Here is a 115,343-nt window from a genome sequence, read left to right on the forward strand (position 1 = left end):
GCCTTCCTTCATATGCCCGACCAGGGTCAAATCATCGTGTTCCAGCGTGACCTTCTCCGCGGCTTGAGCGGCCGGGGCCACCAACAATGCTGCGGCCGCAAGGGCGGCCGTGGCGATCCAACGGGACATGGGGAACCTCCTGGGTGGTTAGCGTGATCCAATAGACTCAGTAGCGGTGGGAAAATTCCGCCCGAACGCGTGGGCGTAGTCCTGACAGCGCGGCCTGCGCAGCGCATGATAGGCAAATCTGGAACGGCCCCGCCGCCGCCACCTTGACGGTAGACGCATGAGCAATCGTGACCCATCCCTCGACTGGCACGCCCTGAAGACCGACGAGGTCCTCAAGCGCCTGGAGGTGGACGAGCACGGGCTCAAGTCTCCGGATGCCGAACATAGGCTGCAGGACGTCGGCCCCAATCGCCTGCCGGAAACCGCACGCACCGGACCCATCCGGCGTTTCCTGCTGCAGTTTCACAACGTGCTGATCTACGTACTGATCGCCGCGGCCATCGGCACCGCTTTCCTCGGGCACTGGCTGGATACCGGCGTGATCCTGGGGGTGGTACTGATCAACGCGATCATCGGCCACATCCAGGAGGGCAAGGCGGAGAAGGCGCTGGACGCGATCCGCCAGATGCTCTCGCCGAAGGCGCAGGTGCTGCGCGACGGCCAGCGCCGGAGTATCCCTGCGGAAGAGCTGGTCCCCGGCGACATCGTCTACCTGCAGGCGGGAGACCGCGTCCCGGCGGACCTGCGCCTGACCGGGGCGCACAACATGCGCATCGACGAGGCCGCGCTGACCGGCGAATCGGTCGCCAGCGAGAAGCAGACCGCCCCGGTGGAGCCAGAGGCCGATCTCGGCGACCGCGTCTCTATGGCGTATTCAGGCACACTCGTCGCCTTCGGCCAGGGGCGCGGCGTGGTGATCGGCACCGGGGCCGATACCGAGATCGGCCGCATCTCCACCATGATCGGCGAGGTGGAGACCCTGACGACGCCGCTGCTGCGCCAGATCGCGCAGTTCGGCCGCTGGCTGTCGGTGGCGATCGGCATACTGGCCGCGGCCACCTTCGCCTTTGGCTTCTGGGTGCGCGACTACGACCTGGTGGAGACCTTCCTCGCGGCGGTCAGCCTCGCAGTCGCGGCGATCCCCGAGGGCCTGCCGGCGATCATGACCATCACCCTGGCGATCGGGGTACAGCGCATGGCCGCGCGCCACGCGATCATCCGCCGCCTGCCCGCGGTGGAGACCCTCGGCTCGGTCACCACCATCTGCTCGGACAAGACCGGCACCCTGACCCGCAACGAGATGACGGTGAAGAGCATCGTCACCACCGCGGCGGAGTACGAGCTGACCGGGGTGGGCTACGAGCCGCACGGCGGGATTACCCGCGACGGCCAGGAGGCCGATCCGGAATCCGACCCGCTGCTCGCGGAGATCCTGCGCGGCATCCTCCTGTGCAACGATGCCGAGGTCTACCCGAAGGACGACGCCTGGACCATGGAGGGTGACCCCACCGAGGGGGCCCTGATCACCGCGGCGATGAAGGGCGGGCTGGACCCGAAGCTCGTGAACAAGGAATTTGTGCGCGACGACGTGATCCCGTTCGAATCGTCCTACAAGTTCATGGCCACCCTGCACCACGATCATGAGGGTCACGCCTTCCTCTTCCTCAAGGGCGCGCCAGAACGCGTGCTGTCCCTGTGCAGCCACCAGCGCACTAAAGATGAGGATGAACCGCTGGACTCCGAACACTGGCAACAGTGGATGGATGATGTCGCCGCCCGTGGTCAGCGCCTGCTCGCTCTCGCTACCCGGCGCATGGAAGGGCACCGTCGAGAGCTCGAGTTTGGCGACATCGAGAACGGGGGGCTCACCCTGGTCGCTGTCTGCGGAATCATCGACCCGCCGCGTGAAGAGGCGATCGAAGCGGTGGCTCACTGTCAGGGAGCCGGGATCCGCGTGAAGATGATCACCGGCGATCACGGCGTCACCGCACGGGCGATCGCCGACGAACTGGGCATCAACACCAAAGGCGGTGTGGTGGTCGGCCACGAACTGGACAACACCTCGGACGATGACCTCAAGGCGATAGTCCAGCGCGTCGACGTATTCGCCCGTACCACACCGGAGCACAAACTACGCCTCGTGCGCGCGATTCAGAGCCACGGCGACGTGGTGGCCATGACCGGTGACGGCGTAAACGACTCCCCTGCACTCAAACGCGCCGATGTTGGTGTGGCCATGGGGCTGAAGGGCACCGAGGCCGCACGCGAGGCCTCCGCAATGGTACTGGCCGACGACAACTTCGTCTCCATCGCCAATGCGGTCGAAGAAGGCCGAACTGTCTACGACAACCTGAAAAAGGCGATCATGTTCCTGCTGCCCAGCAACGGGGGGCTGGCCTTCACGATCGTCGCTGCCATTTTGCTGGGTCTGACCCTGCCGCTAACTCCGGTGCAGGTGCTATGGGTCAACATGGTCAGCGCAGTTACCCTCGGCTTGGCGCTGGCCTTCGAACCTACCGAGCCGGGCGTCATGCAACGCCCTCCTCGCCCGCCCAATTCGCCTATCTTGTCCGGCTTCCTGCTCTGGCGCGTCAGTTTCGTGTCCACCCTGCTGGTCGCCGGCGCCTTTGGCCACTTCCTGTGGCTGGAGCAGCAGGGGGCGGAACACGAGTTCGCCCGCACGGTGGCCATCAACACCCTGGTGATGGGGCAGCTGTTCTTCATGCTTACCAGCCGTTCTCTTCTGGCGCCTGCTCTCAGCCATGCAAGCCTCGTCGCCAGCCGACCGGCCCTGGTCGCAATCGGGATCCTGATCGTACTGCAGAGCCTCTTTACCTACGCCCCGCCACTGCAGCTGCTGTTCGGCACCACCGCCATCGGCCTGGAGGAATGGGGCCGCATCCTCGTGTTCGGGATCGTCCTGTTCACCTTCGTCGAGCTGGAAAAGGCCTTCCTGCGCCGCCGCGGCTTCAACCCGCACCAGTAAACCCAGGCGCTGCGCAGGAACGCCATAACCACGAGAAATCCGATCTGGAGGGATTGCGGCTTCAACCCGCGCTGACTTCGATCCGGTTGCGCCCGCCCTCCTTGGCGGCATACAGACCCAGATCAGCGCGCTTGACGATGTCGCGGCGCTGATCTCCCTCCCGGTATACCGACACGCCGAAACTGGCGGTCACACTGCCGTAGTCACGGACCTCCAGGCCCGCGATCGCCGCGCGCAGCCGTTCTGCCAGGCGGGTTGCACCCTCGAGACCGGTGTTGGCAGCCAGTACGATGAACTCTTCACCCCCCCAGCGACCCGCAAGATCAGCGTCGCGCATGAAGGTCGAGACGGTCCGTGCCACCGTCACCAGCACTTCGTCACCGGCATCGTGACCCCAGGTATCGTTGAAGCGCTTGAAGTGGTCGATATCGAACATGACCAGTGCGCAAGGCCGGCCGTAGCGTTCCGCCACGGCAACCTCCTGGTCAATCGCTTCCTCCATGCGGTAGCGGTTCCACAGGCCGGTGAGATGGTCACGGGTAGCCAGACGCTCGAGACGCTGATTGAGCTGACTGATCTCGCCGGCTGCGATCAGCACGGCCAGATCGCTGGCCAGGTCGGTCGCCGCACGCAGTTCGACCGAGAGCCAGCGGGCACTTTGTCCGCGCACGGTTTCCTTCCAGGAAGCGAAACTCTCGCGCGGTGACAATCGGCCGCTTTGCCGGTCGATGGTCTTTTCCGGGTTGCCGGCCCAGATACGGGTTTCGGCCTTCTCCGACCGGAAGAACAGCAGCCAGGCGTGACGTGCATTCCGGATCGGCAACGGTACCGCCAGCAAGCCCGCGGCCCGGGCGGGCTGGCAGAACGCCCCCAGCCCGGTCCGGCCGAGCTCGCTTGACGACCAGGCCAGTTCGCCGGTGCGATGCTTGTTCAACCAGGCGACAATGCCATTGATCGACTCGGCATCCGGCACAGTGCCCACGCCGGCGCTCTGATCGCCGGCGGCCAGCACTGCACCACTCGCCCGGAACACCTGGAGCCAGTCCTTGCCGTGTCGCTCCAGCAGTTCTTCCGGCTCGGGAAACTCGCCCCGCTCGTCGACCAGGACGTCGCGGCTTTCATTGGCGCGCTGAATCAGCACGGCGTCGTCGCGGGCCTGTATCAGTTCCAGCTGGAAACAGGCCGTCTGCACCATGGCGCGCAGGGCATCACGTAGCGCCGGCGACAGGATGTTGGGCGAAGCCGCGTGGCAGGCCAGCAGTCCCCACAGCCGACCATCCAGATGCAGTGCAATCGACATCGAGGCGACCACGCCCATGTTGGCCAGATAGGTGACGTGGATCGGCGCGACCGCGCGCAGGATGCCGCGCGACAGGTCCAGGGCGGAATCATCGGCCGGGTCGCTTTCGGGGACGAGCGGCACGGCTGCGGCCGATGCATCCGGGATGTCACGCACGTGCTTGATGCTGTAGAGCTGACGCACCTGGGCCGGTATGTCGCTGGCGGGAAAGTGGTGGCCGAGGTAGCTATCGGCCCCGGCGGACAGACTTTCGGCGACAACGCTGCCGTTCCAGTCCTCGTCGAACCGATAGATCATCACCCGATCGTAGCCGGCCAGTTCGCGCACCAGGGCGGTGAGCGCCCGCAGCAGCCCGTCACGGGTCGTATGACCGGACAGCTCCGTCTGCCAGTCGGCCATGGCGCCAAACAGCCAGCGCTCGGGATTGCCGGAAATCGGTTCGAGTTCGGCCACCACTCGCGCACCGCTGCGATACGAGAGCAGACGAAACCGCTGTGACCGGCCGCGGATCCGCAGCGACACGATCATCGCACCGTAACGGTTCGGGGACTCAAGCTGGGTGCGGATCTGATCGAGCCAGCGGCGCGTGAACAGCCGCTCGGGTGTCATGGCCAACGCATCCGCCACCCGCACACCGAGGATGGATTCGAGGTTGGCGCTAACCTGGCGAACCTCCTGGAGCTGCTCGTCCATGGCAATCAGCGCACCATGCGGCTGAATCGCTCCCGGGATATGCACCGGCTCGCGCTCGCAAGCCTCGAGCGCGGCGTCCAGTTCCGGCTCGTCCATATCCTTCATCTCCTTCGCGGAGTGACAGCGGGCAGTGAATTTATCGCATTTCGACAGCGCGTTCCCTGCTGTCGAAAGCATCCAACTCGGCCTGGTAGTCGGCGAACGCCTCTCGGGCGCCCGCTACAGCCTGCTCGAGAGCATCATCGACTTCCAGCTCGCGCTCGAGCGTCGCCAGCAAGCGACCAAAGTCGTCGGGCACGATGGTCTCGCCGAAAAAACGGCAAGGCACCGTATCGCCCAGGCTGGAATGGATGCACCGGGCAATCACCGCACTGCCCTGACGCGATCCCTCCAGCACGTAAACCCGGCCCCACCAGGCTGCACGTCCACCCGAAAGGTCCGGCGGCGTCTGCGAGACCGGAGGGACGGGCTGGCCCAACTCGACCAGGTCCGCTTCCAGTCGCGCGAGACGTGGTGACAGCTCGAATCCCGACTCCGCATGATGGCGGCTTGCATGAACCCGCCGCTCCAGTCGGGCATGCGGTCGGCACATCGCCGCAAGCGATTCCGCGTACTGCTCGCGGGTAAGCGCGCGACCGGTCAGCTGCTGCATCAACCGGTGCTGATCCAGCGCCTTGTGCGCGGGCGCCGTGCCTCTGCGCAAGGCCTGGTGTGCGCGCCCCCGGTGATACCTTCTCATTGCATGAATGGTAGCAGCTTGCGCCGAGCCTGTGCCGTCCAGCATTCCGAGTACTGGGGCTTTCGCGCCGATATTCCTCGAGCCCCGGCTTGATACCTCCGGGTCCAGTCCCGGATGGCAGAAAGGAGACCCAGTCGCATGGGGCACCGTCGCAGGGCCGCTGCGCTCCCCGATTCATGGGACGACCCGAGCTTTCCAGGGCGGCCCAGCCCCCCCACCCGCTCGTTGAACGGCTTGATCGCTTCATTCGACACACACCTACCCGGATCGCGGAGTTGCGGGGACCGCCCGCGGTGGACCCTGGCAGTCCGCGAGACACGCCCCTGACCCCCTTGGGATGGTAAAGTGCCGACCCAGCGCGGGCCACGAGTGGCCGGCCCCCTCATCCAAACCGAATTCGTCGCAGGAGCACCATGGCGCAGTACATCTTCACCATGAACGGCGTGGGCAAGATCGTCCCGCCGAAGAAGTACATCCTCAAGGACATCAACCTGAATTTCTTCCCGGGCGCCAAGATTGGCGTGCTGGGCTACAACGGCGCGGGCAAATCCACCCTGCTGCGCATCATGGCAGGCGTGGATACCGACATTGTCGGCGAGGCGCGCCCGCAGCCGGGCATCAACATCGGCTACCTGCCGCAGGAGCCGCAGCTCGACGAGAGCAAGGACGTGCGCGGCAACGTGGAAGAGGCCGTGGCGCCGGTCAAGGAGGCCCTGGCCGAGCTGGATCAGGTATACGCCGCCTATGCCGAGCCGGATGCGGACTTTGATGCCCTGGCCGCCAAGCAGGGCGAGCTGGAGGCGAAGATCGAGGCCGCTGACGGCCACAACCTCGAGCGCAAGCTGGAGGTCGCCGCCGACGCCCTGCGCCTGCCGCCGTGGGATGCCGACGTAAAGACCCTGTCCGGCGGTGAGCGCCGGCGCGTGGCGCTTTGCCGGCTGCTGCTGTCCAGCCCGGACATGCTGATCCTCGACGAGCCGACCAACCACCTGGACGCCGAGTCCGTCGCCTGGCTCGAGCGCTTCCTGCAGGAGTTCCAGGGCACCGTGGTCGCGGTCACCCATGACCGCTACTTCCTCGACAACGTCGCCGGCTGGATCCTCGAGCTCGACCGTGGCCAGGGCATCCCGTTCCAGGGCAACTACTCGCAGTGGCTGGAGCAGAAGGAAAAACGCCTGAAGCAGGAAGAAAAGGCCGAGGCCGCGCGCGTGAAGGCCATGGAATCCGAACTCGAGTGGGTGCGCTCCAACCCGAAGGGCCGCGGCGCCAAGAGTAAGGCCCGCCTGAAGCGCTTCGAAGAGATCGCCTCCACCGACTACCAGAAACGCTCCGAGACCAAGGAAATCTACATCCCGCCGGGCCCGCGACTGGGCGACAAGGTGCTGGAGGTCGAGAACCTGTCCAAGCACTTCGGCGACCGCGTGCTCTACCAGGGCCTGTCGTTTTCCGTGCCGCGCGGCGCGCTGATCGGCGTGATCGGGCCGAATGGCGTGGGCAAGACCACGCTGTTCCGGATGATCGCCGGGCAGGACCAGCCGGACGAAGGGACCATCGAGCTGGGCGAGACCGTGCAGCTGGCCTATGTCGACCAGAGCCGCGATGCCCTGCAGGACGAGAAGACCGTCTGGGAGGAGATCTCCAACGGCCAGGACATCATCCAGGTCGGCAACTTCCAGATGCCGTCGCGCGCCTACGTCGGCCGCTTCAATTTCAAGGGCACCGACCAGCAAAAGCGCATGAAGGATCTCTCCGGCGGGGAACGCAACCGCGTGCACCTGGCCAAGCTGCTGCAAAGCGGCGGCAACTTCCTGCTGCTCGACGAACCGACCAACGACCTCGACGTGGAGACCCTGCGCGCGCTGGAAGAGGCATTGCTGGACTTCCCCGGCTCCGTGATCGTGATCTCGCATGATCGCTGGTTCCTGGACCGCATCGCCACGCACATCCTCGCGTTCGAGGAAGACGGCAACGTGGTGTTCTTCGACGGCAACTACCAGGAGTACGAGGAAGACCGCCACAAGCGCCTGGGCGCCGCGGCCGACCAGCCGCACCGGGTCAAATACAAGCGACTCGCCTCCTGACCTACCCCCCGAAGGCCCGGCACCCGCCGGGCCTTCGCCTTTCCGCGTCCCGGAAGACCTCTATCCGTGCACAGGCAGGACCCATTTCATTGGCGCGCGGCTGGACTCGAGACTACGGGCCCTGCGGGCGGGTCTGCTCCACGAATTCCGTGGTAAACGCTTCCAGCTCCGCATCTTCGATCAGCCCTTCGCGCCGCATGCACGTGAACTGATACAGGGCCTTCGAGCGGGCATGGCCATCGAATATGAACGCAAGCCGCTCGTTCGCTTCGTTCAACTGCTGATAGAGGTCCAGAAAGCGTTCGTGATTCGACTGGTCTTCCTGTTCCATTGTCGCCCGGCAATTGGCGAGGGCTCGCTCGCAGTAACGATCCAGCGCGGTCTCCTTCAGCCGGCTGAACCGTTTCCAGTCCGATTCCTTGATCATTTCGGCCGCCTCCTGAAATTCGACACCCAAGGTGGTCAAGCGGGTGCGTGCTCAACAGGCCCAAAATGATGCAGCGAAAGCGATTGTCCAGCCAAACTTGCCGACGCTCGCAGGTCGCCGTCAGTCGTCCGGTGACCGGGTCGCGGCCCCGGCCGCGTGCGCATTCCCGGAAACCCGCGCAATGGAAAACCACGAGACCAGACAAGCGGGCAGGGCCCGCGCTCGACGCACACGGGAGCTCCGTCGAATGGGTGGGCATGCCGGAAGCTTACCCATTACCCCGCGAGGCTCCTGCCTCCTGGTCATGCAGTCCGTCCCGACGGCGGTGCCCCGGTTCTGGTCACGCGCCGGCGATGCGCATTCCCTTCGTTCGGGATGTGGTCCATATTCGGGTTAGGGGCCGGATTGTCCGGCCGGGCTGCCTTCGGGGCGGAGGGCGATGCAGGGATCCATCGGCAGTACAGGAAGCGCGGGTTCCGCGGACGGCCGCGACGGGCAACCGGCCCAACCCGAGCGAATCGCGACGTGTCGCCTGCAGCTGCACGCGGGGTTCACGCTGGACGACGCGGCCGCGATTGTTCCCTATCTCGCGCGGCTGGGCGTTTCGCATGTCTATCTTTCGCCAATCCTGCAGGCGGTGCGCGGCAGCAGCCACGGCTACGACGTGGTCGACCCCTCGCGCGTCAACGAAGAGCTTGGCGGCGAACCGGCACGGCAGCGCCTGTGCGCGGCACTGGATGCCGCCGGGATGGGCCTGGTACTGGACATCGTGCCCAATCACATGGCGGTGGCCGGGGACCAGAACCCGTGGTGGTGGGATGTTCTGGAAAACGGCCCCGCCAGCCCGTTTGCGACGTATTTCGACGTGGACTGGGAGTCCTCGGAGGAGCGCTGGCCGAACAAGGTCCTGCTCCCGGTGCTGGGCGATCATTACGGCCGCGTCCTCGAGGCGGGCGAGATCCGCCTGCAATATGGCACCGGGCTGTTCGACCTCGCCTATTATGAACACCGCTTCCCGCTGGACCCCTCTTCGCTCAACGAGCTGCTCGACCATGCCTGTCGCGCCACCGGTATCGAGCTGCTGGGCTTTCTCGCGGAATCCTGTGCCCGCCTGCCACAGCCGCATCTGATCGCACACCATTCGGTGCAACGGCGCCACCGCGACCAGGACGTGATCCGCCAGCTTCTGGACGACACGACCCGCCAGGACCCGGCGGCCGCCGAGGCAATCGCGGCCGAGGTCGAGCGGATCAACGCCGACCCCGACGCCCTGGACGCGCTGATCGACAAGCAGAACTACCGGCTGGCCTGGTGGCGCACCGCCGGCCGCGACCTTGGCTACCGGCGGTTTTTCGACATCAACGACCTGGCCGGGCTGCGTCAGGAGAAGGAGGAGGTCTTCCAGGCCGTGCATGCGTTGCCGGTCCGCTGGGTGGCGGAAGGCTCGGTGCACGGCCTGCGGGTCGACCATCCGGACGGTCTGCGCGACCCCGGGCAGTACTTCAACCAGTTGCATCGCGCCTGTCCGGACATCTGGATCGTCGCCGAGAAGATCCTCGAGCCCGGCGAACAGCTGCCGGGCGACTGGCCGATCGCCGGCACCACCGGCTACGACTTCCTCAACCGCGTGCAGGGGCTGTTCGCGGACCCGGCCGGCGAGGCCCCGCTGACGCGGCTGTTCGAGGAGCTCACCGGCGAGGGATCCGACTACCCGGGACTGGTCTACGAATCCAAGCGACAGGTACTCAAGGACCTGCTCGGCAGCGAACTCAACCGCCTGAGCTCGCTGTTCGTGGATATCTGCGAACGCCACCGCCGCCACCGCGACTACACCCGCCATGAGCTGTACCTCGCCCTGCTGGAGGCGGCGGCCTGCTTCCCGGTCTACCGCACCTACGTCACCCCACGCGAAGGCGGCGTGACGGACGCCGACGTCGGCTGTGTGGAGACCGCGACCCAGCAGGCCGCCGAGCGCCGCCCGGAGCTGGACAGCGAGCTGCTGCAGTTCCTGCGCAACCTGCTCCTGCTGCGCATCCCCGGCGAGCGCGAGACCGAGTTCGCCCTGCGCTTCCAGCAGCTGACAGGCCCGGCGATGGCCAAGGGCGTGGAGGATACCGCGCTGTACCGCTTCCACCGCCTGACGGCACTCAACGAGGTGGGTGGCGACCCGGGAAGCTTCGGGTTGTCGGTGGACGAATTCCACGAGGCCAGCGCCCGGGCCCGGGCCCGCCACCCGGAGGCGATGCTGGCCACGTCGACCCATGACACCAAGCGCAGCGAGGACGTACGCGCCCGCCTGCTGCTGCTCTCCGAGATGCCGGAGGCCTGGGCCAGGAGCGTGCGTCGCTGGATGCGTCACAACGCCCGCCACCGCAGTGGCGGGTGGCCGGACCCGGCCACCGAGTACCTGTACTACCAGACGCTGGTCGGTGCCTGGCCGATCGACGCCGAGCGCATGACGGCCTACATGGAAAAGGCCACCCGCGAGGCCAAGCAGCACACCAGCTGGACCCATCCGCAGGAGGACTACGAGCAGGCCCTGCGCGATTTCGTGGCCGGCACCCTGGATGACCCGGGGTTTCGCGAATCGCTGGAGTCGTTCCTGCAGCCGCTGGTCGGCCCCGGCCGCACCAACAGCCTGGCACAGACCCTGATCAAGCTCACCGCCCCGGGCATCCCGGACATCTACCAGGGCAGCGAGCTGTGGGACCTGAGCCTGGTCGACCCGGACAACCGCCGCCCGGTGGACTTCGACACGCGGACCCGCCTGCTGGAGGAACTCGCGCACCACTCGCCAGCGCAGATCAACGCCCGCGCCGACGAGGGACTGCCCAAGCAGTGGGTAGTGCACCAGGCCCTGGCCCTGCGCCGCCGCCACCCGGAGTGGTTCCGTCCGGATGCGGCCTGTACCCCGCTGCGCGCCAGCGGCGAACGTGCCGGGCACGCGGTCGCCTACCTGCGCGGCGAAGGGGCGCTGGTGCTGGTGCCGCGCCTGACACTCGGGCTGGCGGGCGACTGGGGCGGCACCCGGCTTGCGGTACCACACGGCACCTGGCACAACCGCCTGTCCGGCGCGACGCTGCGAGGCGGTGACTACCCGGTCGCGGAGATCCTCGATGCGTTTCCGGTGGCCCTGCTCGAACGCGAGGAGGCCACGTCATGACCACCGTTAGCGTGTGGGCCCCCGAGGCGCATCAGGTCGAACTGGAGTGCGGTGGCAGCCGCATGCCAATGGACCGCCGCGCGGACGGCTGGTGGTCGCTGCAGACCTCGCGGGTGGTGCACGGCAGCGACTATGCCTTCCGCGTCGACGGCAACGGCCCGTTCCCCGACCCGCGCTCCGCCTGGCAGCCGCAGGGCGTGCACGGCCCGTCGCGCTGGCTGGAGCATTCCCGCTTCGTCTGGAACGACGCCGGCTGGCAGGCGCCGCCGCTGGCCGCGGCGGTGATCCAGGAGATCCACGTCGGCACTTTTACCCCGGAAGGCAGCTTCGACGGCGTGATCGACCGCCTCGATCACCTGGTCGACCTCGGCATCACCCACCTGGAGCTGATGCCGGTGGCGGCATTCCCCGGCGAGCGCGGCTGGGGCTACGACGGGGTCGACCTGTACGCACCGCACCACGCCTACGGGGGCCCCGATGGCCTGAAACGGCTGGTGGATGCCTGCCACCGCCGCGGCATCGCGGTGCTGCTGGACGTGGTCTACAACCACCTCGGACCGGATGGCAACTACCTGGCGCAGTTCGGCCCCTATTTCACCGACCACTACCAAACCCCCTGGGGCGACGCGGTGAACCTCGACGGCCCCGACAGTGACCCCGTGCGCCGTTTCTTCATCGACAACGCCCTGATGTGGTTGCGCGACTACCACCTCGACGGCCTGCGCATCGACGCGGTACACGCGATTGTCGATACCTCGGCCACCCATTTCCTGGAGCAACTCGCCGCCGAGGTGCAGCGCCTGGGGCGGGCGCTCGGGCGGCATCTGGTGGTGATCGCGGAGAACGACCGTAACGACCCGCGCGTGGCGCGGCCGGTAGAGGCCGGCGGCTACGGGCTGGACGCGCAGTGGAACGAGGACTTCCATCACGCACTGCATGCCCTGCTGACCAGGGAATCCGACGGGTACTACGCGGACTTCGGACGCCTCGCGGATGTCGCCCGGGCGCTGACGCGAGGCCTCGTCTATGACGGGCGCTACTCCCACTATCGCCGGCGTACCCACGGGCGACCGGCCTCCGACCTGCCCGGCCGGCGTTTCATCGGTTGCCTGCAAAACCACGACCAGGTTGGCAATCGGGCCCTGGGAGACCGAATCAGTGAAGGCGTCTCGCCGGGACTACTGAAGATTGGAGCGGCCCTGGTGATGACCAGTCCCTTCGTGCCCATGCTGTTCCAGGGGGAGGAATGGGCGGCCGCGACGCCGTTTTTGTATTTCACCGATCACCCGGACGCCGACCTGGGGCGCGCGGTGACCGAAGGCCGCCAGCGCGAGTTCGCGGCCTTCGGCCGGGGCACCGATCCCGGCAACGTCCCGGACCCGCAATCCATCGAGACCTTCGAACAATCCCGCCTGGACTGGGACGAGCTCGAACGCGAGCCGCATGCCGACATCTTGCAGTGGTACCGGGCCCTGATCGCCCTGAGGCATGCCCACTCGGCGTTCGGCGACGACCGTCTGGAGGCGATCGAGGCGCATTTCGACGAGGCGGCACGCTGGTTGATCGTGCACCGGTCGGGACTGCGGGTGGTGTGCAACCTGCACCCTGCCCCGCAACGGCTGGCGTGCCCGGGCGCCGCGGCCGGTCACCTCCTGCTCCAGTCCGATACAGGTATCGTGGTGGGTCCGGACACCCTGGAGCTGCCCGGCGAGTCCGTCGTGATCCTGGACGCGCCTGCCCCCTCCTGCCTGCCCGGCCAACCGTCCATGTCAAAGGAGTGATCCAGTGACCGTATCCGACCGCCCCGTACACCGCATTGACGGCTACCTGCCGATCGAGGAGCACGGCCTGATCGGGAACTGCACGACTGCCGCCCTGGTCGGTCGCGACGGGACCATCCCCTGGATGTGCGTCCCCCGCTTTGACTCCGAACCCTTGTTCTGCGCGCTGCTGGATCACCAGCGCGGCGGCGCCTTCACCGTGGCCCCGGAACCCCTGGTCACCTCGCACCAGCGCTATATTCCGGATACCGCCGTCCTGATCACCGAGATGACCGGACCAGAGGGGCGCGTCCGGGTGACCGACTGTCTGCCCCTGCGCGCAGGGGCCGACCTCTCGGAGGACGCACCCGCCGGACGGAATGAGCTGCTTCGCCGGATCGAGGTGCTGGAGGGCCGGGTACACCTGCGGGTCCGCGTTACTCCCCGGGGCGGGGCGGATTTGTATCCGCACGGGGCCGGGCTGGGCCTGGCGTTGCACCGCCAGCCCGACCTGGAACTGGCCCTGAGCTCGTCCCTGCCGCTGGAGGACGCGGACAGCCTGCATGAACTGGAGGCCGGGGAGCAGCATCACGTGCTCCTCGGGTGGGGGCCGCATACGCATCGGTTCCAGCCCCGCACCCCGCAGGACCTGCTCGAGGCCACCCTGCTGGTCTGGCGACGCTGGATGACGCACTTCAGCTATGAAGGGCCTCGCGAGGACCTCGTCCGCCGCTCGGCTGTCACCCTCAAGCAGATGGACTACACCGCGACCGGGGCCATGATCGCGGCACCGACATCCTCCCTGCCGGAGGCGATCGGCGGCCCGCGCAACTGGGATTACCGCTACGCGTGGATCCGCGATGCGGCGTTCTCGGTGTATGCGATGAGCGACATCGGCATGACCCACGAGGCCGCCGGGTTTATCGGCTGGGCCCTGGACGCCGTCGATCGCGCGGGCTGGCCCCGGGTGCTGTACGACGTGGACGGCCACCTCCCGCAACCGGAGCGCAGCGATCCCGAACTGGAGGGCTACCGTGGTTCGGGACCCGTTCGCTGGGGGAACGGCGCGGTCGAACAGCGCCAGCATGACGTGTTCGGGGAGATCCTCGATTGCGCCTGGCGCTGGGTACGCTGGGGCGGCACGCTGGACGATCACCTGTGGCAGCGCCTGCGGCGCCTGGTCGAGTCCGCCAAGACCGAATGGAAAAACCCCGACCACGGGATCTGGGAAGTGCGCACAGCCGGACGACCGTTTACCTACTCCGCCGCCCTGTGCGCGGTGGCCCTGGAGCGCGGAGCCGCGCTGGCCGAGCACAATGGAATGGGCGGGGACAGCGCCCTCTGGCGCTCCGAGGCGCGGCAGATCCACGAGGCGATCCTGGAACAGGCCTGGGACCCCGAACTCCAGAGCCTGACCGAACATCTGGGCGGCGGCGGCATCGACGCGAGTCTGCTGGCACTACCCGGACGCGGCGTCATCCCCGCGGATCACCCGAAGATGGTGGCCACTACCGTGGCCGTCGTCCGGCGCCTGGGTGCCGGCAACGGCCTGCTCTACCGCTATCTGCCGGAGGAATCCCCGGACGGACTGCCCGGGCACGAGGGTGCGTTTGTGCTGTGCAGCTTCTGGCTGGTCGACAATCTGGTCGGGCAGGGTCGACTGGAGGAGGCCCAGGCGCTATACGACTCCCTGTGCGACCGCACCAATGCGCTGGGTCTGCTCCCGGAACAGATCGACCCCGCTAGCGGCAATTTCCTCGGCAACTTCCCGCAGGCGTTCAGCCACGTCGGCCTGATTTCGAGCGGCATCAAGCTCGCGCGGGCGCTGGAGCGAAGCCGGGAGCGTTGAGAACAGTCAACTCACGTTAAGTGGTGCCCGAGGCCCGAAAGGCCTCCGGACTGGGGAGACACCCTCTTCAGGCGGTCGGCATCATCGAGGAGTGGTGATGGACGATCTTCCATCCCCCGTCACGGTTCTCGTAGACGAAGGTGTAGCGCGCGGGGACTTCCTTGGTCTCACCGCCATCCGTCACGCGAAAGGTGTAGGTGCCGGCATCCGTGAGCTTGTTGCAGCCAAGCTTCACGTTACGGGTGTTGATCGTCCCAAAGGGCTTCTTCTCCAGGAAGTGCTCGAAGTAGTCCTGGATCTCGGCGTGCGTGGTGCGCGGGACGTTGGAGACGGTCGGGAGCAGAACAGCGTCCTCGGCATAGCGCTCGGCGACCTTGCGCGCATCACCCGTCTGCAGGGCCGCGTTCCAGCCCTCGAACAGTTCCTCGGCCAGTCGGCGGGTCGCCGGCGCACAGACCACGCAGCTCTCGTTGGCTGGGGTATCGATCGCGCCGAACCGGGGGTCACCGCCGGTCCCGGTCACCGGATGGTGTTGATCGCGGTGCGAGGCACTCAGGCTCAGGCGCGCGCGCGGCGCCTGGTCGGCGTTGATGAACTGGGTGCCGCTGATACGCGGTCGGCTGCTCGTGGTCACTGACTGATCTCCGAGTTCGGCCGTTAGCGGCCGGGTAATCCGTGAATTGTAAGGTACGCTCCCGGGCCTGTCATTCCGGGCTCGCCCCGAATGAGTCCGCTGTCAGCGCCCCCCTGCAGATTGGGCCGCTGCGCTTGCAATGACCTCTTGTGGTCAGCTCGCCTGGGCCTTGAAGGCCGCAAGGAGATCCTCGACCTGGCCGCGCACGCGCGCCTCGTCCTGGATCGCGAAGTCGAGAAAGGTCTGCGCGACCACCGACAGGACCTTCTGCCTGGGGTGAACGATGTGCCACTGGCGGTGAATCGGGAAGTGCTCCACATCCAGCAGTGCTACCGGCCCGCCCGCCCCCTCCGCGCTGAGGGTGTGCAACGACAGCACCGCAATCCCCAGGCCGCCGATTACCGCCTGCTTGATCGCCTCGTTGGAGCCGAGCTCCATGCGCACCGTCGGGCTGATCCCGTGCTCCTGGAACAGCTTGAGCGTTGCCTCGCGGATCCCGGAGCCCGGCTCGCGCATCAGGAACGTCTCCTGTTCCAGGCGTTCGATCGGGATGTTGCGCTGTCCGACGAGCGGGTGATCGCGGCTGGCCATCACCACCAGCGGGTTCGGCGCGAACGGATACACCGCGATGTCGGTCAGCCGCTCGGGCACGTGTCCAATGATGTACAGATCGTCATCGTTGTTGGCCAGGCGCTGCAGCACACGGTCGAAGTTGCTGACCTCCAGCGACAGTTCAATGTCCGGATAGCGCTTGGCGAACTGCCCGAGGATCGTCGGCGCGAAGTACTGCGCGGTGGTGATCACCGCCAGGCGCAGCCGCCCCCGCTTGAGCCCGTGCATTTCCGCGAGCTTCATCTCCAGGTTGGTCAGCGCGCCGAGCATCTCGCGGCAGGTGTCGTACAGCAACAGCCCGACCTCGGTGGGGAAGGCCTTGCGCCCAACGTACTCGAACAGCGGCAGGCCGAGGGCGCCGGAGAGCTTCTTGATCTGGATGGAGACGGTGGGCTGGGTCAGGTAAAGCTCTTCCGCCGCACGGGTAAAGCTACCCAGGCGCACGATCGCTTCGAACACCTGCAGCTGGCGCAGGGTGGCGTGCCGGATCAGGTGCGCCGGCAGTTCGGATTTCAGCATCACCTGCGGAAGGCCGGACTCCTTCTGCGGTGTCGTGCCGGTCCCTTTCCTGGCCATGTTAGTGCCCGTGCCCCCTACCGGGTGAGACCGGCGTACAGCATCGGCAGCTTTTCCGGGAGCCGTTCGATACGATCCAGCACCATGAAGTGCTGTGCCCCGAAGATCCGTTCGACGTACTCGTCGGCGTTCGGGTCCAGGCTGATACAGAAGCTGTAGACGCCGTTCTTGCCCACCTCTTCCACCGCACGCTTCGCGTCCTGACGCAGGTACTGCGGGTCGCGCACATCGGTATCCGCCGGCTCGCCGTCGGTCACGATCAGCAACAGCTTCTTCTGCGTCCCCTGTTGCTGCAGCAGATGCCCGGCATGCCGAACGGCCGCGCCCATGCGAGTGGAGAGCTGTCCCTTCATCCCGGCCAGTCGTGCCCGGGCGTGATCGTCGTAGGGGGCGCCGAAGTCCTTGAAGCGGTAGTACTCGACATCGTGGCGACCATCCGAGGCAAAGCCGTGGATGGCGAAGGGGTCGCCAATCTTGGAGATTGCCCCGCCCAGCAGAGCGGTAGCCTCGCGCGCCAGCTGTACCACACTGGTGTCCGTACCCTGGACCATCTCGTTGGTGGACTCGGACAGATCCAGCAGCACCAGCACCGACAGATCGCGCACCTGGCGGATATTGCGCACGTAGATGCGCTCGTCCGGCTGCCGCCGCATGCGCAGATCGATCTGTGCATCGACCAGCGCGTTCAAGTCCAGCTCGTCGCCCTCGGCCTGCTTGCGCAGACGCTGGACGCCCTGCGGTTGCATCGCCTCGATCAGGAACTTCAGGCGCGAGATCAGCGGCTTGTGCTTTTCGTTAATCGCGTCGATCTCGGCCACGTCGCCCTTCTGCGGACGCCGCTCCAGCAGGGTGACCCAGTGCGGCCGTTCCAGCTGCATCTGGTAGTCCCACTCGTGGTAGTGGTAGGGCAGCGAGATCGGCTCCTTGCCCTCCTGCTGGTTGATGCTTTCCTCTTCGCCGTCCCGGAACCATTCGGTCGCCAGCACCATGATCATCTGGGCATCGTCCCCAGCGCCAGGGACATCGAGGGTGTTGATCATCTCCATGGGGGTCACGTAGACGCGTTCCTGGTTCGAACCGCTGGCCATCAGCGTCTCGAAGTCGTCTTCCTCGCGCCCGAACGCCCACATGTAGCGATTGTCGTCACGGTAGAGCACATCCGGCGCGACCTGCCGCGGGTTCATGTAGCCCTGCTCCGGAAATTCCGGCGCCAGGGCCTCGGCCAGGGCGCGCGCCAGGCCGGGGGCCTCGAGATCCTCCGTCCGTTCGGCCAGCGCCGCACGGGCCCTGGTCACGAACGGATGGTCGTCGCGGTAGTCCGGGTCCAGCAGGGCCCGTGCGGTGCGGGCCAGCAGGGCTTGCGGCGCTTCACCGTCGTCCGGGGTCGCGGTATGCAGGGGTGTCCAGAGGTTGCGCAAACCCGGGAAACCCTGGCTTGCCAGGGCCTCCACGCGGGCATCCTCGAACAACTCGGTCAACACGCCGGTCACGCCGCGCGGCGCCTCCTCTGGCTGCATTTCCCGCGTGTAGACCACATGGGCCGCGGCATGGGCCGCCGCCGCACGGTAGAGATCGAGCCCGGTCAGGCCTTCCCAGTCGTCGAAGGCATCCGGCAGGAAGATCGTGAAGCCCTCGATGTAGGGCTTGTAACCCTCACGGGATTCAAAGTCGCCACTCGTCGGCCGCATGAAGAAATCGCGCGCCCAGAGCGAACGCAGGTAGAGGTTGATGCGCCGCTGCACATCCACGAACAGCGTGCCGCGTCGCTCTTTCTGGAATACCGAACGGGACTCGGGCGATTCCAGACCAAAATAGGCGATCTGTTCCTCGAGGTCGGTACGGTGGGCCTGCGCGCCCCAGGTCGCCCAACGGCGCAACCCACCCAGCGTCAGTTGCGATAGCAACTCGTCGAGGTGTTCAAGCATCGGCCGAACGCCGCGTGGCGCCTGCCCCAACAGGTTGTCGACCAGGCGCAGATATCCCCCGAACAGGCGCAGGTCACCCAGGCGTCGCGCCGCAATCGGGCTGGTGGAGATCAACAGCGTGATCACCGCGCCGCTGGTCTTGGAGTACATCTTGATCGCCGAGCTCACCAGGTCGCCGACCGCATCCTCGCCCAGCTCCTGCGCCAGATCCGGCGCCTCTTGGACGAACGCCACGACCATCTCCGAACCTCGCCCCAGAGAGTGCAGGCTGCGTGCGCCTTCCAGGTAGTAGCGCTTCAGACCACCTGTACTGAAGGCCCGCGTCGCTTCCTGCCACGAGGCCTCGAGGACCTCGGCGGCCTGCCCCCCGAGGTCCTCGAGGAGGTCCTGGTATTCCTCCAGATGGATGCTCATCGTGTTCGGCGCATGCGCCTAGAAGAACGTCGTGACGGCAGAGTCGAGCGCGTCGCGCATATCGGGGTCGTCCGTGATCGGACGCACCAGGGCCATACGGCACGCGGCGAGCGGCGCGACGCCCTTGGCAATCAGCGACGCGGCGTACACCAGCATTCGGGTCGAGATCCCCTCGTCCAGCCCGTGGCCCTTCAGATTGCGCGCGCGCTCCGCGACGCTGACCAGCTTGCTGGCCATATCCTCGTTGACCCCGCCTTCGTGGACCACAATCCGGGTTTCGGTTGCGTGATCCGGGTAGTTGAAGTCCAGCGCGCCGAAGCGCTGCTTGGTCGACTCTTTCAGGTCCTTCATCAGGCTCTGGTAGCCCGGGTTGTACGAGATCACCACCTGAAAATCCGGATGCGCCTCGACCATCTCGCCCTTCTTCTCCAGCGGCAGCATGCGACGATTGTCGGTCAGCGGGTGGATCACGACGGTCGTATCCTGGCGCGCCTCGACGATCTCGTCGAGGTAGCAGATCGCCCCGTGGCGTGCCGCCTGGGTCAGCGGGCCGTCCTGCCAGCGCGTGCCGTTGGCATCCAACAGATAGCGCCCCACCAGATCCGAGGCGGTCATGTCCTCGTTACACGAGACGGTAATCAGCGGCTTGCGCAGCTTCCAGGCCATGTGCTCGACAAAGCGCGTCTTGCCGCAACCCGTGGGGCCCTTGAGCATCATCGGCATGCGCACCGAATAGGCAGCCTCGTACAGCTCCACCTCATCCGCCGTGGACTGATAGTAAGGCTCCTCGGTGATCAGGTGATCGCGTAGTTCGTCCTGCATGTTTCGACTCCTCAATCAGAAAGGCCGGGGCGCAAGCCCCGGCCACCGGCACGCATCGGCCTCAGTCAGGCCAGACCCGATCCGGATGCAACGCGCTGCCGCCCTTGTTCGCCTTCGGCTCCTTCTTTGCAGCCGGCTTTTTCCGGGCCGGAGTTGCCTTGGCCTGGGTCGACTGGGCGGTCGTCCCCGTCTTCCTCGTCGTTGCCGGCTTCTTGCGCGCCGTGGCCGCCTTGCGGGCCGGAGCCTTGCGGGTCGTGGTCGCCGCCTTCTTGGTGGCGGCCGCCTTGGTACTCGCGGCAGCCCGCGGGCTGCTGCTCGCCGGCTCCTGGCTGGTGTCCTTCTGTGCCGCGGCCGGCGCGTCGGCCTTGACCGTGCTGTCCGGGGTCTTGTCCTTGTCCTGGTCCTCGCGCGCGCTGCGCACGCCGGCTGCCAGCTTGTCTTGCAGATTGCTCATTGCGACACCTCCTCGATGATGGCTTCGATCTCCGCCGCCGCCGCCTCGCCCGGCTTGCCCAGATCAAAGACGGAACAGCCTTCCAGCGCAGAACGCCGATATATGGCCCGCCGGCGGAGTGACTGCTCCAGGGCGGGGATGTCGATCTCCATCAGTGCATGCTTCATCGCACGCGACAGCGCACTGCGGACTTCGAGCTGGTTAATCACGATGTAGGGGCGCAGGGCGGGATTCCTGAGCTTGGCCTCTTCAAGCCCGCGCCCCATACGGACGCTACCCCACAGATCCACCGGCGACGGAAGCACTGGGATCAGGACCTCGTCCGCGGCCGCCAGGGCACCAGTGACGGCCCCGCCCTCAAGCGTCGGCGGGCAATCCACCACGATGTGGTCATAGTCCTTGCGCAGGGCCTTCAACTCGCGATCGAGGGGGCCGGCAACCGCGAACACCGACGCCGCGAACGGGCGATCCTCGGAGGCCATGCGGGCCCATTGACCGGCCGAACCCTGCGGGTCGGCATCGACCACTAGCGTGCGGCCCCGCCGGGCCAGCCCTGCGGCCAGGTTCATGGTCAGGGTGGTCTTGCCAGTGCCGCCCTTCTGATTGACTACCGCGATTACCCTCGAACCCACGCAACAGCCTCCTGCGGAAGGGGACCGGGCTCAACCCGGCCCATCAAGAATCCCCCGGCTCAGCCGGTGGTGGCATCGGCCAGGCGGTCGACTTCAAGGGCAAAGGCCTTGTCGCCTTCCCCAAGCTGTTCGCCATCACGGGCGTCGATCGTGATGTTCACGTAGGTCGTGCCGAAGCTGATGTTCGGATGATAACCATCCTGCTCCGACAGCTCGGCCACGTGGTCTAGAAACTTCCGCGTGATGCCGTAGCGGTCGAACGTGAACTGTTTGCTCATGGACGCCGAGGTCCCCTTGCCGGGTTCCCACCCGGCCGGAACCACGAGATCGGTATCCGCCATTGCCTACTCCGCTTGTGTTGCCGCGTCCGCGCTCGTCACGCGGTGCTGCCCTGGGCATCGATCTCGCGCACGTGTTCCAGTTCATCCTCGAGGATGCTCTCGAACAGCGCCGCATCATCCACCGCACCGACGCGCCGGCAATAGACGGCTGCTTCGTCGTACAGACGAATCGCCTCCATCTCCAGCTCGCGCGAGCGCGCCAAAAGTTCGGCCATGGAGCGGCCAAGCCGCACCGGCGCCAGCTGGCTGCCGTTCGGCGCCACCCCATAGTGAAACATGCGAGTCATGAAGCGATCCGCATGATCCAGCTCTTCCTGGGCGTCCCGACGCAGGCAGTCGCTTACGTCGGTCATTCCCCACATCGCGGTCAAGCGCGCCTGGGCCAGGTACTGCTGGACCGCCGACAGCTCATGTGCCACCGCCCGGTTCAGGTACCCCACGATCCGTGGATCGGACATGGATGTTGCCTCAGCTGGCCGAACCGCTGGCGGTCGGGGCCGTCGGCAGGATGCCTTCCACTTCCGAATGCACGCGCGCAATGATGTGCGCGGCCACCAGGCCGTCACCCACACGCTCGCAAGAATCCGCGCCCGCACGCACCGCCGCGTTCACGGCACCGGTTTCGCCACGGACCAGCACGGTCACGTAGCCGCCACCGACGAACTGGCGACCGATCAGACGCACCTCGGAGGCCTTGGTCATCGCATCCGCGGCTTCGATCGCCGGGACCAGACCGCGGGTCTCGATCATGCCAAGGGCCACACCAGAAATTTCGTTAGCCATCATCTACCTCTTCTTGAAAAAGCCGTCGGGCCCGTTACGGACCCGACGGCGTTCGACTACCGTGAGTTACGGCTTTTCCGGGAGGATGTTCTCCACCTCGGAATGGACGCGAGCAATGATGTGGGCAGCCACGAGGCCGTCACCGACACGCTCGCAGGAATCCGCACCGGCACGCACAGCGGCGTTCACGGCACCGGTTTCGCCACGGACCAGCACGGTCACGTAGCCACCACCCACGAACTGACGCCCGATCAGACGCACCTCGGAAGCCTTGGTCATTGCGTCCGCGGCTTCGATCGCCGGGACCAGACCGCGGGTCTCGATCATGCCGAGGGCCACACCAAAGTTTTCGCTAGCCATTACTCAACTCCTATCAAGCGTTACTGATGATTTACTTTTCAACCTGCTCGGGCAGGATGCTTTCCACTTCGGAATGCACACGGGCGATGATGTGCGCGGCCACCAGGCCGTCACCCACACGCTCGCAGGAATCCGCACCGGCACGCACAGCGGCGTTCACGGCACCGGTTTCGCCACGGACCAGCACGGTCACGTAGCCGCCACCCACGAACTGGCGACCGATCAGACGCACTTCGGAGGCCTTGGTCATTGCATCGGCCGCTTCAATCGCCGGTACCAGACCACGGGTCTCGATCATGCCCAGCGCCACACCAAAACGTTCAGTTGCCATTGTCTTCTCTCCTGGATTTACGGTTTTTTAAAACAAAAATGACGCTCACGCCGCCTTGCGGGAACCAGCAGAGCGCTGTGCATCGGTCTGGTCTTGTCCTGCCTCGTCCTTCGACCCTTCCGTCTTCTTACCACCATCGTCCCAGTGGTCGATGATGCCGCCGATCGTGAGATCGGTCTGGATAGTGTTGTCGTCCAGCGCAAGCCGCGCGGCTGACCCGCTGATGGTGAACACCCAGTTGCCCGGATGCGCCCCGACCGGATCCACGGCCACACTCAGCGCGCCCTTCTGGTCGACCAGCACGCGCAGCGAAATGGTGCTCAGCCCGTCGACGCGACGGGTCACCACCAGTTCATCCTGCACCTGCATGATTTCCATGGAGCTACTGCTCCTCCCAGTAATCGATGATCCCGACGATCGTCGCGTCACTGGGGTAGGACTTGTCACCGGCCGCTTCACGCGCCGCCGAGCTGCCCACCACGATGACCCAGTCCCCGGGCACGCAGCCGACCGCATCGACCGCCACGGTGCGCGGCCCGCCCGCCTTTTCCTGAACCACCAGCAACGGCCGGTGCCCCAGATCGCGGATGCGGTTGGTCGAAACCAGCGTCTTCTCAACCTTGCAGATCTTCATTCCCGTTCCCGTGTGCGTCAGGCGGCCAGTGGTTCCAGACGGCTACCGCTGCGTTTGTCGCGGATCACCATGTGGCAGCCGATCAGGCCCTTTTCAGCCAGGTCGCGATAGCGATCCATGATCGTGTTGCGAATCCGGCGACAACGCGCCTCGACCCGCTCCCGCGATCCCGGCACCTTGCGGTCGTAGCGATAATGCACCACGACCGGAACCGGCAGGCCGCGCTCGACATTCAGCTTCCGAAAAATCTTGTTCACGCCGACATCCATCCCCTCGGCGCCCTCTTCCATCGTCTCCAGGTGGGCGAAGTACGCGAAATTGCGAACCTGCATCTCCTCGATCTCCTGGCCCACGATGATCACGCGCTCGCGGTGGCCGACATCGGCGTAGTGGCCGCCGTGATAGCGCGCCACATAATCCAGCTGCGAAATGTTGCTCAACAGCAGCCGCGAGATCAGTCGCAGCATCCCTTCATGCGGCGCGCCGTTACCGCGTCCCCAGCCCTGCTGGTGAATCGCATCCTGGATCGCCTGATACACCCGCAGCGATGCGGTCTGTTCGTCCAGCCCCTGGGTCGCCCGGTACAGCTCCGCGCTTTCCACGAAGCGGTACAGGCTCATGCGCGTATCCGCATCCGGGATGTGAATCTTGATCGCATCCGTATCGGTATCCACCCCGATCAGCAGCGTGTCGACCGAGGCCCCACAGCAGTAGGTGTTCTCGATGGCCTGACGAAACGCGCGCAGCTGGTGCAAGGCACCGTCCGCCGCATCGCGCTCGCTGTTGCCGTGCGCCGCGCAGCCCTGGTGCAACGGATCCGCGCCACTGTAGTGGTAAGCCGCAATCTTCAGATAGCGACTGGGGACATCGGCCGTGGTCGGCCGGCCCTCACGAAAGCGCAGCAGTTCGCGCTTGGTCCAGTGACGCACATCTTCCTCGATGTCGAACTGCGCCCCGGCGTAGCTCTTCACCCGTACCGCGAGATCCGGCAGGCGCAGGATGAAGCGCCGCAGGCCCAGCAGGCGCCCGTCCGAGCAGGGCGAGATGTCCACTTCGTGGAAGTCGCAGTCGAGGAAATACGCAATCGCGCTATCCGCTTCGGCCACCAGGTCATCCCGTCCCGCCCAGTATTCGTTGACCACCTGATCGAACAGCTCGAACGTTCCGTGCAGATACAGTTCGCGCGTATCCAGATCGTTGATCCAGGCATCCTCCAGCGCCTTTTGCGGCAGCTGGTACCCCAGGCGCTCCTCGACGATCGCCTGCGCCCGCGCCTCGAAGTCGCGCTCGTGCTGCAGCGCATGCACTTCCTTGAGCACCGGAACCAGCTGCGCAAAGCGCTCGCGGAACCCCTGCTCGAAGGCGTGCAGCCGTTCGTTCATCGGGACATCCGCCAACGCATGCCCCGCGGTCAGTTCACGCGTCATGTCCGGAGACGACGAGCTGCAGGCCGGCACCGCGGACACCGGGACCGCAGTGCTCGGCGCCGCTGCGCGCGCAGCCGCAATCCGGGACTTCGCGAAGCGCGAGCCCATGGAGCTGTTTTTGCGGCGACCACGCACCATGACGTTCTTCAGAGTCCTCGCCTGTCCTTAACCGCGCGCCCCGCCGGACAGCGTCACCAGAGAACCGGCGTCGCTGTTCCCGGAGGAACCCGTGATCCTGCTCGGGGGCACTTCCTTGCGCTCGAGTTCCCGATTGATATACGCGCTGCGGCCTTCACCACGCGGGTTGCCCTTCTGCGTCTGGTTGCGGCGCGTCGAGAGGCCCTCGGTCCCGGTCACGTGGTCACCGCGCCCCCAGTCGTCGCCGGTAATGGAGACGCCATTGCTGCTGCCGTTCACGGTCACCCGGTTGGCACCGACCTTCTCGCCTTCTTCCACCGGCTCGACGACCGCTGCTTGCTTGCTGGCGCCATACCGGAACTCTTCGGTACCGGACACCAGACCCATCGCCTTGTTGATGGACCCGGTCACGCTCCCGCTACTGCCGTAGGCGGTCCCCGTCACGCGCTCCCGACGCTCTGCGGCGACCCGCGCCGGGGTGTCCACGCTGAAGCCGGCGTTGGGCATCGGGCGAGAAGCAGCTTGCGCCACTGGCTGGGCCGGCGCGGCCTGCATGCCCATCCCTTCCGGGCGCAGACGCGGATGGAGACTGCTCGCAGCACTGGCGCAGCTCTTGGCAAATTCGTTACCGCCCACATACGGGGAACCGGACACGTCCTGACAGGCGCCCCGTTCGGTACCGGTGACGCGCTTGTCGTAACCCGGCTGGCTGCCGGACACCGAATGCCCCGGCGTGGAATGACGTTCGGCCACCCGCGTACCGGCCGCGCTCGAATCCTGCGTGTCGCAGAACTGGTCGTACTGATCCGGACCGATATAGGCCGTGCCGCTCACCGGCTTGCAGGCACCATATTCGTCACCGGTGACGCGCGAGGAACGCCCGATCGCCGAGCCGGACACAATTTGCTGATTCCAGGTACGGCCCACAGTCACTTTCTCCGGGCTGGCTTCCGGGCGATGACCGCCACAAAAGGCGTCATAGTGCTCGGAGCCGGCATATTCCGTGCCGGTGATCGGCTTGCAACCACCATATTCGTCACCCGTCACGTGGATCGAATGATCCACCTGGGTACCGGAAACCTCGCGGCCCCGCAGCGTGTGCATTACGCCCACCTTGGGGACGCCCCCGGCATCCGGCCGCTCGCACAGATCGCCGAAGTCGGACTTGTTGTAATACGGCGTACCGGTCAGGGAGGCACAGGACCCGCGCTCGTCACCGGTTACATGCCGGCTACGCCCCACGGCCACACCGGTCACGCTCTGGTCTTCCATGGTGTGCGACTCCTGAACCTTGGCCGCAGCGGGTTCCGGGCGGGTGCCGCAAAAGCCCTGGAACTGCTCGGTGCCGAGATATTCGGTTCCGGTCACCGGTTTGCAGCTGCCATATTCGTTGCCGGTTACGTTCACGGAGCGTCCGACTTCGGACCCGGTCAGTTCACGACCGCGAAGCGTATGCATTACGCCAACCTTGGCCGGCGCCCCGTTCGACTTTCCCGTGTTGCAGGGAACCTCGCTGTTCGCGGTGTTCAGGTATTCGGTACCGGTCACATCGCGGCAGGCGCCGGCTTCGTCGCCGGTCACGCTCGGGCTGCGCCCGACCGAAGTGCCCGACACGCCTTCACCGTGACGGGTGACCATCACGCTCGTGCGGGCCGGACCGGCCTGCGGACGCGTGCCGCAGAAGCCTTCGTATTGTTCGGTACTGAGATATTCGGTGCCGGTGATCGTCTCGCAGGACCCACGCTCGTCGCCGGTCACACGGTTCGACCGCCCAACTTCGGTGCCACTGACCGACTGACCGTGCGCGGTGTGCGACGTGCCAACCTTCGGCGGATTGCCGGCCGGCCGCGCACCACAGTACCGCTCGTAGTGCTCCACCCCGAGGTATTCGGTGCCGGTGATCGAAGAGCAGCTGCCCGCCTCCGTGCCGGTGACGCCCGAGGTACGCTCGACCTGCGTGCCACTTACATGGCTGCCGGCCAGCGTGGTGCCCTCTTCAACCTTCGGCGGCGCATCGCCCTCGACAGGGCGCGGCCGGCCACAGGGACGCCCCGGCTCGGCCGAGCCACGGCCCAGCTTGCACAGTTCTTCACGGCGCTGCCGAGCGACTTCGCGGGCGGACATCCCTTGGCGCTTGGCGGCCTTCCAGGCGCCTTCCTGCGGCATGGTGCCGCGAGCCTGACCGCCGTTAAAACGCCGACGCTGGGCCTTCTTGCCGGTCTGCGCCATGGCATCCCGGCGCGCCATGCAGATCGCGCGAACCTCCGAGATCATCGGATGCGGGCCAGCGGCCTCACCCCCGGATTCGACCTTGTCGCACAGCTGGTCCAGGCCGCTCTCGACCACCGCGGCGTCACGGCTCGGGGCGGTGTTGACCGACGCATCGCGCTCGGCCTTCTCGCCCTTGCAGCCGCAACCACAGTCCTTCTTGGATTCCTGGGCGGGCGCAGCCACCGGCTCCGATCCCTTGATGCGATCCCCACGGCGCGGTTCCGGCGCAACGGCCTTCTTGCCTTCCGTGGAGAGCGCCTGACGCCGCAGGCGGCAGATCTCGCGACCGCTCATGTTCGAGCAATCGACCTCGACGTTCTGCGACTGGGCCAGGGCTTCCAGCTGGCGCGAACGCTCGGCGCCGGCGGGGGCCATGCCACCCGCGGCCTGGGCACGCGTATTGGTTCGGCCCACAGCCTTCTTGCCCTGGCGCGCCATCTTCTGGCGCCGCTCAAGGGCGGCCTGGCGCCCATTCGAGACGCCCGTGTGCGCGCCCGGTTCCGGGCGGCGCTCGGGCGTGGTGTCGCGGGTCTCGACGGAGACCTGCGACGAGGATTCACTGGAGTGCATCTCCGGCTCCCGCGCCTGGGGTGCCGGGGCAGGGTCCGCCTTCGCCTGGCGCGCATCTCGCGCAGCCCCAGCGGAGCGGCTGCTCCCTTTGGTTTGGTCGGTCGACTTCACGGCAGCCTTGCCATTGCGAGACATGGCTTTGCGCCGTTCCAGGGCACGTTCACGCCCCGAGAGACCTTCAGACGCAGATGTCGGATTACTCATGGCACTTCCTTACAGTTGGCGGCAGCAACGGTAAATAACGCTTTACTGAACTGCCGGGCCCGAAGGCGGACCCGGCAGGTACGGGCCCTAATTAGCGACCGCGATCGACCACGAAGGCCGTGCCCTGGCTCTGGGCATAGTTATCGTAGGCGAGGAAGCGAACCATCATGCCTGGGTTGGCACGGCGGCACTGCTCGATCTCGCTCAGCACGGCCTCGACAGACTGCTCGCCGAACATCGGGAGCTTCCACATGTACCAGTAGTTGGACATGGCGTGTTCTTTTTCGCTGTACTCGACCGCCGGGTTCCAGCCCTGGGCAATCGTGTACTCGATCTGACGGCGAACCTGATCGGCGTTCATCTCGGGCAGGTAAGAGAAGGTCTCGTACTTCTGCACCGGCTTGAAGTTCTGAATATCGGACATGTCGTTAATCCTATGCGCTTGTTCTCTGAAGGTGCGGGCAGCCACTCAGGCCGCCCGCACACGGACGATCACTTGTGTTGGACGTCCAGCTTGTCGGTGGTGTCGAACTCGAACTTGATTTCCTTCCACGTTTCCATGGCGATCTTCAGTTCGGGACTGTGCTGGGCGGCCTGGGTCAGGATCTCCTTGCCTTCCTTCTCGATCTCGCGACCCTCGTTGCGCGCCTGGACGCAGGCCTCGACGGCCACGCGGTTGGCGGTCGCGCCCGGAGCATTGCCCCACGGGTGGCCCAGGGTGCCGCCACCGAACTGCAGCACGGAGTCGTCACCGAAGATCGCGACCAGGGCCGGCATGTGCCAGACGTGGATACCACCGGAGGCCACGGCGAACACACCCGGCATGGAACCCCAGTCCTGATCGAAGAAGATGCCGCGCGAGCGGTCTTCCGGGATGAAGGATTCACGCAGCAGGTCAATCCAGCCGAGCGTCGCCGCGCGGTCGCCTTCCAGCTTGCCGACCACGGTGCCGGTGTGGAGGTGGTCGCCACCGGACAGGCGCAGGATCTTGGCGAGCACACGGAAGTGGATACCGTGCTTCGGATGACGGTCGATGACCGCATGCATGGCACGGTGGATGTGCAGCAGCATGCCGTTGTCGCGGCACCAGTTGGCCAGGCCCGTGTTGGCACAGAAACCGCCGGTGATGTAGTCGTGCATGATGATCGGCGCGCCAATTTCCTTGGCGTACTCGGCACGCTTGTACATCTCTTCCGGGGTCGGCGCGGTGACGTTCAGGTAGTGACCCTTGCGCTCGCCGGTTTCTGCTTCGGCCTTTTCGGTCGCTTCCTGGACGAAATCGAAGCGGTCACGCCAGCGCATGAACGGCTGGGAGTTGATGTTCTCGTCGTCCTTGGTGAAGTCGAGACCGCCACGCAGGCACTCGTACACGGCACGGCCGTAGTTCTTCGCGGACAGACCCAGCTTCGGCTTGATGGTGCAACCCAGCATCGGGCGGCCGTACTTGTTCAGGCGATCACGCTCGACCTGGATACCCATGGGCGGACCACCACAGGTCTTCACGTAGGCGATCGGGAAGCGCACGTCTTCCAGGCGCAGCATGCGTATGGCCTTGAAGCCGAACACGTTACCGACCAGGGAGGTGAACACGTTCACCATGGAGCCTTCTTCGAACAGGTCGATCGGGTAGGCGATGAACGCGTAGAAGGACTCGTCGTCACCCGGGACGTCCTCGATCATGTACGCCCGACCCTTGTAGTAATCCATGTCGGTCAGGAGGTCGGTCCACACCGTGGTCCAGGTACCGGTGGAGGACTCGGCTGCCACAGCGGCGGCAGCTTCTTCGCGGTCGATACCGGGCTGCGGGGTAATCTTGAAACACGCCAGCAGGTCAGTATCCAGCGGCGTGTATTCGGGCATCCAGTATGTTTCGCGGTAATCCTTGACGCCCGCGGAGTACTTCTTGGCGGCAGACATGTGGCCTTCTCCTACGCGTTGGTTAATCGTGATGGTCGCCTAGATTAGGGAGGGCAATCACTAATAACAAATAAATAATCTAGATGCGACCGATAGACAATCGTTTATATAAAAGCCGGACAGCGGGAGGGCCACTGACCGGCAGGGGTTCGGGTTCGCAATGGTGCAGCCAGGCATCGAAACACCGACCGCGACGGATTGCGGAAGTCGATTGTAGTCGAAGACCGTAGCCTGTGCATGCCTTTGGCGCGACCCGCCGCACAGGGCCTGTGACGGGCCGCTGGGAACGCCCCGTCACACAGCCCACGACCCCGGGTATCAGGACGTGGCGGCAGTGGCGGGCGCTCCGTCACCGGCGGCATGGTGATCCCGCGCTAGGTAGAGGTAGATGGCGGGCACCACGAACAGGGTGAACAGGGTCCCGATCGCCATGCCGCTCGCGATCACCAGGCCCATCGCGAAACGCGAGCCGGCGCCGGCCCCGGCGGCCATCAGCAAGGGCACCATCGCCACCACGGTCGCGGTGGTGGTCATCAGGATCGGCCGCAGGCGCAGGGCCGACGCCTCCTCGATCGCCTCGCGCAGCGTCCGCCCCTGGCGCTGCAGCTGGTTGGCGAACTCCACGATCAGGATGCCGTGCTTGGCGATCAGGCCGATCAGGGTCAGCAGCCCCACCTGGGTATAGATATTCAGCGAAGTCATCCCAAGGCTGATGAAGATCAGTGCCCCGGCGATCGACATCGGCACCGTGGTCAGAATGATCAACGGGTCGCGGAAGGACTCGAACTGAGCAGCCAGGACCAGGAAGATCACCAACAGGGCAAAGAAGAAGGTGACCACCAGCTCACTGCCCTCGGCCTTCAGCTGACGCGACTGTCCGGCATAGTCGACACTGACATCCGGGGGGAGCACGTCGGCGGCAATCTCGTCGATGATGTCCAGCGCCTCGCCCAGGGTCACCCCCGGCCGCGGCACGCCCGACAGGGTCACGGCATTGAGCTGCTGGAAGCGCTTGAGCGAGCGCGGGGTCACCGTTTCTTCCAGTGTCACGATGCTGGATAACGGGATCGGCTCGCCGTCACGGGTACGCGTGAACAACTCTTCCAGCTGCTCCGGATTCAGGCGCTCGCTGCGCTGCACCTGAGGAATCACGCGATAGCTGCGGTTCTCCATCGCGAAGCGCCCGGCAAACCCGCCAGACAGCATGGTCGCCAGATCGGCATTGAGCGTGGCCATGTCGATCCCGAGCTGGGCGGCGCGTTCGCGGTCGATCTTGAGATCCACCTGCGGCTGATCGAAGTCGAGATCGGAGTCCATGAAGATGAAGCGCCCGGTCGCCATCGCCCGCTGCATGATCTCGCTGGCGAACTGCTCCAGCTCCTCGAACGAACCGGTGGAGCCAAGGACCACACTCACCGGTGCACCGTCGCCCGGGGTGGGCAGCTGGGGCGGCTGGATCGCGAACACCTCCAGCGCCGGGATGCGGTCCAGGCGTGGCTGCAGCTCCTCCTGCAGGATGGTCTCGGTATCCCGATCACGCTGATCCCAGGGTGCGAGGACGAAACCGCCCAGGGCCTGGTTGCCGGCACCGGCGATGCCCGGGCCGCCGCCAAAACCGTTCACGATAAAGATGTTATCGAGCTCCGGGATTTCGTCGAAGAAGCGGTCGGTCAACTCGGTGTTGCGTTCCAGCCAGTCCAGGCCCATGTAGGCATCGCCCTCCATGATGGAGAACGCGAAGCCCTGGTCCTCCGGCGGCTCCAGCTCGCTCTGCGAGGTGACGAACAGGAAGTAGCAGGACACCAGCACGATGGCACCGAACACCGCGATGGTGAAGCGGTCATTCAGCGCCCCATGCAGGCGCCGACGATAGCGTTGCTGGAGGGAGTCGAAGCGTGCATCCAGCCAGCCTTCGATGCGTCCGCGCTTCTCGGTGGCGCCATCGCGCAGGATCTTCGAGCACATCATCGGCGACAACGTGATCGCGACAATCCCCGAGATCACGACGGTCGCCGCCAGGGTGAACGCGAACTCGATGAAGAGCGTCCCGGTCAGCCCGCCGATGAACCCCAGCGGCAGGAACACCGCCACCAGGGTGGTCGACATCGCCACAATCGGCCAGGCGAGTTCGCGCGCCCCCTGGATCGCCGCGTCCATACGCGACATCCCCTCCTCGATATGACGGGAGATGTTCTCCAGCATGATGATGGCGTCATCCACCACGATGCCGATGGCCAGCACCATCGCCAGCAGGGTCAACAGGTTCAGCGAGAACCCCATCAGCAGCATCAGCATGAAGGTGCCGACCAGCGATAGCGGCACCGCTACGGCCGGGATAATCACGCTGCGCAACGAGCCGAGGAACAGGTAGATCACCACCAGCACGATCCCCAGCGCCAGGCCGATGGTCACCAGCACCTCGTCGATCGCACTCTGGATGTAGTCCGTGGAGTCGTAGACGATCTCGCCTTCCAGCCCCGAGGGCAGGCGCGGCAGGATGCGCTCGTCGAATACGTCGCGGACCTCGGCAATCACGTCCAGGGCGTTGGCATCCGGCGCCATCTCGATCCCGACGAAGGTGGCCGCCTCGCCATTGAAGCGCACCGAGGTGTCGTAGTTCTCCGAGCCCAGCTCCACCTCGGCCACGTCGCCCAGGCGCACCAGGTCGCCGCCGGTCTCGAACAGGATCAGCTGCTCGAACTCCTCCGGACGACTCAGATCGGTATCCGCCGTCAGGTCCAGCCCAACCATGGAACCCCGCGTCTGGCCCACGGCGGACAGCACATTGTTGCGCTCCAGGGCCTCGCGCACGTCGCGCCCGGTCACACCGAAGGCGGCCATGCGATCGGCATCCAGCCAGGCGCGCATCGCAAAGCTCTGGGCGCCCAGGATCTCGGCTCGCTGCACGCCGTTGATGGTCGCCAGTTCCGGCTGCACCTCGCGGATCAGGTAATCGGTGGTCTGGTTGTTGGACAACCGTTCGGAGTAGAACGACATGTACATTGCAGCCACGTCCTGCCCCACGGACAGATCCACCACCGAGTCCTCGGCCTCCGCCGGCAGGTCGCTGCGAATCTTGTCCACCTGGGCCGCGATCTGCGTCAGGGCCACGTTGGGATCGTAGTCCAGCTCCAGATGGGCCTCGACGATGCTGATTCCCGCGCGGCTGGTGGAGACGAGGTAATCGATCCCCTCGGCCTCGGCCACCTCGCGCTCCATCGGCGTGGTGATGAAGCCCTGCACCAGATCGGCATCCGCGCCGATATACGCGGTGCTGACGGTCACCACCGCGTTCTGCACCTCGGGGAACTGGCGCACGTTCAGGTCAAATACCGCGCGCACCCCGAACAACAGGATGAACAGACTCACCACCGTGGCGAGCACCGGCTTCTGGATGAAGATATCGGTAAAGCGCATGCCAGCGACCCCGCTCTAGCGGTTCGCCGGGCGCGGGTCGCGCTCGGCATCGGGCTGGGCATCCTCGGTGATCTCGACCGGGGAGTCGTTTTGCAGCTTGAGCAGGCCACTGGCCGCGATACGCTCACCCGGCTCCAGCCCGTCAAGGACCTGCACCAGATCACCGCGGCGCGCGCCGGTCTCGATCAGGCGTTGTTCCACCCGCAGCTGGCCTTCGTCGTCCTCCGCGATCACGAATACCGATTGCCCCCAGGGCGCAAAGCGGATCGCGGTCTGCGGCGCGACCACCGCCTCCTCGGACTCCCCGCGATCCAGCGTCACCCGGGCGAACTGCCCCGCACGCAGGCGACCCTGTTCGTTTTCCAGCAGGGCCTGCACGCGGAACATGCGCGAGGCCGCGCGGACCCGCGGCTCGATGGCCGTGACCTCGCCGGTGAACTCTTCGCCAAAGGCATCCACCTCCACACGGACGTCCTGACCCAGGGCGATCTCGCCCAGGCGGCGTTCCGGCAGGGTGAAATTCACATACAGCGGCTGCAACGCCTCCAGCACCACGATCGGATCCCCGGGCCCGACGAACTGCCCGACGCTCACCTCGCGGATACCCAGCTCGCCCGCAAACGGCGCGCGCAGGCTCTTCTGCCGGATGCGCGCCTCCTGCGCCTTCACCGAGGCCTGGGCCTGCTCGGCCTCGGCGACCCGGCGCTGAAATTCCGAATCCGAGATGTCGTTGCGCTCGATCAGGCCCCTGGCACGCTCCAGCTCGCGGCGCGCCAGGCGCTCGCCGGCCCGCAGGTTGTCGAGCTCGGCCTCGTCCAGGGTGGTATCCAGGTCCACCAGCGGATCGCCGGCCTCGACCCGCGCACCGTTCTCGAAGTGGATGGTCTTGACGATTCCCTGCGCCTCGAAGCTCAGGGTCGCGCCCTGCACGGCCTCCAGGCTACCGATCGCACGCACCTGCGGAGTCCAGGAGTCCGTCGACACCTCGGCGGCGTTGATGGTCACCACCGGCTCCGGCATATCTTCGAAGTACTCCGCAATCTCCTGATCGACGAAGGCCTTGAAGCCGAAAATACCGCCGAGCACGATGGCCACCGCCACCAGCATAAGGATGAAACGCTTCATTCAGGATCTGCCGGATCCGGCGGATTCAATGCCGCCTGCATCTTGAGTTGTAGTCGAAGTGCTAGCCGGCGGGTGGTGCGTCGCCCGCACCGATGCCCGCATCGTGCAGCGCCGCACGCACGCGCTCGGTCTCCGCGCGCACCACCGTGGGCTCGTCCGGGTCCAGACGCGGTTCCCAGCGCCAGCCGGTCATCAGGGCGTGGAAATGCCGAATCAGATGATCATAGGGGCGGTGGATGTCGTAGGCATCCAGCAGGCCCCGCGCACTGGCAAGGCTTTGCATCCCCACGTTCAGCGCCCACGGCCCCAGTCCCATCTCGTCTTCGGAGATCTCGCGCGCCGGGGGCAGATCGCTGCGTTCGCGCGCCTCGGCCACCACCGCATGCACCGCCTCGCTGATCGGCTTCCCGGCCTCCAGCAATGCCATGCGGCGCGGAACCGACACATTCGCCCAGACCACCTCGGTCACCAGGTACTGGGTCAGGCGGTAGTAGTCGGGGTTCTGCGCGGCGAAATCGATGTCGGTCAGCACGATCGCCAGCATGCGCGAGCGCGTACCCAGGGAGAGCTCGGGGATGGCCCGGAAAAGCGCCGCCCGTTGCAGCGTCGTGCGTGCCGCCACCGCCGCCAGCAGGTCCTCTTTCGACTCGAAGTGCTGGTACAGCGTACCGGTCGCGTACTCGCAGTCCGCCGCCAGCTTCGACATTTGCAGAGCCAGCAGGCCGTCCTCGCGGATGCGCTCGTGCGCCCGCTCGATGAACAGCGCCTCGCGCGTCTCGCGCTCGCGGCGTTTGCGATCCCCGGTAGTCATGGCGCTCAGCATATCGAACCCACGACGGTTTTTGAACCCGGTTCAAAACAGATTCCGAAAAAGGCCGGGGACAGCATGCCCCGGCCCCCGGTTCGCGTATTCAGCCCGTCTCGCGCAACAGCCGCACGATCGCGTCGGCGACACTCTTGCTGGACTGCGGGTTTTGCCCGGTCACCAGCTTGCCGTCCACCACCACGTGATCGGCCCAGTCGTCGGCGGTATCCACCTCGCCGCCGAGCTCCTGCAGCTTGTCCTGCAGCAGGAACGGCATCGCGGTGTCCAGCTGGACCGCCTTCTCCTCGCTGTTGGTGAAGGCCGCCACCTTGCGCCCCTTCACCGCGGAACTGCCATCCGCCAGCATCGCACCGACCAGACAGGCCGGCCCGTGACAGACGGCGCCAACCACCTTGTCGTTGTCCATGAATTCCGCGACCAGGCGCTGGACATGCGGATTGTCCGGCAGGTCGAACATGGTGCCGTGGCCGCCGGGGAAAAAGATCGCGGCATAGGCGCCGTGGTTCGTGTGCTCATTCAGCGCGATGGTGTCATCTAGGGCCTCCTGCGCGGCCACCGCCGCGGAGCCCGCATGACTGGCCTCCAGGCTTTTCGGATCCAGCGGCACGGGGCCGCCCTTCGGACTGGCCACCTTGACCTCGAATCCCGCCTTGCGGAAGCGATCATAGGGCTCGGCGAACTCGTCGAACCATACGCCCGTCGCCTGGCCTGGAGCGATCTCGCCGTGACTGGTTACTACCATCAGAATCGTCTGGCTCATCCCTTGTCTCCTTGCATCCATGTCTCCGGTGGACTCGCCGGCCGGCTACAGGTTCCTGGTGTGCAAGGCCTGGGTGAACGAGCAGCGAGTCAGACGGCGAACAACAGACGCGGAAGGATCAAGCAAACGAGAAAGCCGAAGGACCGCGCGGCCGGATCGCCGCGGGCTGGGCATCAGACGCGGTAGTAGTCGCGATACCACTCGACGAAGCGCGCAATGCCGTCGTCCACCGCGGTGGCCGGGGCATAGCCCACGTCCTCGCGCAGGGCCTCGACATCGGCATAGGTGTCCGGGACATCCCCCGGCTGCAACGGCAGGAGGTTCTTCTCGGCCTTCTTGCCCAGGCAGTCCTCGAGGACCTCGATGTAGCGCATCAGCTCCACCGGCTCGTGGTTGCCGATGTTGTACAGGCGGTAGGGGGCTGCGCTGGTGGCCGAGTCGGGCTCGGCCCCGTTCCAGTCGGGGTTGCGCGGGGCCACGTGATCCAGAGTGCGGATCACGCCCTCAACGATGTCGTCGATATAGGTGAAGTCGCGCCGGTGGTGGCCGTAGTTGAAGACGTCGATCGGCTCGCCCGCCAGGATCTTCTTGGTGAACATGAACAGCGCCATGTCCGGGCGGCCCCAGGGGCCGTAGACAGTGAAGAAGCGCAGCCCGGTCACCGGCAGGTCGTAGAGATGGCTGTAGGTATGCGCCATCAGCTCGTTGGCCTTCTTGCTGGCGGCGTACAGGCTCAGCGGGTGATCGACGTTGTCGTGCACCGAGAACGGCATGGTGGTGTTGGCGCCGTAGACCGAGCTCGAGCTGGCATAGACCAGGTGCTCAACGCCGTTATGGCGGCAGCCCTCCAGGATGTTGCCAAAACCGACCAGGTTGGTGTCGACATAGGCCGCCGGGTTCTCCAGCGAATAGCGCACGCCGGCCTGGGCCGCCAGGTTCACCACCCGCTGCGGCCGGTGTTCGCGGAACACCCGCTCCATCGCGGCGCGATCGGCGATGTCCTCGCGCACCTCGGTGAAGTTCGGGTGGTCCTGGGTGCGCGCCAGGCGCGCCTCCTTCAGCGAGACGTCGTAGTAGTCGTTCAGATTGTCGACGCCGACCACCTGGTCGCCACGCTCCAGCAGGCGCAGGCTCAGAGCGCTGCCGATGAAACCGGCCGAGCCGGTCACAAGAACTTTCATCGCGTTAGTCCTGGTCGTCCGGCAGGGTAATGTTCAGCTCGAGGACCTCGCAGTCCCCTTCGCGGTCCACGTTCATCTGCACGGCCTCGTCGTCCACCTGAACGTATTTGCGGATCACCTGCAGCAGCTCCTGCTGCATGGCCGGGAGGTAGTCGGGCCCGGAGCGCGCCGCACGCTCGCGCGCCACGATGATCTGCAGACGCTCCTTGGCAACGCTGGCGCTCTTCTGCCGCGGCTGACGGAAGTAATCGAAAATCCCCATGATCAACCCTTGAACAGGCGCCCGAAGAAGCCCTTCTTCGGCACATCGACAAAGCGCAGCGGGCGTTCCTCGCCCAGGAACCGGTCCACCGCGTCCTGGTAGGCCTGCCCGGCGTCGGATTCCTCGTCCAGCACCACCGGCTGTCCGGCGTTCGAGGCATTCAGCACCGCCTGGGATTCCGGGATCACGCCCAGGAGTTCGATCGCCAGGATCTCGCCGACGTCCTCGATGCTCAGCATCTCGCCGCGTTCGGCGCGCTCGGCAGAGTAACGCGTCAGCAGCAGCTTGCCCTCGATCGGCTCGCCCCCCTGCTCCACCTTGCGCGTCTTGCTCGCGAGGATTCCGAGGATGCGGTCGGAGTCGCGCACCGAGGAAACCTCGGGGTTGGTCACCACGATCGCCTCGTCGGCAAAGTAGGCGGCCATTAGTGCGCCGCGCTCGATCCCGGCCGGGCTGTCGCAGACGATAAAGTCAAAGTCATCGGACAACTCGTTCAGCACGCGCTCCACGCCATCCTGGCTCAGGGCGTCCTTGTCGCGGGTCTGCGAGGCGGGAAGGATGTAGAGGTTGTCCACACGCTTGTCGCGGATCAGGGCCTGTTTCAGGTTCGCATCGCCGTTGATCACGTTGACGAAGTCGTACACCACGCGCCGCTCGCAGCCCATGATCAGGTCGAGGTTGCGCAGACCGACGTCGAAATCGATCACGACGGTCTTGTGACCGCGCTGGGCCAGGCCAGTGGCAATCGCGGCCGAGGTGGTGGTCTTGCCCACCCCGCCCTTGCCGGAGGTAATCACTACGATACGTGCCATGTTGGCGGTAGCTCCTTGTCGTCTTGCACGCGCCCGGCCTTCCCGGGGCGTGCGGACGGGTTCCTGTCATTCGTGACCGGCAGGTGGCCGGTCAGATCTCCGCGATCTTGAGGCTTTCGTCGTCCAGTGTCACCAGCCGATTCTCGCCACGTTCAGCTTCCGTGATGTCTTCGGCGATCCGGTAGTGTCCGGCGATGGACAATAGCTCGGCGTCCAGGCGCCGACAAAAGATACGCGCGGTCACCAGACCGCGCACCCCGGCCAGCGCACGCCCACGTAACGGACCCAGCACATGGATATGCCCGTCCGCCAGAAGTTCGGCGCCCGGCGAGACTGCGCCGGTCACGATCAGGTCCCCTCCGCGGGCGTAGATCTGCTGCCCGGAACGCACCGGTTGATCGACGATGCGAGTCGCGCTGTGGACCGCCGCGACGGCGGCCGGCGGGCGTTCCTGCTCGGGCTCGACGGCCTTGTCCTGCACCGGGGGCTCATCTTCCAGTGGCACCTCGCCGGAGGGTGCGCCGCCACGCCCGCCCAGTTGCAGCACCGGCAGGACGTCGAACAGTTCGGCATAGCTCTGCAGGCGCTCGGCGGCGGTACCTGCCTGCAGGCCGATCAGCTTGAAGCCCTCGGCGCGCACGCGCTCGATGGTTGCCTGCAGGTCCGACTCCGGGCTCTCGGCCACTGCCTCCAGATCGAGCACGATGGGCATGTCGCGCATCAGATCCGGGGCCTGGTCGCGCCGCGCGGCCAGCACCTCGCCCAGAACCTGCGGATCGGTCTGGTACACGCGCAGCACCGAGACCAGCATCATGCGGCCTTTCAATTCAATGGCCTGGACAGAACTCGGGGACGCGCTCATCGGATCGGCTGGCTCGCTGGCGGTGACGTGCACAAAACAGGGGCGGCGTCCGGCATCTGGAGCGCCGGACAGGACGTGCGCTTTATAGCGCGGACAGGGAAAGCGCAGCAAGGGTGCGGGATCACTCCCGCCGCCGCATCAGCTGCGCGGCGGGCCCGGGATCAGCGTGTTGGTGCGGCGCACGTAGTCGGCATAACCGGGGCGGGATTCATGCAGACGACTTTCCAGCAACGTGACGCCGGACACACGCAGGATCAGCAGGATCATCAGCACCGCCGAGGGCACGGCCCACCAGCCGCCCGCAGCCAGGGCCAGCAGGCCGAACCCGACCCAGACCACAATCTCACCGAAATAGTTGGGATGACGGCTGTAGCGCCACAGGCCGCGATCCATCACCTGCCCGCGATTGCCCGGATCGGCGCGAAAACGTGCCATCTGCGCATCCGCCAGCGTCTCGAAAAAAAGCCCCACCGCCCAGAACAGCAACCCGGCGACGGCCAGCGGCCACCACACCGCCTCGGCCCGCACCACGGCCAGCATGGGCAGGCCGATCACCGCCACCAGTGCGCCCTGCAGCCAGAAGATCGTGACCAGACTGCGCGCGGCGAAGGCACCATCGCTTCGGCCCGCGCGCATGTCCGTGTAGCGCCCGTCCTCGCCGTGGCCCCAGTTGCGCCAGGTGATGAAAAGCGACAGGCGCAGCCCCCACAACAGCACCGGGATCACGATCCACAGCCCCAGCACGGGCCACCCGGCCAGCCCCCACCACACCAGCGTGACCAGGACGAAACCCAGACCCCAGTAGCGGTCCACCAGGCTCGCGTCGCGTCGCAACACGCTCGCCGCCCAGACCCCCGTCATCAGGGCCAGCGCTGCGCCGAACCCGACCAGGAACATCACCCAACCGGCCATCCGCTAGGCCTCGGGCCGGCGAAACAGGATATGCGACACGAACCACTCGTTCCCGCCGCGATAATCGAACAACTCGGCGCAGGCCATGTAGAACATGCGCCAGCGCTGGAACCACAGCGCGGCATCCTGCGCGCCGTAGGTCTGTTCGAACAATGGCATCAGCTCGTCCCGCGCGGCGTCCTGGCGCGCCAGCCAGGCGTTCAGGGTGCGCGCGTAGTGGTGGCCGTTCACTCGCCACTGGCGCACCACGCGCAGATCCTCCTGAAAATGCCGCGCCAGATCATCCGATGGCATCAACCCGTCGCGGAAGAAGTACTGCCCCATCCAGTCGTGTTCGCCCTCGCTCTCGAAGAAGTAGGCGAACTCGCGATGGGCGAAGACATGCATGAACAACTGCCCGCCCGGACGCAGCCAGGTCGCCACGCGCCGCAGCAGCTCGGGCCAGTTGCGCATGTGTTCGAACATCTCCACCGAGACCACCCGGTCGAACCCGGTCTGGTCCGGGGCAAAGGTGTTCATATCCGCGGTGACGATCGTGAGGTTCTCCAGGCCGCGCGCGTCCCGGCGGGCCTCGATCGAGGCTCTCTGAGTCGCCGAGTTGGACACCGACACGATGCGCGACTTCGGGTATTGCTCCGCCATCCAGAGCGACAGCGAACCCCAGCCGCAGCCCAGCTCCAGGACCTGCTGCCCGTTCTCGAGGCCTGCCCGTTCGCAGGTCAGCTGCAGCATGGCCGCCTCCGCCCCGCGCAGGTCATCCACGCCCTCCGGCCACCAGGCACAGGAGTATTTCAGCCACGGCCCGAGACAACGCTCGAAATACTCGGTCGGAACCTCGTAGTGCTGCTCGTTCGCCACCTCGGTGGACAACGCCACGGGCGCGGCGCGCATCGCCTCGATCAACGCATAGCGCCGCTCCATCGCCTCCTCGGCCGGGGCCCCGCTCTCGCGCAACCGCTCCGCCAGCAGCCGCCGAATGCCGGCCCGCACGAGCGTATCCGGCAACCGTCCCTGTTCCGCCCATTCAATCATCCGCTGCATCTGTCGGCCTCTGTTGCACAATATTCAGGGAGACACTGGCCCGTTCGCACTTTGGCGTTCGAACCGGCCTTGCGTGCTAGCCCCGGGACCCGCCGCGCCGGGGCTTGTAGAAAGATAGAAGGATCAACGCCAACGTGCGAATGAATCAACATCAACCTCGTTGACCCAGGGCCCGACATCCGGTTCCCCATCAAGCCAGGGAAACGTCGCGGGTGACTGACACCTTTGCTTGCCGGGGTGCTAGATTGGCAACCTTGATCTCAGCTACTGAACCGACATGGCGCAACCCCAACGGATCCCGGCCCGCACCCTCCACCGTATCTGGACACCTTTTTTCAAGGCGGTCCAGGAGCGGCACGACGCCTTTCTGAATGACCTCGACGACCGCCTGATGGAGGCGTCCGAACGGGCCATCGATTCGCAGCGGGCGGCGCAGAACTTCGCCCTGTCGCGACAGGTTCGACTGGGGAGTGCAACGATCCGGCAGCACTTCCGCGAGCGCCTGTATGCAGCCTTGATCTCCGGGGACGAAACCGAGGGAGCTGGCGACCTTGCCGGTGCCGGCCTGGAACTGTCCCTGATGGATGACGCCGACACCGAGCGCGAAGTCGCCTTGCGCAAGCTCGTCAACAGCGCGCGCTCCAGCCTGTCCGAGGAGATCGACGCGCTGGAGACCGTCACCCGTGACTATGAACTGGCCACGCCGCCCGAAGCCGCGCCCTGGCACCCCCACGCACTGGGCGAGGCGTTCCTCGAGGCGGTCGAGGCCGTCCCGCTGCCCGCCGACGAATGCCTGTTGCTCCTGCACTGGTTCGATCGTGACATGCTCCGGGAAATGCAGCCCGAAATGCAGGCGCTGCTCCAGGGCTTCCGCGAGGCTGGCTTCACGGTTCCAGAAGTGCGCCAGCCAGCACACAACAGGCCCGCAACCCGCAGCGACGCCACCCCGGGACAAACAGCCCCCACCAACGCCCCGCCGGGGGCTGATTCGCCCGGGACCGGCGCCCCTTCGGGCCACTGGGGCCAGTTCGGGTATCAGGTTCCGGCCGCCGGCCAGGTAACGACTGCAACCGGACAGGTGCCCGCCGGCAGCCCGGTCGAGGCCATCACGACCGTGTTGAACACATCCCCGGCCAGCACGCTGGAACCGTTCATCATGGATCTGCTGCAGGGCCTGTTCGACCTGATCCTGAAGCGGGACGACCTCAACCCGGCCCTGCGCGAACCGCTGTCCGACCTGCAGCTACCACTGGTGCGTATCGCGATGCGTGAGACCCACTTCTTTCGCGATCGCACACACCCGGCGCGCCAGATGACCGGCCTGCTACTGAACATCGCGTTGCGCATCGACCCCGACCTGCCCCTGGACGAGGCCCGACAACTGCCGCTCACCCGCCTGGTCTTCGAGAACGTGGAGCGCGTGCGCAACGGTGGCCTCAGCGACAGCGCAGCCTTTGACGAGGCCCTGGATCGACTGCGCAACGAACTCGCGACGGCCGAGGACCAGATCGCCCACCAGGCCGCGAGCGAGCAGGCCGAGGCACAGCAGGAAGAGCGCACGCTGGAGATCAGTTACAGCGTCGAATCCACGGTGGAGCGCACCGTGATCTCCATGGGCCAGGACATCCCCGACGAGGCGCGCGAACAACTGATGGATGCCTGGGTACCCCTGATGACGGCCCAGAAGACCGCTGACGCCGAGGCTTCGGCAGCCGGCGATACGCCCCCGGACCCGGCGAACCCGGACAACGATGGCATGGCTCTACTGCACGAACTGCTGGCGCTGATGCAGAAGGAGCCGGACTTCCAGTCCTCCGCCCCGCTCCTGGCCCGCATCCGCGCCTTCCTCGATCGCGCCCCGCTGTCGAAGGAGGAGCGCGCCCGCATCAAGCAGGACCTGGTCAGCGCTCACCTGGTGGCCGCCGGGAAACGCCGCACTGCCACCGCCGATCGCCCGTCACCAGCCGAACAGGCGCCGACTGGGCCAACCGGCGAGTCTGGCACCAGCGAAGAACGGTCCGAGCCGGCGCGCAAGCGAGCCAGCGCCCGCCCGGGTTCCATCTTCGGCAGTTCACCGCGCCATGTGGATGACGATCCGTCCCTGATGCGCGACCATGACGACGAGCATGTCGAGCATGCCGACAACCTGATCTCCGGCACCTGGATCCAGTTCACCTCCCCCGCCGGCACCCGGGTCACGCGCATGAAGCTGGTCTGGCGCGGCAGTCACGCCGGACGCCTGCTGTTCACCGATGCCGCCGGGCGCGCCAAGCGCCAGCACAGCATTCAGGGTCTCGCCCACGAATTCCGCAGCGGTCGCGCGCAGATCATTCCGGAAGAATCGCTGTTCGATCACCTGATGGACCAGCGCCTCGGCCAGACCGCCTGAGTCCAACCCTGGCCCGGTTCGGCACGCGACCTGCCACCCCAGCCGGACCTTTTCCGCCGCGACGCGGTCCATCTCTCGAACCCCTTTGGGATGCATCGATGACACGCACACTGGCGGCCCTGTTCGCGGGCCTGGTACTGGGGATCCTGATGACCGGATGCAGCAGCCCGCAGAAGATGCCGACCGTGGACCACGTCGACCTCGATCGCTACATGGGCGACTGGTACGTGATCGCGAATATCCCCACCTTCCTCGAGCGCGATGCCTACAACGCGCTGGAGCAGTACGCGCTGAACGACGACGGCACCATCGCCACCACCTTCTCGTTCAACAAGGGCGGCTTTGACGGGCCGCGCCGCGAGTACAACCCCACGGGCTTCGTGCAGAGCGAGGACAACGCCGAATGGGGCATGCGCTTCCTGTGGCCGTTCAAGGCCGAGTTCCTGATCATCTATCTCGACGAGGCGTACAGCCAGACGGTCATCGGCCGCAGCAAACGCGACTACGTCTGGATCATGGCGCGCGAGCCGGAGATGCCCGAGGACGACTACCAGGCCATCCTCGCCTACCTGGACGAGCTCGGCTACGACACCGACGAGATCCAGCGCGTACCCCAGCGCTGGGACGACTGACGCCCCCGTGCTACGGCGGGTCTATTCCCTGACGCGCCCGTAGCCGCCGCCGCCCGGGGTCCGGATCTCTACTGCATCCCCCGGCGCCACCGACTGGCGATCACAGCCTGCCATCGACTCGCGCGTACCATCCGCGCGCAGAATGGCATCCTCGCCAGGCGCCCCCGGCTCGCCACCCTCCAGCCCGAACGGGGGCACGCGACGCCGATTGGCCAGCAGCACCACCTCCATCGCCGCATCAAAACCCAACCGCCGGATCACGCCGTCACCCCCCCGGCGCTGCCCCCGGCCGCCGGAGCCCCGGCGATAGCCGAACTGCTCCACCCGAACCGGGAAACGACTCTCCAGCACCTCCGGGTCGGTCAGGCGCGAATTGGTCATGTGCGTCTGTACGGCGCTGGCCCCGTCATAGCCGGGTCCGGCCCCGGCGCCGCCGGCGATGGTCTCGTAGTACTGCCGCTCGGCATCGCCGAAGGTCAGATTGTTCATCGTGCCCTGGGCCGCGGCCTGCACCCCGAGGGCGCCGAACAGCGCGTCGGTCACCACCTGCGAGGTCTCGACGTTGCCCGCCACCACTGCAGCGGGTGGGGCCGGGTTCAGCAGGCACCCCCCCGGGATCGCCAGGTCCACCGGCGCCAGGCAGCCATCGTTCAGGGGAATCTCGTCCTCCAGCAGCGTGCGCAGCACGTACAGCACCGCCGCACGGACGATGGAGCCCGGGGCGTTGAAGTTATCCTCGCGGGCCGGCGAGGTCCCCGCGAAATCGATCCGCAGGCGGCGCGCTCCCGGATCGGGGGCCACGGCCACCCGGATCTCGGCCCCGTTGTCCAGCGCATAGGTGAACGTGCCACCTTCCAGGCCCGCGATCAGCCGTTGTACCGCCTCGGTGGCGTTGTCCTGCACATGCCGCATGTAGGCCGCCACCTTGGCCACGCCATATTCGTCCAGCAGCCGGCCCAGCTCTTCGAGCCCCTTGCGGTTGGCCGCCACCTGGGCCTCCAGATCGGCCAGATTCTGCTCCGGGTTGCGTGCCGGCCACTCGCCCGAACCCAGTAGCGCCCGCATCGCCGGAGACGAGAAACGCCCATCGCGCACAAGAAGGGTCGGCGGGATCAGCACGCCCTCTTCTTCCAGCCGACGGGAGAAGGCCGGCATCGAGCCCGGCGTGATGCCGCCAACATCAGCATGGTGGCCGCGCGAGGCCACGAAAAACGCCGGTTGCGCGATCCCGGCCTGCGGATCCTCCGTCACTGCATCCCCGGGGCCCACGAAGACCGGTGTGACCACGGTGATGTCCGGCAGATGGGTGCCGCCGTTGTAGGGATCGTTCAGCACCCAGGCGTCTCCGGGACGCAGATCTCCATCCGCCGCCGCGACCACCGCGCGCACGCTGGCGCCCATCGAGCCCAGATGCACCGGCATGTGGGGAGCATTGGCGACCAGGTTCCCGCTGGCATCGAACAGCGCACAGGAGAAATCCAGGCGCTCCTTGATGTTCACCGAATGGGCGGTATTGCGCAGTGTGAACCCCATCTGGTCGGCGATTGCCATGAAGCGATTGTTGAAGACTTCTAGCAGGATGGGGTCGCGCGGGATCGCGTCCACATCGGTGGTTTCGGCTGCCCCCCGCCGACCGCCGCCCACCTCGCGCTCCAGGCACAGCGTGCCCTCGTGCTCGATCCGACCCCGCCAGCCCGGCTCCAGCACCAGCGTCGCGGTGGCCTCGATTACCAGTGCCGGCCCTGCCAGTGTCATCCCGGGGCCCAGGGCCTCGCGCCGGTACAGGGGTACGTCGCGCATCTCGCCCGCCACGACCATCGCGACCGTATCCGCCTCCGGTGCAGGACGCTCGACCATCGTTTCCGGTACCCGATCCGGCGGCAACTCGGTACCGGTCGCGATGGCCTCGGCCGCCGCGACCGCCACCACCAGCTCGCGATCCGGCGGGGCGAAGCCGTAGCGCCCGCGATAGACTGCAGCGAAGGCCTCCATCAGAGCATCGAAGGATCCGGCCGGAACCTCCAGCGCGGTATCGGAACCGGCCAGCCGCAGATGCAGCCGGCGCTCGATGCGCATGGCCCCGCGCTCTACCCCTTGTTCCGCCAGGGCCTCAGCGGCGGCCTCGGCCTGATCCTCCAGAGCAGCGTCGATCGCCACGGCATGTTCGTCGTCCAGTGGCCATTCCAGGCTCCGCTCGCGCAGGGCCCGCAGCTCGCCCAGCCCCATCCCGTAGGCGGACAGTACGCCTCCCAGCGGATGGAACAGGATGTGGCGCATGCCCAGCTGTTCCGCGACCCGGCAGGCATGCTGCCCACCCGCCCCACCAAAGCAGACCAGGGCATAGCGCGAGACGTCATGGCCCCGCTGCACCGAGATGGTCTTGATTGCCTGGGCCATGTGCTCAACTGCGATCTGCAGCAGCCCCTCGGCCAACGCCTCCGGTGTCACCTCCTCGGCCGTCATCGACATGACCTGAACCGCCAGCTCATCGAACTGCTGCCGGACCGGCTCCGGGTCCAGCGGACGGTCGCGCTCGGGGCCGAACACGGCCGGGAAATACTCCGGTCGCAAGCGCCCCAGCAGCACATTGCAATCGGTCACCGTCAACGGCCCACCCTGGCCGTAACAGGCCGGGCCGGGCTGCGCGCCGGCGGACTCCGGCCCGACCCGCAAGCGGATCCCGTCGAAGCGGCAGACCGACCCACCGCCAGCGGCCACGGTATGGATATCCAGCATCGGCACGCGCAGACGCGCACCCGCCACCTCGCTCTCCTGGCGGCGTTCCAGCTCCCCGGCCAGGTGTGCGACATCGGTGGAGGTCCCGCCCATGTCGAACGTGATCAGGCGCTCGAAGCCGAGTGGCGCGGCGGTCTTCAGCGCGCCGACGATGCCGCCGGCCGGCCCGGACAGGATCGCGTCGCGGCCGCGAAAGTGTGCCGCGTCCACCAGCCCGCCATGCGACTGCATGAAGCGCAGCGGCACATCCCCCAGTTCGCCGGCCACCTGATCGACATAGCGGCGCAGCACGGGCGACAGGTAGGCATCCACCACCGTGGTCTCGCCACGCGGCACCAGCTTGATCAGCGGGCTGGTCGCGTGGCTGGTCGCCACCTCGGCAAAGCCCATCTCCCGCGCAAGCGCCGCGATGGCCTGCTCATGCGCCGGATAGCGATAGCCGTGGATGCAGACGATCGCCACCGAACGAATGCCGTCATCCAGCGCCGCCTGCAGGCGCGGGCGCAGCTCGTCAAGATCCACCGGCTGGAGGACCACCCCGGCCGCATTCACCCGCTCGCGCACCGCAGCCACTTGCGTATAGATCGGCTGTGGCAGGCGGATGATGCGCGCAAACAGGTCGGGCCGCGCCTGGTGCCCGATCGCCAGTGCGTCCTCCAACCCTGCGGTGACGACCAGGAGGGTCGGCTCGCCCTTGCGCTCCAGTAGCGCGTTGGTCGCCACCGTGGTGCCCATGCGCACCTCGTGGATCAACCCAGGCGGAATCGCGGCGTCGGCGGCCAGATCGAGGAGATCGCGGATACCCTGTACCGCGGCATCGGCATACGCCTGCGGGTTGTCCGACAGCAGCTTGCGAGTATGCAACCGTCCTTCCGGGGCGCGCGCGACCAGGTCGGTGAAGGTGCCGCCGCGATCCACCCAGAACTGCCATTGGTTGTCGGTTCCGGCTTGAGTCATGTCTGCCGCTCTGGTTTGATCACGTGAACTCGGGCGCCGCGCGCCAGTCGCAAGCGCGTCACCTAAAAGGAAATGCTCCCGCATGGATCCCGTCACCCAAGCCAGCCTGGGCGCCGTTGTCGGCGGCCTGACCCTCGGATCACGCCTGGGCCGCAAGGCCATCCTGCTGGGCGCCGCCGTGGCCATCGTCCCGGACCTGGACGTGCTTATAGCCTACGGGGACGACGTCTCCGATTTCATCTATCACCGCGGCTTCAGCCACTCCCTGCTTGTCCATCTGCTGGTCGCGACGGGCGTAGCGGGCCTGCTCGCACGCATTCCGGCCACCCGCGATATCGGCTTCGGACGCTGGTGGTGGTTCCTGTTCCTGGTGCTGTCCACGCATGTGCTGCTGGATGCGCTCACCACCTACGGCACCCAGCTACTTTGGCCATTCGCCGGGCCGGTCGGAACAGCCTCGATCTTCGTGATCGACCCGCTCTACACCCTGCCCCTGCTGGTCGCCGCGATCGGCGCGTTGTTCTACCGCTTCGCACCGCGGCTACTGGTGGCCGGGCTGGTCCTGTCCACCGCCTATGCCGGGTCCGGACTGGCGCTGAAGGCCTGGATCGACCACCGCATCCAGCCCACCCTCATCGCGATGGACCTGCAGGACCAGCCGCGCATGGTGCAGCCTACCCCGTTCAACCTCCTGCTGTGGCGCATCACCGTCGTGGATAATGAACGCTTTCTGGAGGCATGGGTGGGCATCTTCGACCAGCCGATCCGTCCCGACTTCGAGGCCTTCGAGCGCGGCGCGCACCTGCAGGACGAGGCCCTGGCCCTGGAGGACGGCCAGCGTCTGCAATGGTTCGCCGGCGACTTCCTGCGCTTCCACCGGGTCGAGCACACCGACGCCCCCGACCGGCTGGTCGTCACCGACCTGCGCCTCGGCGCACCTGGCTTCTTCCCCTTCGGCTTCGAGATCGCCGAGGAACGCGACGGCAACTGGCAACCCATCACCAGCCGCCAAGTCCGCGAGACCGGCCCGCGTGAAGACGCGATCCGTGCCATCGCCACGCGCATCATTGATCCGGAGGGTGCGCCCTGCCTCATGGACCTGGCCGAACCCGATTACGCCATCACCCGGCCGCCGCCGCGCTGCCGCCTGCAGATGCCGTGATCGGATCCGACGAGCCTGAACCGGGACCCGCGGCCGCCTGCGAACTGTGTGGCCGCAAGATGGACGCGCTGACCCGCCACCACCTGATCCCGCGCAAGCAGCACCGGCGCAAGCGCATCCGCCGACGATTCAGCCGCGCCGAGCGCGAGGCCCGCATCCTGTGGGTCTGCCGCCCCTGCCATGACCACATCCATAAACACTTCGACGAACAAACCCTGGCGGAACGCCTGAACACCCGCGAGGCGCTCCTCGCCGAACCGGTCGTCCACGACTTCGTCACCTGGATCGCCCGCCACCCACCCGGCTTCAAGCCCCGCGGCTAGACCCCGGGGGACACAGGACGGCCACTTCCCAAGCCCCGACCTCTTTTGCCTGCGCCGGCGGTGTCGGCGGCTGGTCCCGGTTCGTCCTCCGGTGTTTACGTGCCTCCGTCCGGCCGCCTGCCGAGCGCTGACTCGCCAGTGCGCCGCGAGGTACTTTCTTGCTTGCCCAAGAAAGTACCCAAAGAAGGGCACCCGGATTCCGCCCGGGAACCTTGCTCCAGGGCTCTCGGGCCGGCGGCGCTGAACTCGCTGCGCCTGCGGCTCCGCTCAGACATCCAGCGCCTTCTCCCGGCCCGAGAACCCTTCCGCAAGGGGCTCCATACGGGAGGGGAAGGTCAAAACAGCAGGTATTTCGGCCCCGTGGCACAACAACAGGCACAGCCGCTCGAAGGCCCCCGGCGCCCGCTCGGCGGGCGCGGCACGCCATGGCCGCAGGCCGAGCGTGCCGAAGATGTCCGAAAGCCTAGCCATCATCCACTGGCAACAACGTCGGGACAGCCGTTGTCTTGACCTTCCTCCCCGTTGTCGTCGCGCCGAGTGGAGAGGCTTTTCGCGGGAGAAAAGGCGCTGGATGTCTGAGCGGAGCGCAGCGCAGCGAGTTCAGCGCCGCCCGCGAAAAGCCTCGGAGCGAGGGAAACCCCGGCCCGCGCAGCGGGCCGGGGTCGCGGCAGTCGGGCGTGTTTCTTGGGTACTTCTTTGCACGAGCAAAGAAGTACCTCGCGGTGCGCTCGCGAGAGAGCGCCTGGCAGGCGGCGGACCGAAGCCACCGTAAACACCGGATGCCGAACCAGGACCAGCCACTAGCCGGCAAGCAGGATCCCCGAGGCCAAAAATGCAAAAGGGGCCAACCTGGCCCCTTTGCTTGAATCTGGCGGAGAGGGAGGGATTACGGCGACGTGGTCGCCGCCCTCAGGGCCGCCTCCGCGCTGCTTCGGCGTTCCGGTGTCGCTTCGCGCCACCGGTCGAACCATCATCTCGATCGATCGAGGGTTCGAATCCCGATACGCCAGGGGCTGGAAATACAAAAGGGGCCAACCTGGCCCCTTTGCTTGAATCTGGCGGAGAGGGAGGGATTCGAACCCTCGATACGGGGTTACCGTATACACACTTTCCAGGCGTGCGCCTTCGACCGCTCGGCCACCTCTCCGTTTTCCGCAACCGCTGGACGGTCACGAAGCGCGGAATCCTAAACCAGGCGCGGCAGCGGCGCAATGGAGGGGACGAAAAACAGCAGCTTGCGGGATCAGGAACCGCCCTTGCCCGGAAGTCCTGGAAAGGCGTGCACATTGCCCCCGGCAGTTCCCGCATCGTGAATGCGCGGGGTACCCACTGCCGTGACCTCGTCGATCCGGATCAACGCGTGCATTGGCACATGGAAGCGCTCCACACCCTCGAACTCGGTGCGCAAGCGCTCCTCCGAGGGGTCCACCACCACCTGTGTGCGCTCGCCGAACAGCAGGCCCTCGATGGTGACGAAACCGTAAAGCTCGTCCTGGTAAACGTCACGGGCGTACAGCTCGTACGTTTTTCCGTTGTTCAGGAAATTGATTCGGTACCGCAGATTCTTGTCCATGGGCTCCATCATGGGGGAGCAACCGCAGATTGCAACGGGTTGGCGTTGGTCCGGAGCGCCAGAGTCGGTATGATTCCGGGCGTTATCCGCATGGGTCCCGGCACGCCAACGATGAATTCCTCCCAGGAGCTGCTCGATCATTTGAGCCGCAACAGCTCGCCGTACCAGGATCCGCTCACGCGGATTCGCTGGGATGCGCTGTCTTCGGAGGACTACTGGATCCCGGAAGAGGCCATCTCGCTGTTCGGCACGCCGGAATATTCCGCGCTGTCGGGCGAGCAGAAACGGCGCCTCTCGCAATACGAATTTCTCTATTTCATCAGTGGCGCGCTATGGCTGGAAGGTCTGTTCATGGAACGCATCTCGCGCATCTCCATGCACTCGACCGGCCGCCTGGACCGGCTGAACTACCGCCTGCACGAGCTGCGTGAAGAGGCCGGTCACAGCCTGATGTTCATCGAGTTCATGCGCCGCAGCGGGCTGGAGCTGCCGGAACGACGCTTTCCGAAACCCAAGCTCGCCACCCTGGTCGGCCGCTTTGCCCCCTTCGAGTCCTCGATCTTCTGGATCGCGGTGATGATCGGCGAGGAGGTCCCGGACCGGATGAACCGCCTGATCCACCAGCGCCGCGACCAGATCAGCCCCACGGTGCATGACGTCGTCTCCACCCACATGATCGACGAAGCGCGCCACATGGCACATGCCCGCGACACGCTGGAAAGCTACCTGGATACCCTGCCGACCTGGCAGAAGGCGGCCTACCGCCCGCTGATGCGTCGGGTGTTCCGCCAGTTCGTGCACGCCTTCTACTACCCCACGGCGGATATCTACCAGCTCGCGGGCCTGCCCGCGGGCCCGAACTACCGCCGTCTAGCGCACGATAACCCCCGTCGGGCCGCCTTCATCGATACCTGTGTCGACCCCGCACTGCAGGTCCTCCGCGCCCAGGGTCTGGTCCTGAACTGGCGATAGGGTCACCACCTCCCTGCGCCGGTCATCGCCCAGCACTGCCTGCACGGCCGATTGGGTATCATCGGTTCATGTTCCCGCACCTTCGCCTTCGCCCACCGAGCTCGACCTGGCGCCAGATCGAGCTCGGCGTGTTCATCGTGTTGCTGGTGATGATCGGCCTGCGGGTCTGGTTCCAGCCGCCCTCGGCCCTCCAGCAATTGACCTTCCGCGAGGAACTGCAGGTAGTGCTGGTCGAAGCGCCCTTGGGGCGCTCGGAGCTGGCGGCCACTAGTGGCCACGACCAACTGGAACTGGCCCTGCTGCATGGCTTCGCGAAGGAACTGGGCACGCGCATTCGCGTAACCCGCGTGGAGACCGCCGCCGAGGCCCACCGCCGCCTGCGCGAACACCGGGCGGACTTGGCCGCCGGGCTGCTGGTGGACCCCGATGAACCGACGATCGAACGCGGTCCGGAGATCCTCGCCATCCAGCAGGTTCTCGCCTTCTGGCGCGGCAACGAATCCACCGCTGCACTGCCCGCCCTCGCCAGCCTGCCCGCCGGAACCCGACTCGGACTCACCGCACAGTCGCCGCTGCCGGAACGCCTGCGGGCCCATCTGGCCCACGCCGACGCGGCGAGGCAACAGGTATCGGTCCGGGCAGGGGATCCGGAGTCCGAGACCCCGAATCCGGGCCTGTTCGAGACCCTCGGGTACGAGCCGCGAGACCCGCCGGTCGAGCTGGTACCCATCGGGACCGCCGAAGCACAACGCCAGGCATTGGCCGCGGGCCAAATCGACTATGCACTGATGAGCTCCCTGGAGTTCGGCCGGCTGCAACGCTTACATCCCGATCTGCGTACCGCCTATGAGTTCGAGCGCGGGGTGGCCGTCACCTGGCTGTTCCCGGCCGGCTTCGACCGCAGCCTGATCGACGCGGCGGAGGCCTACATTGACCGCCTGCGAGAGAACCGCGACCTGGAACTGATGATCGACCGCTACCTGGGCCATCTGGAGACCCACGACCTGGTGGACGCCCTGACCTTCGCCCGGCGCGTGGATAGCCAGCTGGATCGCTTTCGCGGCCTGTTCGAACGCGCCGGCGCAGAATACGGCCTGGACTGGCGCTTCATCGCCGCCGTGGCCTACCAGGAGTCTCACTGGAACGCGGAGGCCATCTCCCCCACCGGGGTGCGCGGACTGATGATGCTGACCCAGAACACCGCATCCGGCCTCGGCGTCGAGGACCGCACCGATCCGGCATCCAGCGTGGACGGTGGCACCCGCTACCTGCTGGACCTGCGTGAGCGCCTACCGGAACGCATCCCGGAACCGGACCGCACCTGGATGACGCTGGCGGCCTACAACGTCGGTCTGGGACACCTGCATGACGCCCGGCGTCTGGCCGACGCCAACGGCGACGATCCGGATCGCTGGCTGGACGTAATGCAGTGGCTGCCACGGCTGGCGGAACGCGAATGGCACGAGCAAACCCGCTACGGCTACGCCCGCGGCTGGGAGCCGGTCCTCTACGTGCAGAACATTCGCAGCTATTACGACAAGTTGATCCAGCGCTTCCCCGCAAGCAGCGATCAGATCCCCAACGCACCGCAAATCTACCGTCGCGTCCCCCTGTCGCTCTGAAGCGTGGCGGGCGCGGTCAGCGCGCGCCCTCGTCTTCCCTGGACGACGCTGATGAGTCGCGTTGATCCCCGCAGATTTTTCGAAACAAGGCGCACCGTACGGGCCTTGGCGGCCTGCGATCCGCTGCCCATCCATGAGCCCCGAGGCAGGATCGGGAACATGGGGCACCCAAACGCACGTGTACATAGATCAATGTTTCCCTAGAATCCGTACCCCACACCCTTACCCCCGGACCCAGGCCCATGAATGCTTCCACCCGCGCCTCCCTGCGCGCAGCCATCGGACCAGGCCTGCTGATGGCCGGAGCGGCAGTGGGCGTCTCGCATCTGGTCCAGGCCACCCGGGGCGGGGCCGAATACGGGCTGCTGCTGATCCCGATCGTGCTGCTGGCCTGCCTGTTCAAGTATCCATTCCTGGAGTTCGGCCCGCGCTACGCGGCCGCCACTGGACATCACCTGCTGACCGGCTACCACCGGCTCGGCAACTGGGCACTCGGGCTCTACATCGCGGTGACCGTGGGTACCCTGTTTACCATCCAGGCAGTGGTCACGCTGACCACCGCCGGGCTGGTCACACTGGTCTTTGACCTGGATCTGTCGGTCACCCTGGTCTCGGCCCTGGTGCTGGCCGCATGCATTACGTTCCTGATGATCGGCGCCTACCGCGGGCTCGACCTGGGCATGAAGATCATCATGGCGGCGCTCAGCGTCTCCACCGTGGCCGCCGTGGCACTCGCCTTCCGCGAGGCTCCGGACCTGGTCACCCTGTCCGGCGCGCAAGAGTGGTCGAGCCTCTGGACCCTGGCCGGCTTCGCGTTCGTGCTGGCCCTTCTGGGATGGATGCCGATCCCGCTCGATGTGGCCGCCTGGCATTCGATCTGGACCCAGGAGCGCGCCCGCCAGACGGGCCACGCCCCGACGGTACGCGAGGCGATCTTCGACTTCCGCCTGGGCTACCTGGGCGCGGTGGTGATTGCCCTCGCGTTCATGCTGCTGGGCGCGGTGCTGATGTATGGCAGCGGGAGCGGCTTTGCCCCGGGGGCGGCCGCCTTCTCCGCTCAGCTGGTAGACCTGTATGCCCATAGTCTGGGCGAATGGAGCCGCACCCTGATCGCCGTGGCCGCCCTGACCACAATGTTCTCGACCACCCTGGCCGTCACCGATGCCTACCCCCGTGTGATCGTGGCGATCATCCGCACCCTGCGCGAGGACGGCCACGCACCACAGACCATGGATCCCTCGCGCAAAGGCGAACGAGGCCTGGACTGGTGGGGCTACCGGATCGCGCTGCTGGTGGTCGCCAGCGGCGCCGTGCTGCTGATTTCGCAGGCCGGGGAACACTTCACCCGCCTGGTCGATTTCGCCACGCTGCTGTCGTTCCTGTCCGCCCCAGTACTGGCCTGGATCACCTTCAAGGTGGTGATGTCACCGGACATGCCGGAGCAACACCGACCAGGGCGCGGCATGCGCGCCCTGTCCTGGGCCGGGATCGTATTCGGCCTGGTGTTCTCGGTGCTCTACATCCTCTGGCGCCTGTTCGGCTAACCCGCGACGCGAAGAACCGCCTTTAACGCCCTTGATCGTCACGGGCGTGAAGGCAAAAACGCGCCAGGATGGCCACATCGTGATCGGCCTGCCCGGCCTCCAACGCCTCGTCCACCGCGCGTCGCACCGGCTTGAGTCCGTCAAGGCTCAGCCCCACCTCCTCGCCCAGCCCGGCCACAATGCCCAGATCCTTGTGGTAGAGCCCGGTCTGGAAACCGGGCTCGAAGTCGCCATCCAGTAGCCGCTGGCCGTGTACCTCCAGGATGCTCGAACCGGCAAAGCCTCCCATTAACGCCTCGCGCATGCGTGCCGGGTCCACCCCGGTCTGTTCGGCCAACGCAAACGCCTCCCCGATCGCGACCAGGGTCTCGCCCACCACCAGCTGGTTGCAGGCCTTGGCGATCTGCCCCGCACCGCTGTCGCCCACGTGAGTCAGGGTGGAGCCCACCACCTCGAAGATCGGTCGCAGCCTCTCGACAACATCGACCGGCCCGCCCACCATCAGGCTCAGGGTCCCGGCCCGCGCGCCCGGCTCCCCGCCCGAAACCGGGGCATCCACGAAGGTCACCTCGCGTTCGGCGGCCGCGCGGGCGATGGCGCGGGTACGCATCGGGTCGATGGTGCTGTGATCAATCACGACCAGTCCGGGACGGGCATGCTCCAGGACCCCATCCGGCCCCAGCATCAGCGCCTCGACATCCGGCGTATCGGAGACATTCAGCACCAGCACCCGCACGCCGCGAACCAGCTCCGGGAGGCTCGTGCATGGCTGCGCCCCATCCTGCGCGAGTGCTTCCGCCGTCTCCGGCCGGCGCGCCCAGACCTGGACGTCGGCCCCGGCGGCGAGGAGGTTGCGATTCATGGGTGCCCCCATGATGCCGAGGCCAATGGCCCCGATCGGCTGCAGTTCGGGCGGGATCTGGGATGCGGACATACGGCACTCCGAAAACGGTACCCACGCACTGTAACAACCCCGCTGGAAAAGCGGCACATGGAGGGTGAACCGGATCATGCAACGCGAACACCTGCACGGCTCCCTGCTCGCCTTCACCGGCGTGATGGCGCTCAGCTTCGACGGACTGCTGGTGCGCCTGGCCGACACCCAGGGCATGGATATCGTCTTCTGGCGCGGGTTGCTGATGGCCCTCGCCCTGACCCTGCTGCTGCGGATCCTCGACGGGCGCTGGGCCTGGACCCACCTGCGACTGGGCGGGCGCGATGCCGGCTGGGTCGCGGCCGGGTTCGCGGCGACCACCATCCTGTTCGTGCTCGCCATCCTGCACACCACGGTCGCCAACGTGGTGGTCATCCTGGCGGCCTCGCCGCTGTTCGCGGCCGTGTTCTCCGGACTGCTACTGCGCGAATGGGTGCCGCTGCGGACCTGGATCGCCATGCTGATCGCTATCGGCGGGATCGGCGGGGTGTTGGCCGGCTCGCTGGAGGCCGGGGGCTGGCTGGGCGACGCCCTGGCGCTGCTGGCGGCCCTGGTGGTCGGCATCAACCTGACCCTGCTGCGCCGCTCGCCCCGGGTGGACCGTCTGGCCGTGATCGCGGCGGGCGGGATGCTGGCCGCGCTGATCGCATGGCCGCTGGCGACGCCACTCGCGGTCGGGCTCGACAGCCTCGCGGTCCTGGCGATCATGGGCCTCCTCCAGCTCCCCCTGGCGCTGACCCTGATCGCCCTGTCGACCCGCTTTCTGCCGGCCGGCGAGGTGGCCCTGTTCCTGGTGCTGGAGGCGGTGTTCGGCACGCTCTGGGTCTGGCTGTTCCTGGCCGAGGCCCCCGGCACCCTCACGCTACTGGCCGGCGGCTTGGTCCTGCTCACCCTGGCCGTGCATGCAACCTGGGGCATGCACCAAAAAAGCTCACGCTAATATTCTAATTTTCGAATTTATATCAAATGCTTATCTTGTATTTTATCGGAATAATCGCCAACGGTTCCCGTCTTACCCAATAACCGGACACCAGAGGCATGGACGCCGCCTGGATCCGGTCTCTGATTGCAACGCGGCATACGCCCCGGGCGTATCGAAAACAAAACACGGGAACAAACGCAGGAGCCCGATCATGAAAAAACGCTTCATCCTTCCGCTGGCCATGGCGGCCGCCGTATTCGCCCTGCCGGGTGCCGCCCTCGCCGACAACGGCTACTCCGAACAGAAAGTCGTCTATCACGTGAACCACGACAACGAACAGCGGCAGATCGGCGCGATGCGGAACATCCAGAACCACATCAACGCCGTGGGCGCCGACCGCATGAGCATCAAGGTCGTGATGCACGGCAACGGGCTCAGCCTGCTGCAGCACGCCAAATCGAACGAGGACCTGAAGGCCTTCGTCGATCAGCTGAAGATGCAGGACGTGGACTTCCAGGTGTGCAACAACACCGTCGTTGGCCGGAACATCGATGTCGCAAACGATCTCTACGACGCCTCCGAGGACGACATCATCCCGAGCGGCGTGGCCCACCTGTCGCACCTGCAGCAGCAGGGCTACACCTACGTGCGTCCGTAATACCCCTGCGGCAAGCACCGCGGCGACCGCCATCTCCCGGTCGTCGCTTCGGGCCCGGGTCTTCCCGGGCCCTTTTCTTTGTGCAACTAGACTCCACTCGCAAACCCGCCCCACACGACACATGACCCTTTTTGTGGCGCTGCAGACGGGAATAGGCGCATGGCTGATGCGTCTTATTCATACCTGTCGATCGCCTTCACCGCGAAGTCCCCGATCGCAGCGCGCCAACCCCGGCGCAAGGCCCCGTGGCGCACCTCAAACCCGCCCGGGTTCGTTGTTGTTTCAGGAGGAACCTGTGCAATGAACGCAATGAAACTGCTCCTTCCCGCCCTGCTCGCCATGGTGCTCGGCGTCCCCGGCCTGGCGGCCGCGAGCGACTTCGACTATGGCACGCACAAAGTGATCTACCACGTGAACTACGACGACGAGCGGCGCTACATGGCCGCGATGGGCAACATCCAGAACCATATCAACGCCGTGGGCGCCGACAACATGGAGATCAAGGTGGTGATGCACGGGGACGGCCTCGGGCTGCTGCAAACTGCCAACACCAACGAGAATCTGCGCGGCCGCATCGAGAACCTGAAGATGCAGAACGTGGAGTTCCAGGTCTGTGCGAACACCCTGCGCGGACGCAATATCGCCCTCGAAGAACTCTTCGACGCCTCCGAGGACGACGTGATCCCCAGCGGCGTGGCGCACATCTCCTGGCTGCAGCACCAAGGCTATACCTACAGCAAGCCATAGCCCCGGCTCGCAATCCATCCACGGGAAGGCCCGGATCGAGAGATCCGGGCCTTTTTCATGGTGCCGCACCGGGGCATTGGGGGCACTGCCGCGAACCGGTATGGTAGGCACTCTCCATTCGTCCCGAGTTTCGCCGTGTCCGCCATTCGCATCCAGCAGCTGTACAAGGCGTACGACGGCGTTGCCGTCGTGGACGGCGTGGATCTGGAGATTGCCCCCGGCGAGTTCTTCGGCCTGCTGGGTCCCAACGGTGCTGGCAAGACCACCACCCTGCGCATGCTGCTGGGCATGACGCCGATCGACGGCGGGCAGGTCGAGGTCCTGGGCCTGCCCATGCCGGAGGGCGAACGCGCCGTGCGCGAACGCCTCGGCATCGTGCCCCAGTTCGACACCCTCGATCCCGACTTCACGGTGATCGAGAACATGCGCACCTACGCCGCCTATTTCGGGATGGCCGGGCCGGAGGTGGAGTCGCGCATCGACCGGCTACTGGGGCAGGTCAACCTGAACGACAAGCGCGGCGCGCGCATCAATGCCCTGTCCGGCGGCATGAAGCGGCGCCTGACCCTGGCCCGTGCGCTGATCAACGAACCCGAGGTGGTGGTGCTGGACGAGCCCACCACCGGTCTCGACCCGCAGGCCCGGCATCATCTGTGGCGCCAGCTTCGGGCGCTGCGCGCCTCGGGCGTCACCCTCGTGCTGACCACCCACTACATGGAAGAGGCCGAGGAGCTGTGCGACCGCATCGCGATCATCGACCACGGCCGCATCATCGCCTGTGATGCCCCGAGCCGGCTGATCGCCGAACACATCGAGCCCTGGGTGCTGACCGTCGGCGGTGCGGACGCCGGGGAGGTCCTGCAGCGCGAACTGGGCCCGAAGGACCGGGCCCACCAGGTAGCGGACACCTGGCTGGTCTACACCGCCGAGCCGGACCGCCTGCGCGAGCGCCTGCGCACGCTCGGCCACGAGCCCACCCTGCGCGAGGCGGATCTGGAAGACGTCTTCCTGAAACTCACCGGCCACGAGCTGAGGGACTGAGCCCATGTCCGGCGACCACCCCATCCTGCCCCGCCCCAGCCTGCGCTTCGTCGCCGTCTGGCGGCGCAACCTTCTGGTCTGGCGCAAGCTGATCGTGCCGTCGATGCTGGGCAATTTCGGCGAGCCGATCCTGTACCTGCTGGCCTTTGGCTACGGCTTCGGCAGCCTGGTGGGCGATCTCGACGGCATGCGCTACATGGTGTTCATCGCCTCGGGCATCATCTGCTCCTCCGCGATGTTCACTGCCAGCTTCGAGGGTATGTATTCCGCCTACACCCGCATGGCGGAACAGAACACCTGGCTGGGCATGCTTGCCACCCCGCTCACGCTGGACGACATCGTCTTCGCCGAGGCCGTCTGGGCCGCGACCAAGGGCCTGATCAGCGCCATCACCATCCTGATCGTCGCCAGCGTGCTGGGGCTGGTGGCCGATGCCCGCGCGCTACTGGCGCTGCCGGTGATCTTCCTCGCCGCGTTCACCTTCGGCGCGCTGGCCCTGGTCATTACCGCCCTGGCGCGCAGCTACGACTTTTTCCTCTACTACTTCACCCTGGCCGTCACGCCGATGTTGCTGCTGTCCGGGGTGTTCTTTCCGCTGACCGAACTGCCCGGCTGGGTGCAGGGCCTGGCCCTGGCACTACCACTGGCGCATGTACTGGAGATCGTGCGTCCGCTGATGACCGGCACCTGGCCCGCGGCCTGGCTGCCGCACCTGGCCGTGATTACCGCCTACGGCGGGAGCGCCATCATCCTGGCCACCTACCTGATCCGCCGGCGCCTGCTGCGCTGAACGCCGCGAGTCTCCAGTCCCGCTCCGGCACGGCACCCGGTTGTGCCAGAATGTCGGGCTTCCCAGCCAGCCCGAGCCCACGATGACCGAGTCTCCCTCCGGCGAACCGATTGCCCCCTTCGACCCGACGGCCGACCGCCGCGAGTATCTGGCCACGGCCGCCGGCGGGCTCGCCCCGCTGGTCGCTCGCGAGCTGGAGGGATTCGGTGCCCTGGACCTGCGCGAAGACCGCGCCGGCATCCACTTTCACGCGGATCTCGCCACGCTGTACCGCTGCCTGCTCGGCAGCCGCGTGGCCAGCCGCATCCTTCTGCCGCTGGTACGCTTCGACGAACCCGACGGCGATGCCTGCTACGTCGCCAGCCGGGCCCTGGACTGGCCCGCCCTGTTCGGGCTCGAAGCCACCTTTGCGGTGGACGTAACCGGCAAGAGTTCGCACATCGGGCATACCCATTTCGCCGGGGTGCGCGTGAAGGATGGCATCGCCGACGCCTTCCGCGACGCCACCGGCGAACGCCCCGACGTGGACGCCGCCGATCCGGACGTGCGCGTGCTGCTGCAACTGCAGGGCCGACAGGCCCAGATCAGCCTGGACCTCGGCAACGGTGGCCTGCACCGTCGCGGCTATCGCGGCAGCGGCGGCGAGGCCCCGCTACGCGAGAACCTCGCTGCCGCGCTGCTGATGCGTGCTGGCTGGCCGGAACACCTGGAGACCCATCCCGACGCGCAGTTCCTCGACCCCTTCTGCGGCAGCGGCACGCTGGTGATCGAGGCCGCCCTGATGGCCACCCATACCGCCCCCGGCCTGCTGCGCGAGGGTTTCCGCCCCCACGGCTGGTCCGGCCACGACGCCGGGCTCTGGGACCGCTGCGTGGCCGAGGCGCGTGACGCGGTGCGCCCCTGGCAGGGCCCGCCGCTGCTGGGCAGCGACCGCGACCGGGGGGCGGTGGCCGCCGCCCGCAAGGCGGCCCAGGCCGCCGGCGTGCGCGACTGCACGCGCTTCGAGCAGGCCGATGCCCTGACCCTGGAGCCCCCGGCCGACCACGGCATGCTGGTCAGCAACCCACCCTACGGCGAGCGCATCGGCAACACCCCGGAACTGATCAAGCTCTACAGTCTGCTGGGCGAGCGCCTGCGCAGCGCCTTCGGCGGCTGGCATGTCGCCCTGCTGGTGGCGGACACCACCGACTCGCAACGCCTGGGCCTGCGCGCCAGCCACAAGCACCGCTTCTACAACGGCACCCTTGCCTGCCACCTGCTGCAGTTCGAGATCCATCGGCGCGACGAGCCGGCCGCGGCCCCGGCGCCAGATTTCGCCAACCGCCTGCAGAAGAACCTGCGTCACCTGGCCCGCTGGGCGCGGCGCCAGGAGATCACCTGCTATCGCATCTACGACGCCGACCTGGCCGAATACCCCCTGCAGATCGACCGCTACGAGGCCGAGGACGGCACGGTTCACCTGCATGTGCAGGAGTTTGCCGCGCCCGCCAGCGTCGATCCCGCACGCGCCGAGGCGCGCCTGCGCGGGGCACTGGCCGCGATGCTGGAGGTTACCGGCATCGAGCCCGCCCACCTGCATTACAAGCAGCGCCGGGCACAGAAGGGACGCTCGCAGTACCAGCGCGCGGAGACCGCCCAGCCCGCTCCGTTTCCGGTGCACGAGCACGGCTGCCGCCTGTGGGTCGACCTGGATGCCTACCTCGACAGCGGGCTGTTCCTGGACCACCGGCCGATGCGACTGCGCCTGCAACAGGAATGCCGTGGCCTGCGCCTGCTGAATCTGTTCTGCTACACCGCCGCGGTCAGCGTGCATGCCGCAGTGGGCGGCGCACGCCAGACCGTATCAGTCGATCTGTCCAACACCTACCTGGAGTGGGCCGAGGACAACTTCCGCGCCAACGGCCTGGAGGCGGAGATCCGCGATGGCCGCAGCCGGCGCCAGCCCGGCACCCACGCCCTGCTGCGCGAGGACGTGATCCACTGGCTGGAAGGGGCCACGGACACCCCCGGCATGGTGTTCGAGCGGATCTTCCTGGACCCGCCCACCTTCTCCAACTCCAAGCGCACCGAGGACGACTTCGAGGTGCAGCGCGACCATGCCCACCTGATCCTCCTGGCCGCGCGCCTGCTCACCCCGGATGGGGTGCTCTACTTCTCCACCAACCGTCGCCGTTTCGAACTGGACCACGAGGCCCTGACCGGACTCGAGGCCCGCGACATCACCCGCGAGACCCTGGACGAAGACTACCGCCGCCCGCCCCCGCCCCATCGCTGCTGGGCCATCACGCACGCAGGCCGGGAATAAAGAAGCTGGGCGCCGCGGGCAACGGCGCCCAGCCCTGCACAGAGCACACAAAAAAACGCCCCGGGAAAACCCGGGGCGTTTTGTATTCACCGTGTCACGATCAATTCGGTGGGTAGAAGGTTTCCAGGTAGTCCAGGATCTCTTCCTCCACTTCGGGGGAAAACTCCCAGAGCCCCTGCGTGTCCTGCATCCAGCGGATCTGTTCCAGCCAGATCTTGCGCGTGTACCCACGGCTGGTGAACAACCGGGCCGAGTGACATACCGTGCAATTGTTCTTGACCGTATCGAATCCCGGCGCCTTGATCAGCCCGGTTTCCGAATCGGTCTCGTATTCCTCGGCGGCCTCGACGTGGTCGCCCGCGGTCGCGGGCACCACCCAGAGGAGGCCGAGGATGGCCGGCAACAACAGGACCATCTTCGACTTCATTAGGGCTCCTTAGGCTTTGACTCGGACATCAATGTGGTGGGCCTTGTTGTTGCCGTAGCCCCGCGGGTTCCAGCCCGGCAGCACCATCGGCTGACGATCGCCCTTGCTGTTGGTGGCCACGGCCCACACCTGATGGAAACCGGGTTCGGAGAACTCGATGTCCGCCTCCCAGGTCTGCCATGCAAACTTGTTCACCGGACGCTTCAGGTCGGCCTTTTGCCAGGTCACCCCGAAATCGGTCGACACATGAAGCTCCTCGACATCGCCATAGCCATCCCAGGCCTTGCCCGCAACCTTCAGCGTGCTGCCAACGGAGGTCTCGGCACCGGTCTGCGGATAGGTGATCAGGGACTTCACCGGCATTTCCTCGAGGACGACCATGTCCTCGTTCGGCACGTCGGCACCCGGCTCCACCGGATGACGCGGTACGCGATAGCTGTGGCCGGTCATGCCCTGACCGTCATGCTCGCGATCACGGACGAGGATCTCGGTCAGCCACTTGCCGCTGGCGGAACCCGGGAAGCCCGGGGTGATCAGGCGCAGCGGATAGCCGTGCTGTTCCGGGATGTCTTCGCCATTCATCGCCCAGACAATGAGGGTCTCGTCTTCCACGGCCTTGCGCATGGGGCAGCCACGCGACAGCGCATCCAGATCATCACGGCCGCTTAGGTGCGCGTCACCGGCCTTGAAGCCAATGTACTCGGCCTTGTCGGCGTCGTAACCGACGTCTTCCAGCACGTCGCGCAGACGCACACCCGTCCAGGTCGGGCAGCCAACCGCACCCAGATCCCACTGGTTCCCGCGCGGGGACGGCTCGAACGCGGCACGCCCGTTGCCACCACACTCGATCCAGATTTGCAGGGTGTGGTGCTCGAACTTCTCCTTGAGGTCCGCGATGGTGTAGGACTTCTCCTCGTTCGCCGCTTCGCCGTGGACCGTCAGGGTCCATGCGGATGCGTCGATCCCGGCCTTCTCCGGAGGAACGCCGTTGTTGCGGATGAACATATTGGGGAACGGGGTCACTTCGTCGTGCAGCAGGTGCGGCGGCAGTTCACCGTTGATCGGGCGGTCATTCAGCCAGATGAAGCCGTCCACCTTGCCATCCACGTGGAAGCCCTCGATGCCGGCGGCCACGGCGCTGGACAGAGTGCTGCGCTGGAACATGGTCTGCATGGCGGTTTCCGCGCCCAGACCCATCACGGCCAGGGCGGCACCGCCCTTGCCCAGGCGACCCAGGAACCCGCGACGGGCCGCGCCCGTCTCGGTCAGCTGTTCGGTTTCCCGGGTTTCTTCTTCGGACTTGCGGTCCATCTCGGAACCATCGTTCTTGTGGTCAGTCATTTGCCTGCCTCCGGCTTGTTCTCGGAACAAAATCTCATGTACTGCCCCTCTCTCCCTGGGACAGCCACTTGGAGTTGTAGCAAACGCCTTCAAAGCCTGCAATAAAAAATGGGGATTTTTTACAAGATCCAGAAACTTCTACATAACGCCTGTATTCGATCACTGACATGTGGTGTAGAATAGCGCCCCACTGGACATCGCAACTTGCTGATACCAATAATTTATTAATAATTTTAAATATTAACGGATGCTACATAATGAAGATCAAGTTTTGTCGTTCCGCATATTCCGGATTTATTATATTTACAGCGGCGCTGATCGGCTCAATGCTCGCAGGCGGCATTGCCAGTGCAGAGTCGGAAGCATCCATCGAAATCCACGAAATCGAAGCCGGCGAAGGGCCCGGGATCGTGCGCCATGACACGGCCATCCTGCATTACACCGGGACGCTGGACGAAGACGGGAGCGTGTTCGATTCCAGCCGCGAGTCCGGCGCGCCATTTGCGCTCACGCTGGGGGCGGGCCAGGTGATCCCGGGCTTCGAACAGGGCGTGATGGGCATGCGCGAAGGCGGCAAGCGCGAAATCGTCATCCCGCCGGAACTCGGCTATGGCGAACGCGGGGCCGGCAACATCATCCCGTCCAACGCGACCCTGCGCTTCGAGGTCGAGATCCTCGACATCGAACGCGCACCGTTTAGCGGGCTGGACAACGAAGGCCTGGCCGAGAAGATCCGCGAGGGCGCAACCATCGTCGACATCCGCCGGCCGGACGAATGGGCGGAGACCGGCGTGATCGAGGGCAGCCATCGCATTACCGCCTTCGACGAGAATGGCGAGCTCAACCCGACCTTTGGCGAGCAGTTCACCAATCTGGCCAAGCCCGACGAGGAAGTCGTACTGATCTGCCGCGTGGGCAACCGCACCGGTGCCCTCGCCCGCGCTTTGGCCGACGGCCTTGGCTACGAGAACGTCTATAACGTGACCGACGGCATCATGGAATGGCTGGACGACGATCGCCTGGTACAGCACGACTGCCCGGAAACCGCCGAAACGGCCCAGTGCTAATCTCAGAGTGAGTGCGTCGGCGGTGCCGGCTCCGGATCCGGATCGGCATCCCCGTCATCGAAATCGAGACGCTGGTTCGTGCCCGGACCGGCGTCTTCTTTCGCGTCCGGTGGCGACAGGCTAAGGCCCGCGTCGGAGGCCACATCCGCCAGGTCGCGGATCTGATCGAGCGGCGGCAGTTCTTCGAGGCGCTGCAGACCCAGGTCGTCGAGGAAGCTACGGGTGGTCGCGTACAGCGCGGGGCGGCCCGGCACCTCCTTGTGCCCTACCACCCGTACCCACTCGCGTTCCTGCAGCGTGCGCATGATCCCGGTACTGACCGCCACCCCGCGCACAGCCTCGATCTCGGCGCGGGTGACCGGCTGGCGATAGGCGATGATCGCCAGCGTCTCCAGCAGGGCCCGTGACAGCCGCGCCGGGCGCTCGGGCTGGGCGGCCTGCACGGTCGCGGAGAAGCGCGAACGCACGCGGAAGCGATACCCGCCAGCGGAGCGCACCAGCTCGATCGCACGATCGTTATAGCGTTCCTGCAGACGACCCAGCGCCCGTTCCAGCAAGGCCTGATCGATCTCGCCAAGGTCCTCGCAGGCAGCCTTCAGGTCGCGCGGCCCCACCGGTTCCGCGGCCGCGAACAGCACGGCCTCCACCGCCAGCTCGACGGCCCGCAACTGTTCGTCATCAACAGCGGCGGCAGACACCTGCACCCCCGATACAGTGGTTTCGTTCACGCCGGCTCTCCCCCTTCGTCTCCCTCGGGCGCCCCACGCCGGCGCAACCGGATAGGGCTGTAGGGTTCGCTCTGGCCCCACTCGATCAGGCCCGCCTTGGTCAGCTCCAGCACCGCCAGGAACGACACCACGACTCCCTGGCGCCCCTCGGTAGCCAGAAGCAGGGTCACGAAATCGGTGAAGCGTTCGGGATGCAGGCTGTCGAGGATGTTCGACATGCGTTCGCGCACCGACAGCTGCTCGGTGGAGACATGATGGTGCGCCATCAGACTGGCGCGGTGCATCACCGCCGCCAGCGCCTCCATGAGCTCGTCCAGCGTCGGCCCGGGCGGCGGTGGGCCCTCGAGCGCCTCGACGCTGGCGCCAGCGGCGAACACATCGCGATCCATGCGCGGGAGGGCATCCACTCGTTCGGCGGCGATCTTGAATTGTTCGTATTCCTGCAGCTGCCGGATCAGCGCCATGCGCGGGTCGGCATCCTCGTCTGCCTCGGCCTCCTTCGGCCGCGGCAGGAGCATGCGCGACTTGATCTCGGCCAGCAGGGCGGCCATCACCAGATACTCCCCCGCCAACTCCAGGCGCAGGGCCTGCATTACCTCGATATAGCCCATGTACTGCCGAGTGATCTCGGCGATGGGGATCGACAGGATGTCGAGGTTCTGGCGACGGATCAGGTACAGCAACAGATCCAGCGGCCCCTCGAAGGAGTCGAGAAAGACCTCCAGGGCGTCGGGCGGGATATAGAGATCGGCCGGCAGCTCCGCCACCGGCTCGCCATGCACACGATAAAGCACCTCCCCGTGCGCGCCGGTCTCGACGGTCGCGGGGCGCTCGAGGTCGTCGCTCGAGTCAGCGTACGGGTCCATGCCTAAGGCTCTGGCTCATCGCAGGTAGTCCAGGCCCATGGCCCGGCGCACCTCTTCCAGGGTCTCGCGGGCCTCTTCGCGGGCGGCCTCGGAGCCCTCGACGATGATGGAGCGCACCAGCGCCGGATCCTCGGCGTATTCCTTCGCGCGTTGCTGGATGGGTTCCAGCTCGGCCTGCACCGCCTCGATCAGCGGGCGCTTGCAGTCGAGGCAGCCGATGCCCGCCGTGGTGCAGCCGGCGTGCAGCTCCTCGCGCTGGCTCGCGTCGGTGTAGACCTTGTGCAGATCCCATACCGGGCACTTTTCCGGATCCCCCGGATCGGTGCGCCGCACCCGCGCGGGGTCCGTCGGCATGGTACGGATCAGGCTCTCCACCTCGGCCGGCTCGGTGCGCAGGCTGATGGTGTTGCCGTAGCTCTTGGACATCTTGCGTCCGTCCAGGCCCGGCATCTTCGAGGCCGGGGTCAGGCGCGGCTGCGGCTCCGGCAGGATGATCTTGCCGCCACCCTCGAGGTAGCCGAACAGGCGCTCGCGATCCCCCAGCGAGATGTTCTGCTGCGAATCGAGCATGGCCCGGGCAACCTCCAGCGACTCTTCCTCGCCCTGCTCCTGGAACCGCTTGCGCAGGTCGCGGTAGCGCTTGGCGGCCTTCTTGCCCATCTTGTCGGCGGCCGCCTCGGCCTTCTCGGCAAAGCCGGGCTCGCGGCCGTAGAGGTGATTGAAGCGCCGCGCGATCTCGCGCGTGACCTCCAGGTGCGACACCTGGTCCTCGCCCACCGGGACCATGCCGGCGCGGTAGGCCAGCACGTCGGCGCTCTGCAGCACCGGATAGCCGAGGAATCCGTAGGTCGCCAGATCCTTCTCGCGCAGCTGCTCCTGCTGATCCTTGTAGGTCGGTACCCGCTCCAGCCAGCCGAGCGGGGTAATCATCGACAACAGCAGATGCAGCTCGGCGTGCTCCGGCACGCGCGACTGCACGAACAGCGTGGCGGAACCCGGGCTCACCCCGGCCGCCAGCCAGTCGATGACCATCTCGGTCACGTGCTGCTGCAGGTCACCCGGATCCTCGTAATGGGTGGTCAGCGCATGCCAGTCGGCGACGAAGAAGAAGCACTCGTAGTTGTGCTGCAACTCGATCCAGTTCTTCAGCACACCGTGGTAGTGGCCCAGATGCAGGCGCCCGGTGGGGCGCATGCCGGAGATCACGCGCTGGTTGGTACCCTGGTTACTGCTCACGGAATCTATCCCTTCCTCTCAGAATAAAACGGACGCGTCCACGCCCGGTCAGTCGTCTCAGAACATGCCGCCGGAGAAGGCGAACAGCAAGGCCAGAAGCATTGCCGTGCGATCCACGTCGTTGATGCGCACGCGGCCGTCCGCCATCGCCAGCGTGCCGTGCCAGTAGCCGGCCTCGGCATCGCGACGGACCCAGCCATCCGCAGCCAGGGCATGCAACTGCGCGTCCAGGTCGATATCGGGATACGCGGCGTCGAATTCGGCCACCCATTCCAGCCCGAGTCGCAGATCGCTGTCCAGCCGCAGGGTCTCCAGCGGGCGGGTCGTCAGACTTTGCTGCGTGCCATGCAGGCCGAGCTCGGCGTCCAGCGCGACCTGCCGGGGCGGCTCGTCGTTCAGCGACGCCCGCAACTGGATCGCCGGCTGGTGTTCAATCATGCCGCCCAGGGCATCGATCATCGCCGAACCGATCAGGGCATTGCGCTGCTCGCCCTCGATGCCGCGCGCGTCGACCGCTTCCAGCTCGGCCAGAAACTGCAGCATGCTGGGACGGTCCCAGCGCAGGATCGCCGCCTGCAGGTCCAGGGCCGTGAGCGTCAGGGCATCCCCCGCGCCATCATCCACCCGGGCGTGATCGACCTGCAGCCGCAGGCGCGAGTCCATGCGGTCGTTGTTCGTATGCTGGAAGGCGTCGAGGCGGGGGCGCTCCAGGTGAAGGCGGGTCGCCTCGCCCTCACGCAGTTCGATCACGGCCGCCGCCAGGCCGCCTTCGTAGTCCGGCAGCCGCCCGAAGACCCCGTCGGCATCGGCCTCGAAAACCGTGGCATAACGTGCCTCGCGCGCCTCCCACGAGAAGCTGGCATCGGACAATCTCGTTTCCGGCAGGTCCAGGCTCACCAGGATCTGCTCGGACGACCAGGCGAAGCGCCCCTGGCCCGCCGCAAGATCCAGCCACAGCGGACCGCCCACCGTAGCGGCGTGTTCGGCCACCTCGGGCACGCTCATCAGGTCCATGCGCAGATCGTCGAACGCAATGCGGGTGGTCACACCACCGCCGATCCCCGAGCGCGAATGCACCTGTAGATCCAGCGAGCGCAACAGATGGGCGAGCAGCGAGTCGTCCGGGGCGGCCAGGGTATCCAGATCCACGAAGGAATCGCCGCGCGCCCCCAGCAGGCCATGGCGCACAGCGTGTACCAGGGGGATCTCGAAGCGCCCGTCGGCATCCTCCAGGATCAGCCGACTGCGACCGCTGGCGGCCAGGTAGCCGCGCTCGTATTCGAGCATCTCGTGACGCAGATACACCTCGCCAAGCTGAGCCTCGTGTGTCTCGGCGACGGTACCCTCGACCTGTGTGCCGACCACCACCGGCCAGATGGCCGCCACTGCCAGCACCACCACCGCAAGAACCACCCACTTACGCATTGCGCCTCCCTGCGGCCGTGCCGCGCCGTGATCCCCGCCGTCGGCCGGGGCTATTCATCCAGAAATCCCACGTCGCCCAGGCCATGCCGCATCACCTCGGGCGCGTCGCCGGTTAGATCCACCACGCTGGTGGCCTCCAGGGTCCCGGCGCCGCCGTCAATCACCAGATCCACCACCTTGCCCAGGCGCTCCTCGATCTCCCAGGGCTCGCTCAACGGGTGTTCATCCCCGGGGAGTTGCAGGGTCGCGGACATCAGCGGCGACCCCAGCTCTTCCAGCAGCGCCGAGACAATCGGGCTCGCCGGCACGCGCATGCCGATCGTACGGCGCTTCGGGTGCTGCAGCCGCCGCGGGACCTCGCGGGTGGCGGGCAGAATGAACGTGTAGGCCCCCGGGGTCAGGGCCTTCATCAGGCGAAAGGCGGTGTTGTCCACCTTCGCGTACACGCCCAGTTCCGAGAGATCGCGGCACAACAGCGTCAGGTGATGGGTCTCGTCCACCTGACGGATGCGGCGAATGCGATCCGCCCCGGTCTTGTCGCCCGGCAGGCAGGCCAGCGCATAGCAGGCATCCGTCGGCAGGGCGATGACGGCCCCCTCCTGCAGCTGGTCCAGGACCTGCCGTATCAGCCGGGGCTGGGGATTATCGGGGTGGATCGAGATCATGGGACAAGTCGGTGCGGTGATCGGCCGCGCAGTGTAGCGCATCCATCGGCGCGCCCATAAGAACGAGCCCTTAAGGAGACGCTGATTGAATCGCGCGCTCGCGCTCGAGTCGCTTTTGCGTGCGAACAAGGCGCGGTGACTGCCGTGCAGTCACTCTGCACAAGGGAGCCGCAACGCCGTGCGCGCGCAAAAGCGGCCGAGCCCCTGCTTTGAATGGTTTGTGGGGTTAGTGCCCCCTGTTCCCCGATCCTGCGTTGCGCCGCTTGCGGGTAGAACCACTACCCGCTGCTCGACGCGCCTTGTCTCGGAAAACAGGGGGCACCAACGCGAGCGCGCGATTCAATCAGCGTCTCCTTAACGGCATCCGGCCACGGACATCGTTAGACTGGTGCCCTTACCGAGGAGAATGCCGATGCTGTACATGATCCAGGGCGAGGATGCCCCCGATTCGCTGGATGCGCGCCTGGCCGCGCGCCCGGAACACGTCGCCCGGCTGCAGGCCCTGCGCGACGACGGCCGGCTGATCCTGGCCGGCCCCTGCCCCGCCATCGACAGCAACGACCCGGGCCCGGCCGGCTTCACCGGCAGCCTGATCGTCGCGGAGTTCCCCTCGCTGGAGGCCGCACGGGAGTGGGCCGACGCTGACCCCTACGTGGCGGCCGGCGTGTACACCACAGTCGACGTACGCCCGTTCAAGCAGGTGTTTTGATGAAGCGGCGCATCCTGACTACAGCCCTGAGCGCCCTGGCGCTCGCCGGGCTGCTCGCCGCCTGCGACACGCAGGACCAAGCCACGCCGGAGTTCACCGGTGACGACGTCACCACGGATACCGGGGACGCCGATACCGTCGCTATCGTCAACGGTGAAGCGATCACCCGCGCCGACCTGTTCGCCTACGCCGGCATGGACGAGGATCCCGGCCCGGCCGCGAGCGACGGCACGCTGGAGGAAGTCATCAGCCTTGAGCTACTGCGTCAGGAGGCGGTCGCCCGCGGGCTGGATACCGATGCCGAGACCCGGCGCATCCTGCGCATGGTCGAGACCAACCTGCTGGCTTCGCTGCTGATGGAGCGCATCACCGCAGAGCTCGACATCACCCAGGCGGACCTCGAGGCGGAGTACGACCGCCAGATCGAACAGATCCGCGGCACCGAATATCGCGCTCGGCACATCCTGGTGGAAGAGGCGGAACGCGCCCGCGAACTGCTCGAAGAGCTGGAAGCCGACGCGGACTTTGCCGAACTGGCCGAAGCCCATTCCACCGATCCGGGCTCGGCGGCCCGTGGTGGCGAACTCGGCTGGTTCGCCCCGGAACAGATGGTCCCCGCATTCAGCGAGGCGGCCATGGCGCTGGAACCGGGCGAGACCACCGCGGAACCGGTCGAGAGCCGCTTCGGCTGGCACATCATCCGCCTGGAGGAAATCCGCGATACCCCGGTCCCGGAACTGGAAGACGTGCGCGCCGAGCTGATCGAGATCCTCGAAAGCCGTGCCATCCAGGAGTATCTGGAGGCGCTGCGCGAGGATGCCGACGTCGAGATCCCGACCCGGCCCGCCAACCAGTAAGGCCGGAACGCTGTGTACCCAACGGGTACGCCGCGTCCGTTTCAGTGCCCGTCGTGCCCGGCCCCATGGCCCATGTCGCGAGCGTCTCCGTCCATATTGTGCCCGCGGGGGTGACCCTCACCGGCACCCTCGCTCCGCTGCACCCGGGCATGGATCGCCATGGTTTCACCGTCGGCAAACTCCAGAAGAACCGGGATCCAGTCCCCCGCTGTCAGCGGCTCGTGCAGGCCGATGAACATCAGATGCAGTCCGCCCGGCTCCAGCACCAGGGTCTCCCCAGCCGGGAGTTCCAGGCCGTCGACCTGGCGCATGCGCATCACGCCATCCACATGGGCATGCTCGTGTAGCTCCACCACCTTCGCGATGGGCGCCTCCGCCGCAACGATCCGATAATCCTGATCGCCGCTATTGCGGAGCACGAAGTACCCCCCCGTCATGTCGCCCGGCATCAGACGAATCCACGGCGTCCCCTCCATCTCCAGGCCATCGCGGCACTCGCAGATCTGCGGCGCCTCGGCCAGGACCGGAGCCACAACGCCGCCCGCCAGCAAACCCGCCGCCAAAAGGCCGCCAAGAAACAGCTTGGATCCCTTCATCGCCTTTATCCTCATTTAAGCAAACCGTAATATTGGCACAATAGTGACCGACCGCAACCGCGGGGGTTCCCCCACAAACCGCGATGGTATGATGTGGCCCGCTGCGGGAACCTCCGGCCCGCGCGCTTCTCCAAGCGACGAGCCACACCCGGCTTGCCAGTACCGCGAACACAACCGAGATACCCATGCCGCGCGCCCTCCGCCGAGCCATCCTCCCTGTCCTGATCCTCGCCGTCGCGGTGGTGGGATTCATGATTCTGCGCGCGACCGGGCCCTCGGCCCCGCCGCCGGAGGCCAGCGAACGCACCTGGCCGGTGCAGGGTCTGACCGCCGAGCCCGGCACCCACCGCCCGGGCATCATGCTGAACGGACGCAGCCAGTCCGCCCGCGATGCGCTGCTGCGTGCCGCGGTCGAGGGCGAGATCGAAGACGTGCCGGCGCGCGCAGGACAGCGGGTGGCGTCGGGCGATGCCCTCGTCCGCATCGACCCGCGCGAGGCCCAGCTCCTGCTGGACCAGCGCGAGGCCGAACGCCAGGAACTGGAAGGCGCGGTCGAGAGCGAGGAACTGCGCGCGCGCTTCGACCGCGAGGCCCTGCGCCGCGAACGCGAACTGCTGGCGATCGCCGAGCGCGGCCTGGAACGGGCCCGCGACCTGCGCGGACGCAATCTCGGTTCCGAATCCGACGTCGATGCCGCGCGCGAACGCCTGCAACAGGCCAGCATCACCGTGGACAGCCGCGAGCAGGCCGTGGCCGATGCCCCGATGCGCCGGGCCCAGGCCGAGGCCCGCCTGGCGCGCGCCCGCGCCGCCGAGGCGCAGGCCGCGATCGACCTGGAACGCACCACCATCCGCGCCCCCTTCGACGCCCGCATCGTGGACGTCGAGGTTGCCACTGGCGAACGCGCCCGGCCGGGGGACCCGCTGTTGAGGCTGTACGCCGTGGACGATCTGGAGATTCGTGCCAGCCTCCCTGAGCACCTGGTCGCCCGGGTCGAGGCCCTGCTGCAGGAGGGCACATCCCTCCCCGCGCACGCGACGGTCGGCGGCCACGAGATCGAGACCGAGCTCGCGCGCCTGGAGGGCGAGACCCGCAGCGGCGACTCCGGGATGCGCGGGGTGTTCGAGGTTCGCTCGGGCGGCCAGCGCCTACCGCTGAATCGATTCGTCGAGCTGCGCCTGCAGCTGCCCAAGGAGCCCGACAGCCTGGCCGTTCCGTTCGAGTCCCTGTTCGGGCGCGACCGCGTGTTCCGCGTGGTCGACGGCCGCCTGGGGTCGCTGCAGGTGGACCGTCTGGGTGACTTCATCGACGCGGACGGCAACACCCTCGCCCTGATCCGCAGCGACGCGATCGCCGCTGGCGACACCCTGATCGCCACCCGCCTGCCGAATGCCGTGGATGGCCTGCGGGTCGAGGTTGAAGAACAGGATTCCGGCCGATGAGCGAATCGGAGACCGGCAGCGCGCCGGCGTCCGGGCAGCCCATGCCTGGTGGCGGCGCGCAGGAACACGACGGGCCTCCACGCGGCCCGATCCAGCTGTTTCTGGAGCATCGCCTCGCCGCCAACCTGCTGATTGCACTGATGCTGCTGGCCGGGGCCTTTGCCCTGACCAAGCTGAATACCCAGTTCTTCCCCAACTTCGAACTCGACTTCGTGACCGTCGAAGTGCCCTGGACGGGGGCCAGCGCGGAGGATGTCGAACGCGCCATCGTCGACCCGCTGGAGCAGGACCTGCGCACCGTCGACGGCCTGCGCAACATGACCTCCACCTCGGCACTGGGCATCGGCGTGGTCACCATGGAGTTCGAGGCCGGGACCGACATGACCCTGGCGCTGGAGCAGGTCAACGACCGTGTGAACCAGCAGCGCAACCTGCCAGAGGCCGCCGAGACCCCGGTGGTCACCCGCATCATCCGCTACGAGCCGGTGGCGCGGTTGCTGCTGACCGGCCCCGAGGACCCGCAGCAACTGCGCATCCTCGCGCGTCAGTTCGAACGCGAACTGCTGGATGCCGGCATCGCGCGCATCGAGTTCACCGGCCTGACCGAGGACGAGATGGCCATCCAGGTGCCATCCGCAACGCTCTACCGCCTGGACATGACGCTCGCGGATATCGGCGAGCAGATCCGCGCCATGGCGCAGGACCTGCCGGCCGGCTCGGTGGGTCGCGACGACACCGCACGCCAGATCCGCAGCCTGGAGCAAGCGCGCGACATCGTCAGCTTCGAGCGCCTGGTACTGCGCGGCGATGGCGAGCTGGGGCGCCTGACCCTGGGCGATATCGCGACCCTGGACCTGCGCCATCGCGACGGGCAGGTACGCGTCCGCGCCAACGGCCAGCGGGCGATCGAGATGCAATTGCTGCGCTCGGAGACCGGCGACTCCCTCGCCGCCGCGCAGGTGCTGGAGGACTGGCTGGCCGAAACCCGCCCCGCCCTGCCGCCCGGGGTTGATCTACAGGTCACCGATGCCTTCTGGGAGCTCCTGTCCGAGCGCATCACGCTGCTGCTGAAAAACGGTCTGGGCGGCCTGTTGCTCGTCCTGGCAATCCTGTTCCTGTTCCTCAACCGCCACATCGCCCTGCGCGTGGCACTGGGCATCCCGATCGCGTTCACCGCCGCCTTCGTTGTGCTGTGGGTGGTCGGCGGCTCGATCAACATGATCTCGCTGTTCGGCTTCATCATGTCGCTGGGGATCATCGTCGACAACGCCATCGTGGTCTCGGAGCACGCCTACAGCCTGCACCAGCGCGGAATGTCGGCCAGCCGTGCCGCGCGCGACGGGGCCCGGCGCATGGTCGGCCCGGTGATCGCCGCCTCGCTGACCACGGTCGCCGCCTTCCTGCCGCTGATGCTGATCGGGGGGATCATCGGCAACATCCTGTTCGACATCCCGCTGGTGGTGATCTGCGTCATTGTCGCCACCTTGCTGATCGCCTTCCTGATCCTGCCTGCACACCTGAAGGGCGTGATGCACCGGCTCAAGCCGCCGCGCCCGGGCAGCCTGCGCGAGCGGTTCGACAACGGCTTCGAGGGCTTCCGCAACGGCGCCTTCCGCCGCGCGGTCACGGTCTCGGTCAATCATTCCGGCACCACTCTTGCCTTGGCCGTCGGCGCTCTGATCCTGGCCATCGGCCTGGCCGCCAGCGGGCGCATCGGCTTCACCTTCTTCCCGTCGCCGGAGGGCACCATCGTCAATGCCGGCGTCAACTTCGTCGCCGGCACCCCGCCGGAGCGGGTGGAGGCCTTCCTGATCCACGTCGAGGAGGCCCTGGCGGAGACCGAACAGGAGCTCGGCGGCGACCTGGTGCGCGCCTCGGTGACTCGGCTTGGGCGCGGGATCGACCCCGGCGACGGCAACGCCCCACGCGGCGACCAGTTCGGCAACATCCAGGTCGAACTGGCATCGCCGGAACAGCGCGAGGTGCGCAACCGCCAATTCATCCAGGCCTGGGAGGAGCGCGTGCGCCAGGCCCCGGGCATCGAGAATTTCAGCATCGACGAGCGCCAGACCGGCCCGCCAGGACGCGATCTGGAGGTCCGCCTGACCGGCGACGACCCGCATGTGCTGAAAAATGCGGCACTGGAACTGGCGGATATCTTCGACGACTTCGCCGGCACCTTCGCCACCAACGACGACACCCCGTTCGGCCGCGAACAGCTGGTGTTCCAGGTCAAGCCGGAGGGCCGCGCCCTGGGCCTGACCACCGAATCGGTCGGTGCCCAGCTGCGCGACGCCTTCGACGGCCACCTCGCCCAGCTCTACCAGGACGGACTGGAGGAGGTCGAGGTGCGCGTGCGCCTGCCGGATCACGAACGCCATTCCAGCGAGAGCCTGGAGCGGCTGAACCTGCGCCTGCCGAGCGGCGAATTCGCCCCGCTGGGCAGCGTGGTCGATCTGCGCTCGCGCCAGGGCTTCGAGACCCTGCGCCATGCCGATACCCGCCTGGCCATCCAGGTCTCCACCGAGGTCGACCGCAGCGTGAACAACGCCGCGCGCATCCGTGCTGCGCTGGAGGACGGCCCGCTGGACGACCTCGCGGCACGCTACGGCATCGAGTATTCCTTCGAGGGGCGTGCGGCCGACCAGGCCGAGACGTTCGCCGACATGCGCACGGGCCTGATCCTGGCGCTGGGGCTGATGTACATCACCCTGGCCTGGGTGTTCGGCTCCTGGGGCTGGCCACTGATCGTGATGGCGATCATCCCGTTCGGCATCCTCGGCGCCCTGCTCGGACACTGGATCCTGAACGTGGAGCTGACCATCCTGTCGCTGTTCGGCCTGTTCGGCCTGACCGGGATCGTGGTCAACAACTCGATCATCCTGGTGAGCTTCTACCAGGGCCTGCGCGAGGCCGGGCTGGCCCTGCAGGAGGCGATCGTCGAGGCCGCCTGCCAGCGCCTGCGCGCGGTGATCCTGACCTCGGTCACCACCATCGCCGGCCTCACCCCGCTGCTGTTCGAACGCTCGGTCCAGGCCCAGTTCCTGATCCCGATGGCGATCTCCATCGTCTTCGGCCTGGCCATCGCCACCGTCCTGGTGCTGTTCGTGATCCCCGCCCTGCTGCGCCTCTACGAAGGCCGCTTCGACCGCGGCGCCACCACCACCCACCACGCCACCGAATAGCCCTCCGGGGCCACCCGTGGCTTTGTAATACCACCACGGAGCGCACGAAGAAGGGCCAGGTCAAGGTCAAGGTCAAGGTCAAGGTCAAGGGCGGGTTGCACCACAGAGGGCACGGAAGGCACGGAGAAATCCGATGGCGGGCCAGGGGGGCCGAAAAGCTGGGGCGAGAAGAACGGTGAGTGGTCCAGTCAGACCAGTGGCGGGCATTGATGCGCTTCCTTTGGCTCCACGGCATCCTGCCCGGTTCGAAACTGTCTTCGATTTTCTCTGTGTATGCCGTGTCCTCTGTGGTGCAATCGCCCTTCGCGTGCCCTTCGTGCGCTTCGTGGTTGATCAAACGAGACCGGCCCGACGGCGTGTACTCAGCCGACGGGCTATACTGGATTCGTATGTTTGAAGGGAGTTACACGTGACTGCATCCCTCGCTCTCGACCAAATGACCACGACCGAAAAGCTCCGCGCCATGGAGGAGCTGTGGGAAGACTTGGCGCGTAATCCGGCGGATGTCCCGGTCCCCAATTGGCATCGCGACGTGCTGGAACAGCGCCAGGCGACCGCCGCCAGCGGTGAGGCCCGATTTCGCCCCTGGGACGACGCCAAGCGACGCCTGCGCAACGGGTAACGGCCTGCCTTGCGCTTGATAGAACTCCTCGACGCGGCGGAAGAGGACCTGGCCCGAGGTGCTGCGTTCTACACCTCCCGGTCACCGGGGCTGGGCGAGTATTTCCTCGATGCCCTCTTTTCCGACATCGACTCCCTGCTCCTGTACGCCGGCGTGCACGAGCAGCATCATGGTTTCCATCGTCTGCTTTCCCGCCGCTTCCCCTTCGCGATCTACTATCGGGTCGATGACGAAATCATCCGCGTCTACGCCATCCTCGATTGCCGCCAGGCCCCGGGTCATCTCGCCACACGCCTGAGCGATCCAGACGAGTAGCTCGAATTTCCACCACGAAGCGCACGAAGATACGAAGAAGGGCCTTCGTGTGTTTCGTGGCGAATCAAACCGCCGCGGCCTGGCGGCGGTCGGCGAGGCGGATGGGAATGGACGCCAGCAGCCCGGCGAGGAACAGGAACAGGCAGAACAGGATGGCGTTCTCGAGGCCCAGCCAGACCTGGAGCAGCCCGATGCCGAGCAGGCCGAAGATCGCCGCGGCCTTGGACGCCAGCCCCCAGAAACCGAACCAGCGCCCGGCCTCGCGCGCCGGGACCATCAGCGCCACCAGGGCACGCCCGGCGGACTGCGCCGAGCCGAGGCAAAGCCCGGCCAGGATGCCGACGCCGAGGAACACCATCTGCGCCTCCACCGGCCGTCCCAGCAGCACGCTCAGCCACTGGGCGATGGTCGGCGTGGCAAAGATCGCCAGCACCGCCAATGCCCAAAGCACCAGCGTGATGCGATAGATGCGCACCGGCCCCGCGCGGTCCTGCAGGAACCCGAAGCCCACGGCACCGATCACCGCGGTGATCTGGGTCACCACGAACATCATCACGCGCGTCGGTTCGTCCCACTGGATCACCTGCGCACCGTAGATGAAGGTGAAGGCGATGATGATGTAGATCCCGGCCATCACGAAAAAGATGGACACGAACAGGGCGCGCAGGTCGCGGCGCTCGCCCAGCGTGACCAGCGAGGCCTTCACCCGCTTCCAGCCCAGCCCCAGCTGGACGTTGCGCGCCATGCGCCGACGGGTACCGCGCTCCTTCAGGAACAGGAAGGTCGGCAGCGCCGAGACCAGGAAGAAGGCCGCGGCAAACGGCCCGACCCAGCGAATGCGCTCGAAGTTCTCCGCGCTCACCTCGCCCAGCAGCCCCAGGGCAAAGGCGGTCGCCACCAGCCCGCCGATATACCCGAGACCCCAGCCCAGCCCCGAGATCCAGCCGAGCCTCTCCGGTGGCCCCAGGTCGGGCAGGAAGCTGGCGATAAAGGACTCGCCGATGGCATAGCCGAAGTTCGAGGCGATGATCAGCGCCATGCCGAAGAACACCATCCCCGGCTCGACGAAGTACAGCAACGCGGTGGTGATGATCGTCAGCACCCACGAGGCGGCGAGGAAGCGCTTGCGCGAGGCGGTGGCATCCATGATCGCCCCGGCAAACGGGGCGGCCACGATCACCATCGCGTAGCTGACCGCCAGGGCCACGCTCCACAACAGGTTACCGAGACGATAGTCCGGGGCATCGCCGACAATCACCCGCGTAAACAGGTCGCCGAAGATCACCGTGATGATCAGCAGGGTGTAGGCCTGATTGGCGAAGTCGAACATCGCCCAGCCGAAGATCTCGCGCCGGGGGGCGGGCGCGTTCTCGGGGTGGCGCCGAATCAGCGGCATGCAGGAGTCTCGGGGGTCATGACGGGCCACATGCTAACCCACCTCCTCAGCGCTCGCGGATCACGACGGCATCGCCGTCCGTTTCGACCGCGAAGTGCTCGAGGAAACTGCGGCCCAGACGCGAGCGCGGCAGTGCATCGTCGGGCAACACGATCGCACTGACCCCCGAACGGCGTAGCGCGCCCACCTGCAACTGCTCGATCCGGACGCGCTGCCCATGCTGCGTACCCCCAGCGTCGCGGATGCGCACCGAGCGCCCCTGATCGGCGTCAATCCCGGCCTGCTCGGCATCGGTCTCACGCAACAACACCGAGTCAGCCTGCGCATCGACGACGACGGTAACGGCCGTACCGTTCACCCCGGCGGTCAGCGCGTGGTCGCCGCGCGAGTCTCGATGCACCCGCACCTCGACACCCCCCTCCGCCGGCCCGACCGGCCGCGCCGGGGCCGCCCGTTGCTGCACCCGCAGCTCATGCTGTCGGCCGCCGTACTCCACCAGGGCCGCGCCCGGGCGCGTGCGCAGGACCCGCACCCCGCCCGGGCCGGACTCGCCGGTGGAGACCACGGCCCGCTCGTCCCCCACGGACAGCACCGCGCGATCCCCGAACACCGCATGCAGGCGCAGTTCCTCCGCGGCCACAGAGGCCGGCCACCACAGCATTAGCCACACCGCCAGACCGAACACGGCCGGCGAACAGTATCGAGCGAGACGAGTCCAAGTCATGCCGCTGTTATAGCGCCTCCGGCTGAACGAAACCGGAACGCCAGGCGACAACCCCCGCGCCTGCTACCATCAGGGCGTGCATATCCTCCTGGAGTCCCCGTGTCCCGTTCATCCTCGTCCACCGCGTCCAGCCCACTCCCGACCCGGCATATCGCCCTGCGCCATGCCTTTACCGTGACATTGCTGGTAATCGGGCTGTGGCTGATGCACATGAACCTGCGGGTCCTGCCCGAGGCCGGGGTGATGGCGCTGTGGATCGGTGTCACCCTGCTGATCGCCCATGGCGGCTTCCGGCGCCACCGGGTACGGCGCGCGGCCTTCCTGCGCGGCTACCTAGAGCCGACCAGCCAATGGCCTCGCCGCCTGCGGGGCGGGCCGCTGATGGCCCTGCGGCACCTGATCATCGGCGCGCTGCTGGGCGGACTGCTGCTGATCACCCTCGCGCGCATCCCGACCCAGGAGGTCTGGGCCGCCCTGCTGGTCGCCGGCTTCGTGCTGGTGATCAGCGAGGCCCTGTTCGCCCGCCTGCTGCGCGGCCATGCCCATCCGCAGTTCGCACCGGAACTGGTCCGCCGCGGGGCCCTGCGGCTCACGGGCATGCTGCTGATCGTCGCCCTGCTGGCGCTGGCCCTGCTGGCCCGGTACCCCGACCTGACCGGCGCCTCGCTGGAACAGGCGGTCTGGTTCCTGGTCCACCAGGAGGCCGCGCGCAGCCATCTGCTGGAGGCCGGGTTGCAACTCGCCGCCGCCCAGGACGCCCTGCGCCTGTGGCTGGGCCAGCAGTGGTTCCCGCAGGGTGTGGAATCCCTGCCGGCCCTGCTCGGCTGGCTGCTGGTACTCGCGGAACAGGCCTTCCTGGCCCTCGGCTTCCTGCTGCTGGCCAACGGCCTGCTGCCGCTGCGCCCGACGAACGACACCCTGGGCGACCCGCGCAACGCCCCCGTCATCGAGTAGCGCGGACCCCGCCATGCCGTCGTGCATCCCGCAAGCCCCAACCGGCACCCGGCCATGGCGATGACGGCGGGGTGGCATACGGCCTGGACCTGGCTGGTCCTGACCCTGCTGGCCAGCACCAGCCTTTTATGGCTGGCCAGCCAGCACGAACCCCGTAGCTGGGAAGAGGCCGCTCCGCTGACCCTGCAACTCGGCGAGCAGCGCTACCAGGTCGATCAAGAACGCCTCACCCGCCTCGAACGCTTCACGCTCGAATGGCTGGAGGCGGGGGACGCCGAGGCCCGGGACCACTGGCAAGGCCGCGTGGATGCCGAACTCGATGCCCGCTTCGCGGAACTGCACGACCGCGTCCCCGAGGTCGCGGACTGGTACTACTCGCTGGGCGCCGAATACATGCGCCTGTGGCTGCGCGGGACCCAGTGGCTGGGTGACGCCGAACGGGATGCCCCCGCGCGGATGCTGCGCGAGCGCCTGCTGCCCGAGGCGCTGTGGGAGCGCGCCTTGCAGGACCTGGCCACCCGCATCGAATGGGGCGTGGACGAGCAACAACGCCAGGTCCGCGACGCCTGGCGTCTGGAGTTGGCCGAGCGCCTCGCGGACGCGCGCATCCCGGACCCACCGCCGCGCGCCGGCGGGGGCTCAGCGGCCGAGATCGAACGTGGCCACGCCCTGCACGCGGCGCTGGATATCGACCTGAAGCGCTTCGACCAGCGCACCGGCCTGGCGGCCACGGCCGCCGCCGGCACCGGGCTCGCGACCCCGTTGATCGCGCGTGCCGTGCAGGCCCGTCTCGCCACCCGCGCCACGCAGGCGGGGCTGGCGCGCAGCCTCGGTCGCGCCGGGCGCGCGGGCGCCCTTGGTGCCGGGGTCTGCGCCTGGAGCGGTCCGTTCTCGCTGGGCTGTGGCATCACCGCTGCCGGGGCCACGATCATCGGCGTGGACTGGCTGCTCCTGCGGCTGGACGAGACCCGTCACCGCGAAGACCTGGAGCAGGCCCTGCACGAGGCCCTGGACGCCCTGCACGCCGAGACCCGCCTGGCCTGGCAGCAGGCCATCGCCGAGCGCGTCGAGGCCCGGCACGCGGCCAGTCGCGCCGCGGTCGAGAACACCTTCCAGCCCTGGCGCCGACCGGGACCAACGTCGGGGGTTGCGTCCGGAGATGGCCACGGCCCCTCCGGGGCCTCGCCATGACGGGAAAACGAGCACCGTCATCGCGAGGAACGCAGCGACGTGGCGATCTCCGTGGGTGGCCCCGGCGTCGGCCGGGGCGGACGTCGGGGGGGTCGCCCGGAGGTTACTCGCTGCGCTCGCCCTTCGGGCCGACCTGCGGCCGTTCAACGCGCTTCGCGCTTTTGTGCCACGGCCCCTGGCGGGGCCTCGCAATGACGGGGGCAAGGAGCACCGTCATCGCGAGCGCCGCAGGCGCGTGGCGACCTCCGTGGACACCCCGGCGCCAACCAACGGGGACATTACGACTTGGGGCCTGCAGTTTCTCGGCAGTCGAGCAGTGCTGCGTTACACTCCGCACACCGTTACCTCGCGCCCGCGCCTACTGATGAATACGATTCCCAAGCGCCACAAGACCGTCCCCGTCCGCGTCGGCAACGTCACCGTCGGCGGCGACCACCCAGTGATGGTGCAATCGATGACCAATACCGACACCGCGGACGCCCTGCGCACCGCCGTGCAGGTGGCGGAACTCGCGCGCGCAGGCTCCGAGGTCGTGCGCATCACGGTGAACTCCGAGGCCGCGGCGAAGGCCGTACCGGAGATCCGCGAACGCCTGGATGCGATGGGACTGGACGTGCCGCTGGTCGGGGACTTCCACTTCAACGGCCACAAGCTGCTGACTCAATACCCGGAGTGCGCGCAGGCGCTGGCCAAGCTGCGCATCAACCCGGGCAACGTCGGGCGCGGCTCGAAGCGCGACAGCCAGTACGCGGCCATGATCGAGACCGCCTGCGAGTACGACAAGCCGGTGCGCATCGGCGTGAACTGGGGCAGCCTCGACCAGGCCCTGCTCGCACGGATGATGGACGCGAACAACGAGCGCGCCGACCCCCTGTCACCGGAAGCGGTGATGCAGGAGGCCCTGATCACCTCGGCGCTGGAGAGCGCGGCCGAGGCCGAACGTATCGGCCTGCCGCATGACCATATCATCCTGTCGGCCAAGGTCAGCGGCGTGCAGCCGCTGATATCGGTCTATCAGGACCTGGCCGCGCGCTGCGACTACCCGCTGCACCTGGGTCTGACCGAGGCCGGCATGGGGGCCAAGGGCATCGTCGCCTCGACCGCCGCGCTGTCGGTGTTGCTGCAACAGGGCATCGGCGACACCATCCGTATCTCGCTGACACCGGAGCCCGGCGGCGACCGCACCCGCGAGGTCCTGGTTGCCCAGGAGATCCTGCAGAGTATGGGGCTGCGTAGCTTCCTGCCGTCGGTGGTTGCCTGCCCCGGCTGCGGACGCACGTCCAGCGAATACTTCCAGCACCTGGCGCAGGACATCCAGACCTACATCCGCCACCAGATGCCCACCTGGAAGGAACGCTATCCGGGCGTGGAGGAGATGACCGTCGCGGTGATGGGCTGCGTGGTCAACGGCCCCGGCGAGAGCAAGCACGCCAACATCGGCATCTCCCTGCCTGGCACCGGCGAACAACCGGTCGCCCCGGTCTACGAGGACGGCGAGAAGACCGTTACCCTCAAGGGCGACCACATCGCCGAAGAATTCCAGGCCCGCGTCGAGGCCTACATCGAACGCCGCTACCGCCAGACCGCGTAACGCTCACGTGCAACACGAAGCGCACGAAGGCTCGAAGAAGAGCCAGGTCAAAAGCGCATCACAGGACGGTTGGAAGATGGGAAGGGTTATTGGAGTGTGGGGCACTGGCTAGCACGGCCCCCCTGCAACGCCCTTTACGGTTTATCCCAATCCCTCTTTCTTCCGATCTTCGCGTTTTCCTGTCGATCACCCCTAACCTTCTTCGGGCCCTCCATGGGCTCTGCGGTGAAAAACCCAACAACGGCTCGCCACCCTCCCTCGTCATCCCGGCCGTAGCGAAGCGCAGAGCCGGGATCTCCAACGTTGGGGGCCATCCCGGGAGATCCCGGATCACCGCTGCGCGGTGTCCGGGATGACGTGGCAAGCCTTTTGCGCTACGGCCGGGATGACGAGAGTAAGAGCCCATAATTTGGTGCCAGAATTGGGCGCTGCAACCGCCCGCCAGAAGATTTTGCGCACCGGTGGCATCGCCCGAACAGCAGGTCATGACGCCGCGCGACCGTTCCCACCGGCGCCCCGTACCGGCCAACGCCATACCCCGTAATCGGCGCCGAGCTTATTTCTGTTCGAAGCGGTGGATCAGCGCCTTCAGTTCGGCGGCCTCGGCCTGCATCCGCGCACTGGCGTCGCGGGCATGGGCGGAGACGGAACCGGTCTCGGTGGCCACGTCACGAATGGACGTCACGTTGCGGTTGATCTCCTCGGAGACCGCGCTTTGCTCTTCGACCGCGGTGGCGATCTGGGTGTTCATCTCGGTGATCTGGCCAACGGCCTCGCGGATGCTGGTCAGTGAATCGCCCGCCGCCTGGGCCTTCTCCACCCCGTCGGCGGCCCGCTCCTGACTGGCACGCATCGCGGACATGGCCTCGCGCGCCCCGGACTGCAGGCTCTCGATCATATTGCGAATGGTTACCGTGGATTCATCGGTGCGCTGCGACAGGCTGCGCACCTCGTCGGCCACCACGGCGAACCCGCGGCCGTGTTCCCCGGCGCGGGCGGCCTCGATCGCGGCATTCAGCGCCAGCAGGTTGGTCTGCTCGGCGATCTCGCGAATGACGCTCAGGATCTTGTCGATCTCCACGGTGCTCGCCTCCAGCTTGCCGAGCTTCTCGGCCGTGGACTCGACCTCCGCTGCCATGCGGTTGATCACGGAAACCGTATCGTTCACGACATCCTGACCGGCCCCGGTTTCCTTCTCGGCGTTGTTGGCGGCCTCGGCGGCGCGCGCGGAGTTGCTCGCCATCTCCTGAATGGTCGAGGTCATCTCGTTCATCGCCGTGGCGACCTGGTCGATCTCGTTTTGCTGGCGCTCCACACCGGAGGCGGTCTGGTCCACGCTGCTGGCCATCGAGTGCGCATCGTCATTCACCGCCTCGGCCTTGTCCTCGATGCGGCCCAGCACGGTGCGCAGTTTGGCCTCGCCGAACCGCTGCACCAGTTCCAGCGAGGCGCTGTCATCGCGCCGCCCGGTGTAGATCGCCTCCATGACCGGGTTGTCGAACTGGGCCTGGGCACGCTTGACCGCCTGGCGCACCCCGGAGGTAAACACCAGCGACGCCACGCCGCCGACAGCGAAGATCAGCACCAGCAGGGCCGCCTGCACCACAGGCGAAAACGCCGAGAACACGACGGCGAGCGCCAGCAGGACACCCACGATCCAGGTACCCGCCAGGCGACAGGTCAGGCCGTGATACCAGCGCCGTGCGAAGCTCCGCCCCCGGTTGATCGCGGCATACACCTTCTCGGCGCGTGCCACATGTTCGCGCTCCGGGATCGCCCGCACCGACTCGTAGCCGGTCTTGCGACCGTGCTCGTAGGCGGGGGTGACAAAGGCGTCCACCCAGTAATGATCGCCGTTCTTGCGCCGATTCTTGACGATGCCCATCCAGGCCCCATCGGCCTTCAGGGTCGCCCACATGTTCGCGTAGGCGGCCTCCGGCATGTCCGGGTGGCGCACGATATTGTGTGCGGCCCCCTCCAACTCCGCGCAGTCGAAGCCGCTGACCTCGACGAAGTCGTCGTTCGCATAGCGAATGCGGCCTTTTTCGTCCGTGGCCGAGATCAGATCCCCATGCCGATCGAGCGAATAGTCCGTCTGGGTGACGGGAAGATTCTTGCGCATGCCGTACTTCCTTATTCTTGTGTGCCGAACAGGACGTGTCCGGCAACCAAAATTCATGCGGGCCGTTCGCTGCGCCCCGCGCCCTCGAGGATGATCCCCGGCGAATAAATTCGCTCTTACGAATGTATCGACCCGGATGCCCCAAACTTGAATCGCACCTGGCGGCGGCCTACCGGGGTTCAACAGGCCGCGATGCCGCGGCCAGCACACGCCGAAAGCCCTCGAAGGCGAACGGGGTCAGCTCCAGGTCACGCGAACGCCGGTCGGCGTAGACCAGGCCCAGCACGCGCTCGCCATCGCACAGGCGCGCGACGAGGCAGTCGACCCCGCCGGTCAGCTTGCGCACCGCCGAGGGCATCTGCTCATGGATGCGCTTGCGGTCCCACCACTGCGGCGTGTCCATATCCAGAACCTGCGCCAACGGTCCGAGCGCCGCACGGTTGATCACAAAGTGACTGAACTCCGGTTCGTGCAGCGTGCCGACCAAGTGCTCGGCGCGCAGCGTCTCGCCATCCCGGGACAGACGGGCAAAAACCACCCGGTTCAGGCCCACTCCGAACTGCATCACCCGCAGCATCCGCCGTACGCGCAGCTCGCGGTTCGGCTCTTTCTCGAGCGCGGCAATCCCCTCTTCCAGCAGGTCGACCCGCGGCATCAGGGCCAGGCGCGGCCGATGGGGCTCGCGCAGCCAGACCCGCCCGGGTATCTGCGGATCCAGCGGTTCACGATGATAGACCGCGACGTCCGCGTTGAAACGCTCGATCACCGCACTGATCCGGTCCGCGGCCTCCTTGTCGGTCAAGCCCATCAACCCGGCCAGGAGCGCGAGGTCGCGGTCACCGCGCGCGGTATCCATGCCGCGAAAGACCTGCCAGGCCACGGCACTCGCGACCATCACCTCAAAGGCCCGGTGATGCGCCGCATTGACCGCCCGCAGTGTCCCCTGCACCAGTTCCGGCAGCTCCATTTGTTCCGCCATCGCACGCGAGAGATCGTCCGTTGCGTACCCCAGTGCGGTGTAACTGGCCTCGTCCGGAAGCGCATTCAGCTCGAGGATCTCCATCAGCCGGGCCAGGCGCGGCTCGCCCTCCACCAGCAGGGCGAGCAGGCCGAGCTGATTCAGCAGGGCGGCCAGGGCCAGCTCGCCCGGCTCGGTATCGTGGCGCTCGCCTGCGATTTCGGTCGCAATCATTGCCGCCAGCCGCGATTGCGCCGCCATCTCGCGATAAGCCTGCGGCTGGGTAACGACATCCTCGACGCGCGGCGCCGCAGCCGCCTCCTGATGGACGTTCTGCAACCCCAGCATGGCGATGGCGTCCCCCACCGCGTGCACTTCCTGGCGCAGGCCGCGGCGCGAACGGTTTGCACGCAGGACCAGACGCAGGCTCAGACCGGGGTCGCGTTCGGCGTAACGCGCCAGTTCGCGCAGCGAGCGCTCAACCAGAGCGTCGGGGTCGGCAAACACCGCATCGCTCGCCTCGAGGATCGGCCATTCCACGGCCGCCAGGCGGGCGGCTTCGTCCATGTAGGGCGCGTCCTTGTCCAGGGACATGCTGTACCTCGCGCAGGGGAGTCGTTATGGTTATGCCCGTCACTATAGCAACTGCGGCACTGTGAACTGGCCCGCAGAACCCCTACTCGAGCCCACATCCCGGAACCCCATCAGTGAAGTACATTCTCGGCTTTATCATCGTGCTCGGCGGCGTGTTCGGCGGCTTCATGCTGCACGGTGGCAATATCATGGTCATCTGGCAGCCGTACGAATACATGATCATCGGCGGCGCGGCCCTGGGCGCCTTCCTGATCGCCAACCCCTTCCGGGTCGTGATCACGGTCCTCAAGTCCCTTCCCCAGCTGCTGAAAGGCGGCGCCAAGTACTCGCGCGAAGACTACCTCGACCTGCTCGCGCTGATGTACAAGTTGTTCACCAAGGCCCGCAAGGAAGGCCTGATGGGCATCGAAGGCGACGTCGAGGAGCCCGAGGAAAGCGCCCTGTTCCAGGCGCATCCCCGGGTACTCAAGGACCATCACGCGGTCGAGTTCATCACCGACTACATGCGCCTGATCATCTCCGGCTCGATGAACCCGCACGAGCTGGACGCCCTGATGGACGTGGACCTGGAGACCCATCACGAGGAATCCGAGCGCCCCAGCCACGCGGTCAACCGCGTGGCGGATGCCCTGCCCGGCTTCGGCATCGTGGCGGCGGTGCTGGGGATCGTGAACACCATGGGTGCGCTCGGCGGCTCAATCGAACAAATAGGCATGAACGTAGCGGCGGCCCTGGTCGGGTCCTTCCTCGGCATCCTGCTGGCCTACGGCTTCGTCGGTCCGACCGCGGCCGCACTGGAGGCGCGATCCCAGGAAGAGGCGAAGTTTCTGCAGTGTATCAAGGCCTGCATCCTCGCCAATGTTCAGGGGTACAGCCCGCAAGTGGCGGTTGAATTCGGCCGCAAGACCATGGAAAGCGAGCTGCGGCCCGGCTTCTCCGAACTCGAGGAGCACGTGAAGGCGGCCTGAGGCCGTCCGGAACGCACCCATGGGCGTCGAGGACAAGACCCAGCCGATCATCGTCAAGAAGAAGGTGGTCAAGGCCGCTCACCACGGCGGTTCGTGGAAGGTGGCCTTTGCCGATTTCGCCACCGCGATGATGGCCTTCTTCCTGCTCCTGTGGCTGCTCGCCGCGATGGAGGCCGAAGATCTTGCCGGTTTATCCGAGTACTTTCAGAACCCGTCAGCCTTCGAAGGCCGTGCACCCGTCCCCGGACAGGCGCCCGGGGACGGCACAGGAGTGGACCCGTCGATTATCGATTTCGAGGGCCTGCCAGAACTGATGGAAGACCCGGAATCCGTCGCTCCCCCCAGTGGCATCGACGACGAAACCCTGGACGACCTGGCCGAGGCGCGCGACCGTGAGGCCCTCGAGACACTGCAAAGGGCCCTGGAGGAAGCGGTCGAACAAAGCCAGGCGCTGGAGCCCTTCAAGGACCAGTTGCTCCTGGACATCACGCCCGAGGGCCTGCGCATCCAGATCATCGATCGCGAGAACCGGCCGATGTTCGACAGTGCCAGCGCGCGGCCGCTGGAGCACGCCGACGCGATCCTGCGCGAACTGGCCAGCCTGATCAACAAGGTCCCCAACCGCGTCTCGATCACCGGACACACCGACGCGCGCCCGCTGCTGCGCCCGGATTACACCAACTGGGAACTCTCGGCCGACCGTGCCAACGCGGCCCGCCGCGCGCTGATCGCCGGCGGCACCGAATCCGACCAGATTGCCCAGGTGGTGGGTCTGGCGGCCAGCGTGCCCTTCAACCGCGAAGAACCGGAAGCGGCCATCAATCGCCGTATCTCCATCATCGTCATGTCCCAGCAGGCCGACGATGCCATGCGCCAGAGCCTGGAGAGCGAGGGCGTGCGCCCCGAAACCCTTGGACCGGCAGACAACGGCACCGGCCCACCGCCCGCGCAACTGGACGACCCCAGCTAAAATGGCCCAACATCGCGACATCCCGCTGAACCTGATCACCGGTTTTCTTGGCGTCGGCAAGACCACCGCCATCCGTCACCTGCTCGCACAGCGCCCGGAAGGCGAGCACTGGGCTGTGCTGGTCAACGAGTTCGGCGAGATCGGCGTGGATGGCGGGCTGCTGGCGGATACCGGCGTGGCCCTGGAGGAGATCCCCGGCGGCTGCCTGTGCTGCGTCTCGGCGCAGATGTTCACCGTCGGCCTGAACCGGCTGATCCGCAGCCAGAAACCCGACCGCATCCTGATCGAGCCGACCGGTCTCGGGCACCCGGCGCAGATCATCCGCACCCTGACCGAACCGCCCTATGCCGGCGTCCTCGATCTGCGCGCCACCGTGACCCTGATGGACGCACGCCACCTGGCCTCGCCCCGCCATCGCGAGCACCCGACCTGGCAGGACCAGATCGCCCTGGCCGATGTACTCCTGGCCAACAAGGCCGATCTCTACAGCGAGGATGACCGCGAGACGCTGCATGCCTACGTCGCCGCGATGCCCTCGCCGCGCCCCCTGGTGGTCGAGACGACTCAGGCCCGCATCGAGCGCGAATGGCTGGACCGGCCCCGGCTGGAGCGCGGCGGTGCCCTGTTCCCCGAGGCCCGCGCCTTCCTCGACGCCGCGACCGAGTCCACGGACCATGACCATGACCATGACCACGACCACGACCATGCCGCTCCCGCGGCAGACGAATGGGTGACCATTGACACCCGCGGCGATGGCTACATCGGTCGCAGCTGGCTGATGCCCGAGGGGCAGGTCGTCGACCACGCAACCCTCACAGGGCTCGTCGACAGCTTTACCGGCGACCGCTTGAAAGGACTGGTGGCGACCAACCAGGGCTGGCACCGCATCAACCGCGTGGACGGCCACGGTGGGCTGGAGCCAATGGCCGCCCCCAACACGCCGCTGCGCCCCCGCATCGAGGCCATCCTGCCGGAATCCGATACCGCCGCCCTGGACGCCCTCGCCAAGGCATTCGAAGCCGCACACACCCCGAACACCTGACCCAGCACCCGGCGCCAATCGACGCCTCGTAGGATGCGTTGAGCCCCGCGAAACGCATCAAGACGCACGTTACGGGGAAAGACGCCACGCCGACCGATGCGTTTCGCTTCGCTCAACGCATCCTACAAGTCTGGCGAGGCGAGCCAGGCGGGATCGAGGAAAAACAAGAGGGTAATCACCGCCCCGATCAGGGTGACGGCATGCCGATAGCCGGCCTCCGGCACGCGGCGCACCAGGGCGATACCGAGCCGCGCGCCCAGGATCGCACCGGCCCCGACAGCCAGCAGCCCGGTCGCGACCACCTGCCCGCCCGCGATGTAGACCCCCACCGCCATCAGGGTCAGCACCGAGGAGAGCAGGTTCTTCACCGCATTCGCCCGCGCGAGATCCGTGATCCCCTGGCCACGCAGGATGGCCAGCAGCAGGATGCCGACCCCACCGTTGAAATAGCCGCCGTAGGCACAGCCCAGCCCGGCCCCCAATACCCGCAGCGGCCCCGAGTGCGTCCGCGCGGCCTGATGCTGTAGCCAAGGGCCAAGGGCAAACAGCACCGTGGCCAGCAGCAACAGCCAGGGGATCAGCGCGCGGAACCGGGCATCCCCGGTCAGCAGCAGCACGCAGGCCCCCAGGGCCCCGCCCAGCACCCCCGCCAGCAGCAGGCCCCAGGCCAACCCCCGGCCCAGCTCCTGCCACGCCCCGCGTAACTGCCGCCGATCCGCCAGCACGCTGGCCAGATAGCCGGGCAGCAAGGCCGCGGTCCCCGTGGCATTCGCGGCCACCGGCGGCACGCCAACGCTCATCAGGGCCGGCAGGGTCAGGAAACTGCCGCCACCGGCCACCGCATTCAGCAGGCCGGCGAAGAACCCGGCGGCGAGGAGCAGCAACGCAACGCCGGAGGGCGCAAAGTCCATGCCGCGCGGTATCCCGGCTCAGACGACCTTGCGGTCACTGAACTCGGCGCGGTAGAACCACTCGTTGCCCGGCAAGGAATTGGGGTTGGGAAACACGATGAAGCCCGGCTCCGGGGCACGCACCTCGGTGCCGTCGGCACGCGTACCGATCAGCTCGCCGGCCGCCAGCGGATCGAAGCTCTTCCACTCCCGCGCAAAGCGGTCATCCGGGTGGTCGCGGTCGATCACCTCGACCAGACGCAGCACCTCCGGACTGGCCTGGCCCGCGGTGGCCGGGGCCTCCAGCATGTCCAGATGCGCGAGGGTGTTGCAGATCGCGTTGTACGCCACCTCCGGCGCCTGCGGGTCGTCATGCTGGCCGCATTCCAGGGTCACGCCGTAGCCGCCCTGCGAGCGCATGTACTCGGTGGTGCCGATGCCGTAGCTGGGGTCGGTACTGAGCATCTGCGCGCGCTGGCTGGCGTTCGGGTTCTTCATCCGTCGCGCGACCCCCCGGGCGTAGGTATCCAGCCAGCCCTCGACCATGCGCTGCGGCCCCAGGCAGGCCGCCAGCGCCTGTTCCTCGGCCGCGTGCTTGAAGCCTTCCAGCTCGCCGTCATTATCGCGCGGGCCGAGCATGATGAACGGCTGCCCACCGGTGTGGAACGAGTGCAGATCCAGCAGCACATCATGTGCCGCCAGCAGCGGGCACAGCACGTTGGCGATGCGGTCCTCGAAGTCCTGCGGGTCGTCGGTCACGCGCAGATTGCGGTTCAGGTTGCGCTCGCCCATGCGACTTTCCAGCTGATAGGCCAGCGGGTTGGTGCGCGGCACCAGCGTCAGTTGTCCGCGCAGCAAACGCCGCTGCCCCGACTCCAGCTCCGCGTGCAGGCGTTCGGTGGCCTGGGTGCCACAGGTCTCGTTGCCGTGCACCGCCCCCAGCACGATCAGACGCGGCCCCGGCTCCAGGCCGTGAAAGGTGATCGAACGCAAGGCAGTGGGACGGGACGGATCGGACATCGGGGCAGCTCCGGGCAAGAGACGGGCCTAAAGGCTACCGGAGCGGCCCAGGGGATGCCACGCGGGCATGCCTGACGACATCTGACCAGCGGTCCCCTCAGGGTGTCGGCAGGCCGGCATGCTTCGTCATCCAGGCATCCAGCGCCTCGATCTCCAGCGGCCGACTGTAGAGATACCCCTGACCCAGGGCACAGCCGCGCTCCTGCAGGAAGGCCGCCTGCTCCGCCGTCTCCACGCCTTCGGCGATCACCTGCATGTTCAGGTTGCGGCCCATCGCGATGATGGTGGCGGCGATCTCGCGGTCGGCGCTCTCGCTGGCAACACCATCCACGAAACTGCGGTCGATCTTCAGGACATCCAGCGGATAGGTCCTCAAGGCCGCCAGCGAAGAATACCCGGTCCCGAAGTCGTCGATGGCCAGCTTCACCCCCAGCGCCTTCAGCGCCACCAACCGTGCAATCGCCTGATCGCCCTGCTGCATGATCGCGGTCTCGGTGATCTCCAGCTCCAGCTGGGCGGCCGGGAAGCCGGTCAGCGCCAGGATCTCCGCCACGCGATTGACGAAGTCGCTGCGCTGCAGCTGCACCGGGGACAGATTGACCGCCAGACCGAAATCTCTGGCGCCGCGGTCCAGCAATCGGCGCCCGGCGTCGCAGGCCTCGCGCAATACCCACTCGCCCAGCGCAACGATCAACCCGGTGTCCTCGGCGATCGGGATAAAGCGATCCGGCGGGATCATCTCCCCCTGTGCCGGCTGCCAGCGCAGCAGCGCCTCCATGCCGAAGGGTTGCCCGTCCTCCAGCCGCACCTGTGGCTGGAAATGCAGCCGCAACTCGCCGTTGTCGTCCTGCAGGGCCTGGCGCAGTCGGTTCTCCAGCTCCAGGCGCTCGTCGGCCGCGCGTGTCAGGGCCTGGGTATAGACACTCCAGGTCTGGCGCCCGGATGCCTTGGCCTGGTACATCGCCGCATCCGCGTGCTGGATCAGCGCGGTCACGGTGTCGCCATGATCGGGGTAGAGACTGATGCCGATGCTGCCATTCAGATAGACCGAACGCCCGTCCTCCAGCGTAAAGGGGCGCTCGAAGCTTGCCAGCAAACTGCGGGCGCAGCGCGCGATCTCGTCGTCACTATCCGGGTTCTCCGACACAATCAGGAATTCATCGCCGCCCAGCCGGCCCAGCACATGGGTTGGCCCCAGCACCCCGCGCAGACGCCGCGCGACCTCCACCAGCACCTGATCGCCCGCCGGGTGCCCCATGGAATCGTTCACGTTCTTGAACCGGTCCAGATCGAGATTCAGCACCGCAATCCGGTGCCCATGCATGCGGGCGCGCTCCAGCGCCTGTCCCAGCATCACCTGCAGCTGGTTGCGATTGGGCAGGTCGGTCAGCGCGTCGTTCTGAGCCAGGTACTGCAACTCTTCCTCCGACCGGCGCAGCTCCGACATGTCGGTCAGTACGCCGGCGTAATGCAGGGCATGGCCCTGCTCGTCGTAAACGGTGTTCAGGCTCAGCCACTGCGGGGCCACCTCGCCATTGTGCCGGCGGTTCCAGATCTCGCCCTGCCAGTGCCCCTCTCGCTGGATCCCATCCCACATGCGCTTGAAGAAATCGGCATCGTGCCGCCCGGACTGCAGGAAACTCGGGTTGCGACCCATCGCCTCGGCCTCGGAAAAACCGGTGATGTCGACAAAGGCCGGGTTGACCGCGACGATCCGCGGGGTCAGGTCGGTGATGATGATGCCGTCCCGGGTACTCTCGAAGACCGCCGCCATGCGCCGCAGGCCCAGCAAGGCCTGGCGTCGTTCCAGCGCCGCCCCCAGACTGGAGGCGACGATGCGCGCCAGGCTCTGGTCCGCCTCGGTCCAGCGCTGCGCGCGCCGCACCCGGTCGAGCGCGAGGAACCCGCGGTACTCGCCCTCCACGTACAGGGGTACCAGCAGCACAGCCTGGCTTTGCGAGGCCTCCAGGATCGCGCGTTCCTCATCCGGCAGCTCGCGGGTCAGCACATCGACCGCACCGCCGCCCTGCAGGATCTCGTGCCAGCGCGGCAGGACCGATTCCAGGCTCAGGTTGCGCAGCGGCGGCGGGCGGATCATCTCCTCGGTATCCGAACGCACCCAGTAGTAGCGGTGGATATCCAGGGCCTCGCGCACCCCATGGTCCAGCTCGGCCACCAGTACATAGGCACGGTCGGCGCCAGCCTCCTGCCCCAGTTCGGCCAGCAGCCGGTGGATCACGCTGGCGGGGTTGTCCTCGCGCAACAGCTCCACGGTCAGCTCGGCGGCGGTCCGCAGCGCGCGCTCGCGCTCGCCGAGTGCCTGCGAGACGCGCAGCTTCTGCGCCGCCAGCCCCGCAATCTGGGTGAACTCGTCGATCAACACCCGTTCGCCGGGGTAGGGTCCGCGTGACGCGCCGAGATAAATACCCAGGGTGCCCAGCACGCCACCGTCGGCATCCCGGAAGGGGAACGACCAGCAGGCGCCAAAGCCCGCCCCGCGCACGAGATCGCAGAACCCGGCCCAGTTCGGGTGCGTCCCGCAGTCCTCGATGATCATCGGCTCGCCACTCCAGGCGGCCTCGCCGCAGGAGGCCACTCCCTGGGCAGCGCGGATCCGGCGGGTCGCACTGCGCAGCGGGTCCGGCAGCCGCGGAGCCGCCACGCCGTAGAGTTCCTGACTGTCGGCATCCAGCAGCATGATGCAGGCGTGCAGGTCAGGCGCCAGCGATTCCAGGCCCTTGACCACATCCTCCAGCAGGCGTGGATCGCGCTCTCCCGTGGCCAGGCGTGCCAGTACGTTCCCGCGCACCTCCTGAACGCGCTGGTCCAGCACCCGCCGGGTCACGTCCACCAGACTCCCGGACAGGCCCGTGGCCCGACCCGCGGCATCCAGATTGACCTGGCCGCGCAGCTCCAGCCAGCACAGCGAGCCATCGGCCGCGCGCAGACGGATCTCGGCCTCCAGCCGGCCGTCGTCGGCCTCCGCGGCGCGTGTCAGCAGTCGCGCCGCCACACCGCGATCCTCCAGCGGCATGAACGACAGCATCTCCTCGCCAATCGACAATTCCACCGAATGGCCGGTGACGGCCGTCCAGGCCGGATTGAGGAAACGCCAGCAACCGGCGGCATCGGTCTCGAAGACGATATCGCCGGCGCGTTCGATCACCTCGCGGTAGCGCCGTTCGGAGGCCGCCAGCGCGGCACGTTCCCGGCGCAGCCGCACGCGGGCATACACCTGGTCCAGCAGCATCGGCAGGGTCTTCAGATAGCCCTCGTGCTTGACCGTGTAATCCTCCACGCCCATACGCAGGGCACGCGCGGCGAGCTCCTCGGTGCCTTGCCCCGTCACCAGGATGGTCGGCAGGTCCAGTCCGCGGTCCTCGCGCACCCGACGCGCCAGCTCGAGGCCGTCGATCCCGGGCAACCGGTAGTCCACCAACAGCAAGTCAAAGTCCAGGTCCCCGGCGGCACTTTCCGGTAGCGCCGCCAGGGCCTCCTCTGCGGTGTGCATCGTCGCCAGCTGCACATGCGGGGCCGTGCGCGCCAGTTCGCGACAGGTCAGGCCGACATCGAATTCGCTGTGCTCGACATACAGCACCCGCAGCGGCTCGCGCGCCTCGCTCACACGCAGCTCGCGCCGGGCGCACGCATCCACCACCCGCCGCGGAAGGCACTCCAGGTAGCCATCGGCCTTGGTCAGATATTCATCGGCACCCGCGCGAAACGCCGCCACCACGGTTTCCTGTTCACCGTGGCCGGTGAGCACCAGCACGGCTTCGCCGCGTCCCGCGGCGTGCAGCTCGCTGATCAAGTCGAGACCGCTGCCATCCGGCAGGCGCAGATCCACTACCACACAGTCGAAGCCATCCGCCCCGGTCAGCGCCGCGCGCGCCTCGGCCAGGGACCCCGCCGGGGACACAGCCGCGCCCGGCACCTGGCGTTCCAGGACGCGGCGCTGCAGATCGGCATCTGCCGAGTTATCTTCTACGAGCAGGATTCGCATGGGGTCTCGGGTTGCAAGGGAGCGGCGGCTTCAGCCCGGCGGGTGGTTGAGCAGGCACCAGTAGAGCTCGACCTGTTCGGCAACATCCACGAACTTGGCGAAGTCCACCGGCTTGACGATGTAGGAGTTGGCGCCGCAGTCATAGGCGGTGGCGATGTCGCGGTCCTCGCTGGAGGAAGTCAGCATCACCACGGGGATATGCCGGAAGCGCTCATGCGCACGGATGCGCCGCAACACCTCCAGTCCGTCCACCTTGGGTAGCTTGATATCCAGCAGGATCACCGCCGGCGGTGCCAGTTCGCCACGCTCCCAGCGATCGAGAAACTCCAGTGCCTCCACCCCATCGCGCGCGGTCTCCAGCGGGTTGGAGAGGTTTCTCCGCTCGAAGGCGCGCTGCATCAGATCGATATCCACCGGGTTGTCCTCCACCACCAGGATGGAGGGCTGACGCCCGGCTTGGCTCATCGCGGGAACTCCACCTGGAAGGTGGCCCCCTCGCCCGGCATGCCCTCGGCGCGGATCTCGCCCCGCAACCGGTGAACTGCACGGCGCACCAGCGCCAGGCCGACACCGGTCCCCGGATAGGCCTCGGCACGGTTCAGGCGCTGGAAGATATCGAAGATGCGATCCCGAAACGCCATGTCAAAACCGATCCCGTTATCCCGTACCGTGATCCCGAGTGTAGCGCTGCGGGATTCGGCCTGCACCGTTACCTGCGGGGCCTCGCGCTCGGCACTGAACTTGAACGCGTTCTCCAGCAGGTTGCGCAGGATCAGGGCGACGCCATCCGGGTCACTGACGAAGCAGAGATCGGGATCGATCTCGATACTCACCTCGGCGCGCTCACGCAGCCCCGGATCCACCGACTCCAGCACCTCCTCCACCAGCGCGCGCACGCGGACGGTGCGCTCCTCCAGCGGCCGACGCTCCATGCGCGAGTAAGCCAGAAGATCCGAAATCAGCTCGTTCATCTGCGCCACGCCATTGCGGATATTGCCGAGGAAGGTGCGACCCTCGCCCTCCAGCTGCTCGCCGTAGTCCGCCTCCAGCAGCTGGCTGTAGCCCTCGATTCCACGCAGGGGTGCCTTCAGGTCGTGGGAGACGGCATAGGAAAACGATTCCAGTTCCTGGTTGAGCGCCTGCAGGGCCGCCGTGCGTTCCGCCACCCGCTGTTCGAGCGTGGCATTCAGGTTGCGCAGTTCCAGTTCGTTGCGCTTGAGCTCGGTCACCTCCAGCACCGTCCCCTGCACGTAATGCAGGCCGTCGGCGCGCTCGATCGGCGCCTCCATGGTGAGACTGAACCAGGCCTCCTCGCGCACCTCGGGCCGGGCCTTCAGGAGCAACCGCTGGGGCCCGGGCCGGCCGTCGGCGATCAGGGTCTCCAGCGCCGCGGAGAAGCGCGCCCCGTCCGCGGACTCGAGGTCGAAGAAATGGCGGGCAAACGACTCCAGCGTCGGCTTGCCGTAGTGGGCATCACAGCCCAGCAGCCCATACAACCGATCGGACCACCACAGCTCGCGGTTCTCCAGCAGGTACTCCCAGCTGCCCAGGCCGGCGTGGCGCTCGGCCTGACTCAGGCGATCCACCTGGCGCGCCAGGGCGGCCTCCGCCTGCTTGCGCGCCTCGATATTGCGCAGCGTCACCAGCAGCAGCTTCTCTCCGGCGATCTCGGTGACCTGCAGGTTGGCCTCCACCCAGAACCCGTGGCCGTCACGGTGCCGGGCGCGCCACTCGAACACCAGCTGTTCGCCACGCCGGGCGCGCTCCATCAGGGCCTTCTGACGCTGAACGTCGAATCCGGTCTCGTCCGCGCTAAGATCGTCCACGTTGCAGGCCAGCAGCTCGGCACGGCTGTAGCCGTACATCTTCTCGGCCGCAGCGTTGATCCCGATCAGGGCCTCGGTATCCAGGTCTTGCAGCAGGATCGCCTCCTGCACGTTGTCGAAGATCGCACGGAAGCGCGTCTCGGAATCACGCAGGTCCTGCTCGGCGCGCCGGCGTTCGGTCACGTCCACCAGCAGGCCATTGATACGGATCACCTGTCCGGACTCGTCACGGGTCAGCCAGGTCCGGTCTTCCAGCCAGACCCAGCCGCCCGTTCCGTCCCGCAGGCGATACAACTGGGTGTAACGGTCCGGGCCACGCTCGATGTGCGCGGCGACCTCGGCCACGATGCGGTCGATATCGTCGGGATGAATCAGGTCGGCATAGTGCACCTCGCCGCGCAGCAGGGCATCGCGGGCAATGCGCCAGCGCTCGATATTCGGGGAGACAAAGGTGACCGGCCAGCCGGGGGTGGTCGCCCACTCGATGGCAACCACCGGGGAACGTTCAACAATCCCGGTGAGCCGGCGCGCCTCGCGCGAGGCGCGGTCACGGGCCTTGAGGGGAAAATATACCAGCAGGAACAGGAGGATGGCCGTCACCACCACGTAGCCCCAGCCCTTGAGGGTCTGCAACTGCCCCAGCAGCTCCAGATCGTCGACCATCAGCAGCAGGGCCCGGTCGGACAGGGCGATCCAGAGCAGCCCGACAACCAGATACAGCACGGCGATGAGTAACGCGGTGCGCCCCGCGCTGGGTTTCCACCTTCCCTTGTTGCCTCCCGCCATGCCATTCCTCCGACCGCCACGGAGACGCGGCCGGCATTCCCTGCCCGCCAGCTGTCCTGTCTCGAGCATCGACCACCCGTGGCCCAAGCGCAACCCAGGGCAGGCGGGGCCGGTTTGCGGGCTTCGGAGCGCGGTTCGAAAATGGTATTCTTCGCCGCTCCCGCAAGCGGACGCAGCGATGTTCAAGCAACTCGAAGGCGAGCCCCGTGGCGAGCGCCACCCGACTCCAGCGGTCCTGGATCGCCTGAAGCTCAATGCCGGCGGGCTGATCCCCGCCATTGCCCAGCAGCACGACACCGGCGAGGTCCTGATGCTGGCGTGGATGAACCGCGAGGCCCTGGACGAGACCCTGGCGACGGGACGCGTCTGCTACTACTCGCGCTCGCGCCAGGCGTTGTGGCGCAAGGGCGAGCAGTCCGGGCAGGTGCAGCAGCTGCATTCGCTGCACCTGGACTGCGACGGCGACACCCTGCTGCTGAAGGTCGACCAGACCGGCCCCGCCTGCCACACGGGGCGGCGCAGCTGCTTCTACCTGCAGGTCGGACAGGACACCGTCGTGGTGACCAGCGATCCCGAGATCGCCCCCGAGACGCTGTACGGCAAGGACACCGGGCAATGAGCGCGGCCCGGACCCTCAGACTGCACAACACCCTGGGCGGGCGCGACGAGCCGTTCGTGCCCCAGGACCCGGAGCGGGTGACGCTCTACGTCTGCGGCCCCACCGTGTACAACCGCGTGCACATCGGCAACGGCCGGCCGGTGGTCGTGTTCGACGTGCTGTTCCGCGTGTTGCGCGAGCTCTACGGCCCGGATCACGTGGTCTACGCCCGCAACATCACCGACGTCGACGACAAGATCAACAAGGCCGCCGCCGACAACGGCGAGCCCATCGCCGCGCTGACCGAACGCTTCACCCGGGCCTTCCACGAGGACATCGCCGAACTCGGCACGCTCAAGCCGACCCTCGAGCCGCGCGCGACCGAACACATCCAGCCGATGATCGAGCTGATCGAACGCCTGATCGAACGCGGCCACGCCTACGTGGCCGACGATCACGTGTTGTTCGACGTGACCTCCTACCCGGACTACGGCGCCCTGTCCGGGCGCTCGCTGGCGGACATGCAGGCCGGCGCCCGGGTCGAGGTCGCCGACTACAAGCGCCACCCCGGCGACTTCGTGCTGTGGAAGCCGGCCGCGGCGGGCGAGCCCGGCTGGGAGAGCCCCTGGGGCACGGGCCGCCCCGGCTGGCACCTGGAGTGCACGGCGATGATCCGCAGCCACCTGGGCCCGATGATCGACATCCACGGCGGCGGGCACGACCTGGTGTTCCCGCACCACGAAAACGAGATCGCCCAGGGCTGCGCGGCCGAAGGCTGCGACGAGCATGGCACGCACTACGCCCGCTACTGGGTACACAACGGCCACCTGACCATCGACGGCGAGAAGATGTCCAAGTCACTGGGCAACTTCCAGCTACTGCACGACCTGCTGCAGCACTACCCCGGCGAGGTCCTGCGCCTGGCGCTGCTGTCGCGCCACTACCGCGCCCCGCTGAACTTCTCGGAAGAGACCCTGACCCAGTCGCGCAACAGCCTGAATGGCCTGTACCGCGTACTGCGCGATGTGGCCGACATCGAGGCCGACGACATTGCTGCCTCCGACACGGCAGTGTTCACGGCGCTGCTGGATGACCTGAACACCCCCGCCGCGATCACCGCGCTGCACCGCATGACCGACGCCCTGGCAACAGCATCCGACGATGCCGAACGGGCCCGCCGCAAGGGTGAACTGCTGGCGGGCGCCGCCCTGCTGGGTCTGCTGCAACAGGACCCGGCCGCGTGGTTTCAGGGCGACGCCGGGGACGATGACCTGGCCGCCTGGGTGGAGGAGCGCATCGCCGCACGCAAGGCCGCGCGCCAGGACCGCGACTTCGCCAAGGCGGATGCCATCCGCGACGAACTCGTCGCGCGCGGCATCGAGCTGGAAGACACGCCGGATGGCACGCGCTGGCAGCGCGCCACCTGAAGCCGATGCATCTGCGCCCCTGGCTCATGCGATTGACGCTGGTTCTGGGTCTGCTCCTGCCGGCCGGCGCGCTCGCCCACCCGCATGCGTGGATCGACCTGCGCATGGGGCTGGTCTTCGACGATGCCGGCAACCTGGCGAGCATGGAGCAATCCTGGCGCATCGACCCGACCTACAGCCACATGCTGCTGGAAGACCTGACCCGGGACCTCGACGGTGCCACCGGCATCGATGCGGCGCTGGAACACGCCGCCGAACGCATGCTCGGAAACCTGGCTGCCTATGACTACTTCACCGAACTGAACCTGGGCGACGAGCGCCTGGACGTGCCGCAGGCCCGCAACGCGCGCCTGACCCTGGAGGACCGGCGCCTGCACCTGCGTTTCGAGCTGCCGCTGGACGAACACGACATCACCGCCGGTGACGCCTTCACCTACCGCGTCTTCGACCCGGAATACTGGATCGAGATCCGGCACGATCCGGACGACATCGTCTTCGTGGAGAATCGACCCGGTTGCGAGGTCGCCGTCACCGAGCCCCGACCGGACCCGCAGCTGATCCGCTACGCCGCCACCCTGGAACGTTCGGACCGCAGCCCGGTCAACGACCTGGGCCGTCACTTCGCGGAAACCGCCACGCTGGAATGCGACTGAGCCTGGTGCTGCCGCGCGATCGGACGCCACGCACACCACACCGCAGACTGAGTGTTATACAGTAACGCCATGCGCACCGACCAAGACCTGTTCCGACGCCCTTCCCTCAACCTGCTACTTCTGTTGCTGGCCCTGCTGTTTGGCGGCTCCGGACTCGTGCAGGCCGAGACCGGCCACCCGCTGGGCGCCCCCACCGGGGCGCCCGCCGAACGCGACGCGCCCGCCAGCGGCAATCAGGCGCCAACCCCACTGGTTGAGCCCCCGAGCCACCTGGAACGCCTGACCGGCTGGATGCTGCAGACCCAGCGGCAGTTGCACCGCAGCCTGACCGAGGGCCTGCACGCCCTGCGCGACGGTCCGACCGCACAAACCGCCGGGGCACTCATCCTGGTCAGCCTGCTCTACGGGATCTTCCACGCCGCCGGCCCCGGCCACGGCAAGGCGGTGATCAGCGCCTACCTGCTGACCCAGCCGCAGAACCTGCGGCGCGGCATCCTGCTATCCACCGCCTCCGCGCTGGCGCAGGGCGTCACCGCCATCGCCCTGGTCGGTGTGTTGATCGGCCTGTTCGGCTGGCTGGCCCGCGACACCCTGGGTCAGGTACGCACCCTGGAGATCGCCAGCTTCGCCCTGGTCGCGCTGCTCGGGCTGTGGCTGATGGTTCGTGCCCTGCGCCATGCGTGGCGGCTGCATCGCGCCCACCGCGCTCAAGCCCACGATCACGATCACGATCACAATCATGCGCACGAACACGACGCGCACTGCGGCTGCGGCACCCCGCACCACGTGGATCCCAACCAGCGTGGTACCTGGTGGGGCACGGTGCTGGCCGTCGGCATTCGCCCCTGTTCCGGCGCGGTGCTGATCATGGCGGTCTCCACCGCCCTGGGCCTGGCCTGGGCTGGCGTGGCCGCCGTGCTGGCGATGTCACTGGGCACGGCGGCGACGGTCTCGGTGCTGGCGACCCTCGCCGTCTCCGCGCGTGACTGGACCCGTCGCTGGCTGGGCCCGACGCGCATGGGCCGGCTCACCTACATTGGGCCGTCCCTGGGCCTCGCCGGGGGCGGCGTGATCGCCCTGATCGGTCTCAGCCTGGTCCTCGGCGCCATCGCCTACCAGCCCGTTGCCCACCCGCTGGGGATTCGCTAGGTTTGATCCCTCGACAGGTTGTCCACGGGGCCCCGCTTGCCCCGGATGGACGCCTCCTCTAACGTCCGGGTCATCGGACCCTAGCGCGCGAGGCCCTCATGTCGTCGACCACCATCACCCCGGAACAGGCCCCCACCCTGCCGGCGCTGTTCCGCACCCGGGTCTCCATGAGTCGGGATGCCCCGGCCTATCGCCACTTCAGCGCCGACGACCAGACCTGGAAGCAGACCACCTGGGGCGAAATGGCCGCGATGGTGGATCGCTGGCAGGCTGCGCTGGCGCGCGAAGGTTTCAAGCCCGGGGAACGCGTTGCGCTGATGCTCGGCAACTCGCGCGAGTGGGTCGCCCTCGACCAGGCCGCCAGCGAACTGGGGCTGATTACCGTGCCGCTGTACACCGACGACCGCCCCGACAACGTCGCCTACATCATTGGCCAGACTCAGGCCCGCCTGCTCTTGCTGGGCGAGAGCATGCACAACCGCCGCCTGTCCGAACACTTCGAAAACATGCCCTCGCTCAAGCGCATCGTCTGCCTGGGCCACACCGAAGGCGAGCCCGATGACTCGCGGGTGATGGACCTCGACCGCTGGCTGGAGCGCGGCGACCCCGACCACGTGCATCGCCCGGACCTGGACCCCCTGGGCCTGGCGACCATCGTGTTCACCTCCGGCACCACGGGGCGACCCAAAGGCGTGATGCTGTCGCATCGCAATATTCTCGACAACGCCCAGGCCTCTTCCACCGCCGGACCGCTGTCGGATACCGACCGCTTCCTCTCCTTCCTGCCCTTGTCCCACATGCTGGAACGCACCGGCGGCTATTACATGCCCATGCTGATCGGCGCCGAGGTCGCCTTCGCGCGCTCTATCCAGGGTCTGGGCGAGGATCTGATGTCCGTGCAGCCCACTGTGCTGATCTCGGTCCCGCGCATCTACGAACGTGTGCATGGCCGCATCCAGGCCGGCCTGAAGGAGAAATCCGCGATCGGCCGTGGCCTGTTCAAGGCCACGGTGGCCATTGGCTGGCGCCGCTTCGAATACCGGCAGGGCCGTGCATCCTGGTCCCCGGGCTTGTTGCTGTGGCCCCTGCTGGAGCGAATCGTGGCACAAAAGGTGCTGAATCGCCTGGGCGGCAAGCTGCGCTTCGCCGTATGCGGCGGCGCGCCGCTGCCGCCACCGATTGCCCGCTTCTTCATCGGCCTCGGCCTCCCGGTACTGCATGGCTACGGCATGACCGAATCCAGCCCGGTGGTCAGCGTCAACACCCCGGACGACAACCTGCCCGCCTCCATCGGCAAGCCCCTTCCGGGGGTCGAAGTAAAGATCGGCGAAATGGACGAGCTGCTTACCCGTTCCAGCAGCGTCATGCTTGGCTACTGGAAGAACGAAGAGGCCACCGCCTCCACGATCGACCAGGATCACTGGCTGCACAGCGGGGATCAGGCACGAATCGACGACGATGGCCGCATCTTCATCACCGGACGCCTGAAGGATATCCTCGTACTGACCAATGGCGAGAAGGTCCCACCGGCGGACATGGAGATGGCCATCGCCCTGGATGCCCTGTTCGATCAGGTCATGGTGGTCGGCGACGGCCACTCCTTCCTGAGCGCCCTGGTGGTCCCCGAACCCGAGGCCTGGGCGACCTTCGCCGAGGACCACGACCTCGACCCCAGTGCCGCCGGACGCCTGTCGCGTGCTACCGAGCGCGCCCTGCTCCAGCGCATGCAGTACCAGCTACGCGACTTTCCCGGCTACGCCAGGATCCGCCACGTCCACGTGGTGCACGAACCCTGGTCAGTGGACAACGGCATGCTGACCCCGACCATGAAGCTCAAGCGCCCGGTCATTACCAAGCACTACGCCAAAGCCATCGAGGCCATGTACGCCGGCCACGACTGATCTTTTTCTGTCGGTCGCCACGAAGCGCACGAAGGCACCCAAAAACGAAAAAGGCCCCGCAGCGCAATGCCGCGGGGCCTTGAGGGGCGCGCCAGGCGCGCTGCCGGCTCAGATGAACAGGCAGATATCGGACTCGCCGGCGAACTCGAAGAACGCGGCGGCCCCGGCGTATTCCACGCCGTCGATGAATTCGCTGGTGTCCATGTCGAACAGGTCCACCGTCATCTGGCAGGCAATCATGCGTACCTCGGCCTCCAGGCACAGCTCGCGCAGGTCGCCCAGATCGGAGACGCCCTTCGCCGCCATCTTTTTCTTCATCATCACGGTCATCATCTTCTGCATGCCCGGCAGGGCCTGCAGAAGCACCGGCATCGGCATCGGCATCGGCATGCCCGGATTGCCCAGCGAGGTCACCTGCAGGTCCAGCTTCTTGCGCAGCAGCTGCAGGCCGTAGAAGGTAAAGAACACCTCGCAGTCGTAGCCCAGAGCGGCCGCCGTGGAGGCGAGGATGAAGGGCGGATAACCCCAGTCCAGGCTACCCTTCGTGGCAATGATGGCCATCTTCTTTTGATCACTCATTTCTACTTTCTCCTCCAGTGGTAACAGGAATCGGATCCGCCACAGCCCCCTGCGCACGATCCGTCCCCAGTTGGTTAAAAGCCCGTGGGTGTCGGGGCGGGAGAGCCTACTGCTCCGACGCCTGACGCCCCCTGCGCCAGTCTCGGATCAGTGCACACCCGGCACAAACCCCCAGCGCTGCCATGCTGGCCCATACCGAGATGGGCACCAGGATCATGGCCAGCGCGAACATAAGCCACGCCAGTATGGTCATCGTTCTCCTCCTGCACAACATTAGCGGCCGGTAATCGCACCCGCTGGTCGTGCTGCTTGCTGCGAGCCGGCGCAGGAGGAGGCATCATGCCTGCCCCTACCCCTAGCGCCTCTCCGGCGCCTCCGGCTCGGCGTAATCGCGGGGCGCATCCGTGCCCGGCGTCGGGTCAGGGACCGGGGCTTCCGGCTCCTTCGGGTTGTAGACATCGCTGGCCGAGGCCCGCCCGCCCTGGCGCGAGACCGGGCTGGCATCCACAAACTGGTTGTTCAGGCGCTGGATGTAGGCCTCGGCGCGGTCGCGCAGCTGATGCAGGCGGCCGATCATCCGCCGTCCCAGACCCAGCGGTGCTCGTCCCATCATCGGGCGCCAGGGACGCGTGTTCTTCTCGAAGGCCGCGCGCCAGTTACCGGCGGGGGTCTCGGTCGGCAGCGTCCGCGCGATGCGGCGCGCCAGCCAGCGGCGATTGAAGAAGTGAATCCCGCCGAGCACGATGGCCAGCACCACGATGCCAAAGACCGTCAGCAACGGGCGCTCGCCCATGGACTGCCAGACGCTGCCATCGGTCCACGGGGCCACACCACCAGTCCACTGGTAGCCAATCAGGCCCAGGATCACCGCGACCACCGCGAACATCCCGGCGTCGAACTGCATGACACGGCGGCGCCAGCGTGCGAGCGCACGTTGCAGCGCCGGCATGACGTCCATCTCGATGGATTCGGCGATCGCCTGCAGCGAGCCAAGGATCCGGTAGGAACGCGAAGAACTGATCTCCTGGATCTTGGCGTGGATCTCCTGACGGTCGCGCCGGGATTTTTCCTCGTAGCGCTCGCGCACCTGAGGATCGCCGATCTCGACCGCCGCACTCTCGTTGTACAGGCAATAGAAGCGCCCGGTGGCATTGCCCTGACGCACCACGGCGCGCTGCCAGGCGGAAACAACCTCTTCCAGGTTGTCCTCGCGCCAGGTGGTGTCGATCTGGTTAAGGATAAACACCAGTTTGGTGAAATCATTGCGTTCGGCGACGCGATTGACCAGGTGCTCCAGGGTGTCGCGCATCGCGCCCGGTTCCGGGTGGCGGGCATCGAAGAACACCAGTACCAGGTCGGACAGATCGATGATGTGGTCGGTCAGCTGCAGGATTGTCGCGCGCTGCTCGTCGGCATCGAACCCGGGAGAGTCGATGATGATGCGCCCGCGCAGATGCTCCGCGCGCGCGGTCTTCATCGCGAGGAAATGATCCACCGTACGCCCGCCACCGTCGGTGATGCGCTCGATCTCGTCGGATACGCGATAGAACGGGAAACGCGGATCGCCGTCCAGCGCGAGCCCCGGCAGCTCCTGCACGTGCTCGCTTCCGCCGTAGCTGATCACGGTGAACTTGTCGTCTACCGCCTGCGAACCGCTGCGCTGCACGGTGGTGCCCACGTATTCGTTGATGAAGGTGGACTTGCCGGCCGAGAACGTCCCCAGCATGGCGATCATCGGCCACCAGGAGATGGTGAAGGCGTAGGAGTCTTCGGTGGGATCCAGCAGACCGGCCGCATAGCCGACCCGGTCCAGATCACGGAAGGGGTCGACCACCCCCTTCAGGACCGGATTCTCTTCGGCAAGGCGGTCGCTGAGCAGCTTGAGCTGCTTGCGTACCCGAGGGCCAGGACGATTGAACATGCGGACTCCGTCAGTCGAAACGCGTGATCAGCGCGGGTAATACGGCCCCGGCGAACCCCGGACCGGACCGCTCTGATCGGTGAATGGGTTGAACATGTTCATCATACCCATGGGCGCCCCCACATTGCGATTCAGACTCCACATGTCCTGTTGCATGCCCGTGATCGCGCCCGCCATCACGCTGGTATCGCGCGTCATCGAGCCGATATTGGCATCCATCGAGCGCGTATTGCCCGCGATCACCGCCACTTCCTCGTTCATTACCCGCATGGTGTTGTTGATGTCCGTCATCTGGTGGTCCATCGAGGCCATGTGCCCGGCGATGGTGGACATGTCGCGATCGACCACCTGGGTCATCTGGGCGATCTCCTGGGTCAGCTGGCTGACATCCCGCGTCAGGCTGGTGATCAGCCAGAACCCGTAGATGGCCAGGACCACGAAGGCCAGCAAGGCGGCGTACACAATCAGCTCCACACGCCGGGAGCGGGCATCCGCCTTGTCCGCCTCGTCGCGGACCCTGTTGAAATCACTGTTACTCTCGTCACTCATTGAACGCCCTTGGTCGATGCATGGAATCGGGTTCGCTACCCCCGTCAGAAGGCGCCGACGGCGGCGCGGTCGATGATTTCCTCCAGTGATTCCTTCACAAAAATGGCCTGCTCGCGCAGATCCCCGGGCAGCGGCCGCCCTCCGTGGATCATCGGCTCCAGATCCAGCGTCATCAGCCACAGATTGCCCTCGGCATCTTCCTGCAGCACGATCCGGCACGGCAGATACGCAGCCATCGCCGGGCTGTGGCGAACCATCTGCGCGGCAATCGCCACATCACAGAACATATAGATCTTCAGGAACGGAAAGTCCTCCCCGGTAACGCTGCGTACCTCCTCCCCCATCGGCAATTCGCCGACGTTGCGGAGATTCAGCTCGTTGGCCACCAGCCGCAGAATATCCTCGACCTCGTCGACCGCCAGGCCCGCGTCCACCTTGCGCTTGTAGACCATGGCCTCCGCGGCATCGCCGGTCTCCAGCACCGTGCGGGCCATCTGCGAATAGACCTTGGGCGCCTGGGAATCCAGCGAGCGGACCTGACCGAGGTAGGGCTCGAAAGCAAAAATGGCATACCCCACCCCGATCAGTGCCAGCAATCCGATCACGACCAACGCATTGCGTATGAAGCGCATGAAGCTCTCCTGCTCGGTGCCCGCCGTCCGGTGATCACCGGACGCGACACATTATTGTTTCTTGCGGCGGTTGCGCCCGAACAGGGCTACAGCCAGGGCATCCAGCTCGGCGGCGGCCTTGCCCCGCGGCTCCAGTTCCTGCACCGAGAGCCCCTCGCTAAAGGATCGGCGAAAGGCCATGCGCTGCTTCAGCCGCGGCTTCAGCAGACGGACTCCATCGATCTGTTGCAGGGCCTCCCAGGTCTCGTCCGTTTCGCGCACGGCCTGGTGGGTATCCGCCCGGTTGATGAACACCAGAATCTCCGGCTTCTTGCGGGACCCTCGCGCCTTCTGAATGCGCTGCACAAATCGATACGTGGACCAGACATCCGCCTGGCTGGGCGGCACCGGAATCAGGACCCGATCCGATCCTTTCACGGCCTCCAGTAGCGACTCCATGTCCGACGCACCGACGTCGATCAGCAACTCGTCGTAGTCGCCCTGTCCCGCACGCGCAGCTTCAAGGTCGGCCACACCGTCCAGCGCCGGCTGATAGCCTTCCTCCCGACGCACCGCCAACACATCGCTCAGGGTGGCCTGCGGATCCAGATCCACCGTTAGCGCACGACGGCGCCCCTCCAGCAACCATAAGGCCAGATTGAAGGCGACTGTACTTTTGCCCGTACCGCCCTTCAGGTTGGCTACAACGGTCTGCATGTCGGCTCCTTGCGGGGAGAATGCTGACCAATGGACTCGTAACCCATCCATTGGTCAGCACTTTCAGTAAAAAGGGCCTGCCCGAAAAACGGGCAGGCCAGTTACAACGGGTTTTGGACTTAGTTGCCCTGACCCTGTTGCTGCTGCGGCATCTGACCCTGCGGGCCCCAGCCCTGCTGCGGACCATAGCCGTAACCCGGACCATAGCCGTACCCCGGATGGCCATAACCGTGGCCATAGCCGCGGCCGTAGCCGTCACCATAGCCATGGCCATAACCGTGGCCATGACCGCGACCGCGGGCGGAGAAGTCAAAATCACCGCCACCCATCATGTCGCTCATCATATCGCCCATGCCGTGACCACGGCCGTAACCCGGGCCGCCGAAGAACGGCATGCTGGGGCCGTAGCCGTAACCCGGGCCATAGTGGCCAGGACCACCGTAACCGGGGCCGCCCCACTGGGCGGAGGCCATCATCGGGGCGGCCAGGCCACCCAGGGAAACGGCGAGAACTGCTGCTTTAACGAACTTATTCATGGTGCTACCTCCTGAAGGAGTCATGCCCTCAAATTGAATGCGTGCACGCGGGGAGGGCTTCTCGAATGCACGCTTAACCGTCAGGGGAACGGGAAACCGCCCATTCCCCAGGGGAAGGCCGAGAACGGCCCGCCCATTCCCGGGTAACCGGATTGGCCCGGATACCCGTATGGATAACCCCCCGGCATCCCGCCGGGGGCGTGGAAGGGCACAGAGCCCATCCCGCCCTGAGGCCCGTAAGGCCCATAGGCCCCAGGGCCAAAGCCGGGCTGGTAACCCCCGGTCGGCGCCTCGCGTGATTCCGCCCGTCGGGACGGGTCGTAATCACGGTCGGGAAAACGCCCATGCGAGCGTTCCGGCGCCGAGCGCTGCACCTCCGGCGCTGCGGAGGCCCAGGGGTTCTGGCGATCACTCGCCACCAGGTCGGCGGTCGGCAAGAGACAGCCCGCAGCCAGCAGCACCCCGAGAATCGGGGCGATCCTGCGCCGCTGGTGTTCCTGTTGACCGCACTGCCTGCCTTGCATGGCGAACCGCCTCCATCTGGCTTCCACTCCGGCCGACAACCGCGTCGACCGGGAATCAATCACCGATCCAGGATCAGTAATCACCACCTTCCTGCATGGACTCACGACGCTCCTGCATCATCTCCATGCGCCGCTCACGCTGGCGCTCCATCTCTTCCTCGTACGCCTTGCGCCCGGCCTCCATGGCCTTCTGCCGCGCCTCACGCATGGCTTCCATCTCTTCCATGCGCTCCTGGCGCTCGGCGTGCTGGGCCTTGATGCGCTCACGCATCTCTTCCGGCATGTCTTCCGGCAGGTTGTCCGGATCAAACGCCGGCATCTGGCCGTAACCCGGTCCCGGGCGCTGCTGCATGCCGTAGCCCGGCTGCATCATCCCCGGGTGACCGAAACCACCCTGCTGGGGACCGGGGCCATAGCCGTAGCCCGGGCCATACCCAGGACCGTAGCCCTGATGGCCGCGACCATACCCCTGGCCATACCCATCACCGTGGCCACGGCCATAGCCTTGCCCATGGCCGCGCCCGGACATACCAAAACTAAAGTCGCCGGAGCCTTCGCGCTGCTGCATCATCCCGCCACCGGGATGCGCACCCATACCCTGCTGGCCATACGGGCCATGCCCGTACGGACCCGGCACCGGACCCTGCTGCCCCATCGCCGGACCCTGGCCGTAACCCTGACCCTGCTGTTCATCGGCCTGGGCCACACCCAACGCCAGAACCGAGGCCACAGCGGCACTCGCCAGCGTCGTACCGATCGTTCGAGTATTAAATCGCTTCTTCATTACGAACCTCCTTGAGGTCTTACTTGCATGTTCATTTAAGTCGAATACCGCGCCGGGCGCGGCCCTTGCCGGGCGTCCCCGACTTTCCTCCCCCCTTGGGGGTATTACCGCTGTCCTTGCGGCCGGTCTTGCTGCTCGTGGTGGCGGGCTTGGTCGTTCCGCCGGTCTTCTTGTTGGATGTCGTGGAAGTGCGCTTGTTCACTGCCCCGGCACTGGTTTGGGTCGCGCTCTTTGAGCCGGCTGCGCGCCGCGAACCGCTGCCGGAAGTCGTAGACTTCGGACCCGCATCCTTGCCCGCCGCCTGGGTGTTGGTAGCGCTTGTCTTCCTGGCCGTCGTCCCGGAGGAGCGACCCGCGGGCTTTTTCGCAGTCGAGGGCTTGTTCTGACCCGTCGCCTTGGGTGAAGCGCTAGAGGCGGTACCTGTTCCGGAGCCCGTCTGGCCAGCGTCCGATTTCGGCGCAGCGGCCGATTTTCTGGAAGGGCTCGTCCGGGTCGCCGTCGTCTTCTTTGCGGGCGCCTTCTCAGACTCACGGTTTGGTTTCGTTTTGGGGGCCGAGACGGCGGTCCGGGCACCACTGCCCGCCGCAGCCGACGGGGCCGAAGCGCGGTTCTGGGCGGAGGCCGAACTCGCGGATTCAGCGTTGGCGTCACGTGGCGGCGCCGGTTTCGGATCTTGCTTCGGTGCGGGGTCTGCCGAGCGCTCGGTCGACACCACGTCGGAGCCCATTCCACCGGAGCCGGAGCCCGAGCCCGCCGCTGGCGGCGAACCATTGCCACCACCGGCCGGGCTGCTTGGCCCTCCGGTGGACGTCGGACCGGCCGGGGGCGGGCCGCCGCCATCTCGATTGCGCCGACGCTCGATGAACGAACGGATTAGGCGCCACACCGCCAGGGCCAGGTCGCGCAGTCCCTCCAGGAAGGCCAGGGCCAGGCATTTCAGGTACAAGCCACCATATTGCACGGCCTGGGTCACCGGGCCGCCTTCACGGGGGCCGAAAATGTCCTTGCCTTCGGTTGCGGCGCCCGGATCGGATGCGGCCGCCATGCCCGCACCTCCATGGCCATTACCGTTACCGTTGCCATTGCCGGGCGCACATCCCACTGCCGCCTCGCCGTTTTCATCCAGGCTGGTCGGGCAGAAGGCACGGCGCCCGGAGATGCAGCCCAGCGGGATCACCACCAGGGTCAGCAGCGTGGCTACCACCGTTCCGAACATCAGCGAGATCGCCATGCCCTGGAAGATGGGGTCAAACAGGATCACGCTGGAGCCGGCCAGCAGGGCCAGCGCGGTGATGATGATCGGACGGGTGCGGGCCTGGCAGGCCATGATCATCGCGTCGCGTACGTCATGGCCCTCGTCCACCGCCTGGCGACCGAAGTCCACCAGCAGGATCGAGTTCCTGACAATAATCCCCGCAAGGGCTATGAAGCCGATCATCGAGGTCGCGGTGAACTCGGCGTTCATCAGCCAGTGGCCGGGAATGATGCCGATCAGGGTCAGCGGGATGGGCGCCATGATGATGCCCGGCAAGACGAAGTTCCCGAACTCCCAGACCACCAGCATGTAGATCAGGATCAATGCGATGGCGAAGGCGATGCCCATGTCACGGAAGGTCTCGTAGGTCACCGTCCACTCGCCGCCCCACTCGAACGCCGTGGAGCCATCATTGGGCGGCGGCCCCAACCAATGGGGTTGCACCTGGCTTCCATCCGGCAAGCGGTAGTCCGCCAGCTGCTCCTGGACTTCGAGCTGACCGTACACCGGTGCGGCCAGGCGACCGACCACCTCGCCGGTCACATATTCCACCGGCCGCAGATTCTTGTGATAAATCGGCTCGTCCTGCGGGCGCTGGACAAATTCGCCCAATTCAGCCAGCGGGATCGACCCGCCCTGTTGGGTGAACACCGGCAGCATCTCCAGCTGCCGGACGTCATTGCGCGTGGCCATTGGCAAGCGCATCTCGATCAGATGCGGTTCGACCAGGGATTGCGCCTTCACGTCACCCAGGATCTGCCCGCCAATCGCAGTCTCCAGGGTGCGGTTGATGGTCTCGACGGTCACACCGCGCCGCAGGGCCTTGTCGCGGTCCACGTCGAAATGCCAGACCTCGTGCGGCGCTTGCAGGAAGCTGTCCACATCCGCCACGTGCTCCGCACCGGCGAACATGCCCTCAAGGTCGCGAGCCACGGCCCGACGGGTCGCGGCATCGGGGCCGTAGACCTCGGCGACCACCGATTGCAGAACCGGTGGGCCCGGCGGCATCTCGACTACCTGGATGCGTGCACCAGCGGCCTGAGCCATCGGTGTGAGCAGCTTGCGCGCCTCGGTAGCAATCTCGTGCGAGGTCCGGCTGCGGTCACCCTTGTCCACCAGCTGTACCTGGATATCGCCCTGCCAGGGCTTGTCGCGCAGGTAGTAGTGGCGCACCAGGCCGTTGAAATTGAACGGCGAAGCGGTGCCGACGTAGGACTGCAGCCCCACGACCTCGTCCATCTCGCGCAGCACACTGGCCATGTCATGGCTCAGGGTCGCGGTCTCGGTCAGGGCCGTGCCCTCGGGGAAATTCACCATCACCTGAAATTCGGGCTTATTGTCCAGCGGTAGCATCTTCACGCGGACATCGGTCGTCATGAACAGGCTGGCCGTCAGGAAGAAGACGACGATGACTCCGATCAGAAAGGCGTAGCCCCGAACCTTGTTGTCCGCCAGCCCCGGGATCACCGTGCGGTAGAAACGGCCGAGCTTCTCGGCCTGACGGTGCTCCTTGTCCGTGGCCTTTTCCAGATACGCCATGCTCGGGCGCAGGCGCTGGGTCAGCCACGGGGTGAACACGAAGGCCGCGACCAGCGAGAACAGCATGGCGACCGACCCGAGCACCGGAATCGGCTGCATGTACGGACCCATCATCCCGGAGACAAAGCCCATCGGCAGCAGGGCTGCGATGACCGTAAACGTGGCGAGGATCGTGGGGTTACCGACCTCGCGCACCGCATCCACCGAGGTCTCGGTATCGATACCGCGCTTCATTAACCAGCGTCGGTAGATGTTCTCGACCACCACGATGGCGTCGTCGACCAGGATGCCGATGGAGAAGATCAGCGCGAACAAGCTGACGCGATCAATGGTATAGCCCAGCACCCAGGCACTGAACACCGTGAACAGGATCACCACCGGGATCACGATGAGCACCACCAGCGCGGCGCGAATCCCCAGGAACAGTCCAACCAGGATGGTCACCGCGAAGGTGGCGATGAATAGCTTGAAGATCAACTCGTTGACCTTCTCGTTGGCGGTCTTGCCATAGTCCCGTGAAACCGCCACCTCGACGTTATCCGGGATGACGCTGCCTTTCAGGCGTTCCAGACGCTCGAGAATGTCGTTCGCAACCGTCACGCCGTTACTGCCGGGCTTCTTGGCGATGGCCAACGTGACCGCCGCCGCACCCTCCGGCGCTGCGTCCGCGTCGACGGCCGCGGGACCGGAATAATGCCGCACGAAGCGTTCCAGCTCGCCCGGACCATAGGTGACCTCGGCCACATCGCGCAGATAGACCGGTTGCCCATCACTGACGGAAATCAATAGCTGCTCGAGATCCGTCGCCCCGGTGAAGAAGCGCCCGGTGTACACAGCGGTACTCAGTCCATCGCTCTCGATGCGCCCGGCAGACCCCTCAACATTCGCGGACTGCACGGCCTGGGCGATCTGATCCAGGCTGACGTCATATCCCGCGAGCCGTTCCGGCAACACCTCAATGCGCAGGCGCTCCTCGCGCCCGCTGACCACGAAGCTCTGGTTGGTATCCGGGACCTCGTTCAGTTGCTGCTGAGCATCCAGCGCGATCTGCCGCAGAAGGGCATCGTCCACCTCGTGCGACCAGAACGTCAGGTTGACCACCGGCACATCGTCGGCACCCTTGGCCTTGACCAGGGGCTCACTGACACCCGGCGGCATCAAGTCACGATTGGCGATCAGCTTGTCGTGCACCTTGACGATGGAGGACTCCATGTCCTCGCCGACGTCGAATTGCACGGTCACCATCGCCTCGCCGCGATGCGACACGGAGTAGACGTTGTCCACCCCGGAGAGCTCGCTCATCAGCCGCTCCAGGGGTCGCGCGGCGAGACTGGCCACCTGCTCCGAGGGGACACCCGGATAGGACACCATGATGTCCACCATGGGCACCGAGATCTGCGGGTCCTCCTGGCGCGGAGTAACCATCAGCCCAAGGATGCCAATCGCGATACTGGCAAGGAGCAGCAACGGCGACAGCGGCGAGTGGATAAAGGCCGCCGCCATACGCCCGGCGATGCCAGGATCGCC

Annotated in this window: 97 protein-coding genes and 1 tRNA gene (2 of these 98 cut by a window edge); 36 read left to right on the forward strand and 62 right to left on the reverse strand. The window is 66.6% G+C overall.

The genetic code is table 11. The features are described from left to right. Positions 1-129: the beginning of an alpha/beta hydrolase gene (locus tag D573_RS0105210; protein WP_018168614.1), read on the reverse strand. Its footprint begins 777 nt before the window's first position; only the first 129 of its 906 coding nucleotides appear in the window; it begins with the start codon at positions 127-129; its stop codon lies off the left edge, out of view. A 157-nt stretch (positions 130-286) separates the two neighbouring features. Between D573_RS0105210 and D573_RS0105215 the strand changes: the two genes are divergently transcribed. Beyond that, positions 287-2,995: a cation-transporting P-type ATPase gene (locus tag D573_RS0105215; protein WP_018937824.1), complete on the forward strand. Its 2,709-nt coding sequence runs from the start codon at positions 287-289 to the stop codon at positions 2,993-2,995. Positions 2,996-3,056: 61 nt separating this feature from the next. On the opposite strand, the gene D573_RS0105220 is transcribed toward D573_RS0105215, so the two are convergent. Together D573_RS0105220 and D573_RS0105225 are read right to left on the reverse strand one after the other, a co-directional pair. Continuing rightward, positions 3,057-5,084 carry a sensor domain-containing diguanylate cyclase gene (locus D573_RS0105220; protein WP_018939177.1) on the reverse strand — a complete coding sequence of 676 codons (2,028 nt, stop codon included), beginning with the start codon at positions 5,082-5,084 and terminating at the stop codon, positions 3,057-3,059. A gap of 40 nt (positions 5,085-5,124) precedes the next feature. Then, on the reverse strand, positions 5,125-5,772 hold the full coding sequence (locus D573_RS0105225) for a biliverdin-producing heme oxygenase (protein ID WP_018937826.1): 648 nt from the start codon (positions 5,770-5,772) through the stop codon (positions 5,125-5,127). Positions 5,773-6,140: 368 nt separating this feature from the next. Between D573_RS0105225 and ettA the strand changes: the two genes are divergently transcribed. Further along, on the forward strand, positions 6,141-7,808 hold the full coding sequence (ettA, locus tag D573_RS0105230; RefSeq protein ID WP_018937827.1) for an energy-dependent translational throttle protein EttA: 1,668 nt from the start codon (positions 6,141-6,143) through the stop codon (positions 7,806-7,808). Between the two features lie 112 nt (positions 7,809-7,920). Here ettA and D573_RS0105235 read toward each other — a convergent pair whose 3' ends face one another. Further along, positions 7,921-8,235: a hypothetical protein gene (locus D573_RS0105235; RefSeq protein ID WP_018937828.1), complete on the reverse strand. Its 315-nt coding sequence runs from the start codon at positions 8,233-8,235 to the stop codon at positions 7,921-7,923. A 439-nt stretch (positions 8,236-8,674) separates the two neighbouring features. On the opposite strand from D573_RS0105235, the gene treY reads away from it, so the two are divergent. From treY to D573_RS0105250, 3 genes are read left to right on the forward strand one after another with little or no spacing between them, the layout of a single operon-like run. Next, the gene (treY, locus tag D573_RS0105240; protein WP_018937829.1) at positions 8,675-11,398 is read left to right on the forward strand and encodes a malto-oligosyltrehalose synthase; all 2,724 of its coding nucleotides are present in this window, start codon (positions 8,675-8,677) and stop codon (positions 11,396-11,398) included. Then, positions 11,395-13,179: a malto-oligosyltrehalose trehalohydrolase gene (treZ, locus tag D573_RS0105245; protein WP_018937830.1), complete on the forward strand. Its 1,785-nt coding sequence runs from the start codon at positions 11,395-11,397 to the stop codon at positions 13,177-13,179. The genes treY and treZ overlap by 4 nt, the downstream gene beginning before the upstream one ends. A gap of 4 nt (positions 13,180-13,183) precedes the next feature. Then, the gene (locus tag D573_RS0105250) at positions 13,184-15,007 is read left to right on the forward strand and encodes a glycoside hydrolase family 15 protein (protein ID WP_018937831.1); all 1,824 of its coding nucleotides are present in this window, start codon (positions 13,184-13,186) and stop codon (positions 15,005-15,007) included. Positions 15,008-15,074: 67 nt separating this feature from the next. Here D573_RS0105250 and D573_RS0105255 read toward each other — a convergent pair whose 3' ends face one another. The 27 genes from D573_RS0105255 to D573_RS0105390 form a co-directional block, all read right to left on the reverse strand. Next, the gene (locus D573_RS0105255; RefSeq protein WP_018168604.1) at positions 15,075-15,641 is read right to left on the reverse strand and encodes an SgcJ/EcaC family oxidoreductase; all 567 of its coding nucleotides are present in this window, start codon (positions 15,639-15,641) and stop codon (positions 15,075-15,077) included. A 153-nt stretch (positions 15,642-15,794) separates the two neighbouring features. After that, positions 15,795-16,772: a LysR family transcriptional regulator gene (locus D573_RS0105260; RefSeq protein ID WP_018168603.1), complete on the reverse strand. Its 978-nt coding sequence runs from the start codon at positions 16,770-16,772 to the stop codon at positions 15,795-15,797. Positions 16,773-16,846: 74 nt separating this feature from the next. After that, positions 16,847-19,168, reverse strand: coding sequence for a nitric oxide reductase activation protein NorD (locus D573_RS0105265; RefSeq protein ID WP_018937832.1), 2,322 nt, complete (start codon positions 19,166-19,168; stop codon positions 16,847-16,849). 18 nt (positions 19,169-19,186) lie between these two features. After that, the gene (locus tag D573_RS0105270; protein ID WP_018144344.1) at positions 19,187-19,990 is read right to left on the reverse strand and encodes a CbbQ/NirQ/NorQ/GpvN family protein; all 804 of its coding nucleotides are present in this window, start codon (positions 19,988-19,990) and stop codon (positions 19,187-19,189) included. A 61-nt stretch (positions 19,991-20,051) separates the two neighbouring features. Then, positions 20,052-20,444, reverse strand: coding sequence for a hypothetical protein (locus D573_RS0105275; RefSeq protein ID WP_018937833.1), 393 nt, complete (start codon positions 20,442-20,444; stop codon positions 20,052-20,054). Further along, complete coding sequence (gene parA / locus D573_RS0105280) at positions 20,441-21,076, reverse strand: ParA family partition ATPase (RefSeq protein WP_018168600.1); 636 nt, start codon at positions 21,074-21,076, stop codon at positions 20,441-20,443. Before parA ends, D573_RS0105275 begins: the two co-directional genes overlap by 4 nt. A 59-nt stretch (positions 21,077-21,135) precedes the next feature. Then, positions 21,136-21,417: a 4a-hydroxytetrahydrobiopterin dehydratase gene (locus D573_RS0105285; RefSeq protein WP_018168599.1), complete on the reverse strand. Its 282-nt coding sequence runs from the start codon at positions 21,415-21,417 to the stop codon at positions 21,136-21,138. Positions 21,418-21,452: 35 nt separating this feature from the next. After that, positions 21,453-21,875: a bacterioferritin gene (locus tag D573_RS0105290; RefSeq protein WP_018144348.1), complete on the reverse strand. Its 423-nt coding sequence runs from the start codon at positions 21,873-21,875 to the stop codon at positions 21,453-21,455. A 10-nt stretch (positions 21,876-21,885) separates the two neighbouring features. Further along, positions 21,886-22,200: a BMC domain-containing protein gene (locus tag D573_RS0105295; protein ID WP_026182021.1), complete on the reverse strand. Its 315-nt coding sequence runs from the start codon at positions 22,198-22,200 to the stop codon at positions 21,886-21,888. A 66-nt stretch (positions 22,201-22,266) separates the two neighbouring features. After that, entirely contained in the window at positions 22,267-22,560 is a 294-nt protein-coding gene (locus D573_RS0105300) for a BMC domain-containing protein (protein WP_012982276.1), read from the reverse strand. 31 nt (positions 22,561-22,591) lie between these two features. Further along, positions 22,592-22,891: a BMC domain-containing protein gene (locus D573_RS0105305; RefSeq protein ID WP_012982275.1), complete on the reverse strand. Its 300-nt coding sequence runs from the start codon at positions 22,889-22,891 to the stop codon at positions 22,592-22,594. 45 nt (positions 22,892-22,936) lie between these two features. Further along, positions 22,937-23,269, reverse strand: coding sequence for a carboxysome peptide B (locus D573_RS0105310; protein WP_018144350.1), 333 nt, complete (start codon positions 23,267-23,269; stop codon positions 22,937-22,939). Positions 23,270-23,273: 4 nt separating this feature from the next. Next, complete coding sequence (locus D573_RS0105315; RefSeq protein WP_017940626.1) at positions 23,274-23,525, reverse strand: carboxysome peptide A; 252 nt, start codon at positions 23,523-23,525, stop codon at positions 23,274-23,276. A gap of 17 nt (positions 23,526-23,542) precedes the next feature. Beyond that, positions 23,543-24,952, reverse strand: a complete 1,410-nt coding sequence (locus D573_RS0105320; protein ID WP_018937834.1) for a carboxysome shell carbonic anhydrase — start codon at positions 24,950-24,952, stop codon at positions 23,543-23,545. 165 nt (positions 24,953-25,117) lie between these two features. Next, on the reverse strand, positions 25,118-28,066 hold the full coding sequence (locus D573_RS0105330) for a CsoS2 family carboxysome shell protein (protein ID WP_026287919.1): 2,949 nt from the start codon (positions 28,064-28,066) through the stop codon (positions 25,118-25,120). Between the two features lie 160 nt (positions 28,067-28,226). After that, positions 28,227-28,559 carry a ribulose bisphosphate carboxylase small subunit gene (locus D573_RS0105335; RefSeq protein WP_018144354.1) on the reverse strand — a complete coding sequence of 111 codons (333 nt, stop codon included), beginning with the start codon at positions 28,557-28,559 and terminating at the stop codon, positions 28,227-28,229. A 68-nt stretch (positions 28,560-28,627) separates the two neighbouring features. Beyond that, entirely contained in the window at positions 28,628-30,052 is a 1,425-nt protein-coding gene (locus D573_RS0105340) for a form I ribulose bisphosphate carboxylase large subunit (RefSeq protein ID WP_018144355.1), read from the reverse strand. Positions 30,053-30,370: 318 nt separating this feature from the next. Continuing rightward, positions 30,371-33,469 (reverse strand): efflux RND transporter permease subunit, encoded by a 3,099-nt coding sequence (locus D573_RS0105345; RefSeq protein WP_018937837.1) that lies wholly within the window; start codon positions 33,467-33,469, stop codon positions 30,371-30,373. Between the two features lie 15 nt (positions 33,470-33,484). Continuing rightward, a complete protein-coding gene (locus tag D573_RS0105350) occupies positions 33,485-34,594 on the reverse strand; it encodes an efflux RND transporter periplasmic adaptor subunit (RefSeq protein ID WP_018937838.1) in 1,110 nt (369 codons plus the stop codon). Between the two features lie 61 nt (positions 34,595-34,655). After that, positions 34,656-35,417 (reverse strand): TetR/AcrR family transcriptional regulator, encoded by a 762-nt coding sequence (locus D573_RS0105355; protein WP_018937839.1) that lies wholly within the window; start codon positions 35,415-35,417, stop codon positions 34,656-34,658. Positions 35,418-35,505: 88 nt separating this feature from the next. Next, the gene (locus D573_RS0105360; RefSeq protein WP_018937840.1) at positions 35,506-36,180 is read right to left on the reverse strand and encodes a type 1 glutamine amidotransferase domain-containing protein; all 675 of its coding nucleotides are present in this window, start codon (positions 36,178-36,180) and stop codon (positions 35,506-35,508) included. A gap of 173 nt (positions 36,181-36,353) precedes the next feature. Continuing rightward, the gene (locus D573_RS0105365) at positions 36,354-37,361 is read right to left on the reverse strand and encodes an NAD-dependent epimerase (protein ID WP_018937841.1); all 1,008 of its coding nucleotides are present in this window, start codon (positions 37,359-37,361) and stop codon (positions 36,354-36,356) included. Between the two features lie 4 nt (positions 37,362-37,365). Then, complete coding sequence (minE, locus tag D573_RS0105370) at positions 37,366-37,623, reverse strand: cell division topological specificity factor MinE (protein ID WP_018937842.1); 258 nt, start codon at positions 37,621-37,623, stop codon at positions 37,366-37,368. Positions 37,624-37,625: 2 nt separating this feature from the next. Next, on the reverse strand, positions 37,626-38,435 hold the full coding sequence (gene minD / locus D573_RS0105375; RefSeq protein ID WP_018937843.1) for a septum site-determining protein MinD: 810 nt from the start codon (positions 38,433-38,435) through the stop codon (positions 37,626-37,628). A 91-nt stretch (positions 38,436-38,526) separates the two neighbouring features. Continuing rightward, the gene (gene minC / locus D573_RS0105380) at positions 38,527-39,249 is read right to left on the reverse strand and encodes a septum site-determining protein MinC (RefSeq protein WP_018937844.1); all 723 of its coding nucleotides are present in this window, start codon (positions 39,247-39,249) and stop codon (positions 38,527-38,529) included. A gap of 186 nt (positions 39,250-39,435) precedes the next feature. After that, positions 39,436-40,209 carry a DUF1295 domain-containing protein gene (locus D573_RS0105385; protein WP_018937845.1) on the reverse strand — a complete coding sequence of 258 codons (774 nt, stop codon included), beginning with the start codon at positions 40,207-40,209 and terminating at the stop codon, positions 39,436-39,438. A 3-nt stretch (positions 40,210-40,212) separates the two neighbouring features. Continuing rightward, positions 40,213-41,250, reverse strand: coding sequence for a cyclopropane-fatty-acyl-phospholipid synthase family protein (locus D573_RS0105390; protein WP_018937846.1), 1,038 nt, complete (start codon positions 41,248-41,250; stop codon positions 40,213-40,215). Between the two features lie 277 nt (positions 41,251-41,527). On the opposite strand from D573_RS0105390, the gene D573_RS0105395 reads away from it, so the two are divergent. Both D573_RS0105395 and D573_RS0105400 read left to right on the forward strand, forming a co-directional pair. Next, positions 41,528-43,639 carry a DUF1631 family protein gene (locus D573_RS0105395; RefSeq protein WP_018937847.1) on the forward strand — a complete coding sequence of 704 codons (2,112 nt, stop codon included), beginning with the start codon at positions 41,528-41,530 and terminating at the stop codon, positions 43,637-43,639. A 98-nt stretch (positions 43,640-43,737) separates the two neighbouring features. Next, the gene (locus tag D573_RS0105400; RefSeq protein WP_018649831.1) at positions 43,738-44,271 is read left to right on the forward strand and encodes a lipocalin family protein; all 534 of its coding nucleotides are present in this window, start codon (positions 43,738-43,740) and stop codon (positions 44,269-44,271) included. 21 nt (positions 44,272-44,292) lie between these two features. Here the strand turns inward: D573_RS0105400 and D573_RS0105405 are convergent, their stop codons facing one another. Next, positions 44,293-47,964: a hydantoinase B/oxoprolinase family protein gene (locus D573_RS0105405; protein ID WP_018937848.1), complete on the reverse strand. Its 3,672-nt coding sequence runs from the start codon at positions 47,962-47,964 to the stop codon at positions 44,293-44,295. Between the two features lie 82 nt (positions 47,965-48,046). On the opposite strand from D573_RS0105405, the gene D573_RS0105410 reads away from it, so the two are divergent. Next, positions 48,047-49,126 carry a metal-dependent hydrolase gene (locus D573_RS0105410; protein WP_018937849.1) on the forward strand — a complete coding sequence of 360 codons (1,080 nt, stop codon included), beginning with the start codon at positions 48,047-48,049 and terminating at the stop codon, positions 49,124-49,126. Positions 49,127-49,185: 59 nt separating this feature from the next. Further along, a complete protein-coding gene (locus D573_RS0105415) occupies positions 49,186-49,449 on the forward strand; it encodes a hypothetical protein (RefSeq protein ID WP_051076210.1) in 264 nt (87 codons plus the stop codon). A 267-nt stretch (positions 49,450-49,716) separates the two neighbouring features. Here D573_RS0105415 and D573_RS14805 read toward each other — a convergent pair whose 3' ends face one another. From D573_RS14805 to D573_RS0105430, 3 genes are all read right to left on the reverse strand, one after another. After that, the gene (locus D573_RS14805) at positions 49,717-49,923 is read right to left on the reverse strand and encodes a hypothetical protein (RefSeq protein WP_018939179.1); all 207 of its coding nucleotides are present in this window, start codon (positions 49,921-49,923) and stop codon (positions 49,717-49,719) included. Positions 49,924-50,505: 582 nt separating this feature from the next. Next, positions 50,506-50,596, reverse strand: a tRNA-Ser gene (locus D573_RS0105425). A 96-nt stretch (positions 50,597-50,692) separates the two neighbouring features. Then, positions 50,693-51,022 (reverse strand): DUF1820 family protein, encoded by a 330-nt coding sequence (locus tag D573_RS0105430; RefSeq protein WP_018144371.1) that lies wholly within the window; start codon positions 51,020-51,022, stop codon positions 50,693-50,695. Between the two features lie 111 nt (positions 51,023-51,133). Between D573_RS0105430 and D573_RS0105435 the strand changes: the two genes are divergently transcribed. From D573_RS0105435 to D573_RS0105445, 3 genes are all read left to right on the forward strand, one after another. Further along, the gene (locus D573_RS0105435) at positions 51,134-51,994 is read left to right on the forward strand and encodes a diiron oxygenase (RefSeq protein WP_026287920.1); all 861 of its coding nucleotides are present in this window, start codon (positions 51,134-51,136) and stop codon (positions 51,992-51,994) included. 68 nt (positions 51,995-52,062) lie between these two features. Further along, positions 52,063-53,616: a membrane-bound lytic murein transglycosylase MltF gene (mltF, locus tag D573_RS0105440; RefSeq protein WP_018937852.1), complete on the forward strand. Its 1,554-nt coding sequence runs from the start codon at positions 52,063-52,065 to the stop codon at positions 53,614-53,616. A 242-nt stretch (positions 53,617-53,858) separates the two neighbouring features. Beyond that, a complete protein-coding gene (locus D573_RS0105445) occupies positions 53,859-55,160 on the forward strand; it encodes an NRAMP family divalent metal transporter (protein ID WP_018937853.1) in 1,302 nt (433 codons plus the stop codon). A gap of 22 nt (positions 55,161-55,182) precedes the next feature. Here the strand turns inward: D573_RS0105445 and D573_RS0105450 are convergent, their stop codons facing one another. Then, positions 55,183-56,094, reverse strand: coding sequence for an NAD(P)-dependent oxidoreductase (locus tag D573_RS0105450; RefSeq protein ID WP_018937854.1), 912 nt, complete (start codon positions 56,092-56,094; stop codon positions 55,183-55,185). 76 nt (positions 56,095-56,170) lie between these two features. Between D573_RS0105450 and D573_RS0105455 the strand changes: the two genes are divergently transcribed. The 6 genes from D573_RS0105455 to rlmKL all read left to right on the forward strand — a co-directional run bounded on the left by D573_RS0105455 (position 56,171) and on the right by rlmKL (position 62,557). After that, positions 56,171-57,034, forward strand: coding sequence for a DMT family transporter (locus D573_RS0105455; protein ID WP_018937855.1), 864 nt, complete (start codon positions 56,171-56,173; stop codon positions 57,032-57,034). Between the two features lie 193 nt (positions 57,035-57,227). Next, entirely contained in the window at positions 57,228-57,674 is a 447-nt protein-coding gene (locus D573_RS0105460) for a DsrE family protein (RefSeq protein ID WP_018937856.1), read from the forward strand. Between the two features lie 300 nt (positions 57,675-57,974). After that, complete coding sequence (locus D573_RS0105465) at positions 57,975-58,421, forward strand: DsrE family protein (RefSeq protein ID WP_018937857.1); 447 nt, start codon at positions 57,975-57,977, stop codon at positions 58,419-58,421. 135 nt (positions 58,422-58,556) lie between these two features. Beyond that, the gene (locus D573_RS0105470) at positions 58,557-59,462 is read left to right on the forward strand and encodes an ABC transporter ATP-binding protein (RefSeq protein ID WP_018937858.1); all 906 of its coding nucleotides are present in this window, start codon (positions 58,557-58,559) and stop codon (positions 59,460-59,462) included. A 4-nt stretch (positions 59,463-59,466) separates the two neighbouring features. Further along, the gene (locus D573_RS0105475; RefSeq protein WP_018168568.1) at positions 59,467-60,252 is read left to right on the forward strand and encodes an ABC transporter permease; all 786 of its coding nucleotides are present in this window, start codon (positions 59,467-59,469) and stop codon (positions 60,250-60,252) included. Positions 60,253-60,334: 82 nt separating this feature from the next. Next, positions 60,335-62,557 carry a bifunctional 23S rRNA (guanine(2069)-N(7))-methyltransferase RlmK/23S rRNA (guanine(2445)-N(2))-methyltransferase RlmL gene (gene rlmKL, locus D573_RS0105480; protein WP_018937859.1) on the forward strand — a complete coding sequence of 741 codons (2,223 nt, stop codon included), beginning with the start codon at positions 60,335-60,337 and terminating at the stop codon, positions 62,555-62,557. A gap of 100 nt (positions 62,558-62,657) precedes the next feature. Here the strand turns inward: rlmKL and D573_RS0105485 are convergent, their stop codons facing one another. Together D573_RS0105485 and D573_RS0105490 are read right to left on the reverse strand one after the other, a co-directional pair. Beyond that, positions 62,658-62,984, reverse strand: coding sequence for a hypothetical protein (locus D573_RS0105485; protein WP_018937860.1), 327 nt, complete (start codon positions 62,982-62,984; stop codon positions 62,658-62,660). Between the two features lie 9 nt (positions 62,985-62,993). Further along, on the reverse strand, positions 62,994-64,325 hold the full coding sequence (locus D573_RS0105490; RefSeq protein WP_018937861.1) for a sulfite oxidase: 1,332 nt from the start codon (positions 64,323-64,325) through the stop codon (positions 62,994-62,996). A 326-nt stretch (positions 64,326-64,651) separates the two neighbouring features. On the opposite strand from D573_RS0105490, the gene D573_RS0105495 reads away from it, so the two are divergent. Then, positions 64,652-65,392 carry an FKBP-type peptidyl-prolyl cis-trans isomerase gene (locus D573_RS0105495; protein WP_018937862.1) on the forward strand — a complete coding sequence of 247 codons (741 nt, stop codon included), beginning with the start codon at positions 64,652-64,654 and terminating at the stop codon, positions 65,390-65,392. Positions 65,393-65,394: 2 nt separating this feature from the next. Here D573_RS0105495 and scpB read toward each other — a convergent pair whose 3' ends face one another. The 5 genes from scpB to D573_RS0105520 are packed head-to-tail and all read right to left on the reverse strand — an operon-like array spanning position 65,395 to position 70,312. Beyond that, positions 65,395-66,120, reverse strand: coding sequence for an SMC-Scp complex subunit ScpB (gene scpB / locus D573_RS0105500; protein WP_018937863.1), 726 nt, complete (start codon positions 66,118-66,120; stop codon positions 65,395-65,397). Next, complete coding sequence (locus D573_RS0105505) at positions 66,117-66,986, reverse strand: ScpA family protein (protein ID WP_018937864.1); 870 nt, start codon at positions 66,984-66,986, stop codon at positions 66,117-66,119. Before D573_RS0105505 ends, scpB begins: the two co-directional genes overlap by 4 nt. Before the next feature lie 15 nt (positions 66,987-67,001). After that, positions 67,002-68,222, reverse strand: coding sequence for a tryptophan--tRNA ligase (locus D573_RS0105510; RefSeq protein WP_018144387.1), 1,221 nt, complete (start codon positions 68,220-68,222; stop codon positions 67,002-67,004). A 57-nt stretch (positions 68,223-68,279) separates the two neighbouring features. Further along, complete coding sequence (locus D573_RS0105515) at positions 68,280-69,647, reverse strand: DUF945 family protein (RefSeq protein ID WP_018937865.1); 1,368 nt, start codon at positions 69,645-69,647, stop codon at positions 68,280-68,282. Between the two features lie 50 nt (positions 69,648-69,697). Continuing rightward, positions 69,698-70,312, reverse strand: a complete 615-nt coding sequence (locus D573_RS0105520) for an L-threonylcarbamoyladenylate synthase (protein WP_018168560.1) — start codon at positions 70,310-70,312, stop codon at positions 69,698-69,700. A 412-nt stretch (positions 70,313-70,724) separates the two neighbouring features. On the opposite strand from D573_RS0105520, the gene D573_RS0105525 reads away from it, so the two are divergent. Together D573_RS0105525 and D573_RS0105530 are read left to right on the forward strand one after the other, a co-directional pair. Beyond that, positions 70,725-71,021 (forward strand): YciI family protein, encoded by a 297-nt coding sequence (locus D573_RS0105525; RefSeq protein ID WP_018144390.1) that lies wholly within the window; start codon positions 70,725-70,727, stop codon positions 71,019-71,021. Next, entirely contained in the window at positions 71,021-71,878 is an 858-nt protein-coding gene (locus D573_RS0105530; RefSeq protein WP_018937866.1) for a peptidylprolyl isomerase, read from the forward strand. Before D573_RS0105525 ends, D573_RS0105530 begins: the two co-directional genes overlap by 1 nt. 41 nt (positions 71,879-71,919) lie before the next feature. Here the strand turns inward: D573_RS0105530 and D573_RS0105535 are convergent, their stop codons facing one another. Next, positions 71,920-72,474: a copper chaperone PCu(A)C gene (locus D573_RS0105535; RefSeq protein ID WP_018175990.1), complete on the reverse strand. Its 555-nt coding sequence runs from the start codon at positions 72,472-72,474 to the stop codon at positions 71,920-71,922. 185 nt (positions 72,475-72,659) lie between these two features. On the opposite strand from D573_RS0105535, the gene D573_RS0105540 reads away from it, so the two are divergent. The 4 genes from D573_RS0105540 to D573_RS0105555 all read left to right on the forward strand — a co-directional run bounded on the left by D573_RS0105540 (position 72,660) and on the right by D573_RS0105555 (position 78,038). After that, on the forward strand, positions 72,660-73,916 hold the full coding sequence (locus D573_RS0105540) for an efflux RND transporter periplasmic adaptor subunit (protein ID WP_018937867.1): 1,257 nt from the start codon (positions 72,660-72,662) through the stop codon (positions 73,914-73,916). Beyond that, positions 73,913-77,101 (forward strand): efflux RND transporter permease subunit, encoded by a 3,189-nt coding sequence (locus tag D573_RS0105545; protein WP_018937868.1) that lies wholly within the window; start codon positions 73,913-73,915, stop codon positions 77,099-77,101. The genes D573_RS0105540 and D573_RS0105545 overlap by 4 nt, the downstream gene beginning before the upstream one ends. Before the next feature lie 436 nt (positions 77,102-77,537). Next, a complete protein-coding gene (locus D573_RS0105550; RefSeq protein ID WP_018175993.1) occupies positions 77,538-77,723 on the forward strand; it encodes an addiction module protein in 186 nt (61 codons plus the stop codon). A 9-nt stretch (positions 77,724-77,732) separates the two neighbouring features. Next, entirely contained in the window at positions 77,733-78,038 is a 306-nt protein-coding gene (locus D573_RS0105555) for a type II toxin-antitoxin system RelE/ParE family toxin (protein ID WP_018175994.1), read from the forward strand. Between the two features lie 64 nt (positions 78,039-78,102). Here the strand turns inward: D573_RS0105555 and D573_RS0105560 are convergent, their stop codons facing one another. Further along, positions 78,103-79,434, reverse strand: coding sequence for an MFS transporter (locus tag D573_RS0105560; protein WP_018937869.1), 1,332 nt, complete (start codon positions 79,432-79,434; stop codon positions 78,103-78,105). A gap of 46 nt (positions 79,435-79,480) precedes the next feature. Further along, positions 79,481-80,095, reverse strand: coding sequence for a TIGR02281 family clan AA aspartic protease (locus tag D573_RS0105565; RefSeq protein WP_018937870.1), 615 nt, complete (start codon positions 80,093-80,095; stop codon positions 79,481-79,483). A gap of 162 nt (positions 80,096-80,257) precedes the next feature. Here D573_RS0105565 and D573_RS0105570 point away from each other — a divergent pair, with 162 nt between their 5' ends. The 3 genes from D573_RS0105570 (at position 80,258) to ispG (ending at position 83,894) form a co-directional block, all read left to right on the forward strand. Beyond that, positions 80,258-81,112 (forward strand): hypothetical protein, encoded by an 855-nt coding sequence (locus D573_RS0105570; RefSeq protein WP_018168551.1) that lies wholly within the window; start codon positions 80,258-80,260, stop codon positions 81,110-81,112. 54 nt (positions 81,113-81,166) lie between these two features. Then, positions 81,167-82,303: a hypothetical protein gene (locus D573_RS0105575; protein WP_018937871.1), complete on the forward strand. Its 1,137-nt coding sequence runs from the start codon at positions 81,167-81,169 to the stop codon at positions 82,301-82,303. Positions 82,304-82,667: 364 nt separating this feature from the next. Continuing rightward, on the forward strand, positions 82,668-83,894 hold the full coding sequence (gene ispG / locus D573_RS0105585) for a flavodoxin-dependent (E)-4-hydroxy-3-methylbut-2-enyl-diphosphate synthase (RefSeq protein WP_026287921.1): 1,227 nt from the start codon (positions 82,668-82,670) through the stop codon (positions 83,892-83,894). Between the two features lie 556 nt (positions 83,895-84,450). Here the strand turns inward: ispG and D573_RS0105590 are convergent. Further along, a complete protein-coding gene (locus tag D573_RS0105590; protein ID WP_018937874.1) occupies positions 84,451-86,016 on the reverse strand; it encodes a PAS domain-containing methyl-accepting chemotaxis protein in 1,566 nt (521 codons plus the stop codon). A 169-nt stretch (positions 86,017-86,185) separates the two neighbouring features. Beyond that, positions 86,186-87,568: an HDOD domain-containing protein gene (locus D573_RS0105595; RefSeq protein ID WP_018937875.1), complete on the reverse strand. Its 1,383-nt coding sequence runs from the start codon at positions 87,566-87,568 to the stop codon at positions 86,186-86,188. A 113-nt stretch (positions 87,569-87,681) separates the two neighbouring features. Between D573_RS0105595 and motA the strand changes: the two genes are divergently transcribed. The 3 genes from motA to D573_RS0105610 are packed head-to-tail and all read left to right on the forward strand — an operon-like array spanning position 87,682 to position 90,548. Further along, complete coding sequence (gene motA / locus D573_RS0105600) at positions 87,682-88,536, forward strand: flagellar motor stator protein MotA (protein ID WP_018937876.1); 855 nt, start codon at positions 87,682-87,684, stop codon at positions 88,534-88,536. 19 nt (positions 88,537-88,555) lie between these two features. Continuing rightward, the gene (gene motB, locus D573_RS0105605; RefSeq protein ID WP_018937877.1) at positions 88,556-89,506 is read left to right on the forward strand and encodes a flagellar motor protein MotB; all 951 of its coding nucleotides are present in this window, start codon (positions 88,556-88,558) and stop codon (positions 89,504-89,506) included. A 1-nt stretch (position 89,507) separates the two neighbouring features. Beyond that, positions 89,508-90,548 carry a GTP-binding protein gene (locus D573_RS0105610; RefSeq protein WP_018937878.1) on the forward strand — a complete coding sequence of 347 codons (1,041 nt, stop codon included), beginning with the start codon at positions 89,508-89,510 and terminating at the stop codon, positions 90,546-90,548. A gap of 122 nt (positions 90,549-90,670) precedes the next feature. Here the strand turns inward: D573_RS0105610 and D573_RS0105615 are convergent, their stop codons facing one another. From D573_RS0105615 to D573_RS0105635, 5 genes are all read right to left on the reverse strand, one after another. Then, complete coding sequence (locus D573_RS0105615; RefSeq protein ID WP_018937879.1) at positions 90,671-91,459, reverse strand: sulfite exporter TauE/SafE family protein; 789 nt, start codon at positions 91,457-91,459, stop codon at positions 90,671-90,673. A gap of 18 nt (positions 91,460-91,477) precedes the next feature. Further along, complete coding sequence (locus tag D573_RS0105620; RefSeq protein ID WP_018937880.1) at positions 91,478-92,458, reverse strand: M14 family metallopeptidase; 981 nt, start codon at positions 92,456-92,458, stop codon at positions 91,478-91,480. A gap of 97 nt (positions 92,459-92,555) precedes the next feature. Beyond that, entirely contained in the window at positions 92,556-96,461 is a 3,906-nt protein-coding gene (locus tag D573_RS0105625) for an EAL domain-containing protein (protein WP_018937881.1), read from the reverse strand. Positions 96,462-96,491: 30 nt separating this feature from the next. Further along, positions 96,492-96,926, reverse strand: coding sequence for a response regulator (locus tag D573_RS0105630; protein WP_018937882.1), 435 nt, complete (start codon positions 96,924-96,926; stop codon positions 96,492-96,494). After that, the gene (locus D573_RS0105635) at positions 96,923-99,010 is read right to left on the reverse strand and encodes a PAS domain S-box protein (protein WP_018937883.1); all 2,088 of its coding nucleotides are present in this window, start codon (positions 99,008-99,010) and stop codon (positions 96,923-96,925) included. The genes D573_RS0105630 and D573_RS0105635 overlap by 4 nt, the downstream gene beginning before the upstream one ends. A 241-nt stretch (positions 99,011-99,251) precedes the next feature. On the opposite strand from D573_RS0105635, the gene hisI reads away from it, so the two are divergent. From hisI to D573_RS0105660, 5 genes are all read left to right on the forward strand, one after another. Beyond that, positions 99,252-99,692 (forward strand): phosphoribosyl-AMP cyclohydrolase, encoded by a 441-nt coding sequence (gene hisI, locus D573_RS0105640; RefSeq protein ID WP_018176011.1) that lies wholly within the window; start codon positions 99,252-99,254, stop codon positions 99,690-99,692. Continuing rightward, entirely contained in the window at positions 99,689-101,098 is a 1,410-nt protein-coding gene (gene cysS, locus D573_RS0105645; RefSeq protein WP_018937884.1) for a cysteine--tRNA ligase, read from the forward strand. Before hisI ends, cysS begins: the two co-directional genes overlap by 4 nt. Before the next feature lie 5 nt (positions 101,099-101,103). Next, positions 101,104-101,751 (forward strand): DUF1007 family protein, encoded by a 648-nt coding sequence (locus D573_RS0105650; protein ID WP_018176013.1) that lies wholly within the window; start codon positions 101,104-101,106, stop codon positions 101,749-101,751. A 69-nt stretch (positions 101,752-101,820) separates the two neighbouring features. Next, entirely contained in the window at positions 101,821-102,900 is a 1,080-nt protein-coding gene (locus D573_RS0105655; protein ID WP_018937885.1) for a nickel/cobalt transporter, read from the forward strand. 98 nt (positions 102,901-102,998) lie between these two features. Next, positions 102,999-104,801 carry a long-chain fatty acid--CoA ligase gene (locus D573_RS0105660; protein ID WP_018937886.1) on the forward strand — a complete coding sequence of 601 codons (1,803 nt, stop codon included), beginning with the start codon at positions 102,999-103,001 and terminating at the stop codon, positions 104,799-104,801. Between the two features lie 108 nt (positions 104,802-104,909). On the opposite strand, the gene D573_RS0105665 is transcribed toward D573_RS0105660, so the two are convergent. The 9 genes from D573_RS0105665 to D573_RS0105710 all read right to left on the reverse strand — a co-directional run. Then, positions 104,910-105,380, reverse strand: coding sequence for a DsrE/DsrF/DrsH-like family protein (locus tag D573_RS0105665; protein WP_018144415.1), 471 nt, complete (start codon positions 105,378-105,380; stop codon positions 104,910-104,912). Positions 105,381-105,486: 106 nt separating this feature from the next. After that, the gene (locus tag D573_RS14665; RefSeq protein WP_018144416.1) at positions 105,487-105,633 is read right to left on the reverse strand and encodes a hypothetical protein; all 147 of its coding nucleotides are present in this window, start codon (positions 105,631-105,633) and stop codon (positions 105,487-105,489) included. Between the two features lie 102 nt (positions 105,634-105,735). After that, positions 105,736-107,301, reverse strand: a complete 1,566-nt coding sequence (locus D573_RS0105675; protein WP_018937887.1) for a dynamin family protein — start codon at positions 107,299-107,301, stop codon at positions 105,736-105,738. Positions 107,302-107,328: 27 nt separating this feature from the next. Continuing rightward, entirely contained in the window at positions 107,329-107,850 is a 522-nt protein-coding gene (locus D573_RS0105680; RefSeq protein WP_018144418.1) for a hypothetical protein, read from the reverse strand. Between the two features lie 44 nt (positions 107,851-107,894). Beyond that, entirely contained in the window at positions 107,895-108,482 is a 588-nt protein-coding gene (locus D573_RS0105685) for a DUF302 domain-containing protein (protein ID WP_018937888.1), read from the reverse strand. 51 nt (positions 108,483-108,533) lie between these two features. After that, the gene (locus D573_RS0105690; protein WP_018937889.1) at positions 108,534-109,178 is read right to left on the reverse strand and encodes an AAA family ATPase; all 645 of its coding nucleotides are present in this window, start codon (positions 109,176-109,178) and stop codon (positions 108,534-108,536) included. A gap of 119 nt (positions 109,179-109,297) precedes the next feature. Next, positions 109,298-109,714 (reverse strand): sulfur globule family protein, encoded by a 417-nt coding sequence (locus tag D573_RS0105695; RefSeq protein ID WP_018937890.1) that lies wholly within the window; start codon positions 109,712-109,714, stop codon positions 109,298-109,300. Between the two features lie 597 nt (positions 109,715-110,311). Further along, positions 110,312-111,022: a sulfur globule family protein gene (locus D573_RS0105705; RefSeq protein ID WP_026287922.1), complete on the reverse strand. Its 711-nt coding sequence runs from the start codon at positions 111,020-111,022 to the stop codon at positions 110,312-110,314. Between the two features lie 31 nt (positions 111,023-111,053). After that, a protein-coding gene (locus tag D573_RS0105710; protein WP_018937892.1) for an efflux RND transporter permease subunit crosses the window boundary here: on the reverse strand, positions 111,054-115,343 show its 3' portion. 48 nt of this gene lie beyond the right edge of the window; 4,290 of the gene's 4,338 nt are visible here — the last part of the coding sequence; the start codon falls outside the window, past its right edge; the stop codon is at positions 111,054-111,056.

The organism is Thioalkalivibrio sp. AKL9 (assembly GCF_000377825.1).
GTDB lineage: Bacteria > Pseudomonadota > Gammaproteobacteria > Ectothiorhodospirales > Ectothiorhodospiraceae > Thioalkalivibrio > Thioalkalivibrio versutus.

What these genes read in the sequence shown, in the direction of transcription:
- D573_RS0105215 (WP_018937824.1), top strand. Translation starts at nt 287, where the DNA reads ATGAGCAATCGTGACCCATCCCTCGACTGGCACGCCCTGAAGACCGAC.
- D573_RS0105460 (WP_018937856.1), top strand. Translation starts at nt 57,228, where the DNA reads ATGAAAAAACGCTTCATCCTTCCGCTGGCCATGGCGGCCGCCGTATTC.
- minD (WP_018937843.1), bottom strand. Translation starts at nt 38,435, where the DNA reads ATGGCACGTATCGTAGTGATTACCTCCGGCAAGGGCGGGGTGGGCAAG.
- D573_RS0105610 (WP_018937878.1), top strand. Translation starts at nt 89,508, where the DNA reads ATGGCCCAACATCGCGACATCCCGCTGAACCTGATCACCGGTTTTCTT.
- D573_RS0105265 (WP_018937832.1), bottom strand. Translation starts at nt 19,168, where the DNA reads ATGAGCATCCATCTGGAGGAATACCAGGACCTCCTCGAGGACCTCGGG.
- D573_RS0105405 (WP_018937848.1), bottom strand. Translation starts at nt 47,964, where the DNA reads ATGACTCAAGCCGGAACCGACAACCAATGGCAGTTCTGGGTGGATCGC.
- D573_RS0105400 (WP_018649831.1), top strand. Translation starts at nt 43,738, where the DNA reads ATGACACGCACACTGGCGGCCCTGTTCGCGGGCCTGGTACTGGGGATC.
- D573_RS0105540 (WP_018937867.1), top strand. Translation starts at nt 72,660, where the DNA reads ATGCCGCGCGCCCTCCGCCGAGCCATCCTCCCTGTCCTGATCCTCGCC.
- D573_RS0105300 (WP_012982276.1), bottom strand. Translation starts at nt 22,560, where the DNA reads ATGGCTAGCGAAAACTTTGGTGTGGCCCTCGGCATGATCGAGACCCGC.
- D573_RS0105220 (WP_018939177.1), bottom strand. Translation starts at nt 5,084, where the DNA reads ATGGACGAGCCGGAACTGGACGCCGCGCTCGAGGCTTGCGAGCGCGAG.
- D573_RS0105275 (WP_018937833.1), bottom strand. Translation starts at nt 20,444, where the DNA reads ATGAGCAATCTGCAAGACAAGCTGGCAGCCGGCGTGCGCAGCGCGCGC.
- D573_RS0105595 (WP_018937875.1), bottom strand. Translation starts at nt 87,568, where the DNA reads ATGTCCCTGGACAAGGACGCGCCCTACATGGACGAAGCCGCCCGCCTG.
- D573_RS0105545 (WP_018937868.1), top strand. Translation starts at nt 73,913, where the DNA reads ATGAGCGAATCGGAGACCGGCAGCGCGCCGGCGTCCGGGCAGCCCATG.
- D573_RS0105355 (WP_018937839.1), bottom strand. Translation starts at nt 35,417, where the DNA reads ATGCTGAGCGCCATGACTACCGGGGATCGCAAACGCCGCGAGCGCGAG.
- D573_RS0105465 (WP_018937857.1), top strand. Translation starts at nt 57,975, where the DNA reads ATGAACGCAATGAAACTGCTCCTTCCCGCCCTGCTCGCCATGGTGCTC.
- D573_RS0105515 (WP_018937865.1), bottom strand. Translation starts at nt 69,647, where the DNA reads ATGCGTAAGTGGGTGGTTCTTGCGGTGGTGGTGCTGGCAGTGGCGGCC.
- D573_RS0105410 (WP_018937849.1), top strand. Translation starts at nt 48,047, where the DNA reads ATGGATCCCGTCACCCAAGCCAGCCTGGGCGCCGTTGTCGGCGGCCTG.
- D573_RS0105525 (WP_018144390.1), top strand. Translation starts at nt 70,725, where the DNA reads ATGCTGTACATGATCCAGGGCGAGGATGCCCCCGATTCGCTGGATGCG.
- D573_RS0105625 (WP_018937881.1), bottom strand. Translation starts at nt 96,461, where the DNA reads ATGCGAATCCTGCTCGTAGAAGATAACTCGGCAGATGCCGATCTGCAG.
- D573_RS0105550 (WP_018175993.1), top strand. Translation starts at nt 77,538, where the DNA reads ATGACCACGACCGAAAAGCTCCGCGCCATGGAGGAGCTGTGGGAAGAC.
- D573_RS0105690 (WP_018937889.1), bottom strand. Translation starts at nt 109,178, where the DNA reads ATGCAGACCGTTGTAGCCAACCTGAAGGGCGGTACGGGCAAAAGTACA.
- D573_RS0105685 (WP_018937888.1), bottom strand. Translation starts at nt 108,482, where the DNA reads ATGCGCTTCATACGCAATGCGTTGGTCGTGATCGGATTGCTGGCACTG.
- D573_RS0105695 (WP_018937890.1), bottom strand. Translation starts at nt 109,714, where the DNA reads ATGAATAAGTTCGTTAAAGCAGCAGTTCTCGCCGTTTCCCTGGGTGGC.
- D573_RS0105660 (WP_018937886.1), top strand. Translation starts at nt 102,999, where the DNA reads ATGTCGTCGACCACCATCACCCCGGAACAGGCCCCCACCCTGCCGGCG.
- D573_RS0105290 (WP_018144348.1), bottom strand. Translation starts at nt 21,875, where the DNA reads ATGTCCGATCCACGGATCGTGGGGTACCTGAACCGGGCGGTGGCACAT.
- D573_RS0105285 (WP_018168599.1), bottom strand. Translation starts at nt 21,417, where the DNA reads ATGGCGGATACCGATCTCGTGGTTCCGGCCGGGTGGGAACCCGGCAAG.
- D573_RS0105305 (WP_012982275.1), bottom strand. Translation starts at nt 22,891, where the DNA reads ATGGCAACTGAACGTTTTGGTGTGGCGCTGGGCATGATCGAGACCCGT.
- D573_RS0105520 (WP_018168560.1), bottom strand. Translation starts at nt 70,312, where the DNA reads ATGATCTCGATCCACCCCGATAATCCCCAGCCCCGGCTGATACGGCAG.
- treY (WP_018937829.1), top strand. Translation starts at nt 8,675, where the DNA reads ATGCAGGGATCCATCGGCAGTACAGGAAGCGCGGGTTCCGCGGACGGC.
- D573_RS0105435 (WP_026287920.1), top strand. Translation starts at nt 51,134, where the DNA reads ATGAATTCCTCCCAGGAGCTGCTCGATCATTTGAGCCGCAACAGCTCG.
- minC (WP_018937844.1), bottom strand. Translation starts at nt 39,249, where the DNA reads ATGATGCTGGTCTCGGTGCTGCGCGTGTACCAGACCGATCCGCAGGTT.
- ettA (WP_018937827.1), top strand. Translation starts at nt 6,141, where the DNA reads ATGGCGCAGTACATCTTCACCATGAACGGCGTGGGCAAGATCGTCCCG.
- D573_RS0105225 (WP_018937826.1), bottom strand. Translation starts at nt 5,772, where the DNA reads ATGCTGGACGGCACAGGCTCGGCGCAAGCTGCTACCATTCATGCAATG.
- D573_RS0105335 (WP_018144354.1), bottom strand. Translation starts at nt 28,559, where the DNA reads ATGTCCGATATTCAGAACTTCAAGCCGGTGCAGAAGTACGAGACCTTC.
- hisI (WP_018176011.1), top strand. Translation starts at nt 99,252, where the DNA reads ATGTTCAAGCAACTCGAAGGCGAGCCCCGTGGCGAGCGCCACCCGACT.
- D573_RS0105575 (WP_018937871.1), top strand. Translation starts at nt 81,167, where the DNA reads ATGGCGATGACGGCGGGGTGGCATACGGCCTGGACCTGGCTGGTCCTG.
- D573_RS0105680 (WP_018144418.1), bottom strand. Translation starts at nt 107,850, where the DNA reads ATGAGTGACGAGAGTAACAGTGATTTCAACAGGGTCCGCGACGAGGCG.
- D573_RS0105295 (WP_026182021.1), bottom strand. Translation starts at nt 22,200, where the DNA reads ATGGCTAACGAAATTTCTGGTGTGGCCCTTGGCATGATCGAGACCCGC.
- D573_RS0105350 (WP_018937838.1), bottom strand. Translation starts at nt 34,594, where the DNA reads ATGAAGCGTTTCATCCTTATGCTGGTGGCGGTGGCCATCGTGCTCGGC.
- D573_RS0105340 (WP_018144355.1), bottom strand. Translation starts at nt 30,052, where the DNA reads ATGTCTGCCGCCAAGAAGTACTCCGCGGGCGTCAAGGATTACCGCGAA.
- D573_RS0105530 (WP_018937866.1), top strand. Translation starts at nt 71,021, where the DNA reads ATGAAGCGGCGCATCCTGACTACAGCCCTGAGCGCCCTGGCGCTCGCC.
- D573_RS0105395 (WP_018937847.1), top strand. Translation starts at nt 41,528, where the DNA reads ATGGCGCAACCCCAACGGATCCCGGCCCGCACCCTCCACCGTATCTGG.
- D573_RS0105560 (WP_018937869.1), bottom strand. Translation starts at nt 79,434, where the DNA reads ATGCCGCTGATTCGGCGCCACCCCGAGAACGCGCCCGCCCCCCGGCGC.
- D573_RS0105615 (WP_018937879.1), bottom strand. Translation starts at nt 91,459, where the DNA reads ATGGACTTTGCGCCCTCCGGCGTTGCGTTGCTGCTCCTCGCCGCCGGG.
- D573_RS0105620 (WP_018937880.1), bottom strand. Translation starts at nt 92,458, where the DNA reads ATGTCCGATCCGTCCCGTCCCACTGCCTTGCGTTCGATCACCTTTCAC.
- D573_RS0105495 (WP_018937862.1), top strand. Translation starts at nt 64,652, where the DNA reads ATGCTCGCAGGCGGCATTGCCAGTGCAGAGTCGGAAGCATCCATCGAA.
- D573_RS0105365 (WP_018937841.1), bottom strand. Translation starts at nt 37,361, where the DNA reads ATGAAAGTTCTTGTGACCGGCTCGGCCGGTTTCATCGGCAGCGCTCTG.
- D573_RS0105630 (WP_018937882.1), bottom strand. Translation starts at nt 96,926, where the DNA reads ATGAGCCAAGCCGGGCGTCAGCCCTCCATCCTGGTGGTGGAGGACAAC.
- treZ (WP_018937830.1), top strand. Translation starts at nt 11,395, where the DNA reads ATGACCACCGTTAGCGTGTGGGCCCCCGAGGCGCATCAGGTCGAACTG.
- D573_RS0105390 (WP_018937846.1), bottom strand. Translation starts at nt 41,250, where the DNA reads ATGCAGCGGATGATTGAATGGGCGGAACAGGGACGGTTGCCGGATACG.
- motB (WP_018937877.1), top strand. Translation starts at nt 88,556, where the DNA reads ATGGGCGTCGAGGACAAGACCCAGCCGATCATCGTCAAGAAGAAGGTG.
- D573_RS0105650 (WP_018176013.1), top strand. Translation starts at nt 101,104, where the DNA reads ATGCATCTGCGCCCCTGGCTCATGCGATTGACGCTGGTTCTGGGTCTG.
- D573_RS0105705 (WP_026287922.1), bottom strand. Translation starts at nt 111,022, where the DNA reads ATGAAGAAGCGATTTAATACTCGAACGATCGGTACGACGCTGGCGAGT.
- D573_RS0105535 (WP_018175990.1), bottom strand. Translation starts at nt 72,474, where the DNA reads ATGAAGGGATCCAAGCTGTTTCTTGGCGGCCTTTTGGCGGCGGGTTTG.
- D573_RS0105590 (WP_018937874.1), bottom strand. Translation starts at nt 86,016, where the DNA reads ATGCGCAAGAATCTTCCCGTCACCCAGACGGACTATTCGCTCGATCGG.
- D573_RS0105505 (WP_018937864.1), bottom strand. Translation starts at nt 66,986, where the DNA reads ATGGACCCGTACGCTGACTCGAGCGACGACCTCGAGCGCCCCGCGACC.
- ispG (WP_026287921.1), top strand. Translation starts at nt 82,668, where the DNA reads ATGAATACGATTCCCAAGCGCCACAAGACCGTCCCCGTCCGCGTCGGC.
- D573_RS0105655 (WP_018937885.1), top strand. Translation starts at nt 101,821, where the DNA reads ATGCGCACCGACCAAGACCTGTTCCGACGCCCTTCCCTCAACCTGCTA.
- D573_RS0105315 (WP_017940626.1), bottom strand. Translation starts at nt 23,525, where the DNA reads ATGAAGATCTGCAAGGTTGAGAAGACGCTGGTTTCGACCAACCGCATC.
- D573_RS0105235 (WP_018937828.1), bottom strand. Translation starts at nt 8,235, where the DNA reads ATGATCAAGGAATCGGACTGGAAACGGTTCAGCCGGCTGAAGGAGACC.
- D573_RS0105675 (WP_018937887.1), bottom strand. Translation starts at nt 107,301, where the DNA reads ATGTTCAATCGTCCTGGCCCTCGGGTACGCAAGCAGCTCAAGCTGCTC.
- D573_RS0105360 (WP_018937840.1), bottom strand. Translation starts at nt 36,180, where the DNA reads ATGAGCCAGACGATTCTGATGGTAGTAACCAGTCACGGCGAGATCGCT.
- D573_RS14665 (WP_018144416.1), bottom strand. Translation starts at nt 105,633, where the DNA reads ATGACCATACTGGCGTGGCTTATGTTCGCGCTGGCCATGATCCTGGTG.
- D573_RS0105430 (WP_018144371.1), bottom strand. Translation starts at nt 51,022, where the DNA reads ATGGACAAGAATCTGCGGTACCGAATCAATTTCCTGAACAACGGAAAA.
- D573_RS0105475 (WP_018168568.1), top strand. Translation starts at nt 59,467, where the DNA reads ATGTCCGGCGACCACCCCATCCTGCCCCGCCCCAGCCTGCGCTTCGTC.
- D573_RS0105490 (WP_018937861.1), bottom strand. Translation starts at nt 64,325, where the DNA reads ATGACTGACCACAAGAACGATGGTTCCGAGATGGACCGCAAGTCCGAA.
- D573_RS0105385 (WP_018937845.1), bottom strand. Translation starts at nt 40,209, where the DNA reads ATGGCCGGTTGGGTGATGTTCCTGGTCGGGTTCGGCGCAGCGCTGGCC.
- D573_RS0105310 (WP_018144350.1), bottom strand. Translation starts at nt 23,269, where the DNA reads ATGGAAATCATGCAGGTGCAGGATGAACTGGTGGTGACCCGTCGCGTC.
- rlmKL (WP_018937859.1), top strand. Translation starts at nt 60,335, where the DNA reads ATGACCGAGTCTCCCTCCGGCGAACCGATTGCCCCCTTCGACCCGACG.
- minE (WP_018937842.1), bottom strand. Translation starts at nt 37,623, where the DNA reads ATGGGGATTTTCGATTACTTCCGTCAGCCGCGGCAGAAGAGCGCCAGC.
- D573_RS0105565 (WP_018937870.1), bottom strand. Translation starts at nt 80,095, where the DNA reads ATGCTGTGGTGGCCGGCCTCTGTGGCCGCGGAGGAACTGCGCCTGCAT.
- D573_RS0105445 (WP_018937853.1), top strand. Translation starts at nt 53,859, where the DNA reads ATGAATGCTTCCACCCGCGCCTCCCTGCGCGCAGCCATCGGACCAGGC.
- D573_RS0105665 (WP_018144415.1), bottom strand. Translation starts at nt 105,380, where the DNA reads ATGAGTGATCAAAAGAAGATGGCCATCATTGCCACGAAGGGTAGCCTG.
- D573_RS0105260 (WP_018168603.1), bottom strand. Translation starts at nt 16,772, where the DNA reads ATGCTGAAATCCGAACTGCCGGCGCACCTGATCCGGCACGCCACCCTG.
- D573_RS0105485 (WP_018937860.1), bottom strand. Translation starts at nt 62,984, where the DNA reads ATGAAGTCGAAGATGGTCCTGTTGTTGCCGGCCATCCTCGGCCTCCTC.
- D573_RS0105345 (WP_018937837.1), bottom strand. Translation starts at nt 33,469, where the DNA reads ATGCGCTTTACCGATATCTTCATCCAGAAGCCGGTGCTCGCCACGGTG.
- D573_RS0105450 (WP_018937854.1), bottom strand. Translation starts at nt 56,094, where the DNA reads ATGTCCGCATCCCAGATCCCGCCCGAACTGCAGCCGATCGGGGCCATT.
- D573_RS0105320 (WP_018937834.1), bottom strand. Translation starts at nt 24,952, where the DNA reads ATGACGCGTGAACTGACCGCGGGGCATGCGTTGGCGGATGTCCCGATG.
- mltF (WP_018937852.1), top strand. Translation starts at nt 52,063, where the DNA reads ATGTTCCCGCACCTTCGCCTTCGCCCACCGAGCTCGACCTGGCGCCAG.
- cysS (WP_018937884.1), top strand. Translation starts at nt 99,689, where the DNA reads ATGAGCGCGGCCCGGACCCTCAGACTGCACAACACCCTGGGCGGGCGC.
- D573_RS14805 (WP_018939179.1), bottom strand. Translation starts at nt 49,923, where the DNA reads ATGATGGCTAGGCTTTCGGACATCTTCGGCACGCTCGGCCTGCGGCCA.
- D573_RS0105270 (WP_018144344.1), bottom strand. Translation starts at nt 19,990, where the DNA reads ATGCAGGACGAACTACGCGATCACCTGATCACCGAGGAGCCTTACTAT.
- D573_RS0105330 (WP_026287919.1), bottom strand. Translation starts at nt 28,066, where the DNA reads ATGTCTCGCAATGGCAAGGCTGCCGTGAAGTCGACCGACCAAACCAAA.
- D573_RS0105455 (WP_018937855.1), top strand. Translation starts at nt 56,171, where the DNA reads ATGCAACGCGAACACCTGCACGGCTCCCTGCTCGCCTTCACCGGCGTG.
- D573_RS0105415 (WP_051076210.1), top strand. Translation starts at nt 49,186, where the DNA reads ATGGACGCGCTGACCCGCCACCACCTGATCCCGCGCAAGCAGCACCGG.